This is a genomic window from Paenibacillus sp. GP183 (assembly GCF_900104695.1).
Taxonomy (GTDB): Bacteria; Bacillota; Bacilli; order Paenibacillales; family NBRC-103111; genus Paenibacillus_AI.
In genome coordinates, this window is record NZ_FNSW01000001.1 from 4087401 (window position 1) to 4201170 (window position 113770).

At 45.4% G+C, this 113770-nt stretch carries 121 protein-coding genes, 4 pseudogenes and 3 riboswitches (2 of these 128 only partly in view); of the genes and pseudogenes, 83 read left to right on the forward strand and 42 right to left on the reverse strand.

What is annotated here, in order from left to right; translation table 11 throughout:
- Positions 1 to 46 carry the final stretch of a copper amine oxidase N-terminal domain-containing protein gene (locus BLV33_RS20110; RefSeq protein WP_090795754.1) on the forward strand. 830 nt of this gene lie to the left of the window's left edge, so the window shows 46 of its 876 coding nt (coding positions 831-876); the start codon falls outside the window, past its left edge; the stop codon is at positions 44 to 46.
- A gap of 72 nt (positions 47 to 118) precedes the next feature.
- Here the strand turns inward: BLV33_RS20110 and BLV33_RS20115 are convergent, their stop codons facing one another.
- Both BLV33_RS20115 and BLV33_RS20120 read right to left on the reverse strand, forming a co-directional pair.
- Positions 119 to 817, reverse strand: a complete 699-nt coding sequence (locus tag BLV33_RS20115) for a response regulator (protein ID WP_090795758.1) — start codon at positions 815 to 817, stop codon at positions 119 to 121.
- Positions 810 to 2420 carry an ATP-binding protein gene (locus tag BLV33_RS20120; RefSeq protein ID WP_090795763.1) on the reverse strand — a complete coding sequence of 537 codons (1611 nt, stop codon included), beginning with the start codon at positions 2418 to 2420 and terminating at the stop codon, positions 810 to 812. The genes BLV33_RS20115 and BLV33_RS20120 overlap by 8 nt, the downstream gene beginning before the upstream one ends.
- A 160-nt stretch (positions 2421 to 2580) precedes the next feature.
- On the opposite strand from BLV33_RS20120, the gene BLV33_RS20125 reads away from it, so the two are divergent.
- Genes BLV33_RS20125 through BLV33_RS20135 form a run of 3 tightly spaced genes read left to right on the forward strand, consistent with a single transcriptional unit; the run spans position 2581 to position 5402 of the window.
- Complete coding sequence (locus tag BLV33_RS20125; RefSeq protein WP_171909216.1) at positions 2581 to 3429, forward strand: ABC transporter ATP-binding protein; 849 nt, start codon at positions 2581 to 2583, stop codon at positions 3427 to 3429.
- The gene (locus tag BLV33_RS20130; protein ID WP_090795766.1) at positions 3404 to 4258 is read left to right on the forward strand and encodes an ABC transporter permease; all 855 of its coding nucleotides are present in this window, start codon (positions 3404 to 3406) and stop codon (positions 4256 to 4258) included. Before BLV33_RS20125 ends, BLV33_RS20130 begins: the two co-directional genes overlap by 26 nt.
- Positions 4259 to 4292: 34 nt before the next feature.
- Entirely contained in the window at positions 4293 to 5402 is a 1110-nt protein-coding gene (locus BLV33_RS20135; protein WP_216234801.1) for an ABC transporter substrate-binding protein, read from the forward strand.
- Positions 5403 to 5514: 112 nt separating this feature from the next.
- Here the strand turns inward: BLV33_RS20135 and BLV33_RS20140 are convergent, their stop codons facing one another.
- Both BLV33_RS20140 and BLV33_RS20145 read right to left on the reverse strand, forming a co-directional pair.
- Positions 5515 to 5955, reverse strand: a complete 441-nt coding sequence (locus BLV33_RS20140) for an SRPBCC family protein (RefSeq protein ID WP_090795771.1) — start codon at positions 5953 to 5955, stop codon at positions 5515 to 5517.
- A 13-nt stretch (positions 5956 to 5968) separates the two neighbouring features.
- The gene (locus BLV33_RS20145) at positions 5969 to 6457 is read right to left on the reverse strand and encodes a MerR family transcriptional regulator (RefSeq protein WP_090795774.1); all 489 of its coding nucleotides are present in this window, start codon (positions 6455 to 6457) and stop codon (positions 5969 to 5971) included.
- A gap of 188 nt (positions 6458 to 6645) precedes the next feature.
- Here BLV33_RS20145 and BLV33_RS20150 point away from each other — a divergent pair, with 188 nt between their 5' ends.
- From BLV33_RS20150 to BLV33_RS20175, 6 genes are all read left to right on the forward strand, one after another.
- Complete coding sequence (locus tag BLV33_RS20150; RefSeq protein ID WP_090795777.1) at positions 6646 to 7548, forward strand: LysR family transcriptional regulator; 903 nt, start codon at positions 6646 to 6648, stop codon at positions 7546 to 7548.
- A gap of 111 nt (positions 7549 to 7659) precedes the next feature.
- Positions 7660 to 9945, forward strand: a complete 2286-nt coding sequence (gene metE / locus BLV33_RS20155) for a 5-methyltetrahydropteroyltriglutamate--homocysteine S-methyltransferase (protein WP_090795781.1) — start codon at positions 7660 to 7662, stop codon at positions 9943 to 9945.
- A 1-nt stretch (position 9946) separates the two neighbouring features.
- A complete protein-coding gene (locus BLV33_RS30190) occupies positions 9947 to 10066 on the forward strand; it encodes a multicopper oxidase domain-containing protein (RefSeq protein WP_253187122.1) in 120 nt (39 codons plus the stop codon).
- Between the two features lie 122 nt (positions 10067 to 10188).
- Positions 10189 to 10515, forward strand: a complete 327-nt coding sequence (locus tag BLV33_RS20165) for an antibiotic biosynthesis monooxygenase family protein (protein ID WP_090795784.1) — start codon at positions 10189 to 10191, stop codon at positions 10513 to 10515.
- A gap of 138 nt (positions 10516 to 10653) precedes the next feature.
- Positions 10654 to 12846, forward strand: coding sequence for an alpha-galactosidase (locus BLV33_RS20170; RefSeq protein WP_171909217.1), 2193 nt, complete (start codon positions 10654 to 10656; stop codon positions 12844 to 12846).
- A 358-nt stretch (positions 12847 to 13204) separates the two neighbouring features.
- Positions 13205 to 13978: a VanW family protein gene (locus BLV33_RS20175; RefSeq protein ID WP_171909218.1), complete on the forward strand. Its 774-nt coding sequence runs from the start codon at positions 13205 to 13207 to the stop codon at positions 13976 to 13978.
- 112 nt (positions 13979 to 14090) lie between these two features.
- Here the strand turns inward: BLV33_RS20175 and BLV33_RS20180 are convergent, their stop codons facing one another.
- On the reverse strand, positions 14091 to 15008 hold the full coding sequence (locus BLV33_RS20180) for an aldo/keto reductase (protein WP_090795787.1): 918 nt from the start codon (positions 15006 to 15008) through the stop codon (positions 14091 to 14093).
- A 228-nt stretch (positions 15009 to 15236) separates the two neighbouring features.
- On the opposite strand from BLV33_RS20180, the gene BLV33_RS20185 reads away from it, so the two are divergent.
- Together BLV33_RS20185 and BLV33_RS20190 are read left to right on the forward strand one after the other, a co-directional pair.
- Complete coding sequence (locus BLV33_RS20185) at positions 15237 to 16244, forward strand: glutathione S-transferase family protein (protein ID WP_216234802.1); 1008 nt, start codon at positions 15237 to 15239, stop codon at positions 16242 to 16244.
- A gap of 24 nt (positions 16245 to 16268) precedes the next feature.
- The gene (locus BLV33_RS20190; RefSeq protein ID WP_090795795.1) at positions 16269 to 16787 is read left to right on the forward strand and encodes a GNAT family N-acetyltransferase; all 519 of its coding nucleotides are present in this window, start codon (positions 16269 to 16271) and stop codon (positions 16785 to 16787) included.
- Positions 16788 to 16793: 6 nt separating this feature from the next.
- Here BLV33_RS20190 and BLV33_RS20195 read toward each other — a convergent pair whose 3' ends face one another.
- Both BLV33_RS20195 and thrC read right to left on the reverse strand, forming a co-directional pair.
- Positions 16794 to 17198, reverse strand: a complete 405-nt coding sequence (locus tag BLV33_RS20195; protein WP_090795800.1) for a CBS domain-containing protein — start codon at positions 17196 to 17198, stop codon at positions 16794 to 16796.
- 143 nt (positions 17199 to 17341) lie between these two features.
- Entirely contained in the window at positions 17342 to 18724 is a 1383-nt protein-coding gene (thrC, locus tag BLV33_RS20200) for a threonine synthase (RefSeq protein ID WP_090795804.1), read from the reverse strand.
- A 178-nt stretch (positions 18725 to 18902) separates the two neighbouring features.
- Positions 18903 to 18983: riboswitch (cyclic di-GMP riboswitch) on the forward strand.
- A gap of 111 nt (positions 18984 to 19094) precedes the next feature.
- Here thrC and BLV33_RS30860 point away from each other — a divergent pair.
- Positions 19095 to 19178, forward strand: a complete 84-nt coding sequence (locus BLV33_RS30860; protein WP_366414858.1) for a putative holin-like toxin — start codon at positions 19095 to 19097, stop codon at positions 19176 to 19178.
- A 264-nt stretch (positions 19179 to 19442) separates the two neighbouring features.
- Positions 19443 to 20405: a S8 family peptidase gene (locus BLV33_RS20205; protein WP_090795809.1), complete on the forward strand. Its 963-nt coding sequence runs from the start codon at positions 19443 to 19445 to the stop codon at positions 20403 to 20405.
- 53 nt (positions 20406 to 20458) lie between these two features.
- Here BLV33_RS20205 and BLV33_RS20210 read toward each other — a convergent pair whose 3' ends face one another.
- Together BLV33_RS20210 and BLV33_RS20215 are read right to left on the reverse strand one after the other, a co-directional pair.
- The gene (locus BLV33_RS20210) at positions 20459 to 21325 is read right to left on the reverse strand and encodes a choice-of-anchor J domain-containing protein (RefSeq protein WP_171909219.1); all 867 of its coding nucleotides are present in this window, start codon (positions 21323 to 21325) and stop codon (positions 20459 to 20461) included.
- Between the two features lie 32 nt (positions 21326 to 21357).
- Positions 21358 to 22512 carry a hypothetical protein gene (locus BLV33_RS20215; RefSeq protein ID WP_090795818.1) on the reverse strand — a complete coding sequence of 385 codons (1155 nt, stop codon included), beginning with the start codon at positions 22510 to 22512 and terminating at the stop codon, positions 21358 to 21360.
- A gap of 324 nt (positions 22513 to 22836) precedes the next feature.
- Here BLV33_RS20215 and BLV33_RS20220 point away from each other — a divergent pair, with 324 nt between their 5' ends.
- The 10 genes from BLV33_RS20220 to BLV33_RS20255 all read left to right on the forward strand — a co-directional run bounded on the left by BLV33_RS20220 (position 22837) and on the right by BLV33_RS20255 (position 31424).
- Positions 22837 to 23277: a DUF6526 family protein gene (locus BLV33_RS20220; RefSeq protein WP_253187123.1), complete on the forward strand. Its 441-nt coding sequence runs from the start codon at positions 22837 to 22839 to the stop codon at positions 23275 to 23277.
- 100 nt (positions 23278 to 23377) lie between these two features.
- Positions 23378 to 24841, forward strand: coding sequence for a catalase (locus BLV33_RS20225; protein WP_090795823.1), 1464 nt, complete (start codon positions 23378 to 23380; stop codon positions 24839 to 24841).
- Positions 24842 to 24908: 67 nt separating this feature from the next.
- A complete protein-coding gene (locus BLV33_RS29440) occupies positions 24909 to 25064 on the forward strand; it encodes a hypothetical protein (protein WP_171908951.1) in 156 nt (51 codons plus the stop codon).
- Between the two features lie 107 nt (positions 25065 to 25171).
- The gene (locus tag BLV33_RS20230; protein ID WP_090795827.1) at positions 25172 to 26158 is read left to right on the forward strand and encodes an oxidoreductase; all 987 of its coding nucleotides are present in this window, start codon (positions 25172 to 25174) and stop codon (positions 26156 to 26158) included.
- Positions 26159 to 26251: 93 nt separating this feature from the next.
- The gene (locus tag BLV33_RS20235; protein WP_090795830.1) at positions 26252 to 26764 is read left to right on the forward strand and encodes an acyl-CoA thioesterase; all 513 of its coding nucleotides are present in this window, start codon (positions 26252 to 26254) and stop codon (positions 26762 to 26764) included.
- A 95-nt stretch (positions 26765 to 26859) separates the two neighbouring features.
- A complete protein-coding gene (locus tag BLV33_RS20240) occupies positions 26860 to 27621 on the forward strand; it encodes an SDR family NAD(P)-dependent oxidoreductase (RefSeq protein ID WP_090795834.1) in 762 nt (253 codons plus the stop codon).
- Between the two features lie 280 nt (positions 27622 to 27901).
- On the forward strand, positions 27902 to 28237 hold the full coding sequence (locus tag BLV33_RS20245; protein WP_090795839.1) for a DUF4870 domain-containing protein: 336 nt from the start codon (positions 27902 to 27904) through the stop codon (positions 28235 to 28237).
- Positions 28238 to 28344: 107 nt separating this feature from the next.
- A riboswitch (cyclic di-GMP riboswitch) is annotated at positions 28345 to 28432 on the forward strand.
- Between the two features lie 68 nt (positions 28433 to 28500).
- Complete coding sequence (locus BLV33_RS29445; protein ID WP_171909220.1) at positions 28501 to 28674, forward strand: hypothetical protein; 174 nt, start codon at positions 28501 to 28503, stop codon at positions 28672 to 28674.
- A gap of 226 nt (positions 28675 to 28900) precedes the next feature.
- Positions 28901 to 29986, forward strand: a complete 1086-nt coding sequence (locus tag BLV33_RS20250; RefSeq protein ID WP_090795843.1) for a hypothetical protein — start codon at positions 28901 to 28903, stop codon at positions 29984 to 29986.
- 13 nt (positions 29987 to 29999) lie between these two features.
- Positions 30000 to 31424, forward strand: coding sequence for an MBOAT family O-acyltransferase (locus BLV33_RS20255; RefSeq protein WP_171909221.1), 1425 nt, complete (start codon positions 30000 to 30002; stop codon positions 31422 to 31424).
- A 107-nt stretch (positions 31425 to 31531) separates the two neighbouring features.
- Here BLV33_RS20255 and BLV33_RS20260 read toward each other — a convergent pair whose 3' ends face one another.
- A complete protein-coding gene (locus tag BLV33_RS20260; protein ID WP_090795849.1) occupies positions 31532 to 33280 on the reverse strand; it encodes a stalk domain-containing protein in 1749 nt (582 codons plus the stop codon).
- Between the two features lie 187 nt (positions 33281 to 33467).
- On the opposite strand from BLV33_RS20260, the gene ade reads away from it, so the two are divergent.
- The 16 genes from ade (at position 33468) to BLV33_RS20340 (ending at position 51613) form a co-directional block, all read left to right on the forward strand.
- Positions 33468 to 35279, forward strand: a complete 1812-nt coding sequence (gene ade, locus BLV33_RS20265) for an adenine deaminase (protein WP_090795853.1) — start codon at positions 33468 to 33470, stop codon at positions 35277 to 35279.
- 266 nt (positions 35280 to 35545) lie between these two features.
- Positions 35546 to 36406 (forward strand): M15 family metallopeptidase, encoded by an 861-nt coding sequence (locus tag BLV33_RS20270; RefSeq protein ID WP_090795857.1) that lies wholly within the window; start codon positions 35546 to 35548, stop codon positions 36404 to 36406.
- A gap of 72 nt (positions 36407 to 36478) precedes the next feature.
- Entirely contained in the window at positions 36479 to 36796 is a 318-nt protein-coding gene (locus BLV33_RS20275) for a hypothetical protein (RefSeq protein WP_090795861.1), read from the forward strand.
- Between the two features lie 149 nt (positions 36797 to 36945).
- Positions 36946 to 37740 (forward strand): basic amino acid ABC transporter substrate-binding protein, encoded by a 795-nt coding sequence (locus tag BLV33_RS20280; protein WP_090795864.1) that lies wholly within the window; start codon positions 36946 to 36948, stop codon positions 37738 to 37740.
- Positions 37741 to 37828: 88 nt separating this feature from the next.
- A complete protein-coding gene (locus BLV33_RS20285) occupies positions 37829 to 38482 on the forward strand; it encodes an amino acid ABC transporter permease (RefSeq protein WP_090795868.1) in 654 nt (217 codons plus the stop codon).
- A gap of 10 nt (positions 38483 to 38492) precedes the next feature.
- Complete coding sequence (locus BLV33_RS20290) at positions 38493 to 39215, forward strand: amino acid ABC transporter ATP-binding protein (protein WP_090799092.1); 723 nt, start codon at positions 38493 to 38495, stop codon at positions 39213 to 39215.
- 199 nt (positions 39216 to 39414) lie between these two features.
- On the forward strand, positions 39415 to 39615 hold the full coding sequence (locus tag BLV33_RS20295) for a cold-shock protein (protein WP_090795872.1): 201 nt from the start codon (positions 39415 to 39417) through the stop codon (positions 39613 to 39615).
- Positions 39616 to 39698: 83 nt separating this feature from the next.
- Positions 39699 to 39935 carry a cold-shock protein gene (locus BLV33_RS20300; protein WP_090795876.1) on the forward strand — a complete coding sequence of 79 codons (237 nt, stop codon included), beginning with the start codon at positions 39699 to 39701 and terminating at the stop codon, positions 39933 to 39935.
- 591 nt (positions 39936 to 40526) lie between these two features.
- Positions 40527 to 42155: a response regulator gene (locus BLV33_RS20305; protein WP_090795879.1), complete on the forward strand. Its 1629-nt coding sequence runs from the start codon at positions 40527 to 40529 to the stop codon at positions 42153 to 42155.
- 8 nt (positions 42156 to 42163) lie between these two features.
- On the forward strand, positions 42164 to 43939 hold the full coding sequence (locus tag BLV33_RS20310; RefSeq protein ID WP_090795883.1) for a cache domain-containing sensor histidine kinase: 1776 nt from the start codon (positions 42164 to 42166) through the stop codon (positions 43937 to 43939).
- The gene (locus BLV33_RS20315; RefSeq protein ID WP_090795887.1) at positions 43936 to 44931 is read left to right on the forward strand and encodes a substrate-binding domain-containing protein; all 996 of its coding nucleotides are present in this window, start codon (positions 43936 to 43938) and stop codon (positions 44929 to 44931) included. The genes BLV33_RS20310 and BLV33_RS20315 overlap by 4 nt, the downstream gene beginning before the upstream one ends.
- A gap of 120 nt (positions 44932 to 45051) precedes the next feature.
- Positions 45052 to 46743, forward strand: a complete 1692-nt coding sequence (locus BLV33_RS20320; RefSeq protein WP_171909222.1) for a methyl-accepting chemotaxis protein — start codon at positions 45052 to 45054, stop codon at positions 46741 to 46743.
- A 118-nt stretch (positions 46744 to 46861) separates the two neighbouring features.
- The gene (locus BLV33_RS20325) at positions 46862 to 47941 is read left to right on the forward strand and encodes a galactose ABC transporter substrate-binding protein (RefSeq protein ID WP_090795895.1); all 1080 of its coding nucleotides are present in this window, start codon (positions 46862 to 46864) and stop codon (positions 47939 to 47941) included.
- Positions 47942 to 48020: 79 nt separating this feature from the next.
- Positions 48021 to 49538, forward strand: a complete 1518-nt coding sequence (locus BLV33_RS20330) for a sugar ABC transporter ATP-binding protein (protein ID WP_090795898.1) — start codon at positions 48021 to 48023, stop codon at positions 49536 to 49538.
- 16 nt (positions 49539 to 49554) lie between these two features.
- Positions 49555 to 50574, forward strand: a complete 1020-nt coding sequence (gene mglC / locus BLV33_RS20335) for a galactose/methyl galactoside ABC transporter permease MglC (RefSeq protein ID WP_090795902.1) — start codon at positions 49555 to 49557, stop codon at positions 50572 to 50574.
- 106 nt (positions 50575 to 50680) lie between these two features.
- On the forward strand, positions 50681 to 51613 hold the full coding sequence (locus BLV33_RS20340) for a TRM11 family SAM-dependent methyltransferase (RefSeq protein ID WP_090795905.1): 933 nt from the start codon (positions 50681 to 50683) through the stop codon (positions 51611 to 51613).
- A 111-nt stretch (positions 51614 to 51724) separates the two neighbouring features.
- On the opposite strand, the gene BLV33_RS20345 is transcribed toward BLV33_RS20340, so the two are convergent.
- From BLV33_RS20345 to BLV33_RS20355, 3 genes are all read right to left on the reverse strand, one after another.
- Positions 51725 to 51904: a hypothetical protein gene (locus BLV33_RS20345; RefSeq protein WP_090795907.1), complete on the reverse strand. Its 180-nt coding sequence runs from the start codon at positions 51902 to 51904 to the stop codon at positions 51725 to 51727.
- Positions 51905 to 52141: 237 nt separating this feature from the next.
- Entirely contained in the window at positions 52142 to 52693 is a 552-nt protein-coding gene (locus BLV33_RS20350) for an MOSC domain-containing protein (protein WP_090795911.1), read from the reverse strand.
- A gap of 362 nt (positions 52694 to 53055) precedes the next feature.
- The gene (locus BLV33_RS20355; protein WP_090795914.1) at positions 53056 to 53451 is read right to left on the reverse strand and encodes an acyl-CoA thioesterase; all 396 of its coding nucleotides are present in this window, start codon (positions 53449 to 53451) and stop codon (positions 53056 to 53058) included.
- A 69-nt stretch (positions 53452 to 53520) separates the two neighbouring features.
- Between BLV33_RS20355 and fumC the strand changes: the two genes are divergently transcribed.
- Positions 53521 to 54924: a class II fumarate hydratase gene (fumC, locus tag BLV33_RS20360; protein ID WP_090795918.1), complete on the forward strand. Its 1404-nt coding sequence runs from the start codon at positions 53521 to 53523 to the stop codon at positions 54922 to 54924.
- A gap of 78 nt (positions 54925 to 55002) precedes the next feature.
- Here fumC and BLV33_RS20365 read toward each other — a convergent pair whose 3' ends face one another.
- Entirely contained in the window at positions 55003 to 55209 is a 207-nt protein-coding gene (locus BLV33_RS20365; RefSeq protein WP_090795922.1) for a cold-shock protein, read from the reverse strand.
- Between the two features lie 161 nt (positions 55210 to 55370).
- Positions 55371 to 55571 carry a cold-shock protein gene (locus BLV33_RS20370; protein WP_090795926.1) on the reverse strand — a complete coding sequence of 67 codons (201 nt, stop codon included), beginning with the start codon at positions 55569 to 55571 and terminating at the stop codon, positions 55371 to 55373.
- 278 nt (positions 55572 to 55849) lie between these two features.
- On the opposite strand from BLV33_RS20370, the gene BLV33_RS20375 reads away from it, so the two are divergent.
- Together BLV33_RS20375 and BLV33_RS20380 are read left to right on the forward strand one after the other, a co-directional pair.
- Positions 55850 to 56419, forward strand: a complete 570-nt coding sequence (locus tag BLV33_RS20375; protein WP_090795929.1) for an FAD-dependent oxidoreductase — start codon at positions 55850 to 55852, stop codon at positions 56417 to 56419.
- Positions 56420 to 56489: 70 nt separating this feature from the next.
- On the forward strand, positions 56490 to 57014 hold the full coding sequence (locus tag BLV33_RS20380; RefSeq protein ID WP_090795933.1) for a YfiT family bacillithiol transferase: 525 nt from the start codon (positions 56490 to 56492) through the stop codon (positions 57012 to 57014).
- A 58-nt stretch (positions 57015 to 57072) separates the two neighbouring features.
- On the opposite strand, the gene BLV33_RS20385 is transcribed toward BLV33_RS20380, so the two are convergent.
- Together BLV33_RS20385 and BLV33_RS20390 are read right to left on the reverse strand one after the other, a co-directional pair.
- Entirely contained in the window at positions 57073 to 58332 is a 1260-nt protein-coding gene (locus BLV33_RS20385) for a hypothetical protein (RefSeq protein WP_090795936.1), read from the reverse strand.
- Positions 58319 to 58885 (reverse strand): RNA polymerase sigma factor, encoded by a 567-nt coding sequence (locus tag BLV33_RS20390; protein ID WP_090795940.1) that lies wholly within the window; start codon positions 58883 to 58885, stop codon positions 58319 to 58321. Before BLV33_RS20390 ends, BLV33_RS20385 begins: the two co-directional genes overlap by 14 nt.
- Before the next feature lie 1341 nt (positions 58886 to 60226).
- On the opposite strand from BLV33_RS20390, the gene BLV33_RS29450 reads away from it, so the two are divergent.
- Genes BLV33_RS29450 through BLV33_RS20405 form a run of 3 tightly spaced genes read left to right on the forward strand, consistent with a single transcriptional unit; the run spans position 60227 to position 63221 of the window.
- Positions 60227 to 61651 carry a sensor histidine kinase gene (locus tag BLV33_RS29450; protein WP_171909223.1) on the forward strand — a complete coding sequence of 475 codons (1425 nt, stop codon included), beginning with the start codon at positions 60227 to 60229 and terminating at the stop codon, positions 61649 to 61651.
- Positions 61648 to 62283: a response regulator transcription factor gene (locus BLV33_RS20400; RefSeq protein WP_090795947.1), complete on the forward strand. Its 636-nt coding sequence runs from the start codon at positions 61648 to 61650 to the stop codon at positions 62281 to 62283. The genes BLV33_RS29450 and BLV33_RS20400 overlap by 4 nt, the downstream gene beginning before the upstream one ends.
- Positions 62284 to 62300: 17 nt before the next feature.
- Positions 62301 to 63221 carry a polyprenyl synthetase family protein gene (locus BLV33_RS20405; RefSeq protein ID WP_090795951.1) on the forward strand — a complete coding sequence of 307 codons (921 nt, stop codon included), beginning with the start codon at positions 62301 to 62303 and terminating at the stop codon, positions 63219 to 63221.
- A 7-nt stretch (positions 63222 to 63228) separates the two neighbouring features.
- Here the strand turns inward: BLV33_RS20405 and BLV33_RS20410 are convergent.
- A pseudogene (locus tag BLV33_RS20410) lies at positions 63229 to 64099 on the reverse strand (SDR family oxidoreductase).
- Positions 64100 to 64219: 120 nt separating this feature from the next.
- On the opposite strand from BLV33_RS20410, the gene BLV33_RS20415 reads away from it, so the two are divergent.
- From BLV33_RS20415 to BLV33_RS20430, 4 genes are all read left to right on the forward strand, one after another.
- Positions 64220 to 65659 carry an FAD-binding oxidoreductase gene (locus BLV33_RS20415; protein WP_090795956.1) on the forward strand — a complete coding sequence of 480 codons (1440 nt, stop codon included), beginning with the start codon at positions 64220 to 64222 and terminating at the stop codon, positions 65657 to 65659.
- Complete coding sequence (locus BLV33_RS20420) at positions 65656 to 66204, forward strand: MFS transporter (protein ID WP_090795960.1); 549 nt, start codon at positions 65656 to 65658, stop codon at positions 66202 to 66204. The genes BLV33_RS20415 and BLV33_RS20420 overlap by 4 nt, the downstream gene beginning before the upstream one ends.
- Positions 66205 to 66313: 109 nt before the next feature.
- Positions 66314 to 66406 carry a YjcZ family sporulation protein gene (locus BLV33_RS20425; protein WP_090795964.1) on the forward strand — a complete coding sequence of 31 codons (93 nt, stop codon included), beginning with the start codon at positions 66314 to 66316 and terminating at the stop codon, positions 66404 to 66406.
- Between the two features lie 39 nt (positions 66407 to 66445).
- Positions 66446 to 66682: an LSm family protein gene (locus BLV33_RS20430; protein ID WP_090795968.1), complete on the forward strand. Its 237-nt coding sequence runs from the start codon at positions 66446 to 66448 to the stop codon at positions 66680 to 66682.
- Between the two features lie 128 nt (positions 66683 to 66810).
- On the opposite strand, the gene BLV33_RS20435 is transcribed toward BLV33_RS20430, so the two are convergent.
- Complete coding sequence (locus BLV33_RS20435; protein ID WP_090795971.1) at positions 66811 to 67887, reverse strand: bifunctional 3-deoxy-7-phosphoheptulonate synthase/chorismate mutase; 1077 nt, start codon at positions 67885 to 67887, stop codon at positions 66811 to 66813.
- Positions 67888 to 68001: 114 nt separating this feature from the next.
- The gene (locus BLV33_RS30865) at positions 68002 to 68094 is read right to left on the reverse strand and encodes a YjcZ family sporulation protein (RefSeq protein ID WP_090795974.1); all 93 of its coding nucleotides are present in this window, start codon (positions 68092 to 68094) and stop codon (positions 68002 to 68004) included.
- Positions 68095 to 68299: 205 nt separating this feature from the next.
- Here BLV33_RS30865 and BLV33_RS20445 point away from each other — a divergent pair, with 205 nt between their 5' ends.
- The gene (locus tag BLV33_RS20445; protein ID WP_090795976.1) at positions 68300 to 69013 is read left to right on the forward strand and encodes a class I SAM-dependent methyltransferase; all 714 of its coding nucleotides are present in this window, start codon (positions 68300 to 68302) and stop codon (positions 69011 to 69013) included.
- A gap of 106 nt (positions 69014 to 69119) precedes the next feature.
- On the opposite strand, the gene BLV33_RS20450 is transcribed toward BLV33_RS20445, so the two are convergent.
- From BLV33_RS20450 to BLV33_RS20455, 3 genes are all read right to left on the reverse strand, one after another.
- A complete protein-coding gene (locus BLV33_RS20450) occupies positions 69120 to 69842 on the reverse strand; it encodes a nucleotidyltransferase domain-containing protein (protein ID WP_090795980.1) in 723 nt (240 codons plus the stop codon).
- Between the two features lie 132 nt (positions 69843 to 69974).
- Entirely contained in the window at positions 69975 to 70070 is a 96-nt protein-coding gene (locus BLV33_RS28905; RefSeq protein ID WP_139305786.1) for a sporulation protein YjcZ, read from the reverse strand.
- Positions 70071 to 70132: 62 nt separating this feature from the next.
- Positions 70133 to 70225 (reverse strand): YjcZ family sporulation protein, encoded by a 93-nt coding sequence (locus tag BLV33_RS20455; protein WP_090795984.1) that lies wholly within the window; start codon positions 70223 to 70225, stop codon positions 70133 to 70135.
- 257 nt (positions 70226 to 70482) lie between these two features.
- Here BLV33_RS20455 and BLV33_RS20460 point away from each other — a divergent pair, with 257 nt between their 5' ends.
- Positions 70483 to 70791, forward strand: a complete 309-nt coding sequence (locus BLV33_RS20460; RefSeq protein WP_090795988.1) for a hypothetical protein — start codon at positions 70483 to 70485, stop codon at positions 70789 to 70791.
- Between the two features lie 157 nt (positions 70792 to 70948).
- On the opposite strand, the gene BLV33_RS20465 is transcribed toward BLV33_RS20460, so the two are convergent.
- The 3 genes from BLV33_RS20465 to BLV33_RS20470 all read right to left on the reverse strand — a co-directional run bounded on the left by BLV33_RS20465 (position 70949) and on the right by BLV33_RS20470 (position 72197).
- The gene (locus BLV33_RS20465; RefSeq protein ID WP_090795992.1) at positions 70949 to 71143 is read right to left on the reverse strand and encodes a hypothetical protein; all 195 of its coding nucleotides are present in this window, start codon (positions 71141 to 71143) and stop codon (positions 70949 to 70951) included.
- A gap of 166 nt (positions 71144 to 71309) precedes the next feature.
- Positions 71310 to 71402: a sporulation protein YjcZ gene (locus BLV33_RS28910; RefSeq protein WP_139305787.1), complete on the reverse strand. Its 93-nt coding sequence runs from the start codon at positions 71400 to 71402 to the stop codon at positions 71310 to 71312.
- A 144-nt stretch (positions 71403 to 71546) separates the two neighbouring features.
- Positions 71547 to 72197, reverse strand: a complete 651-nt coding sequence (locus BLV33_RS20470) for an SGNH/GDSL hydrolase family protein (protein WP_090795998.1) — start codon at positions 72195 to 72197, stop codon at positions 71547 to 71549.
- Positions 72198 to 72511: 314 nt separating this feature from the next.
- Here BLV33_RS20470 and BLV33_RS20475 point away from each other — a divergent pair, with 314 nt between their 5' ends.
- Positions 72512 to 73114 (forward strand): ArsR/SmtB family transcription factor, encoded by a 603-nt coding sequence (locus tag BLV33_RS20475; RefSeq protein WP_171909224.1) that lies wholly within the window; start codon positions 72512 to 72514, stop codon positions 73112 to 73114.
- Positions 73115 to 73117: 3 nt separating this feature from the next.
- Positions 73118 to 74233 carry an aminopeptidase gene (locus tag BLV33_RS20480; protein ID WP_090796005.1) on the forward strand — a complete coding sequence of 372 codons (1116 nt, stop codon included), beginning with the start codon at positions 73118 to 73120 and terminating at the stop codon, positions 74231 to 74233.
- A gap of 117 nt (positions 74234 to 74350) precedes the next feature.
- On the opposite strand, the gene BLV33_RS20485 is transcribed toward BLV33_RS20480, so the two are convergent.
- A complete protein-coding gene (locus tag BLV33_RS20485) occupies positions 74351 to 75208 on the reverse strand; it encodes an AraC family transcriptional regulator (protein WP_090796009.1) in 858 nt (285 codons plus the stop codon).
- A gap of 129 nt (positions 75209 to 75337) precedes the next feature.
- Between BLV33_RS20485 and BLV33_RS20490 the strand changes: the two genes are divergently transcribed.
- On the forward strand, positions 75338 to 76189 hold the full coding sequence (locus BLV33_RS20490) for a sugar phosphate isomerase/epimerase family protein (protein ID WP_090796013.1): 852 nt from the start codon (positions 75338 to 75340) through the stop codon (positions 76187 to 76189).
- 81 nt (positions 76190 to 76270) lie between these two features.
- On the opposite strand, the gene BLV33_RS20495 is transcribed toward BLV33_RS20490, so the two are convergent.
- Positions 76271 to 76576 carry a hypothetical protein gene (locus tag BLV33_RS20495; RefSeq protein ID WP_090796017.1) on the reverse strand — a complete coding sequence of 102 codons (306 nt, stop codon included), beginning with the start codon at positions 76574 to 76576 and terminating at the stop codon, positions 76271 to 76273.
- Positions 76577 to 76725: 149 nt separating this feature from the next.
- On the opposite strand from BLV33_RS20495, the gene BLV33_RS20500 reads away from it, so the two are divergent.
- Positions 76726 to 77742 carry a polysaccharide deacetylase family protein gene (locus tag BLV33_RS20500; RefSeq protein ID WP_090796020.1) on the forward strand — a complete coding sequence of 339 codons (1017 nt, stop codon included), beginning with the start codon at positions 76726 to 76728 and terminating at the stop codon, positions 77740 to 77742.
- A gap of 75 nt (positions 77743 to 77817) precedes the next feature.
- On the opposite strand, the gene BLV33_RS20505 is transcribed toward BLV33_RS20500, so the two are convergent.
- Positions 77818 to 78474 (reverse strand): 3D domain-containing protein, encoded by a 657-nt coding sequence (locus tag BLV33_RS20505; RefSeq protein WP_090796024.1) that lies wholly within the window; start codon positions 78472 to 78474, stop codon positions 77818 to 77820.
- 9 nt (positions 78475 to 78483) lie between these two features.
- Positions 78484 to 78650, reverse strand: a riboswitch (cyclic di-AMP (ydaO/yuaA leader).
- A 112-nt stretch (positions 78651 to 78762) separates the two neighbouring features.
- Here BLV33_RS20505 and BLV33_RS20510 point away from each other — a divergent pair.
- Together BLV33_RS20510 and BLV33_RS20515 are read left to right on the forward strand one after the other, a co-directional pair.
- Complete coding sequence (locus BLV33_RS20510; RefSeq protein ID WP_090796027.1) at positions 78763 to 79683, forward strand: S66 peptidase family protein; 921 nt, start codon at positions 78763 to 78765, stop codon at positions 79681 to 79683.
- A 133-nt stretch (positions 79684 to 79816) separates the two neighbouring features.
- On the forward strand, positions 79817 to 79918 hold the full coding sequence (locus BLV33_RS20515; protein WP_090796029.1) for a YjcZ family sporulation protein: 102 nt from the start codon (positions 79817 to 79819) through the stop codon (positions 79916 to 79918).
- Positions 79919 to 80097: 179 nt separating this feature from the next.
- On the opposite strand, the gene ald is transcribed toward BLV33_RS20515, so the two are convergent.
- Positions 80098 to 81213, reverse strand: coding sequence for an alanine dehydrogenase (gene ald / locus BLV33_RS20520; RefSeq protein ID WP_090796034.1), 1116 nt, complete (start codon positions 81211 to 81213; stop codon positions 80098 to 80100).
- Positions 81214 to 81446: 233 nt separating this feature from the next.
- Between ald and BLV33_RS20525 the strand changes: the two genes are divergently transcribed.
- Both BLV33_RS20525 and BLV33_RS20535 read left to right on the forward strand, forming a co-directional pair.
- Positions 81447 to 81641 carry a hypothetical protein gene (locus BLV33_RS20525; protein ID WP_090796037.1) on the forward strand — a complete coding sequence of 65 codons (195 nt, stop codon included), beginning with the start codon at positions 81447 to 81449 and terminating at the stop codon, positions 81639 to 81641.
- Positions 81616 to 82169 (forward strand): annotated as a pseudogene (locus BLV33_RS20535) (M48 family metalloprotease). The gene BLV33_RS20525 and the pseudogene BLV33_RS20535 overlap by 26 nt, the downstream one beginning before the upstream one ends.
- Before the next feature lie 2 nt (positions 82170 to 82171).
- Here BLV33_RS20535 and BLV33_RS20540 read toward each other — a convergent pair.
- The 4 genes from BLV33_RS20540 to BLV33_RS20555 all read right to left on the reverse strand — a co-directional run bounded on the left by BLV33_RS20540 (position 82172) and on the right by BLV33_RS20555 (position 87301).
- On the reverse strand, positions 82172 to 83323 hold the full coding sequence (locus BLV33_RS20540) for a virulence factor (protein WP_090796049.1): 1152 nt from the start codon (positions 83321 to 83323) through the stop codon (positions 82172 to 82174).
- 71 nt (positions 83324 to 83394) lie between these two features.
- A complete protein-coding gene (locus BLV33_RS20545) occupies positions 83395 to 83982 on the reverse strand; it encodes a guanylate kinase (protein ID WP_090796053.1) in 588 nt (195 codons plus the stop codon).
- A gap of 354 nt (positions 83983 to 84336) precedes the next feature.
- Positions 84337 to 86511 (reverse strand): DEAD/DEAH box helicase, encoded by a 2175-nt coding sequence (locus tag BLV33_RS30870; RefSeq protein ID WP_090796057.1) that lies wholly within the window; start codon positions 86509 to 86511, stop codon positions 84337 to 84339.
- 109 nt (positions 86512 to 86620) lie between these two features.
- Positions 86621 to 87301, reverse strand: a complete 681-nt coding sequence (locus tag BLV33_RS20555) for a YhcN/YlaJ family sporulation lipoprotein (protein WP_090796061.1) — start codon at positions 87299 to 87301, stop codon at positions 86621 to 86623.
- Between the two features lie 289 nt (positions 87302 to 87590).
- Between BLV33_RS20555 and coxB the strand changes: the two genes are divergently transcribed.
- The 6 genes from coxB to BLV33_RS20585 all read left to right on the forward strand — a co-directional run bounded on the left by coxB (position 87591) and on the right by BLV33_RS20585 (position 92844).
- Complete coding sequence (gene coxB, locus BLV33_RS20560) at positions 87591 to 88607, forward strand: cytochrome c oxidase subunit II (protein ID WP_090796064.1); 1017 nt, start codon at positions 87591 to 87593, stop codon at positions 88605 to 88607.
- 24 nt (positions 88608 to 88631) lie between these two features.
- Positions 88632 to 90482 carry a cytochrome c oxidase subunit I gene (gene ctaD, locus BLV33_RS20565; protein ID WP_090796068.1) on the forward strand — a complete coding sequence of 617 codons (1851 nt, stop codon included), beginning with the start codon at positions 88632 to 88634 and terminating at the stop codon, positions 90480 to 90482.
- Complete coding sequence (locus BLV33_RS20570; protein ID WP_090796072.1) at positions 90479 to 91102, forward strand: cytochrome (ubi)quinol oxidase subunit III; 624 nt, start codon at positions 90479 to 90481, stop codon at positions 91100 to 91102. Before ctaD ends, BLV33_RS20570 begins: the two co-directional genes overlap by 4 nt.
- 1 nt (position 91103) lies before the next feature.
- Positions 91104 to 91421: a cytochrome C oxidase subunit IV family protein gene (locus tag BLV33_RS20575; protein WP_090796076.1), complete on the forward strand. Its 318-nt coding sequence runs from the start codon at positions 91104 to 91106 to the stop codon at positions 91419 to 91421.
- A gap of 80 nt (positions 91422 to 91501) precedes the next feature.
- Positions 91502 to 92374 carry a cytochrome c oxidase assembly protein gene (locus BLV33_RS20580; protein ID WP_171909225.1) on the forward strand — a complete coding sequence of 291 codons (873 nt, stop codon included), beginning with the start codon at positions 91502 to 91504 and terminating at the stop codon, positions 92372 to 92374.
- 14 nt (positions 92375 to 92388) lie between these two features.
- On the forward strand, positions 92389 to 92844 hold the full coding sequence (locus BLV33_RS20585; protein ID WP_090796080.1) for a DUF420 domain-containing protein: 456 nt from the start codon (positions 92389 to 92391) through the stop codon (positions 92842 to 92844).
- 570 nt (positions 92845 to 93414) lie between these two features.
- On the opposite strand, the gene BLV33_RS20590 is transcribed toward BLV33_RS20585, so the two are convergent.
- On the reverse strand, positions 93415 to 94560 hold the full coding sequence (locus BLV33_RS20590) for a stalk domain-containing protein (protein WP_090796084.1): 1146 nt from the start codon (positions 94558 to 94560) through the stop codon (positions 93415 to 93417).
- Between the two features lie 195 nt (positions 94561 to 94755).
- Positions 94756 to 95824 (reverse strand): IS630 family transposase gene (locus tag BLV33_RS20595; protein WP_253187010.1). Its coding sequence is split into 2 segments (ribosomal slippage): positions 94756 to 95313 and positions 95315 to 95824, totalling 1068 coding nucleotides; the frame shifts between segments, so codons are not numbered across the junction.
- Between the two features lie 342 nt (positions 95825 to 96166).
- On the opposite strand from BLV33_RS20595, the gene BLV33_RS20600 reads away from it, so the two are divergent.
- Positions 96167 to 96955 (forward strand): YqjF family protein, encoded by a 789-nt coding sequence (locus BLV33_RS20600; protein WP_090796090.1) that lies wholly within the window; start codon positions 96167 to 96169, stop codon positions 96953 to 96955.
- Between the two features lie 157 nt (positions 96956 to 97112).
- Here the strand turns inward: BLV33_RS20600 and BLV33_RS20605 are convergent, their stop codons facing one another.
- Both BLV33_RS20605 and BLV33_RS20610 read right to left on the reverse strand, forming a co-directional pair.
- A complete protein-coding gene (locus tag BLV33_RS20605) occupies positions 97113 to 97697 on the reverse strand; it encodes a peroxiredoxin family protein (RefSeq protein ID WP_171909226.1) in 585 nt (194 codons plus the stop codon).
- Between the two features lie 63 nt (positions 97698 to 97760).
- Positions 97761 to 98462, reverse strand: a complete 702-nt coding sequence (locus BLV33_RS20610; RefSeq protein WP_171909227.1) for a Crp/Fnr family transcriptional regulator — start codon at positions 98460 to 98462, stop codon at positions 97761 to 97763.
- Positions 98463 to 98784: 322 nt separating this feature from the next.
- Here BLV33_RS20610 and BLV33_RS20615 point away from each other — a divergent pair, with 322 nt between their 5' ends.
- From BLV33_RS20615 to BLV33_RS20630, 5 genes and pseudogenes are all read left to right on the forward strand, one after another.
- Positions 98785 to 99201, forward strand: a complete 417-nt coding sequence (locus tag BLV33_RS20615; RefSeq protein ID WP_253187256.1) for a nucleotidyltransferase domain-containing protein — start codon at positions 98785 to 98787, stop codon at positions 99199 to 99201.
- Positions 99152 to 99274, forward strand: a pseudogene (locus tag BLV33_RS30200) (hypothetical protein); the annotation flags it as partial. The gene BLV33_RS20615 and the pseudogene BLV33_RS30200, both read left to right, overlap by 50 nt.
- Positions 99275 to 99528: 254 nt before the next feature.
- A complete protein-coding gene (locus tag BLV33_RS20620; RefSeq protein WP_090796103.1) occupies positions 99529 to 100968 on the forward strand; it encodes a serine hydrolase domain-containing protein in 1440 nt (479 codons plus the stop codon).
- Positions 100969 to 101157: 189 nt separating this feature from the next.
- Positions 101158 to 102030, forward strand: coding sequence for a sugar phosphate isomerase/epimerase family protein (locus BLV33_RS20625; protein ID WP_090796106.1), 873 nt, complete (start codon positions 101158 to 101160; stop codon positions 102028 to 102030).
- Between the two features lie 73 nt (positions 102031 to 102103).
- Entirely contained in the window at positions 102104 to 102880 is a 777-nt protein-coding gene (locus BLV33_RS20630; protein WP_171909228.1) for a GNAT family N-acetyltransferase, read from the forward strand.
- A 13-nt stretch (positions 102881 to 102893) separates the two neighbouring features.
- On the opposite strand, the gene BLV33_RS20635 is transcribed toward BLV33_RS20630, so the two are convergent.
- Entirely contained in the window at positions 102894 to 103976 is a 1083-nt protein-coding gene (locus BLV33_RS20635) for a branched-chain amino acid aminotransferase (protein WP_090796113.1), read from the reverse strand.
- 122 nt (positions 103977 to 104098) lie between these two features.
- Between BLV33_RS20635 and BLV33_RS20640 the strand changes: the two genes are divergently transcribed.
- The 7 genes and pseudogenes from BLV33_RS20640 to BLV33_RS20670 all read left to right on the forward strand — a co-directional run bounded on the left by BLV33_RS20640 (position 104099) and on the right by BLV33_RS20670 (position 109566).
- The gene (locus BLV33_RS20640) at positions 104099 to 104995 is read left to right on the forward strand and encodes a LysR family transcriptional regulator (RefSeq protein WP_090796117.1); all 897 of its coding nucleotides are present in this window, start codon (positions 104099 to 104101) and stop codon (positions 104993 to 104995) included.
- A 150-nt stretch (positions 104996 to 105145) separates the two neighbouring features.
- Complete coding sequence (locus BLV33_RS20645; protein WP_090799097.1) at positions 105146 to 105457, forward strand: DUF1806 family protein; 312 nt, start codon at positions 105146 to 105148, stop codon at positions 105455 to 105457.
- On the forward strand, positions 105454 to 106164 hold the full coding sequence (locus tag BLV33_RS20650; RefSeq protein WP_090796120.1) for a PIG-L family deacetylase: 711 nt from the start codon (positions 105454 to 105456) through the stop codon (positions 106162 to 106164). The genes BLV33_RS20645 and BLV33_RS20650 overlap by 4 nt, the downstream gene beginning before the upstream one ends.
- Before the next feature lie 140 nt (positions 106165 to 106304).
- Positions 106305 to 106508, forward strand: a pseudogene (locus BLV33_RS30205) (phosphotransferase); the annotation flags it as partial.
- Between the two features lie 41 nt (positions 106509 to 106549).
- Positions 106550 to 107020, forward strand: a complete 471-nt coding sequence (locus tag BLV33_RS20660; protein WP_090796123.1) for a pentapeptide repeat-containing protein — start codon at positions 106550 to 106552, stop codon at positions 107018 to 107020.
- Between the two features lie 292 nt (positions 107021 to 107312).
- Entirely contained in the window at positions 107313 to 108842 is a 1530-nt protein-coding gene (locus tag BLV33_RS20665; RefSeq protein ID WP_366414827.1) for a carboxypeptidase M32, read from the forward strand.
- Between the two features lie 373 nt (positions 108843 to 109215).
- Positions 109216 to 109566, forward strand: coding sequence for a VOC family protein (locus tag BLV33_RS20670; RefSeq protein ID WP_090796130.1), 351 nt, complete (start codon positions 109216 to 109218; stop codon positions 109564 to 109566).
- 115 nt (positions 109567 to 109681) lie between these two features.
- On the opposite strand, the gene BLV33_RS20675 is transcribed toward BLV33_RS20670, so the two are convergent.
- Entirely contained in the window at positions 109682 to 109996 is a 315-nt protein-coding gene (locus BLV33_RS20675) for a cupin domain-containing protein (protein ID WP_171909229.1), read from the reverse strand.
- 182 nt (positions 109997 to 110178) lie between these two features.
- On the opposite strand from BLV33_RS20675, the gene BLV33_RS20680 reads away from it, so the two are divergent.
- Positions 110179 to 110631: a MarR family winged helix-turn-helix transcriptional regulator gene (locus BLV33_RS20680; protein WP_090796137.1), complete on the forward strand. Its 453-nt coding sequence runs from the start codon at positions 110179 to 110181 to the stop codon at positions 110629 to 110631.
- A 221-nt stretch (positions 110632 to 110852) separates the two neighbouring features.
- Here BLV33_RS20680 and BLV33_RS20685 read toward each other — a convergent pair whose 3' ends face one another.
- Entirely contained in the window at positions 110853 to 111362 is a 510-nt protein-coding gene (locus tag BLV33_RS20685; RefSeq protein ID WP_090796141.1) for a tetratricopeptide repeat protein, read from the reverse strand.
- Between the two features lie 293 nt (positions 111363 to 111655).
- Here BLV33_RS20685 and BLV33_RS20690 point away from each other — a divergent pair, with 293 nt between their 5' ends.
- From BLV33_RS20690 to BLV33_RS20700, 3 genes are all read left to right on the forward strand, one after another.
- A complete protein-coding gene (locus tag BLV33_RS20690) occupies positions 111656 to 112555 on the forward strand; it encodes an SMP-30/gluconolactonase/LRE family protein (RefSeq protein WP_090796143.1) in 900 nt (299 codons plus the stop codon).
- 27 nt (positions 112556 to 112582) lie between these two features.
- Positions 112583 to 113020 (forward strand): YybH family protein, encoded by a 438-nt coding sequence (locus BLV33_RS20695; protein WP_090796147.1) that lies wholly within the window; start codon positions 112583 to 112585, stop codon positions 113018 to 113020.
- 162 nt (positions 113021 to 113182) lie between these two features.
- Positions 113183 to 113680: a GNAT family N-acetyltransferase gene (locus BLV33_RS20700; protein ID WP_090796151.1), complete on the forward strand. Its 498-nt coding sequence runs from the start codon at positions 113183 to 113185 to the stop codon at positions 113678 to 113680.
- A gap of 67 nt (positions 113681 to 113747) precedes the next feature.
- Here BLV33_RS20700 and BLV33_RS20705 read toward each other — a convergent pair whose 3' ends face one another.
- A protein-coding gene (locus BLV33_RS20705; RefSeq protein WP_090796155.1) for a DUF2306 domain-containing protein crosses the window boundary here: on the reverse strand, positions 113748 to 113770 show its 3' end. The gene runs 442 nt beyond the window's last position; only the last 23 of its 465 coding nucleotides appear in the window; the start codon falls outside the window, past its right edge — the gene reads right to left on this strand; it ends in the stop codon at positions 113748 to 113750.

Below are 113770 nucleotides of genomic sequence, written 5' to 3' on the forward strand. Positions count from 1 at the left end.
AGTAAAATGGGATGCAGAAACCAAATCCGTAGTGATCTACGAGTAATAATGCTTATCGCTAATACTACAAAGCAGCCTGCCCTCTGATGAGGACAGGCTGCTTTTATTTTTAGGCGTCCTATTTTATTCGATAGAGCCGCTGCGGCCTTCCTATTGTGCCGTATTGCAGAAATTCCTCGACGGTATGGTCTTCTACCAGATAGGTCAGGTAATTGCGTACGGTGGAACGGCTGACTCCGGCTCTTTGGGAAATATCCTCGACATTTTGAAAATCATTACTGTCCTTTAAGATTTGCTTAATTCTATCCAATGTCCTTACATCGATTCCTTTTTGAAAAGGGAGGTCAGAAGAGCTTGGGGCAGAATTTGGTGCGCGCAGTTTTTTTAAATGATCCAGAGATTTTTGACTGAGCGGCTCTGAAGAAGAAAGCTGCATCCTGAATTGTGCATATTTGATAAGGACATGCTGAAGATGCTCCAAATCAAAAGGTTTAAAAAGATAGTCAAACACGCCAAGACGAAATCCTTCCTCGACAATTTCACGTTCCTTGGCTGCTGTTATAAGGATAATATCGCATGGTATATTTTGGCTGCGTATGGTTCGCACGAGGTCGATTCCCGATTGATCAGGCAGATAAACATCAAGCAAAAGCAGCTCCGGCTTACATTCGGTAACGAGGGAGAGGGCTTGTTCATAATTGTAAGCCAGACCCGCCAATTCATAACCCGACTGAGAGGAAATAAATTTTCCGTGCATTTTTGCGATCATGAAATCATCATCAATGACTATCACCCGAATGGAAGAAGTATTACCCATAATAAATGTCTCCTTTTTTAGGTAAGATGGCCTTTAAAATCGCACCGGAAGATGAGCTTGCAATGGATAAGTCACCATCGATATTTGAGATTAAACGGGCAAGCAGCGCCAGACCGAAGCCTCTTCCTCTGCCCTTTGTAGAGACCCCGTCGTGAAAAACCGTTTCTCCAAGAGCCGGCTCAATGCCGGGACCTGAATCTTGAACGGAAATGGACAGCCGTTCCGTTTCATCATGAAAATAAACGATAACGGTGCCCGGTGTTGGGTTTTGATGGGTGCCGGAAATGGATTCGAAAGCGTTTTCGATAGCATTCCCAAGAAGGGTGATCACGATTTCTCTATGCGGGCATGGATCGGGAAGTTCAGATTCAGAGTCAACGACCAGCTGAATACCCAGTTCTTTTGCACGATGCATCTTTCCTATGAGTACGCCTACAATAGCAGGATCATGAATTCTTGTCAGAAAAAAGCTTAGCAGGTTTTGCTGTTCCTCATTGATTTGTTCCAATAACTCATTGACCATCTCGTATTCTTTCATTTTGATGAGTCCTGAGATCAAGTGCAGTTTATTCATAAACTCGTGACGTTGGCTGCGCAAGGAATCCACGTATTGACCTATATCCGCAAGGCGGCTGTCGATCTGGTCAAGCTCAAGTTTATCGCGAAAGGTGGCAACAGCACCTATTCGTTTTCCTCTGGAATATACAGGCACTCGATTGGTAATGACCAGAGTTTTTCCTATGATCATAGGCTCATCCTTATGGACCTCACCCTCTTCAAGAACCTCCATTAAACGCGATGAAGGGAGAACCGTACCGATATCCTGACCGTTCACATCCGCGTGTTCCAACCCCAATATTTTCTTCGCTTCTGAGTTGCAGGTGGTGATTTTTCCGTCCCCATTAATCGCAATGATGCCTTCTCGAATGGAATCCATAATAGCTGCTTGCTCCTGTGTGATAAAAGCGATTTCAATAGGCTCCTTATTAAAAATTTGCTTTTTGATATGTCCGGATAATAGGTGCGCGCCGACAAGCCCAAACAGAAGAGCGGCCGTTCCAATGGCTATAATTTCAAAAAGCAATATGTAAATGCCATTCCAAACATTTTGAACAAGAAAACCGACGGATACCAGTCCAATCACCTGATGGCTTGAATCATAGATAGGCGTTTTCGCCCGCACCGAAAGTCCAAGACTGCCTCCGGCCGTAGAACGAATCTCCTCCCCATGAAGCACTTTCTGATCATTTGCGCCATCTTCTCCATCCAGGGGGTTTCCGATTTTTGCAGGGTTGGGGTGACTGAACCTGATCAGCTCCGAATTGGCGATAACAATAAACTCGGCTTTCGTTTTAATCCGGAAATCTTCAGCAAGCGGTTGAATGACGGATGAAGGATTGGCTTCATTAAACGCCCCGATCACTTGCGGCATTCCTGCGATAGTTCTTGCTAGAAACAGTGCTTGGTCGCTTGACTCTCTAAATTTTTGGTCGATAAGGATATAGGAAAGAGCGGATAAAACCAGCAGCAGAACAAACAAAATATTCAATAAAACAAGGATATTGATTTTGGATCTTAGCGTAATGGGCTTCTTCCGAACCACACCAAATCACCTCTTTTTTGGCCCGTTGGATTTATTGGGAAAATTGATAAAAATGTCAATATTGAACTTTTCGGCACATTGTATCGGCAATTTATAAAACCGACTATACTCAGTTTTGTAAACGTTGTCAATTGACTTAGAAGACGGGAGGCAAAGAGAGATGAATACGGATACGAAGCCGGTTTATTACGAAGCAAAAGCAGCGCAGAAGCCCATGATTGAATTGCAAGGGGTATGGAAGGAATTCTTAAAACCATCTGGAGAAGTTCATACCGTTCTTCGAGATATTAATTTAACTGTAGCCAAAGGGGAGTTTGTTACGATTGTCGGACCAACGGGCAGTGGGAAATCGACAACCTTGAATTTAATAGCCGGATTCGAGCCAACGACTAAAGGGAATGTAATAATCCACAATGAAACGCTTAAAGGAATCAATAAATTTGCTGCTTGTGTTTTCCAAACTGAAAACGTATTCCCTTGGAAAACTGTCATCGATAATGTTTCCTTAGGACTGCGACTCCGAGGAACAGAGAAGGCAGAGGCTTATGATCAAGCTCGCGTTTGGATTGAGACTGTGGGACTAAAAGGATTCGAGGGCCATTATCCGCATCAGTTATCAGGAGGCATGAAGAAGCGTGTTGCTCTCGCTCAAACACTGATCGTGCAACCTCAAATACTGCTGATGGATGAATCCTTCTCAGCGCTCGATGTGCATACCCGGCATTTGATGGAAAATGAGCTCTTGAAAATATGGGAGGAAACATCAGCCTCTGTATTCTTTATCACTCATGACTTAGAGGAAGCGATTGCCCTCAGTGATAGGGTTGTAGTACTTAGCGCAGGACCGGCTGCCACGATAAAAGGCGATTATCGAATAGATCTGCCCCGCCCTCGAAATGTTGCTGAAATTCGCTTTGACCCCGCCTTTATGAGGCTGCATGAACAAATCTGGAATGACTTGAGAGATGAGGTGTTAATCAGCTATGAACACGCTATCCGCAACCACTAATAATTCACAAGCCGAGATTATTTCCCGAAAAAAAGCACTGAGAAACAAGGCGATTAAAAAAAGAACCTTATATCTTAGTTTGCAAATTCTCATTGCAATCGTTGTTTTCGGCTCGTGGGAACTATTGTCTGATTTCAAAATTATAGATAAGTTTTTTTTCTCCAGCCCATCCGCAATTATCAGGCATATCGTGGAATGGTTTACGGAAGGAACTAGCCAAGGCCCCTTATATATTCATTTCGTGGTTACTTTTGAGGAAACAATTCTCGCCTTTATTATAGGCGTAGTATTGGGAGTTGTCGCCGGATATCTCTTGGGGAGGAATGAGATTTTATCCGTAGTTCTGGGTCCTTATATCCAAATGTTGAATGCGCTTCCACGTGTCGTTCTTGCTCCAATCTTCATTTTGTGGCTTGGTCTCGGCATGACTTCAAAAGTCGCTTTAGGGGTAACATTGACTTTCTTCATTGTTTTTTTCAATGCCTTTCAGGGTGTACGTGAGGTGGATAAGAATCTTGTTAATAACGCCAGGCTGCTCGGGGCTAACAACAGGCAGCTTGCCCGACATGTGATCATTCCATCGGCATTGACATGGATTTTATCAAGCTTGCATTCCAGCTTTGGTTTTGCGCTTGTAGGAGCTGTTGTCGGGGAGTTTATCGGTGCTACCAAAGGGCTTGGCTTTTTGATCTCGCAAGCTCAAGGAGCTTTTGATACAGCGGGAGTGTTTGCCGGCATGGTTTTACTGTCGATTACAGCATTGATTGCGAACTGGCTGGTCGGAAAGCTGGAAAAAAAGTTTATTGCTTGGCGCAATGTTCGCCAATAAATAATAAAATTAATTTGAGAAGGGGTATACGTCAATGAAAACAAGCAAAAGATTCATGTTGGGCCTCTCTAGTGCGGCTGTTCTGGCTATGGTTGTTACAGGATGCGGCGCGTCAACACCTCAAGCAAACAGCTCAAGCACCAAGCCGGCGGACACAGTTAAACCTGCAGAAACGGCTAAACCCGCAGAGACCGTCAAAGCTTCGGCAGCACCGATGCCAAAGGTTACCATCATGGTCGGGGGTTTGGAAAAAGTGATTTACTTGCCGTTTAGATTAACGGAAAGTCTTGGTTTTTTTAAAGATGAAGGGCTTAACATAGAATTGATCAACGAAGCTGCGGGGCAATCGGCTGAAGAGGCATTGATTGCGGGAGAAATTCAAGGTGTAGGCGGTTTTTATGACCACACCATTGATATACAGTCCAAAGGTAAAGCTTTGGAATCCGTCGTACAAATGGCAGGGATCCCGGGAGAACGTCTTATGGTTTCCAATAAACTAAAAGACAAAATTAAAACCTTGGCTGATTTGAAAGGCCATACGATAGGCGTTACCGGACTTGGTTCATCGACGAATTTCTTGGCTAATTATTTGGTGACCAAGGGTGGCAATACAGGCAAAGATTATACGCCGGTTCCTGTAGGTGCAGGTCAAACGTTGATTGCAGCGATGCAGCAAGGGAAAATTGATCTGGCGGTCACCACAGAGCCAACAGTTTCACTGCTGATATCCAAAGATATAGCATCGGTCCTTGTCGATATGAATACTGTGGAGGGAACGAAACAAGCCTTGGGCGGTAATTACCCGGCAACTTCTCTTTATATGGCAAACGCCTATGTAAAAGATCATCCGGATGTTGTGCAGCATTTAGCGAATGCATTTGTGCACTGTTTGAATTGGATGAGCAGTCATACTCCGGAAGAAATTGCCGATAAGCTCCCGAAAGAATATTATGCAGGCGATAAAGACATGTATTTAACTGCACTTAAAAGCACCTTGCCCATGTTCACGAAAGATGGGAAGATGCCCGCTGATGCTCCACCCAAGGTATTGGAAGTATTGACTGCCATTAATCCAAAGTTGAAAGATGCTAATATTAAATTAGATCAAACATTTACAACAGAGTTTGTTGATAAAGTTAAGTAAGAACCGCATGGATGAGTAATGGGTACCAAAAAGAGGAGCTTGCTTTGCGGCAGCTCCTCTTTTGGTACCCATTGTGTTTAAATCTGCTTCGCAGATCCAGTCACAACCTTCGTCATTGGTGCTTCAGCTCATCGCCCAGCTTGTCCAACATAGCCTTCGTCCCATGCTCGCGCTGTTCTGGCGTATCATGACCGTCGAGGAAGGCGCCCTGCTCGGTATAGATCAACTGTGTGCCAGCGCCCGTGGACTTGAATTCCACTGTTGTCACGGAGACCGATATCCGCGTCTCATCCTGGTCCAGGATGTAAGAGTAGACGATCCGCCGGTCTGGCACAATCTCTTGATAGCATGCGTCGAAGGTATATACTTGGCCGCCCGGAGGACCGCCGCGATTGATTTCTCGACCGCCGACCCGGAAGTCGAACTTGTCGGCTTTCGGGAACCACCGGGCCTTGGCCACCGGGTCTGCCCAGGCGGCGAATACCTTCGCGGGCTTTGCCTCATAATTACGCTCGATAACGAAGGTAGAGTGTTTTACGGAATGTTCATTCATGGTTATTCCTCCTTCAGGTTGGATCTTCAGGGTATTCATCGAGATAATCGCCTAACCGGTCGAGATGTAGATCCCAGTTAGCCTTCCGCTCGGCGAAATATTTTTCATGACTCATTTGCATAGTTCCCAATAATTTGGTGAAATCTTCAATGGTCAAAGGTTCTTTCCTGAGCATAAGATTTGAGACATGCTCTAATTCCAGTAATAGCTTCTGTTGAACGCTTATATTTTCTTTAAGACGAGCGATCTGAAGGGATACAATGTCGAACATGCTATATTGATTACCGACTAGAACAGATTTAATCTCATCCAGTGATAAGCCCAACTCCTTCAATGACAGAAGCTGTTGCAAGCGTGAAATGTCTGATTCGGTATAGAGCCTATGTCCGGAATCGGAATAACCCGATGGTGAATACAAGCCGATTTGATCGTAATATCGCAATGTTCGAACCGTTAACCCAGCTAATTTCGCCAGTTCTCCGACTTTCCACTCACGTTTCATTATCATCCCCTTTTTCATGCGCTGAATTTACCGGTATAAATAATATAAACCATTACGTAACGTAAGCTGCAAGTCTTATTTTGTGATGCAGATAATGAAATTATTAAAGATGTATAATGAAATGAAGAAGATTCAAAAGAATCCTGCTGCCGGAGAATCTATCGTAATTTTAGAAAGGGAGAAATTCATTGACACTACAACAATTAAAGTACGTAATTGAGGTTGTGAACAGGGGTTCCATTAATGAGGCTGCCAAGAGGCTATTTATTTCTCAGCCCAGCCTTTCAAATGCGATTAGGGATTTGGAAGAGGACCTTCAGATAGTGATTTTTGAAAGATCCAATAAAGGGATTTCGCTTTCCAAGGAGGGTGTTGAATTCTTAAGATACGCGCGGCAGGTAGTCGAGCAAGCGGAATTATTGGAAAGCCGGTATCTCAATGCCAAGCCTTCCCCGCAGCATTTTTCGGTTTCCACTCAGCATTACGCTTTCGCCGTGAATGCATTTGTGAGCTTGGTCCGGGAGTATGGCCAAGACGAATATGAGTTAGCTTTGCGCGAGACAAAAACCTATGAAATTATCGAGGATGTCAAAAGTTTACGCAGCGAGATCGGAATTTTATATCTAAATGAGTTTAATGGGAAAGTCATCAACAAGCTGCTCAAAGCCGCTAATTTGCAATTCAATAGTTTATTTATTGCTAAACCGCATATTTTTATCAGTATTAAGAACCCGCTGGCCAAGCAATCCATCGTGACCATTGACCAACTTCAGCAATATCCGTATCTGTCCTTTGATCAGGGGGAGTATAACTCCTTTCATTTTTCAGAAGAGATTCTCAGCACGATGTCGCATAAGAAAAGCATTCGTGTTCATGATCGGGCGACACTCTTCAATTTACTGATCGGACTGAACGGTTATACCATATCGACAGGTGTGTTAAGCGCAGATTTAAATGGAAATGAAATTATTCCCGTGCCATTAGATTGTGAAGAAACGATCAATGTAGGTTGGATTTCCTATCGAGATGCTTCACTATCCAAGCTCGGGGCGGCATATATACAATCGCTTAAGCAGGCTGTATCCCAATAAAAGCTTTGATATAGCCATAGGCTATGACTAGATATAGTTTATATCAGTTACACTATATCAAGCCGAGCGTGCTATCTTAATTGTAAACACAAGTAGAGGAGTTTACAAAAGATGGTGAAAAGCGGTGTGTTGGGATATCCGCGTATTGGTGCGGATCGAGAATGGAAGAAGCTGCTTGAGGCGTTCTGGTCAGGCAAGCTCGAGGAGGCGGAGTTTCACCGTCAGCTGGAGGAGATCCGTTTGAATCATTTGCGTAAGCAGCAGGAGAAGGGTATCGACATCATCGCGGTCAACGATTTCAGCTATTACGACCATGTGCTTGATACAGCCACAATGTTCGGCATTATTCCGAAACGCTTTTCTTTTGAAGGCGGTGTCGTTCCGTTATCTGTCTATTATGGTATGGCCCGCGGGACGAAGGATGCTACGGCAAGCGAAATGACCAAGTGGTTTAACACCAACTACCACTATATTGTTCCTGAACTGGATGGGGCATCGCCAGTGCTTACCGAGAATAAACCCCTTATGGCTTATCGGGAAGCTAGTGAGAAGCTTGGTATAGAAGGAAGGCCAGTTATCGTCGGGCCATTGACCTTCCTGAAGCTTTCGAAAGGGTATAATCTATCGGACACCGACGCCTGGCTCGGCCGATTACTTCCTCTCTATGTGCAGATCCTTCAGGAACTCGAGAGAGAAGGGGTTCAATGGGTACAGATGGACGAACCGATTCTGGTAACGAAGTTAAGCGCTGCTGATTTGCAGCGATTGAAGACAATCTATGAGACGTTTGCCGAGTCAGTGCCAAACCTGAATATCATGCTGCAAAGCTACTTTGAATCGGTAGAGCACTACAGCGACATCGTCGCTTTGCCCGTCAAAGGAATAGGGCTTGATTTCGTGCATGGTTCCTCCGGTAATATATCGTCGATTAAAGCACTAGGTTTTCCGGCGGACAAGGTATTAGGTGCAGGAGTCATCGACGGCCGAGGCGTCTGGAAGTCGTCACTTCTTGTAAAACTGGCGCTGCTGCAAGACCTAACCGAACACGTATCAGTTGAGCGACTAATCGTACAGTCATCGTGCAGCTTGCTTCATGTTCCGGTAACGATAAAGCAGGAGACGAAGCTCATAACCGAACTGAAGGACGCTCTCGCATTTGCGGATGAGAAGCTGGACGAGCTTGTACTCCTGGCAAAAGCAGTCTCTCAAAGCTCAGCCGGAATCAAGGAAGAATTGGAAGAATACGACCGTGCTTGTCAGAAAATTAAGTTATCTTATGAGCGCAACCGTAAAGATATTCAACATACCGTTACCGCCATAAGCAGCCAGCATCAAGAGCGCAGTCTTCCATTTTCTGAACGATATCTAGTTCAACAGAAGAAATGGCAATTGCCGATCTTTCCGACAACGACCATCGGCAGCTTTCCGCAATCCGCAGAGGTGCGTAGGGCCCGTCAGCTGTGGCGCAAGGGCGAATGGAACGATGAGCAATATACGAGCTTCATCCGGGAACAGATCGATATCTGGATCAAGCTCCAGGAGGAGATCGGACTGGATGTTCTCGTACACGGCGAATTCGAGCGAACCGACATGGTCGAGTTCTTTGGCGAGAAGCTCGCGGGCTTCGCATTCACGCAGAATGGATGGGTGCAGTCATACGGTTCTCGCTGCGTCAAACCGCCGATTATTTTTGGGGACGTAGCGTTCAAAGGCGCGATGACCGTCGAAGAAACCAAGTATGCCCAGTCTCGGACCGAACGCCCCGTTAAAGGGATGCTGACCGGCCCGATTACGATCATGAATTGGTCGTTCGTTCGTGAGGACATCACGCGCGAACAAATCGCCTATCAACTGGCTTTTGCGCTGAGACAAGAGGTAGAGGCGCTTGAGCAGGCTGGTATTAGCATGATACAGGTTGATGAGCCTGCGATTCGCGAAGGACTGCCTCTCAAGGAGGATGAGCAAGCGAAGTACCTGGAATGGGCGGTCAAAGCGTTCCGCATGGTCACCAGCACGGTGCTGGATATTACGCAAATTCACACGCATATGTGCTATTGCGAGTTCCACGACATGATCGATTCGATCGAGGAGATGGATGCGGATGTGATCTCGATCGAAACATCTCGCAGTCATGGAGAACTGATTCATAGCTTCGAGTTAAACACATACAAACTGGGCATCGGTTTAGGCGTATACGATATCCACAGTCCGCGTATTCCGCAAATAGAGGAAATGACCAGTATGATCGAACGAGCCTTGCGTGTGCTGGACCCGAAGCTATTCTGGATCAATCCCGACTGCGGACTTAAAACACGTGGATTCGAAGAAACTGTGGCTTCTTTGCGTAATATGGTTGAAGCGACAAAGATAGCCCGTGGGAAGTATGCCTATTTATGAGATGAGCAGATTAACTCAAAATGTTATTGCCTTCGCGGCCGACAATCCTGGACTTTGGATGCTTCATTGCCATAATCTCGATCATAGCGGCCAACGGAATGGATATGATGCTGAACTATGAAGGTGTGACGACTCTATATACAGTTGGAAAAAAGTCGGAAAATCACCCGGATTAGCATATACATCAGTATACTCATGCACTAATATTGATTATAGTCATAATCAAAAAACGGAGGTAAGGTCATGAGTGAAATTGCTAATACACCACAACCACCTTATTATGCAGTGATTTTTACATCTGAACGAACAGCTGGGGATAACCAATATGCGGAAATGGCAGATGAAATGGAGAAGCTTGCATCCGTCCAACCTGGATTTCTCGGCGTAGAAAGTGCTAGAGAAGGATTAGGTATTACTGTTTCCTATTGGGAGTCTCTCGAAGCTATACAACAATGGAAACAAAACGAACGACATTTAGTCGCCCAAAGACAAGGTATTTCTGAGTGGTATCTCGCTTACAAAACAAGAGTTTGTAAAGTAGAACGGGATTATGGATTTGAAAAAGTCTAACCGCATAATTTCCCGATCCCAATTTTCGGAAAGCTACATCTGTCCATGTGAAGCATACTTCTGTCCATTCACGAAAGTTTGGCTAATCGGTTACAATAAATGGGTAAAATTTCAGATTCGTTAGGAGGCTGACTTCAAGTGCCCATTCATTACAACTCAAGCTCGAGGACGTTTCATCTGCAGTCGACCGGGACGAGCTACGCGATGCAAATCATCAAAACCGGCGTACTCACACATCTGTATTGGGGCAGCAAAGTCCGAGGAACCGCTCTGGACAAGCTGTTCCAAACGATGGAGCGGGCTTCATTCTCGCCCAATCCGTTTCCGGAGGATCGTTCGATTTCGTTCGATACGCTGCCTCAAGAATACCCAGCCTACGGAACGAGCGATTTCCGTCATCCAGCGTATCAGGTGCAGTTGGCGAACGGTTCTACTGTAACTGAGCTGCTGTATCGCACGCACCGGATCTACGCAGGAAAACCTCGGCTCGAAGGACTCCCTGGGACATATACGGAATCGGAAGATGAAGCCGATACGCTGGAAATCGAGCTTGCCGACGAGACGGCCGGACTGAAGGTCATCCTGATCTATACGGCATTCCGGGATTATGACGCCATCACCCGATCGGTCCGCTTCGAGAACGAGGGCGGACAGCCGCTGCGACTGCTGCGCGCTCTTAGCGCAAGCGTCGATTTCCCGCATCGCAGTTTTGAGGTCCTGAATCTGTACGGCTCATGGTCGCGCGAGCGCTGGATCGAGCGCCGTCCGCTCACGTCCGGGATGTATTCGATCGGCAGTTCGCGAGGCAGTTCCTCGCATCATCAGAACCCGTTCCTTGCGCTGCTCTCGCCCGGTGCGGACGAGGACTGCGGTGAAGTATACGGGATCAATCTCGTGTATAGCGGCAACTTTGCGGCTCATGCGGAAAGCGATCAATTCCACACAAGCAGGCTCTCGATCGGGCTTAATCCGTTCGACTTCAGCTGGCTGCTGGAGCCGGGCGAATCGTTCCAGACGCCGGAAGCGGTAATGGTGCATTCGGCGGAGGGCATAGGCGGCATGTCCCGCAAGTTCCATTCGCTGTACCGAAAGCGGCTGTGCCGCGGGCTGTATCGCGACGAGCCGCGCCCTATTCTTGTCAACAACTGGGAAGCGACCTACTTCGACTTCAACGCTGACAAGATCGAGAGCATTGCCCGCGCCGGCAAGGAGCTCGGGATCGAGCTGTTCGTGCTCGACGACGGCTGGTTCGGTAAGCGCGATAATGACGATCGCTCGCTCGGTGATTGGTTCGTCGACCGCAACAAGCTGCCGAACGGGCTCGAGGATTTGGTCCAGCGGATACGAAGCTTCGACATGCAGTTCGGTCTCTGGTTCGAGCCTGAGATGGTTTCCCCAAACAGCGATCTTTACCGGGCGAATCCGGACTGGTGCTTGCACGTGCCCAATCGCCGGCGAACGGAGGGGCGAAAGCAGCTCATTCTCGATTATTCGCGTTCTGACGTGCGCGAGGCTGTTTATAAGATGATTACGGACATTCTGCGAAGTGCTCCGATTACCTATGTGAAATGGGATATGAACCGCAATATGACAGAGGTCGGCTCGGCTGCGCTGCCCGCTGAACGACAGAGGGAGACGGCGCACCGTTACATGCTTGGCCTGTATGAGCTGCTGGAACGAATTACCGGCGAGTTCCCGCATGTGCTGTTCGAGAGCTGCTCCGGCGGCGGCGGCCGATTCGACCCGGGGATGCTCTATTATATGCCGCAGATTTGGACGAGCGACGATACAGACGCGGTGGAACGCTTGAAGATTCAGTACGGAACGAGTATCGTGTACCCGATCACGACGATGGGAGCGCATGTATCAGCTGTTCCGAACCATCAGGTGCATCGCACGACGTCGCTGGAAATGCGCGGCCATGTGGCGATGTCCGGCAACTTTGGCTACGAGCTTGATCTTACGAAGTTTACGGAGGAAGAGAAAGCGATCGTTAAAGGGCAGGTCGCCGAGTATAAGAGCTTGCGGAAACTCATCCAATTCGGCGATCAATACCGTCTATTGAGCCCATTCGAAGGTAACGAGACGGCGTGGATGGTCGTTGCCGGCGACAAAGGCGAGGCGGTCGTTGCCTGGTTCCGCGTGCTGGCGATAGCGCATCAGCCGCTTTGCCACCTGCGGCTTAAGGGGCTCGATCCGAATCGGGACTACGTTCTCGAAGCGACTGGCGACGTGTATGGCGGTGACGAGCTGATGAATGCGGGGATCAATTTGTGGCCGCCTCATAGAGATTTTCAAAGCTTGCTGTGGCGGTTCTCAGCTCGGGACTAAACGTTTATATTCATACGTCCGGAAGTAACATATTGAAGGAGCTTGCTATTTCGGCAAGCTCCTTTTTTTCATTGAAGTAACCGGCAGGTTAACTTTGGGACATGGGAACTTGAACTTTAAAGGAACGAATATGTTAAGTTAATGAGTTCTAATTACCAAATACGAGACAACCGGACTCCTTAGTAATATGAAGAGTAGATTTGTTTAAAAAAATCTCTATCTGCTAGACCACAGCAGTTAGTTATACTAGTTGCAGGATTAAATGGAACAAAGGCCTCTTCACTTTATGTATTGTTTTATCAATACTGTAGACTGCATTATATATAATAGGAGGTGGACAATCATAAAACAGGCTCTGATGAAATTACCCATGGTTTATAAACTTAGAGTTCTACAGCTTCAAATATTCAGAACGATTCAAAATTTTTTTGAGAATTTTGCAAATAAAAGAGCATCTGAAACATTTTCTTATGCAATAAAAAGGCATCAATCTCTTTTAAGAAGAAAATTAGGATCATCTGATCCTTTGTTACAAGAAAATAAAATTACAAATTTAAGATTTGCTCTTAAATCCATTGACGGAATTATACTAAACCCAGGTGAAACATTTTCCTTTTGGCACTTAATTGGGAAGCCTAAAGCAAGCAAAGGTTATATTGACGGATTGTTGTTGTCTCAAGGTGAAGTGAAAACAGGAATAGGGGGAGGGTTATGTCAATTAGCTAATTTACTTTTTTGGCTTGCCTTACATACACCCTTAGAAATTACGGAAAGACATCATCACAGTTTTGACCCTTTTCCAGATGAACAAAGAGTCTTACCTTTTGGCAGTGGCGCAAGTGTATTTTTTAATTATATTGATTTACGTTTCTTTAACCCCACTAATCATAAGTTTCAATTTCATGTTTGGTTAACAGACCAACATCTAAAAGGAATCGTACATTGTAATAACGAGTTAGCCTATACATACCATTTGGAAGAAAGAAACCATCAATTTCATCATATAGAAGGAAAGCACTTTAGAGAAAACGAGATATGGAGAAGAGTCATTGATAAACGAACTGGGGATGTTATACAGGAACAATTAATGATTCATAATTATTCAGAGGTAAAATATGAGGTAAATGGTTAGCAATGATTACAATATATTGGACATAAGCAGTTGGGTCATGACACAAGAGCTGCCAAGGATATGGCAGCTCTTGTCTCAACTACTATTAACTTGTTAGACAGCTCTCGAACGTTTAAGGGAGCACATTGCCTGCCGCACGATAGATGCCATACCATTCTTCGCGCGTCAGATAAATGTCGCTAGCCTTACAGCAATCCTGTATCCGTTTGATATTCATCGTACCGGTGACGGGCTGCATTTGTGCAGGATGGCGCAACAGCCATGCAATAGCGATAGTCGTGTTGCTCACTTCATATTTCTCCGCGATTTCATCAATCTTCTTGTTCAATTCCGGGAACTTGTCATTTCCGAGGAATACGCCCTCAAAGAATCCGTATTGGAAAGGCGACCAAGGCTGAATGGTGATATCGTTCAGTCTGCAAAAATCAAGTACGCTTTCGTCCCGGCTCACAGCGGCCTCATTTTCCATATTCACATTAAATCCATGAGAGATCATGGTGGCGTTGGTGATGCTTAATTGTAGTTGGTTTGCAACTATCGTCTGCTTCACCGACTTCTTCAGCAGCTGGATCTGCATTGGAGTTTGATTGGAAACGCCGAAATGCCGCACTTTTCCCGAGCTTTCAAGAATATCGAAAGCTTCCGCCACCTCTTCAGGTTCAATCAAGGTGTCCGGACGGTGCAGAAGCAGAATGTCCAGATACTCGGTTTTCAGCCGCTTCAAGATGCCATCTACCGACTCTAAAATATGCTCCTTGGAAAAGTCGAACATACCCTTCCGAATGCCGCATTTGGATTGCAGGATGAGCTTTTCACGATTATTCGAATTCATTTGGATGGCATCCGCGAATATTTCCTCACAGGCTCCGCCGCCGTATATATCCGCATGGTCGAAGAAATTCGCACCTTCTTCCAGCGCAGCTTGGATAAATTGCTCAGCCCCGGTTTTGTCCAGCGAGTTAATACGCATACAGCCGACTGCGACGACCGGCACCTCTAGTGTGCTGGTTCCAAGTTTTATTGTTCTCATGATTCATTTCCTCCTAAGTGATGGGGTAACCTGTTTAATGGTTCTGGACAAAGTATAGCTGATTACATAGTCTTTCGTAAGAGCTGAAATATTATTTAGTAAGTAAATGAAAAGTAAGCATGGTCCACATGGACCGATCCGTCAAACGGAAATATAGTGGAAAAGCCAGTTATAAGATAAAATAAGATTAATCTTTACTACGCTGTCAACTCAGGAAGGATGACGATTATGGCTCCAAGTGAGCAACAAAGCAAAACGGTAACCGAACTCAATAAAGACGGCTCCTTTAACCGCCAAAGAAATAGATTTACAACACCTTTTGGAAATCAACCAGGTGAACTTCCAGTGGAAGCAGGACGATATCGTCTTGTATGGTCTGCAGCCTGTCCATGGGCCCATCGATCTGTTATTGTTCGAAAGGTTCTTGGACTCGAGGATGCGATTAGTTTGGGAACGGTTAGTCCGATGCGTCCGAGGCTGCAGCATGTCGATTGGGAATTTTCTTTAGACAAGGAAGGCATGGATCCCATTTTGGGGATTCGATATCTCAGTGAAATCTATTTGAAAACAGATCCCAATTATTCCGGCAGACCAACGGTTCCTGTTATGGTGGATATCACGAAAGATCAAGCCGTTAATAACGACTATTTTAAACTGACAAATTATTTTGAAACCGTCTGGGCTCCTTTCCATAAGAGAAATGCCCCGGATTTATACCCTGAGCATTTGCGCGATGAAATAGATGCATTAAACGAGATCATCTTCCATGAGGTTAATAATGGTGTCTATAAGTGTGGTTTTGCTCATTCCCAAGATGCTTATGAGCAAGCTTATGACATGTTATTTGCAAGATTGGATCAATTGGAGGAGTGTTTGTCCAAGCAGCGTTTCTTGTTTGGAGATTTTATTACGGACTCGGATGTCAGACTCTATACGACATTAGCTCGATTTGACGCTGCCTATTATACTGCATTCAGGACAAACCGAAACCTGATTCGTGAATTCGACCATTTATGGGGCTATGCTCGTGACTTATATCAAACAACGGGTTTTGGTGAAACGACTGATTTTGACGCGATAAAAAGGCACTATCACCTTTCCATCACAATCTCGCCCGATAAACAAGAAGTAAACATCTTGCCTAAAGGCCCTGATTTATCGGTATGGGACTCACAGCAAAATCGGTATAAATTAAGCAATCACGAAGAAAAGTTTCTTATTCATGCGGGAAAATAACGAAAAAAAAGGAGTCGAGAAGAAATGATAATACGTGAAGCAGCCAAGAATGAGCTGGATTTTATTCGGGAACAAAGAGTAAACGCCTATCGCGAGCACGCCAAAATGATTTCTAGCGATCATTGGAAAGCGTTAGAACAGGCCATATCTTCAGAGGTAGATACAGGGCCAGACGTTGAACTCTTTGTTGCTGAAATAAATGGAAATATTGTGGGCAGTGTTGTTTTATTTCCTCCTCATACAGATGCATATGAAGGATATGTTGAAGAAATGGATTATCCTGAGATACGGATGCTCGCAGTTTCTCCGGAATCTCGGGGAAAGGGTGTGGCATCAGCCCTTATTTCAGAGTGCATTCATCGTGCAAAAAATAATGGCTTTCTCTGGATCGGTTTACATACCGGTGAGTTTATGAAAGACGCCATCCATCTGTATGAAAAGATCGGTTTTGAACGTTTGCCTGAATACGACTTTCAACCTGCTGACGATGGCATAACCGTAAAAGCATTTCGACTATCTCTTCGGGATGGGCAGTTCACCTAAGCGGGTTCAATCGGTTATGTTTCTCATATAATATTCAATAATGTCTTTTCGACGAATAATTCCTATGAAAATATGCTCGTCATCTACAACCGGAACAAAATTTTGATCGGCTGCCAGAGCAAGCATATCTTCCATTTGGGCATTAATCGAAACGGACTCATTGTGAATATGCTTCTCGATTTCGCTTACCGGCACTTGGTCCAAGTTATCAAAATCAATTCCTGGGGTATTTTTTAATTTCCATAACAGGTCGCCTTCCGACAATGTACCTACATATTTCCCTTCGCTGTCAATAATCGGAAGAGCGGTGTAATAGTGATCTTCTAACTGTTCTAACGCTTCTCGCATGGAAGCAGACGATGTGATAAAGGCAACCTCGCTTTTAGGGTATAGAAAAGAGGCTATATTCATAATGATGAGCTCCTTTTTCTTTAAAGTTTCAATTAACAATATGTGTTCATTAAATCATACTTTATCTTATAAAGTAATTGGGATATAATTCCATGGTAAATAAAAAGCCAATCCGGCAGTGACAGGATGGCTTTTATTTGCATTTAAAAAAACTTCACTAACTGTTCCTTTATCTCTTCGCTGATCCCGCTGACAACGGTTTGAATTTGAAGCTTATCGAACAATTCTTCGATTTGGCGGGGGTAGGATTGACTGATCTTGAGCAGTCGAATGGCTTCGTCGAACTTCGCCGGGTGGGCGGTGGCCAGCACAACCGTGACTTCATCCGACTCCGCGAGCTTGTCGGAGGCTGCCGCGCCGCAGGCGGTGTGCGGATCCAGCAGATAATCGTATTTCTCATAATATTCGCTTATTGTGTTTAGGCAATCTTCGTTCTTCACACTATATGCCGAGAAATCGGCTTGCACTTGCTTCAATGCGTCTTCGGTGATGACGATGCGCCCTTCAGCTTTGAATTGAGTCATGAGAGAGGTGATGGTGTCGGCGTCCTCTCCATACAGGTAAAACAAATAACGCTCAAAGTTGCTTGCTACTTGAATGTCCATAGATGGACTGTAGGTGCCTCGGAAATTGCCTGGTTGATACACGCCTTCATTCACAAAGCGCGCCAAGATGTTGTTCTCGTTCGTTGCCAAAATCAGTTTATGGATGGGAAGTCCCATTCTTTGAGCCAGGTAGCCGGCAAATATATCTCCGAAGTTCCCCGTAGGTATGCTGAAGTTAATCTTGTGCCCTGCATTCGCAATCTGGAAGTAGGCATAAAAGTAGTAAACAGTCTGTGCAAGAATCCTGGCAATGTTGATTGAATTGATGGCACGCAGGTGGTACTGATGCTTGAAACTGACGTCAGCGAATAATTCCTTGATGATTCGCTGGCAGTCATCGAAGGTGCCTTCTACAGCAAGGTTAAGCACGTTGACATCATCGACCGTGGTCATCTGAAGCTCCTGCACCTTGCTCACCTTCTGGTGAGGATGCAAGATACATATCCGGATTCCCTCTTTGCCGCGAACACCCTCAATCGCCGAGGCTCCTGTGTCGCCTGATGTTGCTCCAAGGATGTGGATAATGGAATTGGTTTTGCGGGATACGTAGGAATAGAGATTGCCTAGGAATTGCAGAGCGATGTCCTTGAAGGCAAAGGTCGGGCCGTGAAACAGCTCTAACACATATCGACCATCGTCGAGCCGGCGCAAAGGTGTCACATCTTCATGGCGAAATGTCGAGTAACTGTCGTCGACCAGCTTCTTCAGATCCTCTCGCGGAATTTCATCGTTCATATATAAGGAGAAAACCTCTAGAGCGAGTTCCGGATAAGTAAGTCGCTGCCATTGCTTCAAAGTCGCGTCCGATACTTGTGGAATGTGCTCCGGGACAAGCAAGCCGCCGTCGTCGGCCAGTCCCATTAGAATGGCGTCAGTAAACCCTATGGGGGATACTTGTCCCCGTGTGCTGATATACCTCATAAATGTTCCCCTTAAGCATTTTAGTTAATCTCATTGTAACTTATTCGGCTCTTGCGGTCGAGATGAGTTCAATTCGACAATTAGTTTGTATACGATTACAATCCATTATGAGTCTATTTCCCTATTTTATTATTTAATGTTTAGGCATATAATAGGTTTACAGTAAATAGAAGTCTACCCAAGATAATGGCAAAACCGCTAAAAGGCGGCGACGCAAAGCTACAGGGGCTAAGGGAAACTATGCCAGCCAGCTACCAAATTAGGGTAGGCTTTTTCTGTCCAAAAATCGTTTGATTCTACATGTTAGATACTTGGCAAACCGGACCTCCCATTCGAAAGAAAGGAGTAGGTACAGGTGAAACCAGATGATGTGATAAAGTTGATTCTGCAATTTGGGAGTTTCCTGTTGGCATTGTTGACATTCATCGCGTTAGTCATCATAAAAACACAATGACATAAAGAAACCTACCTTTCGCCGCTAAACGATCAGGTAGGCATTTATGAACTAATAGCTCAGGAGGTCCCAAAAAGCCAATGTATCTAAAAAACAGGAGTGTTGGTAGCACTCTTGTTTTTTTTCGCAAAGTACAACTATGCGTTAAAAAATGTTCTCCCCGAATAATAGCATAGAAATAACAGTGCAATCAACTACCAAATTATAACATTCGCAGTTTGGCTTCAATTTATTTATTTAATCATAAATAGGAGGGAATAAAAAATGGAACGAAATGTACATGTAATTCCGTTTCTCGTGCATGAACTGGCTGAAAAGGTCAACGAAGTTCCCAAAGGAGTGGAAATGATTCAGGCCCCAAAAATCTGGAATCAAACCAAAGGAAAGGGCATCACAGTGGCCATATTGGATACTGGCTGCGATCTTACGCACCCTGACTTAAAAGATCGAATTGTCGGCGGAAGAAATTTCACGAACGATGATGAAGGAAAGACGGATGTATATCAGGATTACAATGGCCATGGCACTCATGTGGCTGGGACGATCGCTGCAACACAAAATAATAATGGTGTTGTAGGTGTAGCCCCGGAGGCAAATCTGCTCATTATCAAGGTTCTTGATAGAAATGGTTCCGGTCAATACGATTGGATTATTAATGGGATTAAGTATGCAATCGAACAAAAAGCTGATATTATCTCCATGTCACTTGGCGGTCCTGCAGATCATCCTGAGCTACATAAAGCCATTCAAAAAGCTGTTTCTCAAAACATTCTTGTGATCTGTGCGGCAGGCAATGAAGGGGATGGCGTTGATACTACAGATGAGTTTGATTATCCGGGTTGTTATAATGAAGTGATAAGCGTAGGCGCAGTTGATTTGGAGAGACACTCTTCAAATTTTTCAAATTCAAATAACGAAGTAGACCTAGTGGCTCCTGGCGAGAAGATTTTATCAACCTACTTAAATGGAAAATATGCCACATTGAGTGGAACCTCCATGGCTACTCCACATGTTGCAGGAGCCATGGCTCTGATAAAAGTGCTCGTCAATACAAGCTTCGAGCGAAAGCTCACGGAGCGTGAGCTCTATGCTCAATTAATAAAAAGAACAGTGCCACTAGGGAATTCCCCAAAATTTGAAGGCAATGGACTTGTCTATCTAACTGTAATGGATGAATTGTCGAAAATATTCAATCAACAATTTGTCGCTAAATTGCTGAGCATATGATGAAAAAAAGACAGGCATGCTGCAGTGGCAGCATGCCTGTTTTCTTGGATGAATTATTTTACTTTATCTTCTTTATTTTCTTTATTTGATTTCATTACCACGTTGTACTCATAAGTGACACTGCCGTTCTTACCTTCCGGCGCGGCATAAGTGGTCATCATTACGATACGCTCATACTCCGAACTGTGGAGCATATCGCGCAGGTCGATTTGATCTTGGTCCGACATGTTGAGCAGATCAGGGAAGCGAATCACGTTCAGTTGATTGTCTTTGCTCTTCTCTTGGCCTTTCTTGTATCCGATAAACTGGACCTGGTAATTGACGTATTCACGAGTGGCTTGCTCAAGGCTCATGAAACCAGTAGTGGAGTTCATTGGATCGATGATACTGCCGTTTATTTTCAAGTTTGACAAATACCAGCCCGCTTCGTTGTAGCCCCAGTCCGTCATATAACGGAAGCCGAGCAGCACTTTTTGTCCGGCATATTTGGTTAGATCAAACGACTCTGTCTTCCATCCGTTGGAATTGCCTGTGAAGCCCGGGAGATTCTGCTTAATCTTCGGATAACCCGAAGCAACGATATCGCTGCGGGTGTCTCCGTTTGCAAGCGAGGTCCAAGTTTTACCGCTGTCTGTGGACACTTGAACGATACCAAAGTCCCACTGTTCCTCGATGTTATATTTCGTATCGAAGGAGAGAGACGCGGCGGTCAGCTTCGTTAGATCAAGCTCTTTAATCAAGAAATTATCGGCTTCATTGCCCAGATTCCCCCATAGAACGGTTCCGCGGACAGGGTCCTGAGCGGTTGTCCATTTCGTACCCAGGAAGTCGATTCCCTTGAAATAAAGGTGGTCTACTTTTTTGTCAGGTAGTATGACCTTAAAGTCGGTACCCCATGCCGGAGCAACGTTGTCGGCCAAGACGGAGCCGTCCACGTTCGCAGCAAGATCGATTAAATTAAAATTATAAGTATTTTTTCCCTTATATTTCCATAAATCACTACAGCAGTCATGTAGTCGGCATACACTTGATCGAACGTTTTGTCGGCGCCTATCTTGGCTAATGAGGCGTTAATGCTGTCGACTCCATGCTTTAGACTTCTGAACTCATCTTGGATAAAAGCTTCGCCGTATTTTTCGTAAAGGTACAATTGGAACAAATAGGCGTTGCCGTAATCGCCGAGGATTTGCAAGTCAGATTGATCTCCCCAAAGGGTAAGTGAATTGCGGAGATGATTCATGAAGAAATTGACATGCGTTTGAGAGTGGCCGTATCCGACCAGATATTGGGCAAAGTCGGAGAGACCTTCGTTGATGAAGTTCTCTTCGCCGGAATCTGTGTCTCGGTGCAGCAAATGTTGAAACTCGTGGGCAAAGACACCTTCGTAAAGATAAGGCTTAATCGCATTGGGTCCCGTGCGGTTAAGCCAATCAAAACAATCGATGGTCATGACGTTGCGGTCGGAAAAATCGCTGACCGTGGGAGAGAAATAACCGGCAATGTAGCTGGGGTAGTTGGAATTATAATAGCTCTGGTCTTTAATGTTATTAATTAGAATAACTGTACGGCCGCTGTCATCTTTATACCATCCGTTATACCCGTCCACACCTTTGCGTTCCTTGGGAGGGCCAAAGAAACCAACTTCTTTTTGATACATCCGATTATCGAATTCGTTTAACAAATATTGGACCTGTCCGTCCGTAATGGTAACCATCGAATTGCGCGGATCTCCAGCCGGATAATTAAGGTCATTAGCTACCCAGACTTCGCCGTAAGTCCCTACGGCTTTCAAGGTGAAAGTGGTCAGTGCATATCTGCCGGTGTAATCATTGTTCGTCAACCATTTTTTCACAACACCTACATCGGATGAAGTCAAAGCTTTCGGGCCTACTGTTCCCGGAGCTGTTCCGGCTTCACTGGCGGACAACTCTAACCGATTAGCAGCTTTCACATCGGCGAGCGACTCAGACCGAAGCTTCGGACCGATATCCTGAACGGATGGATTCGGATCAAAGCTTGGTGATTGAGCCCAAATGGATGCGGGGATGAGGATGGTACCGGCCAATAAAATCGTGGATACAAGGCTGAGTGCTTTGCGTCTGTACATGAAACAAATTCCTCCTCTAAATGAATTGACCATTGGTAGAAATACTGCCTAGATTGGAAAAAAAAGGATAGTCCACCTATATTCCTATTAAATAATAAAATAGACAGATTCGGTAAGTGTCTCAGCTCCTATTGGGAAAGACCCACTAAATTCTATATTTCTAGATAAAGTTCGTTCCTCCGACAAGAAACTAATACACCGCGCCGTTTTCAGACACAATTGGGTGATCTTTCCTGTGGCTATCGACCTATGTGAAAATAAGAGTAATGATTAGTCCGTAATTTTGATATATTTAAAGAGAACATCAAATTAGGAGGGAAAAACTTGAATAACCAAAATCAAAGCTATGCCAACCATCAGAGGATGCATCCGCTTTTTCACTATGTGCTGTCTCTACTCGCAATCATTCTGCTTGTTTCTTCCTTAACCCAGCTCGTGAGCTCCATTCGGTCGGGGAATCAAATCTTTCTTTCCTTTATTTTTGTCCTCATTTCAATCATGCTCATTATCATTTTTCTATTAATTCGTTCCTATCCAATGAAAGCTCAGGATCGCGCAATACGGGCTGAGGAAAATCTCCGGCATTACGTGCTGACCCAGAAGCTGCTGGATTCAAAGCTTAGCCTCAAACAAATAATAGCATTGCGCTTTGCATCAGACGCTGAATTGCCGGCTCTTGCCCAGAGGGCCGCAGCCGAACAAATGTCACCAGATGCAATTAAGAAGTCTATTCAGCAGTGGAGAAGCGACTATTTCAGAATTTAAAAAATAAATTGACGGTGGTTCTTAATCATAATACAATTAATATTAATTAATAATAATTATAATTTACTAGTATTATATTAATAACCACGAGGTGAAATGAATGTCGAACAATCACTTAACAACCAACCAAGGCACACCTGTCGGGGACAATCAGAACTCCCGCACAGCCGGGCAGAACGGCCCTACGCTTTTGGAAGATTATCATCTGCTGGAGAAAATAGCCCATTTTGATCGCGAGCGTATCCCGGAGCGTGTCGTTCATGCTCGCGGAGCAGGAGCCTTTGGTACCTTCGTAACCGAAAACTCAATGAAGCGTTATACGAAAGCCGCCTTCTTAAGAGAAGCAGAATTAGAAACTCCTGTATTCGTCCGTTTTTCTACGGTTATCCATGGTCAAGGTTCACCAGAAACGGCCCGCGACCCTCGTGGATTTGCTGTAAAATTTTATACGCAAGAAGGCAATTATGATCTTGTAGGCAATCATCTTCCCGTATTTTTTATTCGAGATGCTATGAAATTCCCGGATATGGTTCATTCCTTGAAGCCGGCTCCAGACAGCAATGTCCAAACACCTGACCGCTACTGGGATTTCATGACGCTGACTCCGGAATCCACGCATATGCTCACCTGGTTATTCTCCGATTACGGAAGACCGGCCAACTACCGCCATATGAACGGTTTTGGTGTGCATGCGTACAAGTGGATTCATGAATCCGGTAATTATGTGTATGTAAAATATCACTGGAAGCCGCACCAAGGAGTGCGCAATTTCAACAATCAAGAGCAAATGGCCACACAGGCCAAAGATTTCAGCCATGCGACCCGTGATTTGTACGACCACATCCAGTCAGGAGATTTCCCGAAATGGGATTTGCATGTGCAGATTCTTGCACCTCAGGATTTTGACAATTACGACTTTGACCCGCTGGATCCAACAAAAATTTGGCCGGAAGACTTAATTCCATTGGAGAAAGTAGGCACCATGACGCTTAACCGCAATCCGGATAATTTCTTCGCGGACGTAGAGCAATCTGCTTTTGCACCAAGTGTGCTTGTCCCGGGAATTGAAGCATCCGAGGATAAATTGCTGCAAGGTCGACTCTTTTCCTATCCGGATACACAGCGTTATAGATTGGGCGCCAATTACTTGCAAATTCCAGTCAATTGCCCGTACGCTACAGTGCGAACGAATCAACGTGACGGCGCCATGCAGACAAAGCAGCAAACCTCTTCGATTAACTATGAGCCAACTCGTCATGAAGACTCGCCGAAGGAGGCACCGGAGTATCGCGACAGCACCATCCCGCTGAAGGGTTCTGCAGGCCGCCAAAAAATCGCCAAAACGAATGACTTTGCTCAAGCTGGAGATACGTACCGTACCTTTTCACATGAAGAGCAGGAGCATTTGATCGAGACGCTGATCGATGAGCTTTCTCAAGTACATGAAAGAACAAGACTGATGGCCATCTGTAATTTCTACAGAGCGGACCGCGGGCTTGGCGAACGTTTGGCCTCCGGGTTGAATACCGATATTTCCGCCTATGTTGAGCACATGAAAGTATAGATTATCCGCCGGTTGTTGGCCGGTTCAAGAGCTCCTTCTTGACTAAATTAGTTGAGGAGGAGTTTTTTTGTTATTTTTGTTGCCGCATTTTGCAAAACTGTCAGTTGACGAAAATCACACCGCCACCGGTTATAATGCTGTAGAGAAAGGCTTCGACAAGGTCGGATTGAAATATATGGAGGCCTCACGTATGCTAGGAATAGGGATAACCCAAACCTTTTAGCCTTGCTGCTCAGGCCGTTTAACTTTGAAACACTGGCAAACTGAACCTGCCAATTCGCGAATGATGAAAAAATATTTCAGGCCATTGAATGACAGGGAGGTTTGTTTATGAATTCGTTTAAGGCAATGATTGTGGATAAAGCAGAAGATCAGTTTACCATCGAGACACGCCTTTTGAATTTGGAGGATTTGCCTGCGGGTGAGCTGCTGATTCAAGTCGTCTATTCCAGTATAAATTACAAGGACGCGCTGGCATCCATACCGAATGGTAATATCGTTAAGCAATATCCTCACATCCCCGGAATTGATTTAGCGGGTATAGTGGTGACGAGCCGGGATGATCGGTTTCAGGAAGGCGATGAGGTGCTGGTTACAGGTTTTGAGCTGGGCGTTGGCCATTTCGGTGGCTTCAGCCAGTATGCCAGGATACCCTCAGCGTGGGCGGTCAAGCTGCCTCGAGGACTTTCACTCAAGGAAGCCATGATCTTGGGAACTGCCGGGTTTACGGCAGCTTTATCCGTTCATGATTTACAAGAAAACGGAGTTCTCCCGGACAAAGGTCCCATTCTGGTGACGGGCGCAACGGGAGGAGTAGGCAGTGTTTCGATATCGATCCTAGCGAAGCTGGGATATGAGGTGGTTGCCAGCTCAGGGAAAAGCGACATGAAGGATTATTTACTCGGACTTGGAGCAAAGCGCGTTATTTCGCGCGAGGAGCTTGTCCCGGAGAAACAGAGGTCCCTGGATAAGCAGCTGTGGGCGGGTGCAGTCGATTGTGTAGGCGGAAAGTCGCTGTCCTATATTCTGAGCAGCACTGGGTACGGGGGAGCAGTCGCTGTGAGCGGGTTAACAGGCGGGATTGAGCTGGCGACGACGGTGCTCCCATTTATTCTTCGCGGTATTCGGCTGATAGGCATAGACTCGGTGTTTGCTCCAATGGAAGTTCGGCAAGCTATTTGGGAGCGGCTGGCTTCAGAGCTTAAGCCTCCGGCATTAGAAAGCATGTACACTGAGATTTCCTTGGATGAAATCCCCGAAGCGGTAACCAACCTCTTACATGGTCAATCCAGGGGCAGATTTCTTGTGAAGCTCTAGGTGGCGGATTGTCCAGCTTGAAGCATACCAGATTCCAGATTTGGGAAAAGTATTCGGAATAAACGTAATCTCAAGGAAATGGAGTGAACTCATTTGGAGCAGAAATTCACGAAAGAAACCCGATGTTTTAAAATACAACGAGTCTTTCCAACAGATGTCAATAACCATGAAACGCTCTTCGGCGGTAAGCTGATGTCTTACATTGACGATATTGCTTCCATCTCTGCTTCCAAGCTATGCCGTGTGACAGCCGTTACGGCTTCAACGGATTCAGTTGATTTTCTGCTGCCCATCCGGCCTACGGACTCAGTATCCCTGGAATCCTTTGTCACTTGGACGGGCAAGAGCTCGATGGAGGTTTTTGTCAAAGTGATCCGGGAAGATTTAAGGAGCGGCGAAAGGAAAATTGCAGCAACCTCGTTTCTTACCTTTGTAGCGCTCAACGAACAAAGTCAAACGATTATGATACCTCGGATCGTGCCTGAAACGGAAGAAGAGAAGAAATTATTCGAAACGGCCGAGCACAGAACCGAAATGAGAAAGCATCGAAGAGAAGAAAGCCGGAAGTTCGCTGATTATCTGCTAACGAAATATCCGTGGGAATGAATTCGCTATCATTTCAATATAAATCATCGTATAGTGAATAGTAGATGCACATTGGATCTATATGTGTAATGAACATATGAGAGGAGATCACCAAGATGTATCCTACATTTGATTTGAAGGGCAAAGTTGCAGTTGTCACAGGCGCAAGTATGGGGATTGGTTATGGACTTGCTAAAGCTTTAGCGAATGCGGGTGCCACCGTAGTGGCTACGGCACGGCATATGAAGGAACTGCAGAGTCTGGTTGATGAAATTAGCCGAGAGGGTGGCGAGGCGCTGGCCATCTCCCTGGATGTTACGGATGTCAAGGACATCGAAGAGGTCATGAAAGAGGTACAGCACAAGTTTGGTTCCATTGACATTCTGGTCAATAATGCCGGGCTCGGAGCCAATCATCTTGCAGTCGAGGTAACGGAAGAAGATTGGGACCTGATGATGGATGTAAATTTGAAAGGCTTGTTTTTTTGCTGTCAGGCTGCAGGCAAGATCATGCTTCAGCAAGGCTGTGGAAAGATCGTGAATATAAGCTCCCAAGCAAGTGTTGTCGGTATTAAGGAACATGCAGTCTACTGCGCCTCCAAGGGGGGAGTTAACCAACTCACACGTGTCCTTGCTCTGGAATGGTCCTCGAAAGGCGTAAATGTGAATGCAGTCGCACCTACCTTTACATATACACCTGGTACTGCGGAGCGTCTTGACGATCCTTCTTATTTAAAAGGCGTTGTGGACCGTATTCCGATTGGTCGTGTGGCGGAGATTAAGGACGTGGCCGGCGCCGTGATTTATCTGGCCTCCCCTGCCGGTGATATGGTGACGGGAACTGTTCTGCTGATTGACGGCGGTTGGACAGCACAGTAATTATTTTCAGAAAACTGAACAGGACTGGATTACGGATTATTTGATCGTGCCGGTCCAATCCGAGATTGCAAGAAGAGCGAAGTCATAAATAATAGGTCAGAAAGAACCGTATCGAGGTTTTTTCTGACCTTGTTTTTTTTGTTCCTCCGATGTTGCTAAAGTTATTTAACAGCTTGTCGGCATAACCTATTGAATGGATACATAGGATTACACTAATAGCGAGACTGTTATGAAATATGATGATGGACCTTGAAAAATTAGTGAAAGAGGTGTAAATCTTATGGTGAATTCAAACGAGTCTGTCGTTCAACCCGATCCGGGCGATGTACAGAGCAACAAAGGTATGGCAGTGCTGGCCTATATCATCTTCTTTATTCCGCTGCTGGCTGCGAAGGATTCCAGGTTTGCGATGTATCATGCGAATCAGGGATTGGTGCTCTTTCTCGGGGCAGTCGCTTCCAACATAGTGCTCGGCATGATACCAATCATTGGCTGGATTTTGCTGCCTTTTGCCAATTTAGCCATACTGGTCTTTGCCATTATAGGCATTATTAACGCAGCCAATGGCCGTAATAAACCGCTTCCGCTTATCGGCGGGATCAATATCTTGAGATAAGATCAACCGCTAAAGGCACCAGCGGTCCATAAAACGATGACATCCAAATTTCGGTTGCTCTGTTCGCCGAGGGGGTGTATACTTATAGGTAATTAAACCTATTCACAAAAATGAAAAGGCAAACTTATTGAAAAATAAGGACGCAAAGCCTCAGGTCTAAAGCAGGAATCCTGCCAAGACAGCTGGGCTGCCAAAAGTGTGCGAGCATAATCAGCTTACGCCCCCTTTTGGGGCTATTTTTGTTGGACAAAAGGAGGAAAATGATGAACAGTCAAATCCGTTCCAAGAAGTATCAACAAATATCAGAAGAGCTCAATGCAATACTGGGATACGATATTGTGAATAATCTTCAAGAGCTGGAGATCAGCGAACTGGCAAAGCTCAGGGAGAGCCTGAGTCGTATTGAATCCTATTTACACAATGCTATGTTAAATTAATATGATTGCGGAATGTGGAATCCTGTTAACTTGAGTGCTTGAAAATCCGTTGTGCGAGCAATGGGTTTCAGGCATTTTTTTCTTTGATTTTTCTGACAATTATTTTCCAGATACAAGCTTGAACAAAAGAGGGAATGAGAGTATCATGAAAAGGACTTCTTTTCCATTCGACATAAATCCGCAATAAATCTTAGACAACATACATACAGCAGCACGGGGGCTTGAAGTGAGAACGAGAACAATCTTATATACTGTTATTTTCTTAGTGGTTCTGCATGCAGCTTTTCCCTATTTCATTCCAATTGATATCGTATATCACAACCGAAGCGATTACCAATTAGGTTTGAATAATATTAAAGATTTGGATGTAACCCTCGAGAAAATCAAATTGGAAATCCGCCAAAAGCAAATCAAAAACTACGGAATCATCCTTGGAGATTCGGTGTTCTACGGAAGTCCCGGCAATTCCGATCAAGTGGTCAACGTTTTTATGGAAGGTGAACTGAGGAAAGCGACGGGGGACCCTAACTATCGCCTGTTTAATCTGGCTTTTCCTGCCATGCAAAATGGAGATCTATATGTCATGCTGCTTAAGCTGGACCGACTGGGAATTTCAACGGATCATCTGATCCTTAATACCCGGTATTCCAGCTTTGTTCCGCGAACCCCCGGTCCTCGAGCTGTGTTTTGGTTCTATGATGATTTGCGCAAACTGGATCGCAGCAGCTATGACCATGTACTGCCGCAGCTGATGGCCAATGGAATTAAACCGCCATCCACCTTTTATGAGGTCACAAAGAATTGGCTAAACCAAGATGTACTGCCGAGCTTCAATCCTTACGCTTATAGGGATTATTTCCGGAAAATGCTGAAAAACTTCGCGTTAACGACTTTGAACTTGCCGATACCGGATGACGCTCTTGGGGATATTCGGCCTTATTATGAAAAGGATTACCTGGAGGAATATATCCATATGGATGAGGTCAAAGATAGTTATAACGACCAACCTTTTGATATGACGTCCTCTAATTATGATATTTATTTTATGGATAAAATCATGGAGCATCAAAAGAATAAAAAGACGCTGCTCGTCTTGACCGGCGCCAATCAAACCCTGCTGAATTCTTATATCGATAAGCCGGGCTACAAAGCCAATTTGGCGTCAATTGACCGCTACTTGGGGTCCAAGCCTGTGGAGTATCTGAATTTGGAGGGAGTCATTCCGGATACATATTTTACCGATCATACGCATTTGATCCCGGATGGATACAGCAAGCTGTCAGAAATTGTCCTGCAACATTATCCGAAATAACGGAGGAATCCGCATGCTTTTCCATACGCCAGAATTTTTTCTGCTGCTGATTGTGACCTTGATTTTGTATTATTCGATTCCCAAATGGCGCATGTATATCATCGCGCTCGCCAACGTTATCTTTTACAGTGTCAGCGGTTGGGGCATGCTCGTCTTGTTTCTGCTCGTTACGAGTATAACCTACTTCGGTTCACTTCTTCTCCAGGGACGGTATGCCAAGCCGGTTTTGTGGATACTCATCCTCTTGAACCTGGCCAATTTATTTTTCTTCAAATATTCGCTTTTCTTCATGCAAAATTTGGGGAAAGTGCTGCATGTGAATCTGGTAACAGAGCATTCATTTTGGCTTACCATTGTGCTGCCAGTGGGGATTTCCTTTTACACCTTTGAATTTATATCCTACTCCGTAGATGTGTATAAGAAGAAAATCAAACCGGCTGAGTCGCTGATTGATTTTTGGATATTTGTCGCTTTTTTCGCGCACCTGATCGCGGGTCCAATTATGCGCGGGCATGAATTCCTGCCGCAGGTGGAGAAGATCAAATCGATCAAGGGCACATGGTACAATTTTAAAATGGGTTCCTTCTATTTAATGCTGGGGCTGTTCAAGAAAATCATGCTCGCCGATTACCTCTCAGGCACGGTTAACCGCTATTTCGCTCATCCGGAGCTATTGACGGGCAGTCAAGCCTGGGTCATTAGCGCGATGTTCGCTTTTCAGATTTATTTTGATTTTTCGGCTTACAGTGATATGGCCATCGGGATCGGATATTTCTTTGGGCTTGAGCTGCCGAGGAACTTCCTGACACCTTACTTAAGTGCTAATGCGACCGAGTTCTGGCGCCGATGGCACATCACCTTATCGAGCTGGATTCGCGACTACATTTACATCTCACTGGGCGGTTCGCGTCGAGGTGTTTTTCGAAAATATTTGAATCTGTTCCTGGCGATGACCATCTCCGGCTTTTGGCATGGCGCCATGTGGACTTTCATCATATGGGGCATGTTCCACGGAGCGCTGCTGATTCTGCATAATCTATATATGACGGTCAAAAAGAAGCTTAAATTAACATGGCTGGACAATCTGTTCATATACCGCGTAGTAGCTGTGGTTATTTTCTTCTTGATGACTTGTATCGGCTGGGTGTTTTTCCGAATTCATAACCTGCATGATTCGCTTATGCTCATCCGACGCATGCTGTCGCTCGAAGCCTTGTCGATGCCAATGGGGATGAAGATCTACTCGCTTTGCGTGATAGCCCTCTTCGGGTTCCACATTCTCGAGCATTATCTCATTACCCGATCGGATCGAGTTTCGGCCGTATGGCATAAGGTTTTCCCTTCTCCAGTAAGAGCAGCGGCCTATGGTCTTGTCATTGTGATTGTCATCTTGTTCCTGAAAGAAAAGGAAAGCGGCTTTATCTATTTTCAGTTTTAAAAAGATGAGGGCTGTCCCGCAAGCCAGGTTTCCGAAATTTAACCGTACGTTCAGTTGAAATAAGGATATCCCTTAACCAATTTACTTGGCTAAGGGATATCCTTTTCTCATTTCAATTCATTCAAGGGATATAAAATCAAGTCGATCGGGAAGTTAGAGCCCGCGGGCGGAGTGAATTCGATATCCATGGCATCCTCCGTGCCCGTTGTTCTGGCGAGAACCTGCATTTCATCGAAGGCCGTCAAGACGCCGGAATTGGGAATACGGATGATCTCATTATTGATTTTGATCGGCCCTTTGAAATAACCGCCTTTGGCTACAATCATGAGCGCCATTTTGCGAGGGTGGGCAATGTGGATCTTGTAGTCCATCCCCCAGTTGCCAAAGTTAGTCGTTGCCTGCTTCTTAACGGCATCGTACCCTTTGACAAAAGGATCGGTTGAATCATTGCCGATTATGATTCTGGAGGGCTCAGTGAAGCTGGAGCCATCCACGTCCCATTTTACATCCGATATGGGAAAGGTTCCTCGGACATGCTTGCCGTCCGAAAGCAGAGGCAATGTGCTTAACGTATCTTTGCTCAGCTTATCTGTAGCAAGAAAGGAGATCTGCAGCTCCCCGCTGGATTCTACATCATATATCAAATTCGTCCCCTGTGTCGGATAATAATCCGGCAGCTGCGCGTATACATAGCTCATCTTTGGGGGTATCACCATCTGTGTGTTGATCGGGTTATGCTGCAAAAATTCCACAGAAGCTTCACTGCCAATGATGTTGGCATATTTCGAAGGATAGACCTCTCCTTTGTTGGTCGTTGATAGAGTAATAGGCTTATCTGTCTTATTGGTGGCCATTATGGCGTAGATCAGCTTTTGCTGGGTACCATTGATATGATCCGCATAGAGACGGGCTTTGCCGTTGATCGTTTCCTGATAAACAATGCCTTTTTCAACAATTTCTTCAGGACTGTCGCTAACCAGCAGCTTTCGATCATAACTTTCTGTCACTTTCTTGGGGAGCTCGGGTGTCTTGTCAAAATGACTCCATATATAATACCAATCGGTTTTAATCACACCGCCGACAGGCATTGTATAAAAAGGATACTCAAACTCCGATAAGTAAGTCTCTTTACTTACTGTTACCGTGGTTGTATAGATTGCACTAACCAAACCGGCACTATTGGTCACCTGAAGTGTCACCGGATAGGTACCGGGAGCAAAGAAAGCCTCTTGGTTGCCGGTCCATTTGGAATATACTATTTTTTTGCCGCCGGGATCATAGCTTAGATCTGCATAAGAAACAGGCTCTCCCAGCCGATAAACCGCTTTGTTGGTCGAAAACTTGGCTACGGGCTGTGATACGAACGGTGAGGACACAGCTGAAGGCCGTGCATATTGAATCTCTACTCTTCTTAATGCGTCATTGTAGGTGTAAGCCGCACCCAAATAATCCATAACCCATGTGAGCTTGACCAATAGGCTGCCGTTCACAATGGCTGCAACGGTATTAAAGGGCAGCTCTGCCCCATTTACATATACTTTCTTGTTGATGCTGTCGAGCGTAATGTTAGCTCCGGTTGGTGTCATAGTCACGATATACGTAGCAGGATCCCAAGTCACGCCAAAGCCCAAGGAATCTCCCAGGAATCTGGCGGGAACATACATTTTACCGTCTATAATCGTAGTCGGGGTGGAGAGCTTCACTTGATCCTTTCCAACAAAGGCGGTGTCCTGATTAAGGTATAAAAGTATGTATTTCGAGGTCGTTGCCGCGGCTTGCGCTGATGCGAAAACCAGCAGGTTCGAAAGCAGAATGATCACCAGCAGGGGAGACATTCTTCTCATTGCATTATTCATTTGTCTAGCTCCTTCGTCGTAATACGTAAAATATAAAATTGCGGCATTGCTGTCTATCAATCTATTGTAAAGACGTTGAGAACTGAGAAAGGTTGCGAAATGAACGCAACAAGAAAAACACTATTTTTTTAATAAAAGGTTTTGGTATATGATTGTAAGTAAAATTGTTGGATGGGGGTATGCATGGATGAAAACCACGTTTGCCAGGACCTCGCTCGCGGACTCCGTTCCCCGGCTTGTCGCAACGGCAAGAGGGGACATTTCGGCTTCGCTTGTCATTCGTAATGGAACTCTGGTCAATGTTTGCTCCGGGGAAATTCTGCCTGGCCAATCTATTGCCATTCAAGGCTCACATATCGCCTATGTAGGCAAGGATGTCTCCCACCTGATCGGCGAGGAAACGCAAGTTATCGAGGCTGAGGGAAAGTACATGGCTCCCGGCCTGTTGGACGGCCATTGCCATATTGAAAGCACACAACTTACAGTTACCGAGTTTGCCAGAGCAGTACTGCCGATGGGTACGACCGGAGGTTTTTTTGATGCGCATGAGATTACGAATGTGCTTGGCTTGAAAGGCTTGCGCTTGATGCTGGAGGAAGCGCGAACGACGCCTCTGGCTGCGTACATGCAGGTGGCCTCGTGTGTGCCCTCGACCCATGCCGGGCTTGAGACCACCGGGGCCTGGATTGGCCCCAAAGAGGTGGAGGAAGCGCTCAGCTGGGGTCCGGACATGATCGGCCTTGGCGAGGTGATGAATTTTCCCGGAGTCGTCTATGGCGACGACAAGATGATCGGGGAAATTCAAGCCACTCTGCGTGCAGGCAAAATCGTGGACGGCCACTTCACTTGGCCGTCCAGTGATTGGAGGCTCCCTGTCTACGCGGCAAGTGGTGTAACAGGGGATCATGAATGCGTGACGAAGGAAGACGTCATCGAGCGGGTGCGCCTTGGCCTCTACGCCAAGATGCGCAGAGGCTCGGCCTGGCACGATGTGGCCGAGACGATCAAGGCGCACACCGAGCACGGCATCGATACGCGCCGCATGCTGCTGGTCACCGATGACCGCAGCTCGGAGTCGCTGCTCGAGGAGGGGCACATGAACTTCGTGCTCCGCCATGCGATCGCGCAGGGCGTAAAACCCGTCACCGCCTTCCAGATGGCGACGATCAACACCGCCGAGCGCTTCGGCGTCGCGCGCGATGTAGGCTCGCTCTCGCCGGGATCCTGCGCGGATGTGATTCTGCTTGACGGCCGGCTGGCCGACGTCCATGTGGTGATGACCATCGCCGCCGGGCAAGTGGTCGCCGAGCACGGCAAGATGACCGCTGCCTGGGGCAGCTTTGCCTACCCCGAGGAAGCGGCGCAAACCGTTCACCTGAACAAGCGGCTTTCGGCCGGGGATTTTGCAATCCCCGCGCCTGTCGATTCCGGCACCGTTCAGGTGCGAGCGATCGAGGTCATGGAGAACCATGTGACCACGAAGGAAAAGATCGTGCAGGCGGTAGCCCAAGGTGGGCAGCTCCGCCTCGAGAATGGCCTGTGCAAGATCGCCGTTTTTGAGCGGCACACAGGCACGGGAGATCACTCCGTCGCATTTGTTACGGGCATCGGCTTTCAAGAGCCTGCGGCCATCGCGATGACTGTTGCCCATGACAGCCATAACCTCATGATCATCGGCAACGATGATGAGCTTATGGCGCGAGCCGGCAATCTCACAGCCGATGTTCACGGCGGCGTCACGGTAATCACGCGTACCGAGACGGTGACCTTCCCTTTGCCGATTGCCGGCTTAATGTCGCAAGAGCCGTTCGAGGTCGTGGCACGCCAGTCCGCCGCGATCAGCCAAGCCCTGCAGCAGGCTGGCTGCACGCTAAATTATGCCTTTATGACCTTGTCCTTGCTGGCGCTTGTAGTCATACCGGAATTGCGCCTCTCTGACAAAGGGCTTGTCCGTATATCCGAGCAGGGAATAGGCCTGGTCTCATTGTTTGCGGATTAACCTCGCTTAATATTTACTGATCATATGAGTAATGAGGAAGAATTAGTACGAAAAGGTGCAGAAACGCACCTTATAATCGAAATTTATACACTCTGGCCTCGTAAGGCCAGAGCATTCTTTCCACCATTTTTTGTTCAAGGCGACCCGATTTGATCCTCGATCCATCAGATTAATGGGAAAAAATGAAACATATTTCATTTTGTTCTCGTCAAAGGTAATATACAAATCATACATAGGTTTAAAAAATCGGGAGGAGAGCCCGTCTCATGTTTAAAAATCATAAAACCCTTGTTAAAGCTATAGTCATCACAGCAGTTATAGTTCTAATGGCTGGCTGCAGCAGCAAATCTGCTGTTATCCCAAGCAGCACACCATCCGCGTCCTCTGCAGCGACTCCTACAGTAACTCCTGCAATGACACCTGCAGCATCAACTTCAACAACGACGCCTTATGCATCGGCTTCCACAAGCCCATCAGCTTCCGGAACTCCTGCTAACACAGGTAAGCCATCAAGTCAGCCGAATGCCGTGTCGGTCGTCGCGAATCCGAAGGAAATCACCGTATTGGTGAACAAGAGCTTCCGTTTGCCGGATGGCTACAAGCCTGATCCCCTGGTGGACCCCAACGTGCCTTTTATCTTCGAAGGAAAATCGGAGAAGCGTATGCTCCGCAAGGAAGCAGCAGATGCGCTTGAGAAGCTGTTCACAGGGGCCAAAGCTGACGGCATATCCCTGGCTGGAGTATCCGCTTACCGATCTGAAGCTACACAGAACACACTATACAACAACTATGTCAAAAAAGACGGCGTAGAAGCCGCTAATAAATACAGCGCCAAGCCAGGCACAAGCGAGCATCAGACAGGGCTTGCCATCGATGTTTCGGGATCCACGGGGAAATGTGCGGCCGAGGACTGCTTTACCGGAACGAAGGAGGCCAACTGGCTGGTGGATCATGCCGCTGAGTATGGTTATATTGTCCGTTACCTGAAGGGTAAGGAATCCATCACTGGTTATCAGTACGAGCCGTGGCATATTCGGTTTGTAGGCAAAGATATCGCCAAGGAAATAATGGCCAAAGGCATCACTTTGGAGGAGTATCTGAAACAAGCCATCCCCGTATCGAAATAGAACCATCTGTTTCAAGCTTCTCCGTTTAGGGTAAGAAGACGAGTACCCCCTAAGCAAAGGAGAGGATCTGCCATGGACAAGAACAAGTATTGGGTTAGCGTCGGCGATCAGGAAATTGTGCCCGAGGGAGAAACCTTTAATCACGAATTCGAAATTGAAGCAACGGATCAAGAAATCACCGAGCTTAGAGGTCAGCTGGATGATCTGGTTAAAGCGGACACGGAGCTGCTTTCACGAGCCGCAACCCCTTATGAACCTTTGCCAGAGCCCAACCAGGAGGTCAAAAACGTCTCCTATGACGACCAGCTCAAAAACGTATACCGTCTCATCCATCAGTTGGGAGTACCTGAAACCAAAAATCATATAGAAGAAATGCATGTTATTGAATAAAAATAGACGAATTTGTTCCGCAGCACCTTATTTTCCTATTGGAGAAGAGGCGCTGTGTTTTTTTATGCAAATAGTTATTGTCCATTGATCAATTTATTGTTAAGATCTTTACATGCTATTTACAAAAAAAAGGATGAGGGAGACGTACTATGAAAAAATGGTCGGTCATGATAGCAGCAATTGTATTAATTATATCCTTAATGGGCTGCGCCTCTAACGGAACAGGCGGCTCCGGCAAGAAAGTACTCGTTGCATCCGATGCAACCTATTCGCCTATGGAATACATGGACAAGGATAAAATGACAGGCTTTGACATTGAATTTCTGGCTGAGGTAATGAAAGAAGCAGGGATCAGCTACGAAGTGAAAAACGTAGGCTGGGACGCAATGTTGGAGAGTGTAAAACAAGGAACTGAGTATAAAGCAGGTATCTCGAGTATTACGATCACGGATGAGCGTAAGCAATCCTACGATTTCTCGATTCCTTATTTTGAGTCTATCAATATGATCCTGGTTAAAGCAGACAGCCCGGTGAAAAGTGCGGACGATCTTAAAGGCAAGAAGGTAGCTGTGCAGGGCGGAACAACTGCTGATGAGCTGATGACCAAGGTTATGGGCACAGGAAACACCAGCTTGAAAAAATTTGACAGCAATGCTGTGGCTTTGCTCGAGATGGAAAAAGGCGGCGTTGAAGCTGTTGTGGCAGATATCGCAGTCGTGCGAGAGTATGTGAAGAATCACCCTGACAAGAAGCTGAAAAGCGTTCCGGATACTAAAAATTTCGTACCTGAATATTATGGCATTGCTTTTCCAAAAGGCAGTGATTTGAAAGCAAAGATTGATCCTGCTATTAAAAAGTTAATGGATAATGGCAGCTATGCCAAGCTTTTCAAAAAATGGTTCAACGAAGATCCGAATATTGCAAATATACAAAAAGCTAGCTAAACTAAAAAATAAGCACGCGTAATGTACTGCGTTACGTGTGCTTTTCTCTTTTTAACCTTTTTAGGCAAGATTGGAAAGGAAGAATATGATGGATTTCAGATTTGACATTATTCTCGATTACGCCCCTTTATTGCTTAAGGGAACATTATATACGATCGGTATATCCCTTCTGTCTATTTTATTTGGAGCTATTCTTGGACTGGCTGTCGGGTTTGGGAAAATGTCGAAGCGATGGTATTTCCATTCTCCGATGAATGCATACATTAACTTTTTTCGCGGCACCCCGTTGCTGGTGCAAATATATCTGGTACATTTTGGTCTGGTTCCACTCTTGATGGGTCAATCGAATGCGATTGTTGCCTCTATCTTGGCGTTGACATTGAATTCTGCCGCTTATTGTGCGGAGATTTACAGGGCTGGCATTCAATCGATTGACAAAGGCCAGATGGAAGCGGCGCGCTCGCTGGGTATGTCTCATTTTGAAGCGATGAGGTTTATAATTGTCCCCCAAGCTGTCAAACGAATGATACCGGCCTTCGGCAATGAATTTATCGTACTCGTGAAAGACTCTTCCCTTGTAGCACTCGTTGCGGCCCCAGAGATTATGTACTGGAGCAATGCCATGAAAGGTCAGTATATGCGGATCTGGGAGCCATATTTGGCGGCAGCCTTCATTTATTTCATCCTCACTTATTCTCTGAGCAAACTGCTGTCTTACTTGGAAAGGAGAGTGAAGAACTAACATGGACCCCATCATTCAAGTGAGAAATTTGAAAAAGTCGTTTGGCCCGAATGAAGTGTTAAAAGACATAAACGTAAATATAGCGGCTCGAGAGGTTGTCGTTGTCATTGGTCCATCCGGTTCCGGTAAGTCGACCTTGTTAAGATGCCTTAATTTCCTTGAGGAGCCGCAGGGCGGAGATATTCGGATTGAGGGGGTTTCCCTCATGGATCCAAGGACCGATATCAGTGATATCCGAGCTGAGGTCGGTATGGTTTTTCAACAATTCAACCTGTTTCCCCACATGAAAGTTATAGATAACATAACCATTGCTCCTGTGCGAGTTCGAAAATGGCCGATTGAAAAGGCCCGCGCTAAAGCTATAGAGCTTCTGAATAAGGTAGGTTTGGTGGAAAAAGCGAATGCTTATCCCGCATCCTTGTCAGGTGGACAAGCACAGCGGGTGGCGATTGCAAGAGCATTAGCCATGGAACCCAAGATTATGCTGTTCGACGAGCCTACCTCTGCACTCGATCCAGAGATGGTCGGTGAAGTGCTCGCTGTTATGAAGAATCTGGCTAAGGAAGGCATGACCATGGTCGTTGTTACCCATGAAATGGGCTTCGCGCGCGAGGTTGGGGACCGAGTTTTGTTTATGGAGCAGGGACTCGTTGTAGAAGAAGGCTCTCCGGTCGAAGTATTTGAACGTCCGAAACATGAAAGAACCCGAGCATTTTTATCCAAAGTGTTGTAAAAAATAGATGAGCCCTGACACTTTTCTTGGGCTTGCGTTTTAATATTAGCTGTGGTAAGATGTCTTTACCGTTGATTTTGTACCCTATTCACATATTGTAAAGGGTTATCATTGTGGTTGACGATGAATCCTTTTACAATGTGTGAATTTTTATTTAATAATAAAAGTAACATGTTAAATTTATTTTGGAGGTAATCTCATGCAAACAGGAACAGTTAAATGGTTTAACGCAGAAAAAGGATTTGGATTTATCGAAGTTGAAGGTGGAAGCGACGTATTCGTTCACTTCTCCGCAATCACTGGCGATGGTTTCAAAACTTTAGACGAAGGCCAACAAGTTCAATTCAACGTGGTACAAGGCAATCGCGGACCACAAGCTGAGAACGTTGTAAAGCTTTAAGTTAAAGCGAAAAGCAAGCTGCCCTTGACCTTGAGTTGAGGGCAGCTTTTTCTTGTTCTTCGAGATCGATTAGGAGGTCAACCATGTATTTTCGTAAAAGATCATTAGAAGACATACCTGAAGAAAGTACTGCAGTGTGGTCTTGTTCCACAGAAGGCTGCAGGGGTTGGATGCGTGATAATTTTGCGTTCGAGCATGTACCGACTTGCCTTCAATGCTCTGCTCCGATGGTTAGCAGTATGAAGATGCTGCCTCTGCTCGTGAACACGAACGTAGAGATGAAATCAATAAAGAAAGGCGTAGCGATTGGTTGTCGCTAAACGCTTAGGCCGCTGACTGGGTCATTCCGGGCAGCGGTTTTTTTTGTCGTGGATAAGTGGGGATTATCTCGCTTTTTATAGCTTAGTGAGACAAAGCTCACTATTAATAAGCCCAAGTTCACAAATCCATTGAAAAAATTGACGAAATATGAAATAGTAAGCCAAAGCTCACTTTCAGCAAACTTAAGTTCACGAATAAGGAGATTTACCTTATTAAATTGAAGGCTGGGTCCTTTTGAGGACAATATTAGGAGTGTGTACTCATTATTAGTGAGATTTGACTCATTAACCCCACGGCCCCCAAGTTAAACTGGAGTACTACCCCCTTTAAAGTACACTAATTACTTGGCATAGCGCCCCGTTGAATCCAGCCTGCTTCTGTTCGCCGCATCTTGTTCCATTTGTAATGAAAATGAAATACAAATGGCATCTGATTTTAACAGATATTGTGTAATCTATAAGCGACCCCCTTTTTTCATATATTTTGCTTGGACCTGCCACCCTATGGGTGAGCAGGTCCTTTTTTTTCCATAACTATCTATGTTGTTAATTTATTAGTCTCCCGCTACAATACAGGTAGGAGGGCAGATTATGTATAAATTGATGCTGGTGGATGACGAAGAAGACGTTCGGGAAGGGGTTTTCCAGGAAATTGATTGGGAAGCCTGCGGCTTCGAGGTCATCGAAAAAGCGGAGAACGGGCAGGAAGCATTGGAGCTGATGGAGAAGCAAATCCCCGATATAGTCGTTACCGATATCCAGATGCCCTTCATGAACGGATTGGAAATGTCCGAGCTGATTCGCGAAAAATATCCCATGACGAAGATCATTATCTTAACGGGACATGATGAATTTGAATATGCGCAGAAGGCTGTTAAGCTGCATATTGATGAATACGTACTTAAGCCCTTCTCCTCGCAGGAACTCATGCACGCGATCCTCAAGGTGAAAGACCGCATGGACGCGGAAACGGCAGAGAAAGAAAATATGCACATTTTGAGAGAGCATTACCGGGATAGCCTGCCTGTGATGAGAGAAGCTTTTTTGGCATCGCTGTTAACACGGAAGCTTTCACTGAAGGAGATCACAGAGAAATCCGAGCATTTCAGCATCAAGTTAGATGGAAACGGTTACGCTGTATCCGTAATCAGTATGGATCACATGTCGGAAAATAATAACGAAACTTCATTCAAAACCTCGGTGGATCAGGAGCTTAAGCTCTTCGCTGTGTTTAATATAGCAGAGGAAATTGCCCAAAGACATGGTGCCGGCATTGTCTTCATGCATTTTGATCAGGTTATCCTGCTCTCGGTCAGTGAAGAGAGGGAAGGCTACCTGCCTATGGCCCGAACGCTCGCTGTGCTGGAAGAAATTCGCCAGAGCATCGAGAAGTTTCTGAAGTTTTCCGTCACTATTGGTGTTAGCAGCGTGACTTCTGCGATTACAGACTGCCTTTACGCCTACAAAGACGCCATTTCTGCTCTGGATTATCGGTTCATACACGGCAATAACCGGATCATTTGCATAGACGATGTAGAGAAGCGAGTCGCAGAAAAGCTGCGCTTCGATGAGGACAAGGAGCATGCGCTGATTCGCTGCCTGAAGGTGGGCTCCGTCACCGAGGTCAAAGAGCTGGTGGAGGACTTGTTTCAGGGCATCGCGGATACGCCGGTTTCTTATCAGGATTACCAGGTTTACCTGCTGGAGATCCTGATCAGCTTATTGAAAGCAGCCAAACAATCGGATATTGATATGGACCATTTGTTTGGAGCCGATTTTACCGTGTTCACGGAAATCAATAAATTCAATAATATCCAGGAAGCCAAGAGCTGGATCGTCGGCATTTGCGCGAAAATTATGGATGTGATCACCAGGGATCGCCAATATACCTACAAAAATCTGGTCGATATGGCCAAGGAATATACCCAGCAGCATTATCATGAGAGTGATATCTCGATCAATAAGCTGTGCAATCACTTGCATATCAGTGCAGGTTATTTCAGCTCGATTTTCAAAAAGGAAACGAAAATGACCTTCGTCAATTACTTGATGCAAATCCGCATGGATGCCGCGAAGGAGCTGCTCAGATCCACCGATCTCAAAGCTTTTGAGGTAGCGGAAAAAGTGGGCTATTCGGATCCGAATTATTTTAGCTTCAGCTTCCGAAAGCAAGTAGGTATCTCTCCCAAAGAGTACAGAAACACCCCAAGGGGAGGCTAACGAGGTTTATGGCAAATCGTTTTCATCAATTCGCCTCCTCCTTTGTAAAAATATTCAAGGTCAAGAGCATTCAGTTCACAATCACGGTCTCGCTCACCTTAATTATAGCTATAGTTCTGCTTTTCGTAGGGGTGATGTATCAAAGGTTCTCGCAAACCGCAGAGCAAAATGCGGAGCTGAACACGCAGCAGATCGTTGATCAAGTCCGATTTAACCTCGAGGATTATTTGAGGAACATGTCGGATCTCTTTGCAGTCGCCCATCAGAAGATTGAGGGTAACCAGAATACGTCGATGACGCGGCTTACCGATCAGCTCTCCACGATTTTGGACACGCGCAATGATATTGTCTCGCTCACTTTATTTACCGATAAAGGCGGGCTTGTCACCTCACTTCCATCGGTCGAGCTCAGGAAGAATACAGATTGGACGCAGCAAAGCTGGTTTAAATCCGCTATGGAGAATAAGAATCACCTTTCGTTCTCACAGCCGCACGTGCAGAATTTGTACAAGGGTCAATATAAATGGGTCGTCTCGATGAGCAAGAGCATCACCTTTTATCAGAACAACCAAAAAATAGACGGCGTGCTGCTGATCGATGTGAATTTTAAAACAATCGACAACCTCTGCCAAAGAGTAAGCCTCGGTAAAAAAGGCTATGTTTACATCATTGATGAATCGGCTGGGAATATCGTTTACCATCCTCAGCAGCAGCTTATTTACATTGGCCTCAAGTTTGAAAATGTGGAGCAAGCGCTTAAATACACGTATGGCAGTTTCGCGGATAATTCGCATGGAGATAAGCGGCTTATCACCGTCAGGACTGTAAATAATATAGGCTGGAAAATTATCGGTGTCTCTTATAAGGACGAAATTGTGACGACGCAGCAAGAAATCAGAACCTTTATTGTCTGGCTGCTGATTGTGGTGCTGGTCTTCGTGCTGTTGATCTCGGCGTTTATGTCGACGAAGATTTCCCGGCCGATTCGCAAGCTGAAAACCTCGATGGAGCAGGTGGAGCAGGGCGATTTTAACATCAGCATTCATATCAAAGGTACGGATGAGGTGGAGCAGCTGTCCAGGCGGTTCAATATCATGGTGGCCAGGATCAGGCAGCTGATGGATCAAATCATCGGGGAGCAGGAAGCGAAGAGGAAATATGAATTCGAAGTGCTTCAAGCCCAGATCAATCCGCACTTCTTGTATAATACGTTAAATTCGATAGTTCGCATGGTGGGCACCGGCAAAAACGAGGATGTGATCACATCGATCACCTCTCTATCCAAGCTGTTTCGCATCAGCCTGAGCCGCGGCAAAGCGATTATTACGGTAGAAGAAGAGCTTGAGCATATCCGCAATTATTTGATTTTGCAAAAAATCAGATACAAAAACAAATTCGATTATGTCATTGATGTTGAAGATGAAGTCCTTCCCTACCTGACAATTAAGCTGATCCTGCAGCCGATTGTGGAAAATGCGATTTACCACGGTATTGAATTCATGCCTTCCGGAGGGCTGATCCAAATCTCTGCAAGAATTGAAGCTGGGAAGATTTTGTTCCAGGTTCGAGATAACGGTGTGGGCATTCCACCGCAAATGCTGCAAACGATCCTGTCCGGACAGGTGAAAAGCGATAAGGGCTCAGGGGTTGGCTTTAAAAATGTGCACGAACGGATCAAGCTGTTCCATGGACCCGACTATGGGCTTGAAATCGAGAGCGAACCGGATGAAGGCACCTGTGTGAGTATCTGGATGCCTTTGATGAAGGAGGAGAGAATAGGATGATGACGCAAAAGCTGGCTTGGCTGCGAATCTCGGGGTGTCTCATGGCTTTATTCATCTTGTCTTTCTCTTTGGCTTCATGTACGAAAAATATCGATTTGTCAAACGATCCCAAACAGAAAAAGGTCGCTTTGATCATGAAGGAAGGACAGGGCGACTACTGGAACACGGTTAAAATGGGTGCAGAGGCGGCGGCGAAGGAATTCAATGTGCTGCTCACTGTCAGCGCTCCTCGGAACGGTGGGGATAATCAGGAGCAGATCAATTTGATTCAGCAAGCCTTTAATCAAGTCAAACCTGAAGCTTTAGTGCTGGCAGTTAGTGAAAGTGAAGCGATGTCGGCTGCTATTGATCGATCCGGTTTTCTGCATACCCCGGTAATCAGTATCGATTCACAAATTAAATCACCAAAGGTGAAGAGCTTTATAGGCGCCAATAATGTGGATGCCGGCAAAAAAGCCGGTGAAAAACTGATCGAATTAACGGGAGAGACCAGTCAAATCGGCATCATTGGTGTTGTCCAAGGCGCCAGCAATTCCGATCAAAGGGAAAAGGGTCTGCTCGATGTCATCAAGCAGCATCCGGATGTGGAGATCGCAGCCCGGGAAAACGGGAATTCGGATCCCAAGCTTGCCGCAGAGCTGACAAATAAAATGATCGCCGCTCATCCTCAGATAAATGGGATCGTAGCTCTAAATGAAGCTTCCTCCGTTGGGGTTGCCATGGAGATTCAACGGCTCGGCTTGGCTGGAAAGGTGAAGGTGATCGGCTTTGACAGCAGCCCCGAAGGGCTTGAGTTCCTGCAGGACGGTGTCATTCAGGCAATGATTATTCAGAATCCGTTCAGCATGGGATACCTCGGTGTTAAATATGCGGCTGAAGCGATTGATGGCAAGGCCATTCCTTCTCAATTTGATACGGGAACGAAAATAATCGATTTGGAAAATATGTTTTGGTCGGAAAACCAAAAATTGTTGTTTCCCTTTGTCAAATAATTACATGAGGATTTTACTATAATTGATTAGATTAATCGATTCTATTTTTTGAAGTCATGAGATATAATGACTTCTGCCGCCAACATATGGAAGCGATTACAAGTTAAGGGGTTGGACCATTTGAAATGGACCTTAAGCCGGAAAATCATTAGTGCATTTCTCATCATTGCATTGCTTGTCGGGGTTACCTGCGGGCTGTCCTATTATTTTTTGAAGCGGATCGATCTTTCTTACTCCGCCCTTTTGAAAAATGATTCGGCCATTCTTCTGCTAGCCTCCGAGATTGAAAGCAGCACTCAGCAGCAGAGCAGTTTATTGTTCAGTTTTCTCGTGGATCCTTCCAAAGAAAAGGAGCAGCAGCTTATATCAGTGAATGAACAGCTGCAAAAAAAGATTCAAGATATGGCTGTTTTGCGGACGGGTGCGGAGGACCAAACCGATATTCAAGCTATGGGAGACTCCAATGCGACTATCGCTCGATTGGTTAAAAAGGTAACTGAATATGTAAACAAAAATGAGGCGGGACTGGCAAAAACAGAAGCGCTTCTTTGGTCTGTGCCTTCTACAGAGACCTTGACGAAGGCCGCCGTCAAAATTCAAACGAATCAAAAGGCAAGTATGGAACTCAGGCTGCTTGAGAACCATAAACTTGTCACCACCACCATCACATCCTTGATTTGGATAAGTATTGCTGCACTTCTCTTTGCGATAGCCACGGGATGGCTTCTCTCGAGACTCATCGTGAGACCTATGAAAGATTTGGTGCGTGCAGCGGAACAAATTGCTGCTTGCGATTTAACGGTTGCTGATGTCAAGGTGAACAATCGTGACGAGCTCCGTGATCTGGCTAATGCTTTTAACCAAATGAAAGCAAACTTACATATGATTATCAGCCAAGTAGGCAAGAGCGCCGAACAAGTTTCCGAGGCTTCCGGGCAGCTCAGCTTCAATGCAGAAAGGGTTAGCGAATCTATAGAGCAAATTACCAGTATTGTGCAGGAAATATCTATTGGAACTGATAGCCAGGTGAATAGTGTGAATCAAGGTGTTGCCCTCATTGAAGAAATGACTTCAACCGTGGATCAAATTATGATGGTCACGTTGACAGCAAACCAAAAGTCTTCGCATGCATTGGAAGCGGCGGCAGCAGGGCATGAGGCGATCGATATTTCCATCAAGCAAATGAGCTCGATCCATCTTACGATGAAGGAACTGGCGGCAGCCGTGCAGCGATTAGGCAGCCGATCCGGAGAAATCGGAAAAACCGTAGACGTCATTGCACATATCGCCAGACAAACCAACATGTTGGCTTTAAACGCTTCAATTGAAGCTGCTAGAGCTGGTGCAGCCGGCAAAGGTTTTGCCGTGGTGGCGGAAGAGGTGCGCAAGCTTTCCCTGCAAACATCGGCTGCCGCGGAAGAGGTAGCTCATCTCGTCGGGAGCATCCAGGAAGAGACGGAAGAATTGGCAGTATCTAGTGTTGCAGGCACCAAGGAAGTGGGAACGGGCATTACAGTAGTCAATCAAGCAGGAGGAGCGTTCGCACGAATTCAAAGCGCTATTGATGAAGTGGCCGGACAAATGGAGCAGATCACGGACCAATCCAATGAGATTGCCATGAAATCAAAAATGGCCGCGGCCTTGATACTCACTATTGATGATGTGGCTGGTAAAACCGCAGCCGGAACACGAGAGGTATCGGGCACCGTACAGGAGCAATTCTCCAGTATGGAAGAGATCGTATCCTCAGCGAGTGTATTGAATGTGATGGCAGAGGATTTGAAAAAATTAATCGGCCGGTTTGTTATCTGAGAAATACATGAGAATTTTTATAGAACACATGAGGATATTACATTTGTTTTTTAAAGCAATTGAACGATAATAAGGATGTTCCAGCAAAGATGTTATTTAAAACAGGGAGGTTCATTTTATGAAAAAACAGCTTTTGGCTATTCCTTTAGCCGCTTTGATGATGGCAGCCGTGGTTGGATGCGGCACCAGCAAATCACCAACTACTGGAGGCAGTACCGCCCCGTCAGCAAGCGCGGGAGCTACAACCGCACCTGCCAAAGGGAAACCGACCATCGGTGTTGCGATTTACAAATTTGATGACACGTTCATGACTGGAGTTCGTAACGCGATCACAGCGGCAGCGGAAGGTAAAGCTACTGTGGATATGGTTGACAGCCAAAACTCCCAGCCTACGCAAAACGATAAAGTGGATCTTTTCATCACCAAAAAAGTAAACGCATTAGCCATTAATGCCGTTGACCGTACAGCAGCCGGGGTAATTGTGGATAAAGCCAAAGCAGCTAACATTCCGGTCGTATTCTTCAACCGCGAGCCGCTGGCCGATGATATGAAGAAATGGGATAAAGTTTATTATGTAGGCGCCAAAGCGGAAGAGTCCGGCACGATTTCGGGACAATTGCTGGTTGACTACTGGAAAGCACATCCGGAAATGGATAAGAATAAAGATGGCATACTGCAGTATGTTATGCTTAAAGGCGAGCCAGGACATCAAGATGCCGAGCTTCGCACGAAGTTCTCGATCAAAGCTATCGAAGATGCAGGCATCAAAGTGCAAAAGCTTGCTGAAGATACAGCTATGTGGGATCGTGTAAAAGGTCAGGAGAAAATGCAGGCTTTCCTAGCAGCTAATGGCGACAAAATCGAAGCTGTTCTTGCTAACAACGATGACATGGCACTGGGTGCTATCGAAGCATTGAAAGCTGCAGGCTATAACAAAGGAGACCCCAAGAAATACATTCCGGTTGTAGGCGTTGATGCAACGGCTCCAGCTCTGAAAGCGCTGGAAGATGGAAGTTTACTTGGAACTGTTCTGAACGATGCGAAGAACCAAGGAGCAGCAACACTTAACCTGGCTAATGTATTGGCTCAAGGACAAACTCCAAACAAACAAAACTCCGGATATGATATCGTAGACGGCAAATATGTTTGGGTTCCTTACAAGAAAATCACCAAAGATAATATGAATGACGCTAAATAATAAATAATCTAAAAGAAGTGAGGGGCAATGTAAACCTACGTTGCCCTTCACTTTATGAGTATGCAAGGGGGTGTTCCGGATGGCAGACCATCCATTTTTTCTTGAAATGAATCATATTTCCAAGGAGTTTCCGGGCGTTAAAGCACTCGATAATGTCACGCTCAAGGTGCGTCCAGGAACGGTTCATGCTCTTATGGGTGAAAACGGAGCAGGCAAATCCACACTGATGAAATGTCTGTTCGGGATTTATAAACCGGATGAAGGCGAGATTATCATAGATGGACAAAAGGTGGAAATCACCAATTCCAAGGATGCCATTAATCATCGGATTTCCATGATCCATCAAGAGCTTCACCCGGTGCCTTTTCGCAATGTGATGGAAAATATTTGGCTTGGTCGCTTTCCTCTCAAAGGCTTTGGGCCTTTCAAGCTGGTGGATGAGAAGAAGATGTACAAGGATACGGAGAACCTTTTTAAAGAGCTGGATATCGATCTGAAGCCGAATACGATCGTGAGAACTTTATCTGTTTCCAAGATTCAATCCATTGAAATCGCCAAAGCGGTGTCTTTTCAATCCAAGGTCATCGTGATGGATGAGCCTACGTCTTCCCTGACAGGAACTGAAGTCGAGCAATTGTTTACCATTATTCGTGAACTTAAGAGCCGTGGTGTAGCGGTTATTTATATATCGCACAAAATGGAGGAAATCCTCCGCATCTCCGATGAAGTGACCATTATGCGGGACGGTAAGCACATCGGAACCTGGCCAGCCGCCGAATTAACAACGGATACCATCATTTCCAAGATGGTCGGCAGGGATTTAACGCAAAGATTCCCGGAACGCTTCAACACGCCGGGAGATGTGATCATGAAGGTTGACGGCATGAGCTCCATCGAGGCAAAATCGTTTCAGGATATATCCTTTCAGCTTCGCAAGGGAGAAATTTTGGGGGTAGGCGGACTTGTCGGTTCCCAGCGGACCGAGCTGATCGAAGCCTTGTTCGGCTTAAGACGTGTGCGATCGGGACAAATCTCGATCAACGGGAAGCCGGTGCGGATTAAGTCGCCGATTGACGCCAAAAAGCACAAAATCGCGCTGTTAACCGAAGAGCGCCGCGCCACGGGCATTTTCCCGGTTTTGTCGATCTTGGAGAATACGGTCGTTGCGAATCAAGAGCGCTACCAGTCTTCTTTTCTTCTGCTCGATGAATCCAAACGAAGGAAGGCTGCTGAGCGAAGCGTAGAGCAGCTTCGTGTCAAAACACCGTCGATTCGCACGCTTATCAAGAATCTTTCGGGCGGGAATCAACAGAAGGTTCTGCTCGCCAGATGGCTGCTTACAGAGCCTGATATCTTGATGCTGGATGAGCCGACTCGCGGAATCGATGTCGGGGCCAAGTTCGAAATCTATACCATCATCGCAGAGCTCGCCAAGCAGGGCAAAAGCATCATCATGATTTCCTCCGAAATGCCGGAGCTGCTGGGCATGTCTGATCGCATATTGGTCATGAGGGAAGGACACCTGTCCGGCATCATTGAGGGTAAGACTGCAACAGAAGAAGAAATTATGCGCCTAGCTGCTCAGCAAATGGCATAATAAGGGGGTACAGGATATGGACACTTTAAATTCAGCAAGAGTTAGAAGTTTTATTTCACAAAATGCCATCTATATTGTTCTTATTGTCCTGATTGCAGCGATTGCCGTTTCCGATCCTCGGTTCTTGTCGATCACTACATTTCGTGATATCTTGCTTCAATCCTCTACAAGAGCAATTATCGCGCTCGGAGCAGCCTTCGTCTTAATTACCGGCGGTGTTGACTTATCGGCAGGCCGCGTAGTCGGATTGACGGCGGTCTTATCCGCTTCGATGCTGCAGACAGAGGATTATGCCAGAAGGTTTTTTCCGGATTTGCCACATTTGCCTTTAATATTGCCTATTCTTATCGCAATCCTGGCAGGTCTTATAGTTGGATTGCTCAATGGGTTTATCGTAGCAAAATTCAGTGTGCCGCCCTTTATTTCCACTTTAGGTACGATGGTTATTGTTTATGGGGCTAACTCGATTTATTTTGATTTGCCTCCGAATCAATCACAGCCAATTGCCGGCTTAAGAAATGATTTTAAGAATTTGGGCTCAGGTTATATAGGTCCCAGCGGGCCTTACTCTGTCCCCTATATTGTCATTATAGCCATCGTGATCGCGATTATTGTTTGGGTCATCTTTAATAAAACCCGTTTCGGCAAAAACATGTATGCCATCGGCGGCAACGTACAGGCGGCAGTTGTCTCCGGGATCAACGTGACCCGCAACTTAATCTTTATTTATGCAGCAGCTGGCGCCTTATACGGTCTTGCCGGGGTGCTTGAATCCGCAAGGACAGGCGGAGCTACGAATAACTATGGCAATATGTATGAGCTTGATGCGATCGCTGCTTGTGTAGTCGGCGGTGTATCCACAGCAGGCGGTGTAGGCACGGTGCCGGGGGTGCTAGCCGGTGTACTGATCTTTGGAGTCATCAACTACGGCTTGACCTTTATCGGGGTGAATCCGTATTGGCAGCTGATTATCAAGGGCTTGATTATTGTAGCTGCAGTAGCTTTCGATATCCGTAAATATCTTTCTAAAAAATAAGCGTAAGGATTATAATATAGCTAGACCCAAAACGGTTCGGAGACTGACAGACTCCAGCCGTTTTTTGTTTGCAGATGGTGGGAATCAGGTAAGAGGTGGACCAGCGGTGAGAGAGCATATACAGAGCTATGTTTATACCTATATATGTCATGAAGATGAAAGACCCTTGTGTGAACTGGAGCTTCGCCGCTTGTTCGGCAAAGCTCCGAGTGCATCTTTTGTAGAGAGCTCGAAAGCTATAGAACCAAGTCGAAGTCCTTTTATTAAGATGCGCTTAGCGGTTATGGTTGAAGGAGGCAATCGGCGGGATATAGCCGAATGGGTAAAACAGCTGAATTTGGAGGGGAACACCTTCAAGATTGTATTTGTCGAGTGCGATAGCTCTGTGGATTACTCCGAGCAGCGTGCTATTGAACGCGAAATAGGGCTGCATATTCGCGGTCGGGCCGAGATGCGCACACCGCAGCGCCAGTTCGGTATCGCGAAGCTTGGAAGCCGCTGGGTATTTGGCGCGCTGACGAAGAGCGAAGCGATCTGGCTTCACCATAATGAGAAGCCGCAGCATTATTCCACCGCGCTCAGCACGCGGGTGGCCCGGGCGGTTGCGAATATCGCGGTCCCGGATCCGCAGGGGATCCAGGCGATTGACCCTTGCTGCGGCATCGGCACGGTATTGATTGAAGCGTTATCCATGGACATGGATATCGTGGGCTATGATCTTAATCCGCTGGCTGTGCGCGGAGCCAGAGTGAACTTGGCCCACTTTGGCTTGCCGAATGTGGTTAACTTGGGAGATATCCGTAAGATCGAAGGAGCCTATGATGTGCTGATACTGGATCTTCCCTATAATCTTTGCTCTGTATTGCCCTCGGAGGACCAATTGGACATGCTGATTGCGGCTCGCAGGCTGTCCCGCCTAGCTGTAGTGGTCTCGACCGAAGAAATTGATTCCGCCTTGGAGCTGTCCGGTTTTATGATCATGGATCGATGTACAGTGAAGAAAGGTTCCTTTGCCAGACAAGTGTGCGTTTGTTTATAGGACTGCAGAAAGTGGGACACACCTTCCACAGTCTTTTTAAGTATAAAAATTCGAATCTCCGAAATTGACTATCTTATTGGGCAAATAAACAATCTGGTCAGATCTTGTGGTTTATTCGGAAGCTGTGTCCTCTGCATTGGTAGTTGAGTTGGTGGCGCTGCTGCCAAGCTGGGAAGACAGCTCATCTACCTTTTCCTTCTCTTCACTTGATTCAGCACTGGCTTGAGCCGCATTTAATGCATGCTGTACCACATCAGTTTGCTTGTCATTTTGGTTCTGGTTACCTGCCATTGTAACATCACCTCCTTCATTCTCTGTGTACAGTATGCCACTACCTTTGGATATTAATTCCTCAACCAGGCGTCCTCTGCCCCTTCCGGCAAAAGCTCCTACGCTAACTGTGACAATCGCACCCCTTATTCCAAATGTTCTGTTAATATTTAGTGTTGATTTATGCGATAAAAAAAGACCGCAATAGAAGTTCGGTCTTCATAACTAACGTTTTTCCGTTAATTTAAATGTATATTTTCAAACCCGTTCAAGCGGATGATATGGTTCAACAGGAAGAACGACTCTAATCGAGTCACCTGCCCTCACTTCGCCACCAACTAATACGATGCCCATGATTCCAGCTTTACGAATCAGATTACCATATTCGTCGTGTTCTAACACCGCAGACATCAATCCTGGTTGAAAATCGTTCAGTTGATTGCAGGGATTTCTTAACCCTGTTACTTCAACGACCGCAGACCCACCAAGAAACAACTTCGTTCCTCTTGGAAGCTTCAGTAAATCTATACCTCGTGTAGTCATATTCTCGCCCATCTGCCCAGCGGACACAGTGAACCCTTCTAACTTTAGTTCGTCAAGTAATTCTGAGTGAATAAGATGGACCTGTCTCAAATTAGATTGAGTTGGGTCAACTGCCACCCGTGAACGATGTTTCACCGACTTGCCCGAATGTGCATCTCCCTCTACGCCTAATCCTGTTAGGAGTGTGATGCTCTCCTGATTTATTTTGCTAAACGAATGAGTTGAGCTCAAACTGACTGCTGATACAATTCCGTTAACAAAAGTCATTGACTACAACATCCCCTTTCCCTACAACCATAGATGTTCACATTCTTACTTTCAGATCAAATTGTAAATGATATATATAATCATAAGTATAATATATAATTTATGTATTTCTATATTTTATATATATGAACAAGGAGAACAATTAAACTTGAAAAAGTAATGCGAAAATCGCTAGAAATAAGCCAGCCCTGCGGCGATTAATGCCGCAGGGCTGTATTTAAAAGGGGGTCTACTAATAGAATAACTATGTACACTTAAGTTAACCTTAAAACCCTATGAAGAACAAATTAAAAATCCAGCCAAGCTTATGAACTTGGTTATTTTGAAGCTGGTGACGCTGCAGGGTTAGAGTTGTCCACATCTTATCCGCCAAACAAGCTTCCAAGCTCCTCCGGCATTTCCCGGCTCTTACGAGCCAAGCTATCCATGGTTACGCACGTCACTAAGGCATCTGCACACAATTCATCCCGTTGATTATAGATCTCCTGCTTCAGCACGTAGCTGGATCGGCCCTTTTTTTCGGGGACGCACGTTATCCTTAACATATCGCCTTGCTTGCATTCCTTTTTATAATTGATGTTGATGTTCACGGTTACGGTTTGAATGCCCATGGCCCCAAAAGCCTCATAGGTCAGCTTGGCCTGCTCATACCATTCTTCGCGTCCCCATTCCAGATATTCCAAATATTTGGCATTATTCACATGCCCATTGACATCAATTTCGGTCGATCGGACGATAATAGTGAGAGCTGTTTCCATTGTCTGCCTCCGGGGTATGTAGTTCCTATTGATGGCTTAAGCTAAAACCAGGAAAGGAGTCTTACTACTATGCATTATAGAACAGAACATGATACTTTTGGGGAAGTTTTAGTTCACGCGGATAAAATATGGGGGGCTCAGACCCAAAGAAGCCGCGATAATTTCAAAATCGGAACCGAGACAATGCCGCTGGAGCTCGTTAGGGCCATGGCTGTATTGAAAAAGGCTGCTGCTGGAGCGAATGTGGAGCTGGGTGAGCTGGACCCGAGAAAAGGCGAAGTCATTGCCAAAGCCGCGGAAGAAATTAGAAGCGGTCGATGGGATGAGCACTTCCCGTTGGTCGTTTGGCAAACTGGCAGCGGGACACAGACCAATATGAATGTGAATGAGGTGATTGCTTACAGGAGCAATCAGATGCTGGAAGTGGAAGGAGAGAATAAGCTTCGCATTCATCCGAATGATGATGTGAACCATTCCCAAAGCTCAAACGATACGTTTCCCACAGCCATGCATATTGCCGGTGTTCTTGCGGTTGAAGATCATCTGCTGCCAGCCATCGAAGAGCTGAATGGTACTTTACTTCAGAAGAGCGAAGCCTTTAACGATATTGTCAAAATAGGGCGTACCCATCTGCAGGATGCGACTCCTTTGACCTTGGGCCAAGAGATCAGTGGCTGGCGGGCGATGCTGGAGAAAAGCTCTCAGATGATCATCAGCAGCGTAACGTTCATGAAAGAGCTTGCCATTGGAGGCACGGCTGTAGGTACAGGGCTGAATGCGCATCCGCAATTTGGACAAGCTGCAGCGGCTGCAATAAGTCGTGAGACAGGCAGAGTTTTTGTCTCATCGGACAATAAATTTCATGCGCTTACCAGCCATGATCAGATGGTTTTTGTTCATGGCGCCATCAAGGCGCTTGCAGCGGATCTGATGAAGCTTGCGAATGATGTGCGTTGGCTGGCCAGCGGTCCGCGCAGCGGGATTGGGGAAATCCTTATTCCGGCCAATGAGCCCGGAAGCTCGATCATGCCCGGCAAGATAAATCCAACCCAATGCGAGGCGATGATCATGGTCGCCTGTCAGGTTCTGGGTAATGACGCGGTCATTGGATTCGCGGCGAGCCAAGGGAATTTTGAACTGAATGTGTGCAAGCCTGTGATTGCCTATAATTTTCTCCAGTCCGTTCGGCTGCTGAGCGATGCGATCCGCTCCTTCAACGACAATTGCGCCATTGGGATCGAACCCAACCGGGAGGTCATCCGCCGCAATCTGGAACAATCGCTCATGCTTGTTACTGCCCTTAATCCGTATATCGGGTATGAAAATTCGGCAACTATTGCAAAGCTTGCGTACAAAGAAGAAATCACTCTCAAAGAAGCGGCCGTTCGAAGCGGATTGCTCACAGCAGAGGAATTTGACGCTTATGTAAAACCGGAAGACATGGTGCATCCCAGGCTGGAAAGCCAAGAATAAAAGAAGCACAAAAAACAAGCACTGACTGCAGTAATGAGTCAGTGCTTGTTCCATATTTGCCCAACGTAAATAGAAATATTATTTGTGTTCTTTTTTATTCGTGTTGGTCAGATTGGGCAGCATCTTCATTTCACGCACCATCACGGATTTACATATAGGGCAAATCGGGCTTTCCTCAAAAGAAAAATTTTCCCTCATCCAGCACGTGCAATTTTCCGTACTGCACATCCAGACGGAGGTTTGTTCTTCAGGGACGGCTTCCATATTTTTTTTCGAGAAATACATTCGAACCCCTCCTTAGATTTTCCATAAGGAAAACCGACTTCGTTAGTATATGCCGACAGCGTTGAAAGAAGAACCAATATTTATATCCACCGAGAAGGATAAAGGTGGGCCTGAAAGGAAAAAGAACTGCCCGGCCGGACAGTTCTCTTTCCTGCTGAAAACTACAGTTTTACTACGTTCTCAGCTTGCGGTCCGCGGTTGCCTTGAACAATGTTAAATTGAACGCGTTGGCCTTCGTCCAAAGACTTAAAGCCTTCACCGGTGATTGCGCTAAAATGTACGAATACGTCTTTACCGCCTTCAACTTCGATAAAACCAAATCCTTTTTCTGCATTAAACCATTTCACTGTACCTGTTTCCATCTTCAAAAACCTCCAAAAATAATTTGTGTGTTGAACTTACACTTAAGCAAAAATTCACACATTACAAAGAGTAATCATTATGCGTCTGATAACCCTTTATAATATGTGAATTCAGGTCTTCATATATGCCAACAATTTTATTATAACACAATTTTAATCAGTAAAACAACATCCGCAGCAGACTCTACCCACATCATATCCGATTCGTTTGAATTTGATACTGCCAAGTTTTTAGTTCATAATAAAAGCGAAACCAAATTGAAGGGAGTGCTATGTTAATGTTTGATATAGCTGTAATCGGAGCAGGTCCAGCAGGGGCCAGCGCAGCGCTTTTTACTGCAAAAGCCGGTAAGAAAACATTGGTGCTGGATAGTGATCAAAGTGTAACCAAGAGGGCTTGGATCGAAAATCACTATGGAGCTTCTGAAATCAGCGGGCCTGATCTAGTAGATATCGGGAAGAAGCAAGCGGCAAAGTTCGGGGCGGAGCTAGTCCAAAACAAAGCCGTCAACATCGTGAAAAACGGTGATGGCTTTAAGATTGAAACCGAAGAAGGCAGAACGTTTGAAGCCAAATACGTGATAGTAGCGACTGGCATGTCCGTGGAATTGGCAGAGAAGATTGGTCTCAAAACCAAAGACGGTACAGAGCCTAGAATCAAAACCGTACTGGAAGTGGATGGCAGCGGCAAAACCAATATTGCCGGCATTTGGGCAGCTGGAACGGTAGCCGGTGTAAGCATGCACACCATTATAACTGCAGGTGACGGTGCCAAAGTGGCCATTAACCTCATTAGTGAAATCAATGGTGAGCGTTATGTGGATCATGATATTATGAAGAAAGCATAGCATAGAAGTAATTAACAAGGAGCTGTCTCGCTAAGGTGAGATGGCTCTTTGGGAGGGAGGGTAAGATTGCATGGAAGAATTCAGATATCCAATTGGAACATTTGCGCATGAGGGCAGCATATCCGATCAAGAGCTTCAGCTCTGGATGCAGGACATCGAGACGGCACCAAGCAGGCTGAGAGCAGCCGTCGCCGGATTAACGGAAACGCAGCTCGATACTCCTTATCGTCCTGGAGGCTGGACGGTTCGTCAGGTCGTGCATCATATAGCGGACAGCCATATCAATAGCTATACGCGCTTCAGGTTGGCGTTGACCGAGGATGAGCCGACGATTCGTCCTTATTACGAGGAGCGATGGAGCGAACTTGAAGATGCAAAAACAGCACCGGTAGAGCTTTCTCTGATGCTGCTTGAAGCACTTCACGGCCGCTGGATGCTGCTGCTGCGTTCGTTAAATCGCGAGATGTTATCTCGCAGCTTTATTCATCCCGAATCCGGCAGCAAAAGGCTGGATTGGAATGTCGGCAATTACGCTTGGCATGGCAATCATCATATCGCTCATATTACCAGTCTGCGCAAGCGAATGGGTTGGTAAAACCATTAAAAAAGCCTTTTTCACACCCCATTAGGGTGGGAAAATGGCTTTTTTTTATTTAAGGGGCTAAATATTTATTCACCTTATCGATCCATTCTTGAACATAATGATCCGTAGCCCACTGTGCCATTACCAATTTCTCGCCGGGGAGCAGGTCTATGGTCAATAAGGGCTTGCCTCCAGAAGCTTGGCCAACTGGGAAAAACTTCAGCTTTCCCTCTTCAAAAATAGCGATGATATCATTCATCGGCGAGGACAAAGCATCCGTTGCTTGAGGCCAATTGCTTTGAATATTGGGCCAACTACAGCAGAGTGTGTCATAAGATACAACTTTTTGCGGTAAAGCTTTGGGAAAATCATGCAGCGTATATCTGTCCTGAAAAGAAACTTTGGGGGCAATGGTTTCAGCGACCTTTGGCACCCACTGTCCGGCTACTCTGGAGATGGTCCAGCTTTCTCCGGTAATTTCCGTTATCCTGGTTTCTGATTTTCTGTAGCTGACTAAATTGTCAAGAATTCCGGTAAGTCCAGAGCCGAAAACATCGGATAAGGAAACATGGCGTTTATCCACTTTATTGGTTGCAAAATCAAGATTTCGTCCTGCGGTGAGCTGCGGCAGTGTTCTTACCCAAATCCGATCATTGCGGGAAGGAGCGTTCCCTGCCCAGGCTTCCTCGGATTCTGCAACAGACAAATACTGATTTCCCGCGAAAACCAAGGTTTCCACATGATGAATTTCCTCCTGCGGGTCGTCCGGAAAGCTTTGTGGCTTGACGGACTGTTCCGCAAGATGAGCTGATAAATAATGATATTCATCGTGGTTGGTTTTGTGAGTGAGGGAATCTATTTTCCAAAAATCACGCTTATACGGCATCAGAATCCCAGTTCCCTCGGCTGTTTTCTGCAATTCACCCCGCTCCGGAGCAATAAGCATTGTTCGATAGGAGCTGTATTGGATTGTACTAAGTACACGGCTAGAATCTTTTTCTTCATGATCCGTGCGGAATCCAATCAGCAAAGCGGAGCTGATGGGAGGAGGAGAAGAGATGGTTGCTTTAGTATCTTCTGCTATCAATGTTGTTTTAGCTGTCGATGCCTTACTTTGGTGCTGTAACAAACCCCATGGGAAAAATATCAATGCAGCCGCTGCCATTGCTGTTGCAGCAATAAGGAATGCTGGCCTCATTCGATGGCGAACATGAGTATCCTTATCAACGGCTTGCTCAATTTTACGCTGCAGTTCATCGTTAAAACCTTTTTTATGTAAAGGGTCGTTAGTAAGCTCGGGGTCCAATTCATCGGGATCAGGTTTGCTCACACGCTTCACACTCCTTCAATTGAAGCACCTTAAGCCGGGCATGATGCAATCTTGATTTCACGGTTCCCTCCGATATATTCAAAATGGCGGCCATTTCCTTGGTTTTCAATTGGTAGTGAGCGTGCAAAATCAGAATCTCCCGATACTTCGGCGGAAGAGACATCACTTTTTTCCATATGTCACTGGCATAGAGATTTTCCATCGCTTCACACTCAGCGGATTGATAGGTACCGGAGCTGCTGATAAAACCAACCAGAGTCACCCTGCGCCAAAAAGCCTTGCGCATATAGTCATAAGCCGCATTACGGGTAATGGTGAGCAGCCAGGTTTTGACCGAAGCTTCGCCGCGGAATGTCGTCAAATTACGGTAAACTTTCAGGAAGGCATCTTGTGTGATGTCATCCGCTAAATCCCTATTGCGGCAAATACTGAACGCATAATTCCATACATCATTGCCGTAAGCCTCCATCAAATCGCGAAGAATCGCTTTTTGGTCAGTTGTCTCGGAAACATACTTCAAATAATCAAATACATGAACTCCGGTATTCTCCATACTCTCACCTCTTTGATTTAGACGCAATCATTTTGAAAAAGGTTCGGTGCATGTAAAAAAAATTTCTGATTTTGTCTTTTTGAATATACATTTTAGTTTTGTACTTGACTTGGAAGACAAAAGAAAGGCTTGTATAATTAGCATAGCTAATATACAAGCCTTACTTGGTTTGGTAAAATAAAGAAATACCTTTTTGAATTAATTCCAACCACCAGATAAAGCTACGCTTATTTTTTTTTCTGTCTGAAGAAAAATTTTCTTAATGGCTTGAAATTCAATTTTTGATACAGAAGTAGAATTTAAATCAAATTCATTTGAACTTTTCAGTGAAGCAACGATATTATGTAACTGGTTGGATAATTGAATTGTATGAATGAGACTCACCTCCTTTATTATATATATCGACAGCATACCAAAAAAAAAGTATTTTTGGGGGATAAAATGAAAAAAAATTTTTTGTTTTTATTTATTGTCATTATTTTAGTTGGTTTACAGATTTGGAGCGCCACTTTATTTTTGCGGTTTCCATATATGGGTATTTTTTTGCAGCCTAATCAGCAGCAGGAATGGGTAATAAAAGAATTAGACCATAGGGGAGTAGGAAGTCAGCAAGATTTAAAAGTGGGCGATATAGTCAAGCAAGTAGATGGTAAAAATCCAGATGAATTTGAGACCATTAATAAATGGAGATCTATCGAAAAAGCACGACAATTGGTGATATCCCGTAATGGAATAGAGAGTGAGATAACAATAATAAAAGGTGATACGGGAATCAAATATGGGTTCATATCTCTTTTTTCTGGGCTATTCTCTCTGTCCGTGGCACTATTACTTTTCATAAAGATGCCAAGCTCACAATCAGCCAGAATGCTGTCATTTGTGTTTTTGACAGGTGATATCATTTGGACTAGTCTAAGTGCTGCTTCTAGGGGAGATATTCTCGGGAAAATTTTAATATCGAGTTTAATGATGGCTTTACCTATTATTTTTTATCATTTTTTAGTGAATTTTTTCAAGGAAAAAGGGGATATAGCCCTTCCTTTAAAAATTATAAAACCTCTTTATGTAGTATTAATTCTTGCTTTTGGAATAAGATTGTTCTATTTCATGCCTTCGTTAGCTTATTACATCTATCAATTCGATGGGAGTGTGACATTATCGTTCTTTGTTGTCGGATTTTTATTTAATATCATTACTCTAACGGTTCTTTTTTTCAAGTATCGCAAGGAGAAGTCTTATATATCCACTATAATTAAAAGTGTGTGGTTCTCACTATTTATATCGTTTATGCCAGCAATTGTTTTATCCTTTGTTCCCCGATTAATTTTTGGGAATTATATTATGGATGATCAATACACCAGCTTATTGATCCTATTTTTCCCTATTTCCTTTGCCTACTTGCTGGCTTCCAATCAGCTTTACGATATCGGTATGGTAGTAAGGCGTGTAATTTCCACCGCTGTGCTCACCATTGTACCTTGTGCTTTATTTATGGCTGCTTATGCAGCTATATTTCCAGAAGAGGCAGATGCAAAGCATATCCTATTTATCTTCTTCTTTTTGGTTATCATCATTTCATTAGTGCTTTATTCTATGGAGTACTTTACAACGAAATTTGAAAGGTTCCTCTTCCCAAGAAAACATGTACTTCACTCCGCACTCAAGAAAATTTCCAGGAATCTCGGCTCCATTTCCAGCTTTCGAGAGCTGCGGGATATCATTCTGGTGGATATCGTAAACACACTTGAAGTGAAGGGAGGAGCCGTGGTCATTCATTATGGCGGTGATATGGATTTTATAAACCAAGGAGAGATCAATGAGTCGGAGATTAAAAGCTTGCTTAATTCCTCGTCCCTCTTTCACCACCCTTTGTACACCTGCATAGAGATTAACAGTCATGAGGACTACACCAGCTATCTCATCATGACCCGGAAAAAAACGAATACACTGCTAGGCAAGGAAGAACTGCAATGGCTGAATATCATGATTTCCTACTTGGCGGTCAGCCTGGAAAATGTTCATTTGATTCGCAAACTGACCTCCAGATTGCAGCATTTGGCCTCTCATCTGCCTGATGAGCAAGCAGCTCAGGATATTCAATGGTTCCGGAAGCTGATGTTTGAGTTACAGGAGGAAGAGCGCAGACGCATCGCTGCTGATCTTCATGATACAACGATGCAGGATTTGTTTTTCTTAAAACGAAGATTTGTTTCTTTATTGGAGAAGTACGTCATGAGCCCGGAAGACAAGGAGACTCTACATAATATTATTAATTTTGTGGAATTGATCAATACGAGCCTGCGCCAAAGCTGTTTTGAGTTAAATCCCTATTTATTGCAAGAAATCGGTTTGATTCAGACGGTGCAAAAGCTGCTGGAAAAAGAACGATTCGACTCTGCTTTTACAATTGAATTCACGGCGGATCGAGTTACTGCCATTGAACATAAAGATTTGATTACCAAAAGGCATATTTTCAGAATGGTACAGGAGCTGCTGAATAACGCGAAAAAGCATTCAGAGGCGTCCAAGGTCATTTTTAAAATGTTCATGGAAGACGGATTCTTCCTTATATCTTATGAAGATGATGGAATTGGATTCGCCCAGAAAGAGGACAGCTTGAGAGAGATTGGCGCATCGAGAATTGGGTTGGAACAAATGAGAAGCCGTGTTTTGCATTTGAATGGGAACATGGAGCTGAATTCACAGGTAAACAAAGGGGTGCGAATCTTGATTTCAATACCTTTGAAAGAGGTGAAAGCCATATGAGTGAAACGATGAAGGCACTTGTTGTAGAAGATCATCCATTGATCGCTTTAGCTACAAAAGAGCTATTGGACAAGATCGATGGAATTAATGTCATTGGTATTGCATCAACGGGGAAACAGTGTATGGAATTGATGAGCAATCATCAGCCGCAATTGGTTTTCCTGGATTATACATTGCCGGATCAATTAGGAACCCAGATAGCTAAGGAAATCAAAGACGCTTATCCAGATGTGCATATCGTCATTTTTACCGGAGTGGATACAACCGAGTTGTATAATAAGTTCATAGATTTGAAAGTAAGCGGAATTCTTTCCAAAGAAGCGAGTGTTAGAACGATTCATAATATGGTGAATTGTATATTGGACAATCATACGATGCTGCCTATCGGATTTTTTCATCAAACGCATATTAACGAACCGGTTAAAGGAAAGGAAATCCCGCTTCAGCAGGAAGAAATTTTGATCATGTCCCTGATGGTAAAAGGATCCACTATTGAGCAAATCGCCGATCAAATTCACATGAGCAGACGAACGGTAGATAATTATTTGAAAAAAATCTATGAAAAATTAGGAGTGCCATCAAGGATAAGCGCTGTGGAAAAATTCATTCAAAGCAAGTATTACTTATCTTGATTGTGGAGGAGCAGGGGTTGGAGAACACCATTATTGAACACATGCATGCTATAGTGGATGAACACATAGATGCCAAGGATTTAAATAAGCTGATCAAGCTGTTTATACAAGAGAAATCCCAAGAGAAAAGTCCGTGGTCCACTATCACGAGATGCACTCATTTCATGCTGGGGGGCAATTCTCCCCAAATAGACCGCATTGCGGCGGCAACAGAATTGATCATGCTGGTACAGGATATTGTGGATGATTTACAGGACCAAGATCAAGAGAACAAGCCTTGGATGCAATGCGAACCCGCGTATACGCTGAATGCTGTTTTAGCGTTTTTGATCAGTTTCTTTGGAGAGCTGGAGCTGCTGCAGGGAAATCATACGAGGCGTCTGAACAAAGAGATCAGCAAGATCATTTCCAGGTCCATTAACGGACAGCAAAAGGATATTAGCAACAGCATTGAAACCGTGGACGACTATCTGATTATGGTGCAGGAAAAATCGGGTTCAATAATCAGGCTTGCTTGTTATATGGGCTATGCTTCTTTGGATGTATCGCCACAGACTATTGAGCACATTGATGCACTGGCTGATTATGCAGGTCTTATCCATCAAATCCAGAATGACATGAACGATCTGAACGAGATTGATAATAAGAGTGATTTGTTCCTCAAAAAGTGTACCCTCCCCATCCTATATTTACTCGAATCCGAAGACACTTCATTTCCGCTGCTCAAACCATTTTATCAAGGCCGGATCCGGCTCGACGAATTAATTGAAAATAAAGAAGCTTGGCTCACCTATATCGACAAGTCAGGATGTATCGAATATTCAAAAATTGTGCAATCCATCTGCATAACAAAAGCGGAAGAAATCTATGAGGAGCTGCTGGCCATTGCCCCATGGAAAGAGAAGTTCCGCGATTCGACCTATGGATCCTTCGTCTGAGGGGAGCTCAACCGTTGACGATTTCCCCGCCATTCAGATGAAGTACTTGGCCGGACATGTAAGACGAGTCGTCGGATGCCAGGAACACATAAGATGGACCCAGTTCCTCCGGTTGGCCGGGGCGCTTCATGGGCGAGTTGGCTCCATGCTCGGAAGTACGCTTCTCATCGAAGGTGGATGGAATCAGTGGAGTCCAGATGGGGCCTGGCATACCGCATTGACGCGAATTCCTTTGTCGATCAGGTTCTGCGACAAGGATCTTGTAAAGGAGACAATCGCTCCTTTTGTGGACGAGTAATCGAGCAGCTGCGGGCTGCCTTTGTATGCGGTTATCGACGTAGTATTGATGATGGTCGAGCCTTCCTTCAAGTGAGGAATGGCTGCCTTGGTGAGGTAGAACATGGAGAAAATGTTCGTACGGAACGTTTTTCCAGCTGCTCCTGCGTGATATCCATAATGGATTCCTGCGGATGCTGTTCAGCTGCATTATTCACCAGGATGTCCAGGCTTCCAAACTTTTCGACTGTTTGTTTAACCGCCTCGATGCAGAATAACTCTTCGCCTATATCGCCGGCAATGAGCAAGCACTCTCCCCCTTGCTCTTCCACCAAGCGCTTCGTTTCCTTTGCGTCTTCATGCTCATTCAAATACACAATGGCCACACGAGCGCCTTCGATTGCATAACAGATGGTTGCAGCTCGTCCAATTCCGCTGTCGCCTCCGGTAATCATCGCTGTTTTACCCATTAATTTGTCACTGCCCTTATATGTTCGATCTATAGCTATAGGCTTGGGCTTCATTTCGCTTTCCAAACCGGGCTGGCGATTCTGATGCTGAGGAGGCACTAATTGCTTGTTTTCTGTTTCGATGCTAGCCATTATGAATCTCTCCTTTTATTGGGATTTGTATGCTTCATACAGGATTTACCTTATCATTTTACCCTTATGGGAGAGGGGCGAAACATGAATAATAATTATTAACAGAAACAGGAGATGTCGATGAAAAAGGGAATGGCCTTAGGTTTGCTGATTGTACTGATCTCGCTGAGCTATTTGAAAAATAATTCCGCGGATCAAGATCCGTTTTTGGTGACTGATTATAGCCGTTTGCATCCTGTGAAGGTGGAGCGGGTGGCGGTAGGCAGGGAAGAAGAGCAGTTGGTTCAGCTGCTAAAAGAAGCCAAAGAGAAGAAGCTGACGGTTTCCATCGCGGGGCAAAGACACAGCCAGGGCGGTCATACCTACTATAAAGACGGCATCGTTCTCGACATGACGCACTATAATCGGATCTTGTCTTTTCAACCGGAGGAGAAAAAGATTCGCGTCCAGGCCGGAGCAACGTGGAAAGACATACAGGACAAGATTAATCCCTATGGGTTATCGATTAAAACGATGCAATCGCAAAATATATTTACAGTCGGCGGCTCGATCAGCATTAACGCCCATGGCAGAGATATACGCAATGGTTCGTTGATCAAGAGCGTTGATTCATTTAGGCTGCTGACCGCCGACGGCCAAATTATCAACGTGAGCCGAACAGAAAACGCGGATTTGTTTCCGTTTGTTCTTGGAGGGTATGGGTTGTTTGGGGTTATTTTGGATGTAACTCTACAGTTGACGGATGATGAAATGTATAAGGTGACGATAGATGCGATGCCCTACGACGAATATAGCCGTTATTTCAAGAGTAAGGTGAAATCCAACCCGGATATCCACATGCATATCGCCCGTATTTCCGTTGCACCAGGCAGCTTTCTCACCGAAATGTATGCGATCAATTATACTCTGGACCCATCGATTTCGCTGAGTGAACATAATCGATTAAGCACTCATGAAAGCTGGGTGATCCCGAGCAAGCTGCTATTCCAGCTCAACCGTGCATCGGATTGGGGGAAAAATGTGTTCTGGAAGCTTCAAAAGACGTACTTCGACAACCAGCAAAATACTCAAATTAGCCGCAACAATGTGATGCGCTCAGAATCGGATTTTATGGATTACCGGGATGCCGGAAAAAATGACCTGCTGCAGGAATATTTTATACCCGTTGATGAGTTTGCCGCTTTTATTCAAGATATCAGGAAGGTGCTTAGTGAAGAAGATTTAAATCTGTTAAACATTTCTGTTCGCTATGTGAACCAGGATCAGGAAGCCGCACTTTCCTATGCGAGGGAGGATATGTTTGCACTGGTCTGTTTGTTCAATGTTCCGCTGAATGATCAAAGTCAAATCGCGGTGAAACGCGGGATTCAGCGAATCCTGGATGAAGTCATTCGTTCTCATGGAACCTACTATCTGCCTTATGCAGCTTATCCGAGTCTTGAGCAGTTTCAAGCTGTTTATCCACGGAATAAGGAGTTTTTTGAAAAGAAGGATCAGGTGGATCCGGAGCATTTATTTATGAATTATTTTTATGAACAATACAGGGGGAATAAGCTTTGAATATAAAATGGCTGATCCGCTCGCAGAGTATCGTAACTTTGGCGGCCGGGATGATTTATCCGTATTACTTATTGTTCTTGAAAAACCTCGGCAACAGCTATTCCAAATATGGCTTGGCGTTTGCTGTTTTTACCTTAAGCTCGGCTGTTGTTTCCCAGTGGCTTGCTTCCCGGATTGATCGGAATGCAGCTACCATTCTCGTTGCGAGTTCTCTGGGAATGATGGCTGCAATGATTGCTTTCCCCTGGGTGTTTTCGTATGGATGGGTATTGTTCCTTCAAATTGTGATGGGAGCTTGCAGCGCCATGCAAAAAATGAGTGAACGCATTCTGCTTGCTGACTACACTGAACAGGGCGCACGTGGGATTTCCATGGGGGCCTATCATTTCTGGACGTCTGTTGCTTCCGGATTCGCGGTGGTTATTGGAGGCTATTTGATAGATTGGCTGACCATTGATGCCTTGTTTTATATGAGCGCACTGCTCTATGGGATCAGCACATGGGTGGTTTGGCGGTCATGGAGCTCGAGAAAAGCTGAAATCTAGTTTTCTATGTTTGGTCAGAAAATTAGACTTTTAGAAATAGCATGTACCCAAGCATTTCCGAAGTAAAAAAATATAATATAAGGATCTTGATTGAAAGGAGTGAATACGAATGAGCGCAGTTGGCGGATTTGGACGTGCTTTCGCTTTTGTCTTGGTTCTCTTTATTCTGTTAGTCATTATTCTTTCCACCTTCATCATTTAATAGAGTCAGGAATACAGAAGGAGGAGGGGAAGTACAAAAATGGATGAATTATACTACCAGTGCCAAAGCTGTCTAAATCAACGTGTTCGTGTTTATATGTCATCCGGACAAGAATATGAAGGTGTCCTGGTTAATGTGGATTATGAACATTTATATTTAGAAACCGATGCCTTTATCTCATCTAAACAAGTAACTACGAAAGCATTTGGTTTTGGTGGTCGATTTATTACGACGCTCGTATTGTTCGATCTATTAGCTATCGCTTTATTAGCTTAGGCATGCGATCTTACCCCTGCAAAAGGAGCCCTCGTGGAAGGAGGGCTCCTTTTGCATCTTCACAAAATCCAAGAGATCGGTGAAGCTGCAATATAAGCTCTAAAAAGCGTGGGCTGAAAAGCCGACGCTTATAGCTTGAAAAGCCCGGAATCGATAATGTCCCGGTACAATTTGCGGAATTGAGGGATATCGATCTGCTGATCGGCGTCGGATAGAGCAGTCGGCGGATTCGGATGCACCTCGACCATCACTCCGTCTGCCCCGGCTGCGAGAGCCGCTTTGGCACATGGCAGCAGGATATCCTTGCGGCCGGTTGCGTGGCTGACATCGACCAATACGGGCAGGTGGCTTTCTTGTTTAATGATTGGCACCGCCGAGATGTCGAGTGTGTTCCGCGTCCACTTCTCATAGCTGCGGATGCCGCGTTCGACGAGAATTACCTGCGTATTTCCACGCGATACGACGTATTCCGCTGCAAGCAGCAGCTCCTCCATCGTCGCGGCCATACCGCGCTTGAGCAGCACGGGAACCTTTGAGTCGCCCGCGGCTTTGAGCAGCTCGAAGTTCTGCATGTTGCGGGCGCCGATTTGGATCACGTCCAGGTATTCCTCCGCAATTTCGATGGTCGCCGGATCGACGATCTCGCTGACGGCGAGCAATCCGAATTCGTCGGCGACCTCGCGCATGAGCCTCAGACCTTCCACCCCAAGCCCCTGGAAATCGTAGGGAGATGTTCTCGGCTTGAAGGCCCCGCCTCTGAGCATGGGCACGCCTTCCTCCTTCAAAGCGCGGGCCACCTCCCGCAGCTGCTCGCGGCTCTCGACCGAACAGGGGCCAGCCACCATAAGTGAGCGGTTCCCGCCGATTTGCACACCTTTGATCTCGATAACCGTATCTTCCGCTTGTTTCTTCCGGCTGACCAGCAGCTGTTTCCGGTGGGATTGTCCCTGAAGCTCCAGAGACACCTTGAAAATCTCCTTGAATATATGACGGATCGCAGCCGCATCGAAAGGTCCTGGATTTGCTGCCACCAGCTCGTCGAGCATTTCCTTTTCCCTTGCCGGATCAAACTTTGGCACTCCTTGTCTTTCCTTTACCTCGCCCATTTCCTTCACTAATGCGGCACGATCGCTAATCTGCTTTAGCAATTCTACGTTGACTTCATCCACCAAAGTGCGCAACTGCTCCAAAGTCCGAAGTCCCATTTCCCTCTTCCTCTCTTCCATCTAAAATGCAAAAAGCCCCCGCCGCAAGGACGGGGAACCGAGTGCACGGTGCAAACTGCGGTCATTCGTATTGCACCATTCATGAAGTAGCTATTAAATTATGAAGGTGGAAAGAATGATGACCAACAAAATAAAGAGTACCAAGACAAAAGCGAAAGGACGACCAAATCCGCCAACTGCGCTCATTCGTATTCACTCCTTTCACGTCAAGATGCTTATATTATATTTTTTTATTTCGGAAATGCTTGGGTAAATACAACCTCAAAGAGTCTAATTTTAATGACCAAGCAAATTAAACTGGATATCAGCCTTGGTTATACACCCTGTCAATTTTATGAATTGAAGCATTAAATAAATATAGATAAATTATTGCGCATAGGAGGATTTTCAGTTGAGTTATTTAAAAATGTTGTCTCAATTTGGAGTCGGCAACGCCCATCCCGGTGGATTTTCTGCTACGCTGGAGCAGCTTCAACATTTTCACATATCCAAAGAGTGCAAAATTTTGGAGGTAGGCTGCGGAACTGGGCGAACATCCTGTTTTTTGTCCTCAAAAGGGTATGATATTACGGCAATGGACATTCAAGCGCCAATGCTGGTCAAAGCCAAAAAAAGAGCGGAAACGCAAAAATTAAACATCAATTTTGTTGAGGGAGATGTTTGTTCCCTGCCTTTTGAATCGGATCGATTTGATGTCATATTGGCTGAATCCGTTACTAATTTTGCTGATGCCGATAAGGCTCTTTCCGAATATTATCGTGTATTAAAACCGGGAGGAACGTTGTATGACCGGGAAATCATCGCGGCAAAGCCTATTCCATCGCAAATGAAAACACCGTTATTTGATTTCTTTGGATTTAAACAACTGGCTTCCCTTGATGAGTGGACTGAAATCTTTAATAACGCAAAATTTAATACTGTATCATCCTGGGGATATTCTGAAATCGTTAAACAACATACGGATGAGGCCGATAATTTCCAGTATCTAGATGAAAATATATACACAAACTATCAAGCTCTTCGGACAGCCTTCGAGTACAATGAAATTTTAAATACTTATACGGATTACTTGGCATCCGCAGTTTTAATCGGCTCAAAACTTTAGATATTGAGCAGCTTGCAATGCAGCGCCTATTCATCCATACAAAAAATTGACCATCTTCTGAGCTCAGAAAATGGTCAATTTTTGACTTTTAGGTGATATTCGCGTATCACTCCTCCTCATTAAATATAGAGCTGCCCTCTCCCCAGCCTTCCAGCAATCTTCCTCCATGAGGTTCGAGTGCGCGGTCGACGAATGGAATTAGAAGTTCGACGGTTTCTTTTTTATAAAAACAATCAAGAGCGTTTAAAAATTCGTCGCACAACGCCTTGTCGTATTCCGCAAGAGAACGTACCGCCCATTTGCCTATCCCGATCCATTGGCCGTTTGCTCGCAAAATAAAATTGGTGACCAGCTCGGTTAGTTGATTTACGATAAACAAGTTTTCATGATAGGAGTTTGCATCGGACAAATCTTCCAGGCCTTCCGTTATTTGATACCGAACCTGGTTCCTTTCATCCCATGTCCATTCGAAGGGTCCTTGGGACATGAGATCTCGCGCTTCCGACCGGATTTCTTCCGCAAATCCTGTATCTACAATCGTTTCTCCTTCTGCACACATACGGATCATCGAAGGAAGACCGCTTCTTCGGGCTTCATCAAAAAAAGAACGATAAACACTGCGGGTTAACACAAAGGCCTCAATGGGCCAGCCATACCCGGTGAAGTTTTGTTTGAAAGGGAACTGGGAATCGTCAAACACGACGATGTCCAGATCGGAATTCGGGGTCAAATTCCGATTCGCGGCACTTCCTCCCAAAAACGCCACAAATGCATTGGGAAAATGCTTTTTTATAAATTTTCTGGCGGCTACTTTTGGGCTATATCTCATCTAACCATCACCTCTGAATACAGAGTATGTAGGTGACCGAACAGTGGTTAGTCATCATTTTGGTAATCCAACAAAAAAAGGCCAGCCAGAATTGACTGGCTGACCTGATAATGCTCCTTTACAATGACCCTATTAAATTATGAATCCACTGGAAACGATGATGACTAACAGAATAAAGAGAACCAAGACAAAAGCGAAATGATGTCCAAATCCGCCAACTGCGCCCATTCGTATTCACTCCTTTCATGTCAATGGCCCTATTACATTGAGTGTTGCACCTTCCGTCCTTATTAAATGATGAAGGTGGAAAGAATAATGACTAACAGAATAAAGAGAACCAAGACAAAAGCGAAAGGACGTCCAAATCCGCCAACTACGCTCATTCGTATTCACTCCTTTCAACCAAGAATCCTTATATTATATTTTTTTATTTCGGAAATGCTTGGGTAGATGCGGCTTCTAAAAAGTCTAATTTTCAGACAACCATAGCAAAATAGACTTCAGCCTTGGTTATTGGCACATTTAGCTGCGAATGGTTGGATATACAAACAGATGGCTTGTGCACCTCATATCATAACAATACGCATATCAAAAAAAGAAAGATTGCCGAAATACGGCTCTTTTATAGGGAGAGGGGCTTATGAAAACATATGAGAATTTCAAAATACGTTTAACAACACATGCTCACAAGCGGTACTGCGAGAGGGTACAACATATTTCCTACGAAGAACTGACCGATCAGTGTAATCAGCAGCTCTATAAAAGGGAATACGATCATAACAAAAATTGGTTCATCCATCTTAGCGGCGTTTGGTGGAGTTATGAAGTTGAAGGCGATGTTATGAAGTTTTTAACTTGTTATGGAAAAACGACAGCGAATCTCCCAGCTGGTCTAAAATGGGCGCAGCGGCATAATGACAGCTTAGACCTTCAAACCATTGTTTCATAAAGTTTCATACAAAGGGTATATGTGTGACTTGTATGCTGAGGAGATTGAGGATCTGGCAAGCGGAGCTTGAATGGTGAACTATCGATTAAAAAAGCAAAAATTATACGACGAAGAGCTGTCTGTGGAAACAGTCAGCTCTTCTTTTCTAGACTGCATCTCAATCCTTCTCAACAGAAGGAGGATAATCAGCTTTTAACTGTTCAATTGATTCGTATTTGGGAGTTTCAAAGACAAATAAAGCCGGTGCCTTATCCGTTCTGTCTTTGATAATATGTCCATAGAACTTCCCCAGCTTTTCAAAAATGAACATGTTTTTACCAGGCTCATCGAGTAACGGGTATTTTTCGATCATAAAGCACCTCCAGTAATACTGATTCTACACATAGAATGAAACTCCTTCCTTGAAGATATTTCTTCAAGGTTGCTAAACATGGAAATCGATAAGAAATGGTCAAAAAAAAGGCCACCCATAACTGAATGGCTGACCAGATAACACTCAATCCGTTAAAATGAGCTTATTAAATTATGAAGGTAGAAAGAATGATGACCAACAGAATAAAGAGAACCAAGATAAAACCGATATGACGTCCAAATCCACCAACTGCGCTCATTCGTATTCACTCCTTTCAACCATTATATTTATATTATATTTTTTTATTTCGGATTTGCTTGGGTAAATGCTATAACTAAAAGTCTAATTTTATTCCAATGCTAGAAAGCTAGACTTAAATCCTTGGTTATACAGCGATATCAACTCATCTTGGGCGAATCAATGGATAAATAGTGGAGAACAACCCCGCAGCAATAACTTCATGTCCCTGATCATTGGGATGTACATCTGCGAAACCGCGTAAAGCATCCTCGGCCTTTCCACCTCGGTATCCGTATATTAACCTGTGCTCGTGACCGGAAAACCACTGATCCACCCGGGCAACCTGACAAGAATTCGTTGTCGCGGATGCAATAATAAGTTCATTCAATATGCCAATGGCATCGACCGCAATCACGGTGTTTGGGAATGGATTGTATTGGGTGCAGCAGATGATATGCTTTACTTTCATCAGTCGGACTAAACCCAGTATCAGATCGAGTCTTTTTTTGAAGTTCTTCATCATCTCCTGAATGGGTTTAGCGGGTTCCTGGAGCGAGGACAACCCATAATGAATCAGATCATTGCCGCCGATCCATACCGTAACCACTTTAGCACAACCAAGGAACGAAGGATCTATATAGATCTCTTCTGCAAGATCAGCACTAGTCCAGTTGGGCTCAGCAATCACGATTCGTTTTGCCTGAATTCCCTTTAATTTTAGCATTGTGGTAACTCTCGTAGGATACGCTTTAATGCTAGAGCTTGCTTTCTGACCAAATGTAATCGAATCGCCTAAAGCTATATAATTAATCATACTCTCCCACCTTATTACTCTATTGACTTTAACTTATGTAGGGAAAGGATGATTTTCTTATGCGATAGCCTCTTCGAGGTGTGATTATCAGTAAGATGGGCGAAGAATTATGTATGTTTTGATTTCTGGGTAAACTTAAAGGACGCTCCAGTCTTAAGTGACAGGGACGTCCCTTTTTGCTATAGTTGACCAAAACCCAATTGACAACGAAACGTTGCAGCATTATGATACGGTTAAAAAGAATTGACCGTTGTAATAAGCAAGGAATGAAGAGCACCTTTCTAGTCGGTCAAATGGGAGAGGAGGGTCAGATCGTGAAGCTGCAGCCTGTGTATGTTATCCGTGATCTGGAACAGTTAAAAACCGTAAGTGATCCCCTGCGCAGCAAGGTATTGGTGTATCTGATTGAGAAGGCTTACACCGGCCAACAGCTGGCGAAGCTGCTTGGCATGGCTCGCGCCAAGGTACATTATCATTTGAACGAGCTGGAGAAGCACGGTTTTATCATCGTCATCCGTACAGAGCTTAAGAATGGCATTGTACAAAAGTTTTACCGCTCGGTCGCTCGGGGGTTCGTTCCCAGCGATGAACTGCTTCCCTATGTGTCGGAAGTGGAAAATTATTTTCGTGAAACCACACTGAATACATTGGCGCGTGCTCGGCTTAGAGCTTTATCTGCACCGGAGGAGGCGTTTCAAATCCCATCCTCCGACCGGACTCAGTGGTCCCGAATGGCCACGCAGGTCGAAGTGAAGATGAGCAAAGAAAAATTTGCTGCTTGGCTGACCCGATTCCGAACCATGATGTTTGAGCTCGATCAACATCAGGAGGATAAGGGTGAATGGTTTTACCTGACAACAGTAGGATTTCAAATTGATGAGCCGTCTTTTGCGGCCGATGATGAAGAGGAGAGATAGTGTATGCTCGACCCAAATCTTACGAAGCTTGCCGATGTGCTTGTGAATTATTCCGTTAAGGCGAAGCCCGGCGAGAATATTTTAATTGAAGCTTACGGAATTGATGCCGTTTTGGTACGTGAATTGGTGAAAAAAGTACATAAAGCCGGCGCACATCCTTTTGTCAACCTTAGAGATCATACGATTCTTCGCCAACTGATCATGGAAGGCACTGAAGCCCAAATGAAAACTTGGGCCGATTACGACTCTCATCAGATGAGGCAGATGCAGGGCTATATCGGTATTCGCGGCGGAGCCAACATCAACGAACTGTCGGACGTTCCTGCAGACCGGCTCAAGCTGTATAATTCGCTTTATTATTCCCCCGTACATTTTGATATTAGAGTCAAAAAGACCCGTTGGGTAGTGCTTCGCTATCCATCGCCTTCCATGGCGCAGCTGGCCAGCATGAGTACGGAGGCTTTTGAGAAATTCTACTTTGATGTGTGTACGATGGATTACAGCAAAATGTCCAAGGCTATGGACGCATTGAAAGCGTTAATGGATCGCACAGATAAAGTTCAGCTCAAAGGGCCTGGAACTGACCTAACCTTCTCAATCAAAGGCATCGGCAGCATCAAATGTGACGGCGAGCTTAACATCCCGGACGGCGAGGTATATTCGGCACCTGTTCGCGACTCAGTTAATGGCGTGCTGACCTATAATACACCGACACCGCACGACGGCTTTACCTTCGAGAACATTCGATTTGAATTCGAGAACGGAAAAATTGTGAAAGCGACCTCGAATGACACAGCGAGAATCAATGAGATCTTGGATGCGGATGAAGGCGCGCGTTATATCGGCGAGTTCGCCATTGGCGTAAATCCATACATCCAATATCCGATGAAAGATACACTATTCGATGAGAAGATTGACGGTAGCTTTCACTTCACGCCAGGGAACAGCTACGATGACGCCTACAATGGCAACCGATCGTCGCTTCATTGGGATATCGTCTGCATCCAACGTCCGGATTACGGCGGCGGCGAAATCTGGTTCGATGGCAAGCTGATCCGCAAGGATGGTCGCTTTGTGCTCCCCGAGCTGGAGCAATTAAACCCCGAGAATTTAAAATAAGGATAGTACCTCACATGGGCCGCGTAAAAAACCGTCTGATTCCTTAAAAGAGTCGGACGGTTTTTTTACTTGTGTTTGATGCGAGCTCACCGGGCTCAGGGCATCAGGTCGGGCCGGCTATTTTTCCATACGTGTCAGCGCCTGATACTGCTTGGGAGGGAGGCCGACGGTCTTTTTGAAGCTGCGGATAAAATTGGAGTAATCGTTGAAGCCGGCGAGCTGGCAAGCATCGGTGACGTTGCTCCCGGCTTTCAGCAGCATTTTGGCTTTGGCGATGCGCTTGAACAGGATATGCTCATGGATGGTGCTTCCTGTGTGCTTTTTGAACAAACGGCACAGGTAGGAGCGGTTCATGAAAAAGGTATGCTCGAGCTTGTCCAGCGACAGATCCTGATCCAGGTAGTTATCGATATAGTGCAGTAGATCCCTCAGTTTCCCCGGAATAGCGGATGGTTCATCGCTCTGTCCATGCTGCTCGCTGTTAAAAGCACGGCCCAGAAAGACCAGCAGCTCCAAAAAGGCAGTTAAATAAAGAATGTCCGATCCTGCAGCTGTTCGCGGCATGCTGAGCTTTTCCAGACGGTCAAACAAGTGAAGAAGCTCCTGAAGCCTCTGATCCGAGAAGCGCATATGATTTTGTTCACCCAGCGGACGATTAGTGAAGCATCCCAGCAGGTCAAAGTCCGGAGAGCTCAGCTCCGCGACCACTGCAGGGTTAAAATGGATGACGATAACTTCATACCTTTGATTGGATTGGAAGTTGGGCTTATGCAGCTCATTGCTGTTCATCACGAGCAGATCGCCGTATTGCAGCGGGTAAACTTGTTTTTCAATAAAATAATGAACATGTCCTGTGAGAAAAAAGTAGATTTCAAAGAGCTCTTGATGCTGGTGAAAATCTACTTTAGGCAGCTCATTTCGAACGGTATGGCTATAATAAATAGACTTTTGCAAATCCTCATAAACCTCCAGCATATAAGTCCTCCTTTGCTGTACAAGGTCAATAAAAGCATTTTTTAGCCCATTATTTGCAATGAATACGTTTTTATTATACTGCAAAATGAAGATAATCAACACCATCTATTTCTTATGCGGGAGGATATTATGAAACTGTCTGTGTTTACCGTGATGACGCCGGATTTAACGAAGGAAGAGCTAATCACTGCTGCTGCAGCGGCAGGAATTTCAGGCGTGGAATGGAGATATGCCCCGATTTCTCAAGAAGCAGCGAGTCAAGAGCCATCCTATTGGGGGAATAATCTGTCCACCATTGTACCGGGGACCTCCGATGAGGAATTGGAGAACTTGCGTGAGCAAGTTCAAAGCCACGGCATACAAACCATCAGCGTGACGCCTTATTTAACTTGCGGTGATGTGGCTGGCACGGAAAAAGTGATGCAGATCGCCAAAAAGCTGGATGCAGGCTTTATTCGAGTGGGCGTACCTCGTTACAACGGCAGCAAGAACTACAATGACCTTTATGCGGAAGCGGTGGATTATTTGCACCATGTTCAGGAGCTTTCCCGGCAATATGGGATAAAAGGCTTGTTAGAAATCCATCATGTGACGATTGCGCCTAGTACAGGTTTGGCGCATCGACTTGTTTCCCATTTTGATCCTGAACATATCGGAGTACTGCATGATGCCGGCAATATGGTGCATGAAGGATTTGAGAATTTTCGCATGGGGCTCGAACTCTTAGGTCCGTATTTGGCCCATGTTCATGTAAAAAATGCCGGATGGGAACGCACCGGTCGCATCGTGGACGGAATGGAGGAGTGGACCTGCAAATGGATGCCGCTGCAACAAGGAATTGCTAATTGGAAGCTCCTGCTGGGCGATTTAAAATCGGTAGGCTATGAGGGTTATCTGGGTTTCGAGGATTTTAGCGGACATATGGATTCTGTTTCACTGCTGTCCTATTTTGGGCAAAAGGTTAAGGAATGGTTGAATTAATATAAGCTTGAATGGATTTTTAAACTTTAAGCTTGCGCTCATTCCCATATATGGGGATGGGTTTTTTTGTTGGAGAGAAAGCTAAGCTCGGTGTTTGCCTTTGCGAATTTCTTCGGTTACTACGAAAGCGAGCTCTTCGTTGCCAAACAGAGAAAGCACCCCCAATAACGTATCATCGGGCACATCACCGGCCTCTTCCTTGGGTACAGTGAGATCAAGGGCTTGACGAAGCGAAGCATTATCCTTTTGCTCCGGATAGGCATTGCGGTAAAGTTCGGCCGGGTCGAGGTCATGGTTCACGCACCATTGGGCAAATATAAGAATCATCATATTTTCTTCACGTTGGTAATTACGGATCACTTCATCTTCGATTTCTTTGTTACTCATGGGATGAAACCCTCCTTTACCATAATCAGATGGTTTCATTATAACGAATGCAAAGGTGGATTCACAACCTCCGTATTCGGATAACGATCATCCAAATCGCACAACATAAACAAGAATAAGATGCGGCAGACTTTTGGGGAGGTTAAACAATGAAGCATCTAATGATCTTTAGCGTTATCTTTATTTCAAGCTGCCTTCTGCCAGGCTGCGGGTTTAAGAGCAGTCATCAGCAAGATCACAGCAGTGAAGGCGTCATACCGGACGTACTTGCACCCAATGGGGTAAGTATACCTTCAGAGCATCCAATCCTGCCTCCGGTTATGGCTAAGTCGAGGCAGCTTTTCCCATTGGATAAGCCTAAGTCCGAGCTTAATCTAGAAGCCAAAGCCCCGGCTAATTCATCTGTGCTTAACCCGAGCTCTCAAACCAGCAGGAATAAAAGCAAAGCCGAGTATCGTGAACCCAAAAAATCAGTTCCGGTCGGGCAACGACGCATAGCCCATAAATCATTGTCTCTGTCGGAGCTCCGAAAAAAATATGACCGCACATTTATATTATCCGGACCCGTAACAGAGAAGAAAGTGGCCTTGACCTTTGACGATGGCCCTGATGAGATATTTACGCGGCAGGTTCTGGATGTCTTGAAGCAAAACAATGTAAATGCGACCTTCTTCGTGATTGGCAAACGCGCTGAGGCTCACCCTGAGATCATAGCCAGAATGATACGAGAAGGCCATATTGTCGGGAATCATTCATACACCCATGCAGACTTATCCAAGCTGTCCATATCAAACTTCAAGAAGCAGATCGACGATACGCAATCTATCCTGAAACCGATCACCGGGTATATACCGAAACTGCTTCGTCCTCCTTATGGGGCCATCAATGAGCAGCAGGTTCGCTGGGCCATGGACCATGGTTATCTGATCATCAATTGGAATGTAGATTCTTTAGATTGGAAAGGAATTAGCGCCGACAAGGTTTCTCATAATGTCCTATCTGCCAATCGTCAAGGCGCAATCATCCTGCAGCATTGCGGAGGAGGCGAAGGGGAAGACTTGTCAGGTTCCGTTAAAGCCATACCCACCATTATACGGACGTTGAAAAGCCAAGGCTACGAAATGGTAACCATCCCTGAGCTGCTGCATGTGTCCAAGAATAAATAGACCTTCGGTTCGATGAACCGAAGGTCTCAAAGAATAAAATGACCTTCGGTTCGATTGAACCGAAGGTCATGTATATTACTTCAATACGTAGATTTTTACATTTTGGAAACCGAAATCTGCCACAGGACCCGTTGAGGTCGGTTTGAATATATCGACTCGGTTACCCTTAATCGCTCCGCCAATATCCGTTGCGGTAGCGTACATTCCACCTTTAGGAAGACCAGGCGAGGAATACCCTGTTATATATAACTTGGTCCCGAGTGGAATGACTTTGGGATCAACAGCAACAGTCCCGATTTTCAGCGGATTACCAAAGTAATCAACGCCTGCCCAACCTCCATTTTCTGCTGCAACCTCGGAGTAAGCTGTTGCAACTGCGTTAATCACTTTGCTATAGGACGATGGCGCTCCAGAAGCAGTTGTGACCGAATTGGCCGGAGTCTGTGGGGCAGCAGGAGTTGACTTGGTCTTGGATCCTGTTGTCGATTTCTTGCCGTTAGGGAGTGTTAAAGTCAATCCCTCGTATACATTAAGCGGGTTGATCGATGAATTGGCTGCCATCAATTCATTCACATTGATGTTAAGCTTTTTCGAAATCAACCAAAAGGTATCGTTTGCTCCGGTTACATATGTCCCGGAAGATTGCGCGGCGTGCGCGGGCATGGAAAAGCCAGCGATAGACAGGCTTAAGGCAAGCCCGGCCAATGTTGCCTTCATAGCTTGAACTTTCATATAGATTATTGCTCCTTTTAGTAGATTGCCTGCGAGGTTAGTTGTCGGGTTCGGATCAAAGGGTAGCCCTACTCGGATTTAAGCCGAGATTCACCCCAAATGAACAGGTATATCTCCCGTTCATAGTAAATTAATCCCCCGCACTCCCATTTTGGAAGTTTCGGCTTATGCTAGATTAACATATCCATTTTAAAAACTAAACCCACATATTTTACCAGCTACAAAAAAACATGTTTCCTAACTGCAGAACATACATATAGAGATATACTCGGTTAGGGGTGTGTTAATATGGCAATAGCTCCGCCTAGGTTGCGGCCTGGAGATACAGTTGGAATTGTTACATTGGGGAGTCCACTGGATCCCTCTATCATTCAATCCAGTATTACGACATTAGAAAATATGGGATTCCAAGTTGTTTTGGGCAAGTATGTTTATGCGAGTGATGGTTTCCTTGCCGGAACGGATCAACAGAGAGCTTCCGACTTGATGGACATGTTTAATAATCCGAAAGTAAAATTGATCCTGCCATCCAGAGGAGGAGTTGGAGTCGCAGGTATTCTTCCTCACTTGAATTACAATGTGATAGCCGCACACCCGAAAATTGTGTCCGGCTACAGCGATATTACAGTACTATTAAACACCTTGTATCAATTTTCCGATTTGATCACGTTCTCGAGCTTGCTACTGTTTGATTTCAGGAGCAGCACTCCAGCATATAATTTTAATCAATTTTTTCAAGTTACCTCTGTCGTTCAGACCACGCATAATATTGTCAATCCTCCCGGGGTTCCGCTGACAGCCAGAGTATCGGGTAATGTCACGGGACCCATTGTCGGGGGCAATATTACTTCCATTGTCGATACTTTAGGTACACCGTATGAAATAGATACTCTCGGAAAAATTTTATTCCTGGAAGAAACGCATGAGCCCGTCAATAGAGTATACAGGATGATCAATCATTTGATATTGGCAGGGAAATTTAGAGACTGCATCGGTATCGTCATGGGGCAATGTACGAATTGCCTGGACACTTATGGCAAAACCTATGATGATTTGATCAATGAAGTGATCGTACCTCTGGGCAAGCCGCTTCTTTCAAATTTGTCGGCCGCGCATGGGGTTTATAAGGCGGCCGTTCCAATAGGAGCAAGTGTTAATCTCAAAACCAATCCACCCACGTTAACGGTTCTTGAACCTACAGTTAGCTAGGTTACGAGTAAATGACAGGTCTGCATGTTAAAAAAATGTGCGCGTGTCTCTATACTCATGTCCAATCAAGATGTTTGAACTAACGTAGTATAGGAAAGTAACGAGAACTCAGTTTGAAAGGAGTGGGTAATATATGTCATATCCAGTAGCTGGAGCAGGTTACGGAACTAGCACTGCAGCAATTTTGGTTCTCTTTATTCTGTTGGTCATCATTTCGTGTACATTTGCTTGGTAAGATAATTCCGCGCATAGGCAGCAAATAAAAATGCAGTCTGAGGGGGAACCCTCAGCTGCATTTTTTTGAGTTGATCAGAAAGCATAAGTTTTTATAAACTTGACTAGCTTCGCATCAACCTTGACAAACGCGCTCGTCATTTAGGACGGCGCAGCCGGTTATCCTTGGTAGAAGAATGACTAATTGATGGCTTGCTCAACCGATTTGTAGGTATAGCCCAAATCTCTGGCCACAGCTTCATGCGTGATGCAGCCGCCTGCAGCATTAACCCCGAGTTTAAGACCACGGTTATCTTGAATGGACTGCTTGAGACCCTTGCTTGCAATCTGCAGTCCATAAGGGACGGTTACATTCGTTAAGGCAAGGGTAGATGTTCTTGGAACAGCTCCTGGCATATTGGCAACTGCGTAATGAATGACCCCGTGCTTGGTATACGTTGGATTATCATGGGTCGTGATGCGGTCCACGGTTGCAAATATACCGCCTTGATCAATCGCGACGTCCACAATAACGGAACCCGGGCTCATGGCTTTCACCATGTCCTCGGTTACAAGCTTCGGCGCCTTTGCTCCCGGAATTAATACCGCTCCGATGACAAGATCCGATTCCGCCACAGCTTCAGCGATATTGGACGGATTTGACACTAAAGTGTGAATACTTGTACCGAATATGTCATCCAATTGACGAAGACGATCCGGGTTCAGGTCAATCACGGTTACGTCCGCTCCGAGACCTGCGGCGATCTTGGCCGCATTCGTGCCAACAACGCCCCCGCCAATCACGGTCACCTTACCGCGTCTCACCCCGGGAACTCCACTGAGCAGAACGCCTTTTCCACCATGCGGTTTCTCCAGAAATTGGGCCCCTATCTGCGCAGACATGCGGCCTGCTACCTCACTCATAGGCAGTAAAAGCGGCAATGCGCCATTCACTTCGACCGTCTCATACGCGATGGCTGTTACGCCATAATCAACTAAAGCTTGGGCTAATGCGGGTTCTGCAGCCAGGTGCAGATATGTAAATAAAATTAAGTCCTTTCGAAAATAGGCATACTCGGAGGGAAGAGGCTCTTTCACCTTCATAATCATATCTGCTCTTGACCACACATCTACGGCTTGATCGACAACCAGAGCGCCTGCCGCCGCATAATCCTCGTTGAGAAAACTGCTCCCCATTCCCGCATGGGTTTCGATCAATACTTGATGACCAGCTTTAATGAAAGAATTAACGCCGGCCGGTGTGAGGGCGACGCGATTTTCATTATTCTTGATTTCCTTGGGTACTCCGATGATCATGTTGCTTTTTTCCTCCTTTAGTGAACCGTAACCTATTAAAGCGAGACCCAAAAACAGCTGGCAGAGTACTGTAATATCTATATTATCACATTTTTCCAGTTGAATAAAAAAAGAAAGCAACACGATGATCCATGATCATTCTAATGAAAGCATCCAGCTTTTCCGTCTGAAAAGTTATATAAAGGATGTTTCATAGGAAGTAAAATAAAAGAAAAAAAGGGAAAGACAGCCTTATGAAAAGATCGTATACGTTCCTCTTCATCTGTTTTGGATTTTATGCTCTGTGCATATGCATTTATTTACTGAAAGGCAATCTGTTCATCATCCCGCAGGAAATTCAGGGAACGTCGGCTGACCCCTATTCGTTTATGGTTCCGCAGCAGGTTGAAAAGGGCGAATCCTATGTCGGAGCGAACGAATACAATTAATGCGTATGTGACTGGGATCGGTGGAAATGCCCGGATTGTGCTGTGGGATACGACTCTAGGCAAGCTTCAGAAGGATGAGATTCTCTCCGTTATGGCTCACGAGATGGGGCATACGTGGAAAAGCACATCTATTGGGGGATTTTATTTGGAATCTGCTTAAGTTTCCTGGGATTTTGGCTGGCCTATCATGCTTATGCATACATCGTTCGCCGCTGGGGGTCATATTGGGGAATTCACGGAATCCGAGACCTGGCCGCGCTCCCCATCTTGCTGATCCTGGTCACTGGAATGAACTTCATATCGGCACCTGCTCAAAACGCGTTTTCGAGATTGATTGAGCATCGTGCTGATATGTATGAAATGAAAATGACGGGCAACGGCGACGCGGCCATCCGAGCCTTTCAGAAAATCGCCATTGCTAACAGCAGCCCCGTCACACAGCCGCCGCTGGTGCAATGGTTCCGCGGCTCGCATCCGACGATTATGGAACGGATTCAATATTTTGAACAGTTTAGGCAGAAGAAGTAAGATTAATCATTTCTTCGTGTCATTTGCTGCCAGACCGAGCCTTCGGCCGCATGGCCGCCTTCAATCCGCTCCAAAGCAATCTTTACCTGCATGCGAACCTCAAACTCGGGATCATCCCCAGCTTCCTGCAAAGCGGTGACAGCCGAATCATCACCGACCTCGTACAAAAAGCGGGCCGCACGCCAGCGAACCAGCTTGTTCGGGTCTTTAAGGGCCTTAACCATCGCCGGAATCGCGGCGGGATCACCAAGATCAGACAGCGTATCGCCAGCTGTCCGCCGTACCGATGGGGTATCGTCCTGCAAGGCACGATACAGGTAAGGCAGCACCTCGGGCTCCTTGATATCCCCGAGGTATACGGTGGCCAGTCGTCGGACCGACGACTTCTCGTCCTGCAGCGCATGGACGAGAAGAGGAAGCGTCGTGAGCGACGGCTTGACTCTTTGAAGCGCGGCATAGCGCTTCTTCCAATCGGGGTCGCGGAGCTGCTCCAGCACGGCGCCGTTGTCTTGTTCGGCCGCCGCCTCGTCGGCAGGCGAGGCGGCCGTGCCCGGGGTCTCCTGCATCGCATGGGAGACCAAGCTCTCGAGGCGGGCGTCGTCATAGGAAGCGTCCAGCTCTTGGACGACTTCGCCCGCGATGTCCTTCAGCTCGCCATAGCGCACGCCGAGCTCTTCGATCTTCCGCTCCTTGATCAGGTTCGGCGATGCCGTACCTGCGCGCACTGCGGCTTCGGCGAAGCGCTCCGGCATCGCCGCGCGGGCTTCTTCGGCGCCGCCGCGAACCCGCACCTGGAGCGGGATGCCGCGAAACATCTGCACCAGCACCAGTGCCTCGCCGAAAGCCGTATCTACGGCTGTGGCCTGGGGGGATGTGCTGTCTGCAGAAGATGAGGGCGATTCGCCGAATACTTTGCGGGCTTCCGCAAGAATCAGCTGCCAGTCGCCTTTGGGTGTCCGGTCTAAAGCTATGAAATCCGCTGCGTGATAAATGCTTTTGACACCTGGGATCGCGAGCAATTGACGCATAAATTCCGGAGCTTTACTCATATTTTCACGTGTATGAGTCACTCGTACGCCCTGCGGCAGCGATTCATTCATGTTCAGTTTCATGGAGTTAGGGCTGGGTGTCGGTTCAATAGAGATGATATTCAAGATAAAGCACCTCCTAGATTGGCATGAAAAGACCCGGACATCAACGCCCAGGCCTTTTACTTTTATCCTCGTTAATCCAAATCCACTAAATTTCGGCCTAGGGTTCGATCCAAAGTTTTCGTTAAGTCAAATACCGTATGCGCCAAGTCCACATTTTCAAAAGCATGCTCGCATTCATCACGATAAGCCATTTCTTCTTCATAATGGGATAAGTACTGCTGTATATCTGTATCGGAATCGCCGCTTTCGCGCAGCCTTTTCTCGAGTATATCCCTGTTGGCATAGATGAAAATGCGCACGACCTTGTCGCCGTACAGCTTTTTTAGGGTTGCAGCCCCAAAACGGTTTAAGATCAGGTAGATGGAGCCGCTGGTTAAAAACATCCGCTGAATGTCATTGCTTCTAATTCCATAAAAGTGATTGTTGATCGTACTGAGCTCCACAAATTCATCTCTCGTTTGTGCTTCGGCAAACTGATCGGGAGTAAGGAAGTAATAGTCCTGGCCTTCAACTTCAGCAGGCCGTTTTGGGCGGGTCGTGCATGAAATCACTTGCTTCATATCCAGAGTCGAGCCTGACATTTCCGCAACCGTTTTGCGTCCTGCGCCATGGGGTCCAGTGAAGACAAAAATAAGTTCCTTATCCTTTAAAGTGTACATGGATGAGCCTCCTTCAGTACAATTTATGTTCCCATTTGCGGTTTACTTCATTATATGTGTATATTTCTGTTTTAACAACAAACTGAGTGGATGGCAAAATGTTACTGACATGGAAAAAATTCAATCCTAATCATGTCCGTTTGCTGCAAAGATGAAAAACATCTTTACAAGGAGGGTTCATCCAGTGGTCCGATGCTGGAAGGATGTTTTTCATGCTTCCAGATAGTCCTCCAGCTCAGAGTACCTCGAATTTTTGCTTTGGAAGGATGATTTTCATCCTTCCAGCAATTTCCGAGGGAGCTTTTGTTTCTACAAAGATGTTTTTCATTCCTCCAGCATTTTTTATTGAATATATTATCGTTTACCGCGACTTCCACCGCGTGGGCTTCCACCACGCTTACCATTTGGATTAGCGCGGTCACCGCCAGAATCCGATCTTCCGTTACGAGTTCCACGTTCGGTGGAGGCGCTGGCATAGCCTCCGCGTCCAGTACGCTCACGATTCTCATTGGCATAGGGACTGTATCCACCGCGAACTCGACCTTCGTTAGGGGTGGAGGTCCGCTTCCCACGAGCCCCGCTTTCGCCATTGCCTTCGGCATTTGCATTTCGCGATTCGCGCATACCAGCGCCATTCCCGCGAGCCAAACGCTCACCTGCACTTGCGAAAGGAGCGCGATCACCGCCCGTGCTTGCCCCGCGTGTTCCACGCTCGCCCACACCAAACCCGCGCTCCCCGCGCTCACTGCCTGCACTAGCCCCGCGCTCACCACCCGCACTAGCCCCGCGTGTTCCACGCTCGCCCGTACCAAACCCGCGCGCCCCGCGCTCACTGCCTGCACTAGCCCCGCGCTCACCACCCGCACCAGCCCCGCGTGTTTCACGCTCGCCCGCACCAAACCTGCGCGTCCCGCGTTCACCGCCTGCACTCGCTGCCCGCGCCCCGCGCTCACGCACACTTTCTCCCCGCGCCCCGCGCTCACGCACACTTTCTCCCCGCGCTCCACGCTCACTCGCATTTGCCCCACGCACCGCACGCGCATCTCCCGTACTTGCACCACGCACCCCGCGCTCACGCACACTTTCTCCCCGCGCCCCACGCACATCGCCTGCACTAGCTTCACGTGTGCCACGTCCACCTCGCTGACTGCCCGCTCTTTCTCCACGCTCACTCGCATTTGCTCCTCGCGTCCCGCGCCCGGTCGCACTTGCCCCACGAACCCCGCGCTCATTGCCCGCACCAGCACCACTTGTGCCACGCCCAGCACGCTCACTGCTTGCACCTTTTCGAGCTCCGAGGTCGCCATTGCCTGGGACTTTGCTTCCTCGGCCGCTTTCGGTTCCTCTTCCAAAGCCGCCTTTACGTCTGGGACCCGCTGCATCATCCATATAAGCTTCATCGCTGCGATCACGTCTTGGCGAGCCGCCTTGGCGTCGAAGGTTCATTCGGATGCCATTTTCGATCAGCTCAAGGTTGTACATATCTCTCGGAGTAGCAAAAGTTACCGCGACCCCCGTTTCGCCTGCGCGTCCAGTACGGCCGATTCGGTGAATGTAACTCTCCGCATCCTGCGGAATATCGTAGTTGAACACATGGGTAACACCCTCAACATCTAATCCGCGTGCCGCTATGTCTGTAGCTACGAGGAACTCGATTTTTGCATCCCGAAACCGTTTCATCACTTGTTCACGTTTCGCTTGTGATAAATCGCCATGAAGCTCATCAGATGCATAGCCCAGCTCCTGTAAAGCTTCATTTAATGCGCTGGCTCTGCGCTTGGTCCGGCAAAAAATCATAGCCAAATAGGGCTTGTATTGTTCAATCGCTCGAATTAAGGCGTCCTGCTTTTCCCGATCAGACACCTGCACCAGCACTTGCTCGATCTCTTCTAATGTAACCTGTTTGGCCGCAATTTGAATCTCCTGAGGCTCCTTCATAAACCTCTTGGCCAAGCTTCTTACCTGATCCGGCATTGTTGCAGAGAACAGGAGTGTCTGCCTTTGCGAAGAAGTTTGCACGATAATTTCTTCGACCTCTTTTAAAAAACCCATATGCAGCATTTGATCCGCCTCGTCCAGAACGAGCATATTCAGCTTGTAGAATTCTACAGATCCTCGGCGCAGATGATCAAGCAGCCTTCCAGGTGTTCCTACTACTATATGTATGCTTTTTTGCAGCTTTTTCAGCTGCCGTTCCACATCTTGTCCGCCATATGCTGCCAATACCTTGGCACCGACGAGAGGAGCGAGTTTATTCAACTCACTGCTTATTTGGATGGCCAACTCTCTCGTCGGGGTAAGGATCAATGCTTGTACATGGTCTTTTTCCACATCGATTCGCTCAAGCATCGGGAGTACGAAGGCCAATGTTTTTCCGGTTCCGGTTTGTGCCTGCCCGATTACATCCGTACCTGAAAGTAATGCGGGAATGGCCTTTTTTTGTATTGGAGTGGGCTCTACCAGCCCAGATTCTTGTAAGCTTTGGACCAACCGTTCTCTAATTCCTAATGATGCAAATCCGTTTGACATAACAATAAGCCAGCTCCCTGTTCCTGCGTATTAAAGAATATCCCTCCATTCTACAGCACGCAGAGGAAAAATAAAACAATGGTCGGCTTCGCAGCAGGAGTTATCCGGGTCAGTCCTTCAACACCTGAGCAGTCCCAAATACTTTGGTTACAGATTGGTTGAAGGGGGTAAGGTAGGGTAACAGGGAGTTACCGCTCCAACTTTCCCTTGCATAGCCGTGCATTTCATTAATGAAGTCCCGGTTAGCAGAAATGTACACATCCATCAGGCGCGGCTCCAAATAACGGATTTTTTCGGCAATTTGCTGCTTGAATCGATGGGATAGTTGATCATGGTGCTTAGCTGTTTCATAATTGTTGACACCGATATTCAATTTCGAAGGATCCATTGCATCCGTATGAGGCGCATGAGGATTATACAAGCCGCGATTTGCTCCTGTAAGGTTTGTTTCCCGTTCACTGCCTTTGGTGCCTATTGCAGTATTGTCGATTTGAATGGCTACATAAGCATTTTGGTCCGTCAGCATCACAATCGCAGTATTCACTCCATTCAGCGCAGCTACCTGGTTCGATAAAAATTGGCTGAATTCCAGCTTATTATTATTATGAGTAACGGGTCCATAAAGCTGCCCAGTCTGGTAAGCCCGTTCCGTATCCACTGCATTTTCATGCGGAGAACCAAAGCTGTGGGTGTCCGGCATTGTCCCGTATTTCTTCCCCGCATCACTACAAGCGGATATAAGGAGCAGCAGGAATAGAGAGACCAACCATACGCGTTTTGAAAAGCTCATTCGACAAGCCTCCTGTTTCGACTTCTTTTTCCTAGGATGGTACTTCGCTTCATAATATATTCGATGGATAATAATCCAGCTTTTGTGAATAATGTTGATTGAATAAGACAATATAAAATCAACGCAAAAACATTGATGCAAAGCCTTTATAAGAACAATTTGTGAACTCGTCTACAGCGATTGACAAAAAGTTTTATCGAATTTATAGTTAATAAAGTGTGATTAGGTACATTGACAATGGCGAGTTTTGTGTGGTAAAAATATTGTTTTAAAAAGTGGGGTTGATACAATGATTCGATCGAAAAAGTTCTGGCGTCTAATACCCCTTTTTGCGGTAATGGCGTTCCTGCTGACTGCGTGCGGAAACCCAACTCTGTCTGCTCTAGAACCCAAAGGCCCAGTAGCCAAAGAACAGCTATATTTAATGAAATTAAGTCTCTCTATCATGATTTTGGTTGTGGTAGTGGTTTTCGCTATTTATTTATTCGTTTTAGTTCGTTTTAGGGCGCGTAAGGGCCAAACGGACCTGCCTAAGCAAGTGGAAGGCAATCATGTCTTGGAGATCATCTGGACTGTCATTCCGATCTTGCTTCTTTTGGTGCTTGCTGTACCGACTGTATCTTATACTTTCAAGCACTCGGCCGATCACACCAAAGACCAGAATGCCGTACATATCAAAGTCACAGCACATCAATTCTGGTGGCAGTTTGAATATCCGGACCTAGGCATTCAAACCGCTCAGGACCTGGTTATCCCTACGAATAAAACCATTGCGCTTGAACTTGTATCTGCAGACGTGAACCATGCTTTCTGGGTGCCTTCCCTTGCAGGTAAGGTAGATACAAACCCGGGTATTAGGAACACACTTTATTTGCAAGCAGATGAAGTAGCACTCTTTCAAGGAAAGTGTGCTGAGCTTTGCGGTGCCTCCCATGCTTTGATGGACTTTAAAGTCAACGCCAAATCACCAGCTGATTTTGACGCTTGGGCGCAGAAGATGAAAACTCCTTCAACTGTGCCGGCATCAGCTCAAGCCGGACAGCAGTTGTTTAAAGATAACTGCATGGCTTGCCATGCAGTTGATGTTGGCGGATTAGGCCTTGGGCCTAATTTGAACGGATTCGGTGATCGTTCCAAGGTAGCTGGTGTTTTGGACCACACACCTGAAAATATTGCTTTATGGATCAAGAATCCTCAGGATCAAAAGCCTGGTAATAAAATGCCCGCTTTCGGCAAAGCGGCCGGCGGCAGTCTGGATGATGCTCAAATTAATCAACTTGTCCAATATCTACAGAGCTTGAAATAAAGAACGGTAAAGGAGGTAAATACATTGGCTCATACTCACACAGCTAAAGGATACAGCGGTCTAATGGATTGGATTACAACTGTAGACCATAAGAAAATCGGCATTCTGTATCTGCTGGCAAGCGGCTTTTTCTTCCTTGTCGGAGGTTTCGAAGCCATTCTGATTCGAATCCAGCTTGCTTTTCCCAATCAGCACATTTTTGTCGGAGACACCTTTAATCAATTAACTACGATGCATGGAACAACGATGATTTTCTTCGCGGCGATGCCAGCCATCTTTGCTTTCATGAATGCGATCGTTCCTTTGCAAATTGGAGCAAGGGATGTTGCTTTCCCGTTCGTGAATGCGCTTGGCTTTTGGTTATTCTTCGTCGGCGGTATTCTGATGAATACCAGCTGGTTTTTGGGCGGAGCGCCTGATGCCGGTTGGACCGGATATGCTCCATTATCTTCAATTGCTGATAATGCCGGTAACTTTAAAGGTACTGACTTTTATGTGTTAGGCCTGCAGATCGCAGGTATCGGAACATTGATCGGCGGTATTAACTTCTTGGTTACGATTATTAACATGCGCGCACCGGGTATGACTTATATGCGGATGCCGATGTTTACCTGGACTGCACTTATCACTTCAGGGTTGATACTTCTTGCTTTCCCGGCCATCACGGTTGCTTTGGTTGAATTGATGTTCGACCGTATATTCAATGGAGCCTTCTTCGATGCGCCGCGAGGCGGTAATAACGTGTTATGGGAGCATTTATTCTGGATTTTCGGGCATCCCGAGGTTTACATCCTGATTCTCCCAGCTTTTGGTATTATTTCTGAAATCGTACCTACCTTCTCCAGAAAACGTTTGTTTGGATACAGCTCCATGGTGTTTGCAACTGTCTTAATCGGTTTCCTTGGATTCATGGTTTGGGTTCATCATATGTTTACAGCCGGCCTTGGTCCTGTAGCGAACTCGATCTTTGCCATAGCAACGATGGCGATTGCTGTACCGACAGGCGTTAAGGTCTTTAACTGGTTGTTCACCCTTTGGGGAGGGCAAATCCAATTTAGCACTGCGAACATGTGGGCAACGGCTTTTATTCCAACTTTCGTAATGGGAGGAACTACCGGGGTTATGCTGTCCATTCCCGCGGCAGACTTCCAATATCATGACACCTATTTCGTAGTCGCTCACTTTCACTATGTTATCGTAGGCGGCTTGGTGCTTGGATTATTCGCAGGAGCTTACTACTGGTGGCCAAAGATGTTTGGCCGCATGTTAAGCGAAACACTCGGAAAGATTCATTTCTGGACCTTCTTCATTGGCTTCCATTTGACGTTCTTCCCTCAGCATTTCCTTGGTCTTATGGGTATGCCGAGACGGGTATTTACTTACCAGCCGGGCTTTGGACTCGAAGAAGGCAACTTTGTCAGTACGATAGGCGCTTTCTTGATGGGAATCGGAACGATTGTATTCTTTATCAACATTATCGTAACAGCCAGAAAACCAGCCGATGCGCTTGCCGATCCTTGGGATGGACGGACGCTGGAGTGGGCCATATCCTCACCGGCTCCAGAGTATAACTTCAAGCAAACTCCACTGGTTCGCGGGTTGGATGCATTTTGGAAAGAGAAAATGGCAGGCAATAAGGAAATGACTCCGGCCGAACCGGTTGGATCGATCCATATGCCTTCGGGGTCCATCTTGCCTTTGGTTATGTCACTCGGCTTATTCATAGCCGGTTACGGGTTTATGTACCATACGTATTGGGTATCGGGCATTGGAATCGGCATCACCTTCATTGCCATGTTCCTTCGTTCCGTATATGATGATCACGGTTGGCACATTGAACCGGAAGAGCTTGAAGAGAAGGGGGTAAAGGTATGAGTACCCATACACACGCTGCTAATGGCGCTTTGCCTGCACAGCCGGAAACGGCTACCCTCGAAGGCAAAAACAAGGTTCTTGGCTTTTGGCTGTTTTTAGGCGCTGAGGTGGTACTATTCGGCTGCTTATTCGCAACCTATATTGCACTTCGCAACCAGGTGCCTGAGGGCCCGACCGCTCAAGAATTATTTGATCTCAAAACCGTGGGATGGTCGACCTTCATCTTGTTAACAAGCAGCTTAACCAGCGTGCTTGCGATCATAGGCATGCACAAGCAAAAACTCGGTATGTTGTTATTCTGGTTAGCCGTTACTGTACTTTTTGGATTATCGTTCCTTGGCTTGGAGATATATGAGTTCAATAAATATACTCAAGAAGGACACAAATTTGTCACCAGTGCATTCTCTACGTCTTTTTATACACTAGTAGGATTTCATGGTGGACACGTTGCTTTTGGAGTAACCTGGATTACATTGCTGATCTTGCAAGGATTGAAAAAAGGCCTTACTGTTGTGACAGCTCCCAAGTTTTACGTTGCCGCGTTATACTGGCACTTTGTTGACTTGGTCTGGGTATTTATCTTCACGGTAGTATATTTGATGGGGAAGGTAGGTCACTAAGATGAGTACTCATTCTGATGACACAGCCGCACCAAGCAAGCGTCAAAAACATGAATCACCGATGAACCATTATCTGTCTTACATTATGTCGATCCTGCTTACGATGTTGGCTTTTGCAGTTGTTATCTACGGCGGTCTGGATCGTTCCTTTATCCTGATTTTCATTGTTTCACTGGCGCTTGTCCAAGCCCTGATCCAGCTCTTGTTCTGGATGCATGCCAAGGAGCGGGGACATTTCATGCCACTATTGTTTTTGGGTGCAGGATTCTTTACAGCATTGACAGCTGTATTTGCAGCCGTATACTGGATGTGGTGGTAACAACTTAAAGAGGCGGCTTTGTTTGTACAAGGGGCCTCCTCTTTTTTTCTTGAAAACATGGTTGGAAGGAGCTGGTAATAATGGATCCAATGTATCAAGCTGCAGGATTTTTTGATCTCTGGAATCCTGTGCTTTTGCTCTTGGTTGTAGTAGTTGGGTTTGTCTACAGTAAGCTTGCTAATGCCAATAAGGAATCAATCAAAGGTGCCGAGCCGGTAAGTTTGCGCCAAAGGCTAGCCTTTCATACAGGTTTGACGCTATTTTATATCGGGCAAGGCAGTCCAATCAACTATATCGGACATCACTATTTGTTTAGTATCCACATGCTGCAGCAAACGATTTTATATTTGACGGTGCCCATCTTTATATGGACGGGATTGCCGGAATGGATGCTCAGGCCTTTGGTTAAAAATCGGTCGGTGCATGCCTTGTTATCTTTCTTCACCAAGCCTTTAGTTGCTATATTCATGTTTAATGTCTTACTATCGATCTATCATATGCCGTTTATTATGGATAGCTTAATGAAGCACTCTTTATGGCTGCTTGGCTATCACTTGATACTCCTGATTACGGCGTTCCTCATGTGGTTCCCGGTGTTCTGTCCGCTGCCTGAACTCAATCGACTTAGTGATTTGAGGAAGATTGCGTATATCTTCGCTAACGGGGTTATGCTTACACCGGCCTGTGCTTTGATCATTTTTTCAGACACACTACTTTATGAAATGTATACCAATGTTACGGTGCCTTTTTCCCATTTATCCCCCTTAGACGATCAGCAGTTGGGCGGAGTCCTTATGAAGATTATTCAAGAAATTGTTTATGGTTCGGTGCTTGCGTATGTTTTCTTCAGATGGTACCGCAGGGAACGACTGAAGGAACATGATGATTATCCGCAAGGCTACGAGCCTCAAGAAGATATGAACACTCCTCCAGGTAACTGGAATCGGGCATAAGGACGGGATCTTTGATGTATCTATTGCCAACAATCAGCACATTATTCATTGTGATAAGCGCCATATTCGTCGGCTTCGGCTGGTACCATATTCTTAAAGGCAACCGCAAAACGCATCAAAGGTTGATGGTAACAGGTGCTGTTTTTGCGCTAGCCTTCTTTATTATTTACGTGTCCAGAACACTGTTCGAGGGCAACACATCTTTTGGCGGACCGGAAAGCTTGAAGCTTCCGTACCATCTCTTCTTATTCTTCCATATCACTTTGGCTACGGTCGGCGGTGTACTAGGGTTGATAACCCTGTGGCTGGCTTACAAACAGAGATTCTTTAAGCATCGAAGATTCGGACGCGTCGCGGCTGTGATTTGGCTGCTGACTGCACCAACGGGTGTATTGGTGTATGTGCTCCTGTATATTCTTTATCCAGGCGGACAAACGAAACCGGTCATTGATGCGATATTCGGTCTTTAATCAAGCGTTCTTGTGATATTATCACAAGGACTTTTTTTGTCTTTTTCGCAAAATTCAAAGGATTGACAGAACCACGACTAAACCATTAGCTATTTGGCTAGTGGTATTTTTATTTCATTTCGTTAACTTTTTATTATCGTTTATGATGTAAGTTCACGTTAATTTGCGGCCAAAAAAAACCGAAAACATCTGAGGTGTTACAAATAACGTGAATTATAAGCAGGTGAAAGCAGTAGACGGGCTAAATATGACGATACAAAAGAATTATTGGGGAACGCGTGAGACCTGGATGCTTTAGCATTTATCGCAATGTCGGCTCGATTATACGTTAGTTGAGTGAGGTTTATAAATACAAGCTTGTAACAAGTACTTCAAAACTTATTTGTATTTTATATTTCACAAAAAAACCAGCCACCCTTTGAGTTTGCTGGTTTCTTGAACTTCAAAACTTTATTGTCGCCAAATATATCATTGTAGGATTTTGGTGATCGCCTATTTATTTGGGATGGAGGAAATTAGATGAATGAACCCTTCCTTGCTCCTGACTAAAGCATTACTTTGTAACCGTCATTAAAACTTTCCGTTGGCGTTTTTCCATTGATCTTTCGGCGGGATCGAGTCAATAATATCCCAATGCTCCGCGATTTTACCGTTTTCCAACCGGAACAGATCATATATGGCAGACGGCTTGCCGCCAAAATTCGCTTCGCTTACAGCTAAAACAAAGTTGCCCTCACCGATCACCATATGGATTTTATCATAACCGGAAATGACACCCTGCTTCGTCAAGCCATCCCCAATCATCGGATTATGCTGGATATAGTTGTCACCGTCAAAGTAGCTCGGCATTGCTCCGGGGTTCTTGCCTATCAAAACATCTTCTGCGAATTTTTTGACAAGCGCTTTGTTCGCCTCTGTCTTGTTCAGATCCGTAATCTTCGTCGCACCGTCAACCATGGTATGACCGCTTGGATTGAGTGCGGCTATATCCTGAAGGTTGTCCCAATGCTCAACGATCTTTCCGTTTTCAAATCTGAAAATGTCAAACAATGCTCTTTTGGAATTGAAGTGATGAACAAGCACATAATCTCCATCTTCGATTACCCTTATCATATCGCTCGTGCGGCCTGCTCCTTTTATTCGTTTGATTGCTCCGATCAGTGCTTCTCTTCCGTTGGCGAAACCAAGGTTATGTTGAATGTATTTGTCTGGGTTGACCCATTTCTCAATGGCCGCCGGGTCTCCGGTATCAAAGGTTTTCAAAACCGCGACCGCTTTTTCCTTATTGCTTGTTGTTATTTGTACAGATTGGGTCGAAATATCCCATGTTACCTGTTTGCCCAAGATTTGTTTGAAAAAATCCGCAGGAACGTATGTTTTTCCGTTTTCGGATAAAACCGACGCTGACGGCAAGCTTATCGTTTTATCTCCAACATTCGCTACTTGACTGCCCACACGGAAATAAATTTTGGTATTGTCTCTATTGAGCGTGACACTTTTTTCATCCGCATTCCAGACAATATGTTCATTGTCATCTTGAAATCCCAGTTTCGTCACAACGGCTCTTAATGGCAGCAAAACTTGATGATTTTGCATCATTGGAGCGTCCGCATAAGCCTCATCTTGCCCGTCGATCACGATTTTGATGCCCGCATTCAACTTCTCAGCTGCAAAAGCGGGTACCGAGAACGAAGCAACAAGCAAGCCGGCTAACATGGAAATAGATATCCATTTTTTTATAGAAAACCCTCCTTGATTTTTTAATTTTTACTGGAATTTCATCTAACTCTTATTTGCCAACTTCGTAAAATAATGTTTTATTTAAGTATTCGCGAACTTCGTATAATTTCCTTTTTATGGATTCATCAACATTACACATTCCTCTCTAACAATATCCCTATATAAGTTGAACTATTGGTTTTCCGGTAGCTCCCCTGATTCCATCCTAATGCATAGACGATCGATGATGTTTAAGGGATCTTTCATGATTTGTTCCATGAAGGAATGTACGTTTCCTCGTATTTCGACGACGGTGTGATAGAAGACATTATTAATCACATCCGACTTTAACCATTTCCATAATCCCTCGACGATATTAAGTTCTGGGCTGTACGGAGGAAGAAAAACAAGTTTAAGCCGACCTTGCTGCTCCTTAAAAAATGGTTCAAGCAATTTTGCGTGGTGAGCTCGAGCATTGTCCAATACCATTGTTATTTTGCCTTTGGGGTAAGCATCAACGACTCGATGCAGAAACACCAGAAACTTTTCAGCTGTATATTCCTCATCTTCCTGCCATACGATTTGGCCTGTGCCGTAATCAACTGTAGAAAACAGCTTTACGCCTCGATGTTTGCCTGTGGTTTTTATGATTCGCTGTTTGCCTTTAGCAAACCAGGTGCGTTGAAGAGCTTGATAATCACGGATCATGGCTTCATCTTCAAACAATAAATGATCAATTTCGCCATTCTCGTAATTTTTTTAACCTTGGGAAGGTTGTTTCGACAAACTCTTTTTGCTTCTCTTCGTCAGCTGCCGCTAAGGTATAGGTTGGTTTGGTATAGCTCATATCAAGACGGTGCATCAACTTGGACACACCCCGGATGGAGTAACTTTCGCCAAACTCACGTTTGATATACTCGCCGATCAGTTGAAGCGTCCAGTTGAATTTTGCCGTAAATCCAACCTCATGAGGAAGTGATTCTATGATTGTCTTCTTAAGCTTCACTTGCTGCTCTTTAGTAATTCGCTCACGGCGACCAGGGGAGAAATTCATCTGTAATCCATCTAAACCGGATTCGTGATATTGCTGTAAATACGTTCTTACCGTACGCTCCGACCTCCCGATGATTGTGGCAATTTGCTGCTTGTCATGCCCCAGTAAATGTAAGCGAACTGTCTGGTATCGCTCGAACATTCGACGGTTCTTTTCTTGTTTTAACCGTTTCTCAACTTCCTGTAACTTAACTGCTTCCATCGTCATCACCCGTCCATTAAGTGGTCTTCACTTATTCGACGGTTGATGGGTAGAAATCCTTTCAATTAGAAAAGGAAAGTGTCTAGTTCAACTTATATAGATCCTCGAAGTTAGACAATAAAGTTGTGAAGTAACAAACAAAGTTTTGAAGTAACTAGGTGTTCACTTTATTGGGTGAATGCTTAATTTTTAGTATGGAGAAAAATTAGATGAATGAACACTTGGAATGTACAAGGCAGCAAGACTGCCAGGGTGATTAAGCAAACGGGCAGATTTGTTCAATAATATCTCAGTTAATTTAATTAGTCTTATGGTATCATTTAGGTAAAACGCTCACGGAGAGAACCATTGAGTAGTGATACAATTGTTGAAGCTCTTGGATTCTCGATGGAGTTGGAGGGAAGTGTTCGGATAATCATGAATTCACAACGACCTTGGCCTGTCCCAAGTGGTTCTTGGATCATAAAGCAAAGTTGGCGAGATCTTTTATTTTTGCATTACCCCGTCAAGGTGGAATCTCTTAGACATCATGTTCCCACTGGCTTAGAAATTGATACTTATAATGAATTTGCTTGGATCAGTGTTGTGCCTTTTTGGATGTGTGGAATTCGGTTTAGGGGAACTCCATCCGTACCTTATTTATCGAATTTTCCAGAGCTAAACGTAAGAACTTATGTGAAAGTAGGAAATAAACCTGGAGTTTATTTCTTCAGTTTAGATGCCGAGAGTGCGTTTGGGGTTTTCTTTGGCAGAAGAATCTATAAATTACCTTATTTCTTTTCACATATACATATCGCTCGCGAGGCGGATAATAAACAAGTCTATGAAAGTATTAGAAAAGAGAAGAGAGTTACATTTAAGGGAAGCTATAAACCAATATCGGAAGTTTACCGCGCAGAACAAGGAACCTTAGATTATTGGTTAGTTGAAAGGTATTGTTTATACAGTGAGGATCGTAATCGGGTATTTATTTCTGAAATTAATCATCAACCGTGGATTTTGCAGGATGTGGAGTATGAGATTAGCGAAAATTCGATGCTTAAAACATATGGAATTGATTTACCAGATCCATTTTGTGCTCACTATTGTAAAAGGCTAGATGTACATGTATGGCCACTGAAAAGAGTAAAGTTATAAAATTAGAGCGTCATCTCTTGATGTTTCGGTTACGCTCTAACGGAGAATAATAGCAGAGGAGCTGGCTCGTGGCAGCTCCTCTTTTGGTTTATTGAAATAACAGGCAGGATAGTTCAAAAGTTGTAAATCACCTTTTCTATCTCGGCTTCAATTTAGATTAAACAAACTCTCCTGAATCGACTGCGGCGTTATTACCATCAGCAAAACGGTCGATTACGTCGAGCGGTAAGTGATCTATCACTAGTTGGCCATAGTGCGCATCCTGTACGATACCGTTCTCGTCGATCAAGAATTCGGCCGGGATGCGATAGAAGTTGGATCCTTCCTCCGGAGTCAAAGCAAAACCTTCAGCCGCCGCCTCAGCTACGAACTTCTGTGTATTCGTATCAGCCATAGTCGCTTGCACCTTCTCCTCGGACACTTCGACGCCGTATAGGTCATAGAGATCGGCTTTAGGATCAGCAATTAACGGGAATGGCGCTTCCTGCCGGCCGACATACTGGGACATGTTAGTTTCCGGAGATTCGAACACCGCTAATATCTCCAGTCCTTGCAGGCTCCACTGGTTGTAGCGCCGGATGAAATGCCGCACCCGCAAGTTGCACATCGCGCAGGCGGCGTTGCGAAAGAACGCGAGCAGCACCTTGCGGCCGCGAAGATCGGACAACTGGAGAGGAACTCCGTCGACACCTGCGAACGCGAAATCAGGGGCGATTTCCCCCTTAGATAATGGAATTCTCATTGTGATAAGCCTCCTAGTCATGTATTGGGTAGACCTCAGTCTGGCCCGTCTGATTTTACTTTATCATGAGATGCTCTTACCTTCTGTGACCTGGTCACCAACGAGCTCCATCAATGCTCCCCGCTGCCGAACTGATACCCAACCCCGTCCCATTTCGATCCAACTCTTCTTTTGCATTCGGCTCAAAACGCGGCTGATTACTTCACGAGCGGACCCTAGTTCGACAGCTAACTGCTGATGAGTAATCTGGACGGTCGGTTGCTGCTCCAACGTCAGCCTCAACAACGTTCCGGCGAGCCGAGAGTCCAGCGGCTGCGCCATTTTACTTGAAAGGATGCTGCCCATACGGATCAACCCATCCAAAATGTTTCCGAATACCGCATTCCGAATAGGCGTATACATCTGAATCCATCGTATAAACGAGCTCTTCGCCACGAACAGGGCCGTCACCTCGGTCTCCGCCGTAATGGTACATGGATATTCGCGTTCACTTAAACCGCTTAGCACCATAATGGCGCATATATCACCGGCCGACAGCCGGTTGGAAAGCGCTTCACGGCCCCCTTCGGTAACATTCGAGATCTGTACTGTTCCTGCAATGAGGAACAAGGCATACTCAGCGGCATCCTCTTTATGAAATAAGGTCGATTTAACAGAAAATGTTCTAAGCCGAGGCTGTGCAGCGGCCCAATCATCAGCTGGGATAGCTTGGAAATAAGGAAAAATGTCGGACAGGGTATGCAATTCAGGAAAGACATTTGACATGAGGGATTCTCCGATCGGATAGAATGATATCTTTATTTTACAGGATCGATGCATGCTGTGACTAGTCACTCAAAGGAAGCCAGAACCAGCTTCATGACAGCACTCAGTTAATGGAAAACGAGAGAGTTCAGCACCCAAAAGGGTCGCTTCGTGGTAGCCCTTCGCTCAGCTAACGAGCAGATTTGCTCAACAATAAGGGTAGTTTAATGCAATTTCACAACAAAAAAGGATATAAGGATAATTCGTGGAATTAATGCGTGAGCACAAGAATTTTGTATCTTGAAGGGAGCTAACCATGTTACCGCAGGTAGTTGAACTGACAATGAATAAGTTGTGTTGCTCTTTAAATAGGAACACTTCAAACATTGAATCTGTTTATATTTACGGTTCGGTCGCGTTAGGAGATTATATCGAGGGTTCCAGCGATATAGATTTTATCGCAATTCTTCGAGAGCAACCTAGTATATCGGATATTCAGGCAATCTCAGCAGCTCATGAAGAGGTTGAAAATGGGATTCCAAACACTGATATAATGGGAGCTTACTTACTCATTAATGATCTGGGGAAACCAGGAAGTGAAATTAGTTCTTTATTGACCTACTATAATAAACAATTACATGCAGATGGAAGAGGCGCCGATATTAATCCAATTACTTGGTGGATTTTAAAAAATCATGGTATTAGGATATATGGACGAGCATTGGATGTCAGATTTAACTTGTCCGATATTGAGGATTGAGGGAAACCATTCAGTTAAAGAAAGAGTGAATATTGTATTAGATTATCTCAAACTAAACAGTAGCCTCATCTAATAACAAAGATCAAGCAGGCTTCCAGTGATAAACTCGCTGGTCTGATGTGCTAACTGATGGGAAAATTATTTCATCGACCTTTCGACCAAACCTCGCGCTTTCAGCGATGATAGTACTACCCCGTGTATCCGTTCGTTCATAAATATTTCGTAAAGGGGCGTTATGGTCGGAGCATTGAAGGGTAAGATTAGCCCGCGAGGACCTGTTCATAGTTTCCAAATGTTGGTATACTGCAATTACAAGTCCGAAAGGAGATGACCAATATCATTACTCTCGACATCCCAAGAAGCAGCCCGGAGCTTCAAGCCATCGCATCCGATGCCGTCGTCCGATTCTTGAAAGCGGTTCAAAAACAGGGGCTGGAGCTCCACAGCTTCATACTTGTGCGGCACGACTGCGTCGTCGCGGAAGGCTGGTGGGCTCCTTATGCGCCCGAACGTCCGCACATGCTGTTCTCGCTCAGCAAAAGCTTCGCCTCTACGGCCATAGGGCTTCTGGCGGAGGAAGGCCGGATTTCCCTGGATGACAAGGTCATTTCGTTCTTTCCGGAGGATACGCCCTCGGACGTATCGAGCAATCTCGCCTCCATGGCAATCCGCCATCTGCTCATGATGGGCACCGGCCATGCCCAGGATACCGCAGGACCGATGCAGGAAACCGACCATTGGGTTCGGGGCTTCCTACAGCTTCCGGTTGAGCACGAGCCCGGTACTCAATTCGTTTATAACAGCGGGGCTACTTATTTGCTTTCGGCGATCCTGCAGCAAATCACTGGCCAGACGCTGCTCGACTATTTGCAGCCCCGGCTGCTGAAGCCGCTTGGCATTGACGGTGCGACATGGGAAAGCTGTCCTCGCGGAATTAACTTTGGCGGCTGGGGCATGAAGGTCAAAACCGAAGACATTGCGAAATTCGGACTTTTATATTTGCATAAGGGGCAGTGGGACGGAAAGCACCTCCTCCCCGAAGCGTGGGTGGAGGAAGCGACCTCCAAGCAAATTTCCAACGGTCCAAGCACGAGTACGGATTGGGTACAAGGGTACGGATACCAATTCTGGAGATGCCGACACAACGCTTACCGCGGAGACGGCGCCTTCGGTCAGTACTGCATCGTGATGCCCGAGCAGGACGCAGTCCTGGCCATTACGTCCGGTGTCAGCGACATGCAGGCTGTCCTTAACGCCGTCTGGGAACATCTGCTACCTGCTATGGGCACCGAGGCACTGCAGGAGAACCGGGATGCGGAAGCCTCGCTGCTGCTGGAACTGCGGAACTTGAAGTTGGAGCCGCCGAGACTGGAAGCAAGCTCTCCGTTGGAAGCGGAAATTTCGGGCGTCGAGTACGAGCTGGAGGACAACAAGGAGGGCCTTCGCGCATTATCCATCCGGTTTTCCGAGCAGGGGGGGACTCTTCTCATTAGCGACAACCGGGGAATGCATACCTTTCAACTCGGGAGAAATGAATGGCGCGAAGGTACGTACACTATGTATACGAAGGAAGAGAATCCCGGCTGCTCTTCCATGACCTGGCGCGACAAGAACACGCTCTTATTGACGACCCGTTTCGTGGAGACTCCCTTCTGTCTGACGACGACATGCACGTTCGGGGAACAAAATGTGCAGCTGCTTATTCAGCAGAACGTCTCTTTCGGCGGCCCTGAGCCTAAGCCGATTATGGGCAAGGCATCCGTGTAGTGTTGCGTTGTCAGTGTTTACAAATTCGACGGTTTCCCGGACAGCTGGAAACGGAGTCCTTAATGTGGGACTCCGTTTTTCCGTTTATTCGCTTGTTTGATCGTCAAACAAGGGTAGTACCAGCGAAGCTGACACCACCTGCAATTTCATCGATCCCGATTTTGAATTGAATAAGGAGGCTTGGTCAAAATGAAAATCGGTTTGAGCACGTACAGCTTGCTTCCCGCCATCAAATCCGGCGAAATGTCTGTACTTGACGTGATCCGCTGGATTGCCGGCAACGGCGGGGAGCATATGGAAATCGTACCCTATGGATTTACGCTCGTGGACAATCCAGAGTTGGCGGACGCGGTGCGCGAGGAATCGAAATCGGCTGGAATCGAGCTGTCCAACTATTCCATGCCAGCCAATTTCGTTCAAGAGACGGAAGAGACTTTTGAGGCGGAAGTGATGCGTATCAAGGAGCATGTCGATCTGGTCGCACGTTTGGGCATGATGCATATGCGGCATGATGTGACGGCCTTTATGATTCCGCCAGAACAGATGACGATCGGTTGGCTGGAGAAGAGCCTGCCGGTCATTGTACAGGGCAGCAGGCTGATCGCCGATTACGCCACCCAATACGGGATCACTACAACTGTTGAAAATCACGGATTCAGCGTTCAGGCGAGCGACCGCGTGCAACGAGTGCTGTTGGCCGTGGACCGGCCCAATTTTAGAACGACGCTGGATATCGGCAATTTCATGTGCGTGGATGAATCGTCCATCATTGGAGTTAAGAAGAATTTGCCTTATGCTTCTCTGATTCATTTCAAAGATTTTTATTTCCGGTCATATGATCAGCATCCTGGAGACGGCGAATGGTTCCGAACGGCCCATGGCAACTATCTGCGCGGCGCCATTATCGGGCATGGGGACATTGATATCCGCAGGATCGTCAAGCTGATCAAAGCGTCGGGCTATGACGGATATATTACCGTCGAGTTTGAAGGGATGGAAGAGTGCAGGCTGGGGTCCAAAATCGGTATGGACAATTTGCGCCGTCTTTGGGAAGAAGCGTAATGAATGGAGATAAATACTGTGTCGGGGACATGATTCATGACGAAGCACAATGTTCCTTAGAAAGGAGCAGTATATGCACCTGGATGTCCGCAAAAACTTTGAAGAAAAAGTTTCTTATGTTGCTCGAAGTATCAATGGTATGACGGTCGATGATCAAATCAGCTTCCTATCCGTTGATTGCGGCTTGCCGAGTGATACGTTTAACGTGATTGTAATCAGAGATATGTCCGTATCGGCCCAGATGCTGGCGAGCGTTGACCGATTTACCACCAAAGGCTTTCCGTTAGCTGTATGGTACTGGGAGAGCGACTTTGATAGAGCAGGCATAGCAACGCTCATCCAGCATAGACTGGCACATACCGAAACCCATACCGCCATGTATGGAGACCTCTCTCAGATACAGATGGCCTCTCTTCATGTTGAGGGTTTAGAGATCAAGCAAGCCACGACGGCCAGTGACCTGCTTCATTTCTGGGAGGTGATAGCTGCTCTTCTCGGAGACTCAAGTGAGGGACGCCAGGTGTTTGCGTACTTTCAAGAGCTGTGCACATACCCGCTCAGTATGTTTCCTGCCATGCGTTACTATCTTGGAACGTTTCATGGCAAAGTCGTTGCCATCGGGACGCTGTTTGTTGGCACCCAGACCGTTGGGATCTATGATATTGTTACCCACAACGATTACCGCAGGAGAGGCATTGGCAGTGCCATGTTCCAGCGCCTGCTGAAGGATGCCTGTGCCGAGAACCGCCGCTTCTGTGTGCTGCAAGCTTCAAAAGATGGCCTTGGAATCTATTTGAAGGCTGGTTTCAGCGTTACTGGTGATGTCCTTACGTTTGACGCAAAGATATAGAATGAAATTAAGTTTATTTGACTCTAACTTCTACCATCCAACCAAACGGATCTGGCATCGTTCCCTTTTGTATACCAGACAAAGCTTCGTAAAGCCTTTGCGAGAGTTCGCCAGTCCGACCATTTTTTATCACAAGCTTTTCATCACACCAGTTGAGTTCACCAATCGGGGAAATAACGGCCGCCGTACCTGTACCAAATGCTTCCTCTAAAAAACCGTCTTTACCAGCTTCATACAATTCCTCAATTGAAATGGTCCTCTCTTCAATCGAGATGTTCCAATGCTTTAACAGTTGAATAATGGAATTCCGTGTTATACCGTCTAAGATACTTCCATTTAAGGACGGAGTATGAACAGTCCCATTGATTTTGAAAAATACGTTCATGCTGCCGACCTCTTCGATATATTTTCTATGAACGCCATCCAGCCATAAGACTTGGGTATAACCTTTCTCTTTGGCACTTTCTTGTGACTTTAGAGCCGCCGCATAATTTCCAGCTGTCTTGGCTTCGCCAACTCCCCCAATGACTGCACGAACATACTCCGGTTCCACAAAGATCTTAACCGGGTTCACACCCTCAGGGTAATATGCTCCAACTGGCGACATAATGATTATGAACTGATAATTTGTGGAAGGTGATAAGCCTAATGCAGGTTGAGTAGCAAAAACAAAAGGACGTATATACAGAGAAGTCCCAGGTTCAGTCGGAATCCAATCCTGATCGACGGAAATCAATTGTTTCAACGCATCAAAGAAGACACTCTCATCTAACTGAGGAATATTCAAACGATCATTGGAACGGTTTAATCTTTCTATGTTTTTTTGCGGTCTGAATAGAAGGATTCGTCCATCCTCAGTTTTGTAAGCTTTTAATCCTTCAAAAATGGATTGTCCATAATGAAATATTTTGGCTGCAGGGTCTAAGACAATGGGTTGATAAGGCACAATACGAGGTTGATGCCATCCCTTTTCAAAAGCGTAATCAATTATATACATATGATCCGTAAAATAAACCCCGAATCCAAGCTGGTCTTGAGGTGGCTTTATTTTCTTAGTTAAACTTTCCTCAAATTTTATTCCCAAAGGTTGAACCATCCTGAACATCTCTCCTTAGTTTCAATTTATCGATAGTTGTATAATACCATCTCATAGAATATATTTAAAATATCTATTTTATTTATAGTTCATACTTTTTAGGTATGATGAAAGAGAGTGTTATGGACATACGTCAGTTAAAGTATTTTTTAGCAATAGCACATGAAGGGCAAGTCACACGTGCCGCTAAGTTGCTTAATATGGAACAACCGCCATTAAGCCGACAGCTCAAACTTATGGAAGAGGAGCTCGGGGTGAGGTTATTTGATCGAAACAGAATGCGTTTAAAGCTTACAGCTGCTGGGGAGCTGCTTATGCAGAAGGCAGAAAGGCTGCTTAATCAACTAGACGAAACGATAAAAGAGGTCAAAGAATTAGAAGAAGGTGTTCGAGGAGTTCTATCCATCGGTTCGGTTGTATCATGTATTTCACTCATACCGAAGCAAATTGAGCTATTCAGGGGAAATTATCCCCAAGTTACTTTTAAAATTTCAGAAGGTGATCATTTTTATTTAGGGGAAAAGCTAGTGAAGAGAGAAATTGAACTAGTCATAGCTAGACTGCCTTTTGAGGCTCAAACACATCTTCAGCAATACTCCATTCTGCCTTTAGCTTCGGACCCATTTGTAGCCGTAATTCCAAGCTCATGGACTCAGAATTCTGAAGACCAGACGATTAGCATGAGAGAATTAGCCAGTTTTCCTTTCTTAACATTAAAGACGGATAAGACAACACGGATGCACGAGCAGGTTGTGAACGAATTCAAAAGCCATGGGTTAGAGCCTAATGTTATTTGCGAATGTTCTAGCGTAGCCATCATTATGTCACTTATTGCTCAGGGGATTGCCGCTACCGTGTTTCCTAAATCGGTCATGTCTTCTTTTCCGACTACTATTTTTAAGATGCTCAGTATTCAAGATGCAGACTTTCAATCAGAAGTCGGTATCCTGTGGTTGAAGGATCGGTATTTGTCTAAAAGTGCCCAGCATTTCATAGAAAGTTTTCGAACTGTTCAGTAAACAAGAAAGTACTTTTTGTAAAAGTAAGATTTGAGATGACTGTGGTAAATGAGGGCTACTGAGACTCCAGATTTCATACGTTAAAAGATGCTTTTTGTGATATTATTATCTGGCAATCAAAAATTCTTTCAGAAAAGAGAACCAAACGCGATGATCAAAATAATCAGGTCGCAAGTGGAGGTCGAGCTACGGACCTTCGTCGGGGCGGACGCCTATATCCACAGCGAGGCGACTTCATTTGTCTTCGTCCGCAATTTCAAGGTCAAAGTGACTCACGCCTTTATAGCTGGGGAAGGTCCCTTTCGTGCCGCTCTCAGATTCGATGGGCATGGCTGGCTGCGGATGGAAGCGCTCACACATTATGAGGTAGATGAGAACGGTCGTCTGCTGCTCGCTGGATATGACGACAGGGGGCGAATGAACGTTGCCCTTCATTTGGGAAAGGAGCCATTTCCAGAATGAATACAATCGATAAAGCCCCATTGCGAAAGCTTCTGGCGGTGTTTGCACACCCTGACGACGAGTCGTTTATTTGTGGAGGCACCCTCGCAAAATACGCCAGCGAAGGGGTCGACATTACGCTGGTGAGCGCCACGCGAGGCGAAATGGGACGCCGAATGGGCAATCCATTCTACCTGAACCGGGAATCGTTGGCAGCCGCCCGCGAAATGGAGCTGCGGCAAGCCTGCGCAAGCCTGGGCGTCCGGCACCTCATTTTCTTGGATATTCGCGACAAGACGGTTGAGTTTACTGATGCGGATAGCTTGACAGCACGAATTGCGGATCTGATCCGCGAAATGGATCCCGACGTCGTTCTTACATTTCACGAAACACTGGGTGGACACCCGGATCATTGCGCAATCGGAAAAGCTACGATTGCCGCTTTTCAACGAATCAAACATAGGGGAGATTTATATTTCATTACTTTCGGCGACACGATGGTGCATCCGGAGCAGTACGGTTATACCCGAAAGGATGTTATCAAAATCGACGTGCATGCTCATCTGGAGGCGAAGCTGGCTGCATTTCGGGCTCACCGCTGCCAAACCGAAATCGATGAGTGGGTTTGGCTGCCCGACCAAGAGGCGTTGGCAAGATTCGGCGGACATGAATATTTTTTGAAAGGGGATAAGGATGCTCCGAAGCAGGTTCTTCATGATTTGTTTTAGCATCTCCCCGCAATATGCATCACTAGTCATTGGGACGAATGAAGAAGACAGTTTTGTTCGGTATTTGATGCGAGAAGATAATTAACCAATTAAACTTTTATACCACAAGGCTGTCTGTTATTGTCATTGAATCAGACTTAATTGATAATGTATTAGTACGTGATGGGAAAGTTACATGTATTATTGACTGGAGCGGTGGAGCGTTTGGCAACCCGAGATACGATGTATCTTTAGCAATTCGTCCCAAGCCTAACGCTATTGAAACTGAATCGGAGATTATCACTTTCTTTGAAGGATACGGAATGACAGTAGAGCGTGGTGGTTACATGCTTCCTATTTTATAGCAATAATATTGTTTGATACTAATGATTTGGAGTTGATGAAGATGGAATTAAAAGTTGAACGTTTAGATTTTGAAATGGCGGACATTTCTGGGTCGAGGTTTCTGAAGGTTAAAGCTGAGGAATTAAATTTTGACAATGTCAATTTGGCAAAGACGCAAATTAATAATGCAAATATGAGTGGAATGGAATTAAACGATGTGAATATGTCTGAGTTTAGAATTTCGGATGCAAATCTCTCAGGTGCTGAAATCAAAAATGCTAATTTTAGTCATGCTGTTATTGACCATGTTCATTTATTTGGCACTGAATTTCGTAATGTTGTTCTCCCTATGGAAGGTGATGGTAATTACAATCCAAATGGCGTTTACAAACCAGTTAGCTTTATAAATTGTGACCTATCTAAGGGTCAATTAACAAACTGTAATTTAGCAAATATGGATATTCGCGATTGTGATATATCTGGATTGAAGATTAACGGGGTGTTAGTAGAAGACTTAATAAATAATACATAATAAATCAGGAAATGAATCATTAATTATTCAACGGATTACAATAATGAAATTGAAGGAAGGGCTGCCCGGCGGTCCTTCGCTGTGCTAACGGACAGTTTAAAGCAATGAACCACAAGCCTCTCACTTTATTAAGATATCGGGCAGTTATATTAAATAAGAGTTAAACAGGCGATTCAATAATTAGAGTATTAAATTCCTAATTATGGTAGTGTAATTAAGAAATTCTGCGAGCTCTGAGCGGAACCAGGAGGATCTTATGATAGAATTAGTAAAATAGTAAAGGATGATGACCATGACCAAAATCGACCAGCGTGAAGATTTGCAGACGATCGTACAACAGTTCAAAGAACTTGACGAGACGATGACACATTACTCCGATATGCTCAGCCTGGCGGGTTGGGACCAGCAGGTCAAAGCACCGCCGAAAGGAAAAGCTTATTTCTCCAAGGTGCGCGGTACGCTGTCAACCGAGCTATTCCGTCTGGGAACATCTGATAAATTGGAGCGTTTGTTAAATGCGCTTTCAAAGCCGGATGCGCAGCAGCAGTTGGATGAACCGACCAAAGCTGCGGTTCGTGAGCATAAGCGGGGATTCGATAAAAACAAAAAGATTCCGGAGGCGCTACATAAAGAGTTTACGATTCATACCGCCAATGCACGGACGGTGTGGGAGGAAGCACGGAAAGAGAATAACTTCGAGAAATTCCGTCCGACTCTCGAGCGAACGGTAGAGCTGATTCGCGAATACGCGGAGCTTTACGGATATGAGAAACATCCATATGATGCACTGCTGGATAAATATGAGCCAGGTTTAACCGTTGAGCAACTGGATGGGATATTCGGCACCCTTCGCGAAAAGACGGTACAGCTGCTTGCGCGCATCCGGAGCTCTTCAGATCAGCCCAGGGATGTTTTTGAAGGCACGTTTGACGTTGGCCAGCAGGAGAAATTCAACTTATTTCTACTCCCGTTATTGGGGTACGATCTGGAAGCAGGACGATTGGATGTAACGGCTCATCCGTTCGCGTGCACGATTAATGTCGGAGATGTTCGCATTACAACCCGTTATTTCGATAACGATCCAAAAGGTTCTCTGTTCGCGACGATTCATGAAGCGGGTCATGCCATCTACGAACAAGGCGTGAATCCGGATTATGAAGGATCGGTCATAAGTGGAGGCATATCGCTGGGCATACACGAATCTCAATCCCGATTCTTAGAAAACATGGTCGGCCGCAGCGAGGCATTCTGGCAGCGTTATTTGGATGATTATAAGCACTTTTTCCCCGGCAAATTCGAAGATGTCTCGCTTCGCGACTTTTACCGTTCGGTTAATATCGTTTCGCCGTCATTTATCCGTGTGGAAGCCGATGAAGTTACGTATAACCTACATATCATGCTCCGCTATGAACTCGAGAAGGGTCTGGTGGCCGGCACGCTCGAGGTCAAAGATTTACCGAAGCTGTGGAACGAAAAAATGCGGGAGTATCTGGGTATCGAACCTCCGACGGAAGATGTCGGTGTGCTCCAGGATGTTCATTGGTCTTATGGCGTTTTCGGCTATTTCCCGACGTATTCGTTGGGCAATCTGTATTCGGCACAAATTCGCAAAACGATTCTCAAGCAATTCCCGGACTTCTATGACAGGGTTCGCCGAGATGAATTTGGAACGATCCGCGAATGGCTTCGGGAGCAGATTCACCAGCATGGCAGCGTCTATCTGCCATCGGATCTGATCAAACGGGTAACCGGCGAAGAGCTTAATCCAGATTATTTGGTGCAGTATTTAGAAGAAAAATATTCTGACGTCTACAGTTTGTAACGAGCCAAATACAATATGAACTGGTCAATTTTTGTAAACAGATAAATGAAAACTGAACGCTAAGAGCACTCATTCCTATAGGGAATGGGTGCTTTGTTGTTCAGTCGAGTACGTTCATGATTGTGCTATTGGATATGATTTGGAACCAAGAGAAGTTCTTAAGAGAATACAGTATGAGCTTGGATCAAGTAAATTGACTTTGCTATTATTTATTCTGCTCTATACCTTGATGCTGATTTTAGTCTTATTTCTATAAAGAGGTGTGAAGCTATATGAAACACGGTGTAGTTTAACCTTATATATTGACATGGGAACACTTGTTTTATAAAGTGGATATAAGTACCAAAATTTATATTGAATGGTGGATGAGTCTATGAGTCGCGTTATTGGTTTCGAAATCAGCAGTCAGGATGCTGCAACACATTCCAAATTCTATGCTGACGTATTCGGGTGGGAAATTGGTGAGCCTAATTGGGGATATTACCCTGCTAAAACTGGTCCTTCCGATAAGACTGGCATCGATGGAGGTATAGCACAGGGGCCAGAACATTTCCCAGTTGGTGTCCGCTTGCAAATCCAAGTTGATTCAATTGATGAATCGATCACAAAGGCAGTTGAAAATGGCGGTAAGCTGATTCAGGACGTAATGGATTTCGGAAACTTCAAACTAGCTTTTATCATTGACCCAATGGGTATTCATTATGGACTCATAGAAAACAAATAATTAGTATATTTTTTGTAATTTTGGATTGTGCTAACGGAATTGGAAAAATAAAAGATTAACAGGCACCTCCTCCGGTGTCTGTTAATCTATGTAGCGACCCTATGATAGTGCAATATTATATGGTTGGTAGAGGGTCGGTATTATATTTAGGCAACAATTCGTTAATAGCCTTTGGAGCAGGAACACCTGATTGAATTAATAACTCGGTTTCTTCAAAAAATTTAACCATTTGTGCATCTGTATGAAGAATAAGAATTCTTGCCTTTTTATCGCATGCATTGCGATATGTGTGGGCAACCCCGCTTGGAATTGTGACCACATCACCTGTGAAAGCGGTCACAACCTCCGCTTCAACTATGAACTCAATTTCTCCTTCTAGAATATAAAATAAAGCGTTTGACGTGTCAGTGAACCGTCTTCTTTCACCCAAATTTGATTGGGTCCCAAGTTGATAAATTTACCAGCATCTTGTCTTACTACGTTTGCTTTCATTACTCATCACCACTCCCTTGGTATCGTAAAATGGACAACTCAGATCACAAATGATAAGATAAGGTATCCTTACTACTATAATAAAGGTTCCTTACTAATTAGGCAAGAGGAGAATGGGTCTTGAAAACCATAAATGAAATGCGAACTGGTGCTTTGTTACGTAGTGCTTATCAAGAGGTAGCCAAAATCATTAATCAAAAGATGGAATCCGTCGGTTATGAGGATATTCGTACTACCCATACGCCTGTATTGCAACCATTGTATTTTTCTGATTCAGGGCTTACAGCTACTGAATTGGCTGAGCGTTCTGGGATAACCAAACAATCGATGGGGGAACTTGTGAAATACCTTGAGCGGCAAGGTTATATCCATAGAGAGAAAAGCCAGAAAGATTTACGTGCATGGTTGATTGTTCTTACGCCTAAAGGCATCGAAATGATGAATAAACTATATGGTATAGTAACTGAACTCGATGAGGAATTTGCGAAAAAATTTGGAGAGGAGAGCTTTTCAGATTTACGGGATAAACTGCTGAATTTTATCCCAATTGTGCAGACAATAAACAAGAGGTAGGTAAGATATTACGACCAAGCTCATTTCATACAAGAATTAAAAGCATTTTCAAGAATGACACCAAACCAAATGCTATTAATGTCCGATTTTTCCAATACGAGACGCGTCTAACGGAGTAGGATAAGAACGTAAAACTATTTTGAAGGAGACGTATCCAATGGCTAAGTAACTAACAGCAATCAATCTATATTCGGATCATCAAGAGGAGATCAGCTTTATGTTTATTCGGCTGTTTTATCAAGGTCTTCGTTGTAAGCCAATATCCCGCGTTTAAAATAATGTAGTTTTTCGTCTGAGGTAGTTTCCATTAAATTGGTGATCAGCAGTTCAACACTTTCCTTGTAGTTTTGGCTATTGTACAGAGCCATGGCAAGAAACACTTGAATTGCCCGGTTCTCCGGAAATTCCCTCACGCCTCTGCGTAACGTCTCAACTGCTTTTTGGTAGTACCCCCAGTAGCGGTATGTACTCCCCAGACCCATTAGGCATCTTTCTAGATCATGACCAGAGAGTCCCAGCTTAAGAGCCCGCTCATAATATGGAATAGCCTCATGTCCAAGGCCGGAATTGTCATTCGCTATCCCGGTTTGGTAGTTGATCTCCGCATCATCCGGGTAATCGGAAAGCAATTCTAATAATTGCTCGCGAACCTCACTTAAGATCGTTTGATCTTGCTTGGCTCTTCCTTCTTCACGCCGTTCAATTAATTTGCTCAATTCGTCTCTAGTCATATTTTCACCATTCCCAAGTTTGGCAGTTTTTTATATGAGACCATCTTAACATAACTAATCCATATCGTTGCCGATTCCTCTGTAAATTCGCAGCCCAGTTTACGGATAATATCAACAAAGATGGCATTCCTGTCTGATCATTGAATGCCAATACTCATATGGACCAAGAAATATAGCAATCTATAAGAAATGGACCCTTTTCACAATTAGTATAATGATTATGTTAGGTGGACTTGTATGAGATTTCGAATTATAATGTGAATTTTCCAAAGAAACCATAAGGAGGTATAAAGATGACTGTCGAAAATAATGCTCATGAGCAAGCGGACAAGTCTAGAAAGAACGCTGCAGAACTACAGTTGTTGGAAACCGGTCTTGCGTTTGGAGAATCGCCACGCTGGCACGAGGGCCGTTTATGGTTTTCTAATTGGGACGCTCAGGAGATCATTGCAGTCGATCCCCAAGGTGCCAGCGAGGTAGTTGTTCGCGTACCTTTCCCGTCGTTTCCCTTCTCTATCGATTGGCTGCCCGATGGGCGCTTGATTATTGTCTCGACGAGTGATCAGCCTCTGCTTCGTAGAGAGCAAGAGGGAACGCTGGTGCCCCATGCCGACTTGAATGGCCTCGCCAAGGTTTGGAACGAAATCGTCGTGGATGGACGGGGTAACATCTACGTCAACGGTGGAGATGTTGACCTCTCTGCACCGGGCATCATAGCTCTTATTAAACCTGATGGTTCTACCAGACTGGTGGCCGACGGGATTGCTTTCCCTAACGGCATGGTTGTGACGCCAGATAATTCCACTTTGATTATTTCAGAATCGTTCGGCCAAAAGCTCACTGCTTTCGACATCGCCGATGACGGCACTCTATTAAACCGGCGTGTCTGGGCCGATCTTGGAGACGGCTATCCCGACGGTATTTGTCTCGACACAGAAGGAGCCATATGGTATAGCGATGTTCCCAACAAGCGCTGCGTACGTGTACGCGAAGGCGGTGAAATTGTACAGAGAGTCGAGCTCGACCAGGGCTGCTTCGCTTGTATGCTTGGCGGGGCTGACCGCACAACGTTATTTTTATTGACGGCAGAGTGGCGCGGTTTTGACAAAATGGCAGGATCAAGGACGGGTCAATTGCTGAGTATCCAGGTATCCGTCCCAGGCGCTGAATATAAGAGGGACAGACTGAACTAACGAGAACAATAAAGGAGAGATGTATTCATGAGTTTTGGCTTTAATAAAGTACAGGATGTTCTGGAAAATTACAAATCTGCAATTTATGAGAAAGATGTTGAGAGATTTGTATCTACATTCGCTTCTGACATCCATATTTATGATTGTTGGGAAAACTGGGAGTGCACCGGCATTACTCAATGGAAGGAAATAGTGAAAGGGTGGTTTAATGGTTTAAGCGAGGAAGGTGTTTTACTCAAAACAGATTTTGATGATTTAGTAGTTGAAGAAAATTCGAATTTCGCTTTCGTTCATTGTGCTGTTACGTTCGCTGCTCACAACGAATCTGGAGAGAAACTTCGTCAGATGACAAATAGATTCACATTCTGTTTAAGAAAAGAAAATGAATCTTGGACCATAACACATGCACATTCATCATTGCCAATTAGTATGGAAACTGGGAAGGGTATTTTTAACTTAAAGTAAGAACGTTACCCTTATATATTAGTTAATGAGCGGTCCAAAAGGTTCGCTCTTTTTCTACGTTGTAATAGCTTGTTCTCATAACAAGCAATTTAGTAAGGGAATACCATAAAAAATTGTATAATGGAAGTATCATCTCAAGCGATAGGCTTTAAGGAGGCTACTATGGAAATTAGGATACTTGAACCAAAGGATGCGGAGATTTACAGGAACATCAGATTGGAAGCGTTACGAACCCATCCTGAAGCATTTGGTTCCAGCTATGAAGAAGAAAAAGAATTTTCCTTGGAAAAATTTGAGAGCAGGTTCAAAGAGGAGCATTCTTTTACTTTTGGTGCATTGGAAAATGAACAACTTTTCGGTGTAGTTACTTTAGTATTGGAACAGAAAAATAAATTTAAACATAGAGCAAATATTTACGCAATGTACGTTTCTCCTAAAAAACGTGGAGTTGGAATAGCTAAGAATTTAATGATAGAAGCCATTAAGAAGGCAAAAGAAATAAAACATATTGAACAGATTTATTTAACTGTCGTTTCAATAAATGAACCAGCAAAAAAACTCTATAATTCCTTGGGTTTTGAGACTTACGGAATAGATAAGCGATCATTAAAAATTGATAATTCATACTTTGATGAGGAGCTCATGGTACTATATTTATAAGTCTTTTTTCTGACCTGATAATTTTGACCGGTATCTGCGTTGCGGAGTCGAGTATGCACCAGAATATTTATCGACCGCGCCGGTAATAAC

Bases quoted from the DNA above. Each gene is read 5' to 3' on its own strand.
- BLV33_RS20115 (WP_090795758.1), bottom strand. From the start codon at position 817: ATGGGTAATACTTCTTCCATTCGGGTGATAGTCATTGATGATGATTTC.
- BLV33_RS20125 (WP_171909216.1), top strand. From the start codon at position 2,581: ATGAATACGGATACGAAGCCGGTTTATTACGAAGCAAAAGCAGCGCAG.
- BLV33_RS20130 (WP_090795766.1), top strand. From the start codon at position 3,404: ATGAACACGCTATCCGCAACCACTAATAATTCACAAGCCGAGATTATT.
- BLV33_RS20135 (WP_216234801.1), top strand. From the start codon at position 4,293: ATGAAAACAAGCAAAAGATTCATGTTGGGCCTCTCTAGTGCGGCTGTT.
- BLV33_RS20140 (WP_090795771.1), bottom strand. From the start codon at position 5,955: ATGAATGAACATTCCGTAAAACACTCTACCTTCGTTATCGAGCGTAAT.
- BLV33_RS20145 (WP_090795774.1), bottom strand. From the start codon at position 6,457: ATGAAACGTGAGTGGAAAGTCGGAGAACTGGCGAAATTAGCTGGGTTA.
- metE (WP_090795781.1), top strand. From the start codon at position 7,660: ATGGTGAAAAGCGGTGTGTTGGGATATCCGCGTATTGGTGCGGATCGA.
- BLV33_RS30190 (WP_253187122.1), top strand. From the start codon at position 9,947: ATGAGCAGATTAACTCAAAATGTTATTGCCTTCGCGGCCGACAATCCT.
- BLV33_RS20165 (WP_090795784.1), top strand. From the start codon at position 10,189: ATGAGTGAAATTGCTAATACACCACAACCACCTTATTATGCAGTGATT.
- BLV33_RS20175 (WP_171909218.1), top strand. From the start codon at position 13,205: ATGAAATTACCCATGGTTTATAAACTTAGAGTTCTACAGCTTCAAATA.
- BLV33_RS20180 (WP_090795787.1), bottom strand. From the start codon at position 15,008: ATGAGAACAATAAAACTTGGAACCAGCACACTAGAGGTGCCGGTCGTC.
- BLV33_RS20185 (WP_216234802.1), top strand. From the start codon at position 15,237: ATGGCTCCAAGTGAGCAACAAAGCAAAACGGTAACCGAACTCAATAAA.
- BLV33_RS20190 (WP_090795795.1), top strand. From the start codon at position 16,269: ATGATAATACGTGAAGCAGCCAAGAATGAGCTGGATTTTATTCGGGAA.
- BLV33_RS20195 (WP_090795800.1), bottom strand. From the start codon at position 17,198: ATGAATATAGCCTCTTTTCTATACCCTAAAAGCGAGGTTGCCTTTATC.
- thrC (WP_090795804.1), bottom strand. From the start codon at position 18,724: ATGAGGTATATCAGCACACGGGGACAAGTATCCCCCATAGGGTTTACT.
- BLV33_RS20205 (WP_090795809.1), top strand. From the start codon at position 19,443: ATGGAACGAAATGTACATGTAATTCCGTTTCTCGTGCATGAACTGGCT.
- BLV33_RS20215 (WP_090795818.1), bottom strand. From the start codon at position 22,512: ATGTACAGACGCAAAGCACTCAGCCTTGTATCCACGATTTTATTGGCC.
- BLV33_RS20225 (WP_090795823.1), top strand. From the start codon at position 23,378: ATGTCGAACAATCACTTAACAACCAACCAAGGCACACCTGTCGGGGAC.
- BLV33_RS20230 (WP_090795827.1), top strand. From the start codon at position 25,172: ATGAATTCGTTTAAGGCAATGATTGTGGATAAAGCAGAAGATCAGTTT.
- BLV33_RS20240 (WP_090795834.1), top strand. From the start codon at position 26,860: ATGTATCCTACATTTGATTTGAAGGGCAAAGTTGCAGTTGTCACAGGC.
- BLV33_RS20245 (WP_090795839.1), top strand. From the start codon at position 27,902: ATGGTGAATTCAAACGAGTCTGTCGTTCAACCCGATCCGGGCGATGTA.
- BLV33_RS29445 (WP_171909220.1), top strand. From the start codon at position 28,501: ATGAACAGTCAAATCCGTTCCAAGAAGTATCAACAAATATCAGAAGAG.
- BLV33_RS20255 (WP_171909221.1), top strand. From the start codon at position 30,000: ATGCTTTTCCATACGCCAGAATTTTTTCTGCTGCTGATTGTGACCTTG.
- BLV33_RS20260 (WP_090795849.1), bottom strand. From the start codon at position 33,280: ATGAATAATGCAATGAGAAGAATGTCTCCCCTGCTGGTGATCATTCTG.
- ade (WP_090795853.1), top strand. From the start codon at position 33,468: ATGAAAACCACGTTTGCCAGGACCTCGCTCGCGGACTCCGTTCCCCGG.
- BLV33_RS20270 (WP_090795857.1), top strand. From the start codon at position 35,546: ATGTTTAAAAATCATAAAACCCTTGTTAAAGCTATAGTCATCACAGCA.
- BLV33_RS20275 (WP_090795861.1), top strand. From the start codon at position 36,479: ATGGACAAGAACAAGTATTGGGTTAGCGTCGGCGATCAGGAAATTGTG.
- BLV33_RS20280 (WP_090795864.1), top strand. From the start codon at position 36,946: ATGAAAAAATGGTCGGTCATGATAGCAGCAATTGTATTAATTATATCC.
- BLV33_RS20285 (WP_090795868.1), top strand. From the start codon at position 37,829: ATGGATTTCAGATTTGACATTATTCTCGATTACGCCCCTTTATTGCTT.
- BLV33_RS20295 (WP_090795872.1), top strand. From the start codon at position 39,415: ATGCAAACAGGAACAGTTAAATGGTTTAACGCAGAAAAAGGATTTGGA.
- BLV33_RS20300 (WP_090795876.1), top strand. From the start codon at position 39,699: ATGTATTTTCGTAAAAGATCATTAGAAGACATACCTGAAGAAAGTACT.
- BLV33_RS20305 (WP_090795879.1), top strand. From the start codon at position 40,527: ATGTATAAATTGATGCTGGTGGATGACGAAGAAGACGTTCGGGAAGGG.
- BLV33_RS20310 (WP_090795883.1), top strand. From the start codon at position 42,164: ATGGCAAATCGTTTTCATCAATTCGCCTCCTCCTTTGTAAAAATATTC.
- BLV33_RS20315 (WP_090795887.1), top strand. From the start codon at position 43,936: ATGATGACGCAAAAGCTGGCTTGGCTGCGAATCTCGGGGTGTCTCATG.
- BLV33_RS20325 (WP_090795895.1), top strand. From the start codon at position 46,862: ATGAAAAAACAGCTTTTGGCTATTCCTTTAGCCGCTTTGATGATGGCA.
- BLV33_RS20330 (WP_090795898.1), top strand. From the start codon at position 48,021: ATGGCAGACCATCCATTTTTTCTTGAAATGAATCATATTTCCAAGGAG.
- mglC (WP_090795902.1), top strand. From the start codon at position 49,555: ATGGACACTTTAAATTCAGCAAGAGTTAGAAGTTTTATTTCACAAAAT.
- BLV33_RS20345 (WP_090795907.1), bottom strand. From the start codon at position 51,904: ATGGCAGGTAACCAGAACCAAAATGACAAGCAAACTGATGTGGTACAG.
- BLV33_RS20350 (WP_090795911.1), bottom strand. From the start codon at position 52,693: ATGACTTTTGTTAACGGAATTGTATCAGCAGTCAGTTTGAGCTCAACT.
- BLV33_RS20355 (WP_090795914.1), bottom strand. From the start codon at position 53,451: ATGGAAACAGCTCTCACTATTATCGTCCGATCGACCGAAATTGATGTC.
- fumC (WP_090795918.1), top strand. From the start codon at position 53,521: ATGCATTATAGAACAGAACATGATACTTTTGGGGAAGTTTTAGTTCAC.
- BLV33_RS20365 (WP_090795922.1), bottom strand. From the start codon at position 55,209: ATGTATTTCTCGAAAAAAAATATGGAAGCCGTCCCTGAAGAACAAACC.
- BLV33_RS20370 (WP_090795926.1), bottom strand. From the start codon at position 55,571: ATGGAAACAGGTACAGTGAAATGGTTTAATGCAGAAAAAGGATTTGGT.
- BLV33_RS20375 (WP_090795929.1), top strand. From the start codon at position 55,850: ATGTTTGATATAGCTGTAATCGGAGCAGGTCCAGCAGGGGCCAGCGCA.
- BLV33_RS20380 (WP_090795933.1), top strand. From the start codon at position 56,490: ATGGAAGAATTCAGATATCCAATTGGAACATTTGCGCATGAGGGCAGC.
- BLV33_RS20390 (WP_090795940.1), bottom strand. From the start codon at position 58,885: ATGGAGAATACCGGAGTTCATGTATTTGATTATTTGAAGTATGTTTCC.
- BLV33_RS29450 (WP_171909223.1), top strand. From the start codon at position 60,227: ATGGATGATCAATACACCAGCTTATTGATCCTATTTTTCCCTATTTCC.
- BLV33_RS20400 (WP_090795947.1), top strand. From the start codon at position 61,648: ATGAGTGAAACGATGAAGGCACTTGTTGTAGAAGATCATCCATTGATC.
- BLV33_RS20415 (WP_090795956.1), top strand. From the start codon at position 64,220: ATGAAAAAGGGAATGGCCTTAGGTTTGCTGATTGTACTGATCTCGCTG.
- BLV33_RS20425 (WP_090795964.1), top strand. From the start codon at position 66,314: ATGAGCGCAGTTGGCGGATTTGGACGTGCTTTCGCTTTTGTCTTGGTT.
- BLV33_RS20430 (WP_090795968.1), top strand. From the start codon at position 66,446: ATGGATGAATTATACTACCAGTGCCAAAGCTGTCTAAATCAACGTGTT.
- BLV33_RS20435 (WP_090795971.1), bottom strand. From the start codon at position 67,887: ATGGGACTTCGGACTTTGGAGCAGTTGCGCACTTTGGTGGATGAAGTC.
- BLV33_RS30865 (WP_090795974.1), bottom strand. From the start codon at position 68,094: ATGAGCGCAGTTGGCGGATTTGGTCGTCCTTTCGCTTTTGTCTTGGTA.
- BLV33_RS20450 (WP_090795980.1), bottom strand. From the start codon at position 69,842: ATGAGATATAGCCCAAAAGTAGCCGCCAGAAAATTTATAAAAAAGCAT.
- BLV33_RS28905 (WP_139305786.1), bottom strand. From the start codon at position 70,070: ATGGGCGCAGTTGGCGGATTTGGACATCATTTCGCTTTTGTCTTGGTT.
- BLV33_RS20455 (WP_090795984.1), bottom strand. From the start codon at position 70,225: ATGAGCGTAGTTGGCGGATTTGGACGTCCTTTCGCTTTTGTCTTGGTT.
- BLV33_RS20460 (WP_090795988.1), top strand. From the start codon at position 70,483: ATGAAAACATATGAGAATTTCAAAATACGTTTAACAACACATGCTCAC.
- BLV33_RS20465 (WP_090795992.1), bottom strand. From the start codon at position 71,143: ATGATCGAAAAATACCCGTTACTCGATGAGCCTGGTAAAAACATGTTC.
- BLV33_RS28910 (WP_139305787.1), bottom strand. From the start codon at position 71,402: ATGAGCGCAGTTGGTGGATTTGGACGTCATATCGGTTTTATCTTGGTT.
- BLV33_RS20470 (WP_090795998.1), bottom strand. From the start codon at position 72,197: ATGATTAATTATATAGCTTTAGGCGATTCGATTACATTTGGTCAGAAA.
- BLV33_RS20480 (WP_090796005.1), top strand. From the start codon at position 73,118: ATGCTCGACCCAAATCTTACGAAGCTTGCCGATGTGCTTGTGAATTAT.
- BLV33_RS20485 (WP_090796009.1), bottom strand. From the start codon at position 75,208: ATGCTGGAGGTTTATGAGGATTTGCAAAAGTCTATTTATTATAGCCAT.
- BLV33_RS20490 (WP_090796013.1), top strand. From the start codon at position 75,338: ATGAAACTGTCTGTGTTTACCGTGATGACGCCGGATTTAACGAAGGAA.
- BLV33_RS20495 (WP_090796017.1), bottom strand. From the start codon at position 76,576: ATGAGTAACAAAGAAATCGAAGATGAAGTGATCCGTAATTACCAACGT.
- BLV33_RS20500 (WP_090796020.1), top strand. From the start codon at position 76,726: ATGAAGCATCTAATGATCTTTAGCGTTATCTTTATTTCAAGCTGCCTT.
- BLV33_RS20505 (WP_090796024.1), bottom strand. From the start codon at position 78,474: ATGAAAGTTCAAGCTATGAAGGCAACATTGGCCGGGCTTGCCTTAAGC.
- BLV33_RS20510 (WP_090796027.1), top strand. From the start codon at position 78,763: ATGGCAATAGCTCCGCCTAGGTTGCGGCCTGGAGATACAGTTGGAATT.
- BLV33_RS20515 (WP_090796029.1), top strand. From the start codon at position 79,817: ATGTCATATCCAGTAGCTGGAGCAGGTTACGGAACTAGCACTGCAGCA.
- ald (WP_090796034.1), bottom strand. From the start codon at position 81,213: ATGATCATCGGAGTACCCAAGGAAATCAAGAATAATGAAAATCGCGTC.
- BLV33_RS20525 (WP_090796037.1), top strand. From the start codon at position 81,447: ATGAAAAGATCGTATACGTTCCTCTTCATCTGTTTTGGATTTTATGCT.
- BLV33_RS20545 (WP_090796053.1), bottom strand. From the start codon at position 83,982: ATGTACACTTTAAAGGATAAGGAACTTATTTTTGTCTTCACTGGACCC.
- BLV33_RS30870 (WP_090796057.1), bottom strand. From the start codon at position 86,511: ATGTCAAACGGATTTGCATCATTAGGAATTAGAGAACGGTTGGTCCAA.
- BLV33_RS20555 (WP_090796061.1), bottom strand. From the start codon at position 87,301: ATGAGCTTTTCAAAACGCGTATGGTTGGTCTCTCTATTCCTGCTGCTC.
- coxB (WP_090796064.1), top strand. From the start codon at position 87,591: ATGATTCGATCGAAAAAGTTCTGGCGTCTAATACCCCTTTTTGCGGTA.
- BLV33_RS20570 (WP_090796072.1), top strand. From the start codon at position 90,479: ATGAGTACCCATACACACGCTGCTAATGGCGCTTTGCCTGCACAGCCG.
- BLV33_RS20575 (WP_090796076.1), top strand. From the start codon at position 91,104: ATGAGTACTCATTCTGATGACACAGCCGCACCAAGCAAGCGTCAAAAA.
- BLV33_RS20580 (WP_171909225.1), top strand. From the start codon at position 91,502: ATGGATCCAATGTATCAAGCTGCAGGATTTTTTGATCTCTGGAATCCT.
- BLV33_RS20585 (WP_090796080.1), top strand. From the start codon at position 92,389: ATGTATCTATTGCCAACAATCAGCACATTATTCATTGTGATAAGCGCC.
- BLV33_RS20590 (WP_090796084.1), bottom strand. From the start codon at position 94,560: ATGTTAGCCGGCTTGCTTGTTGCTTCGTTCTCGGTACCCGCTTTTGCA.
- BLV33_RS20605 (WP_171909226.1), bottom strand. From the start codon at position 97,697: ATGAGAATTCCATTATCTAAGGGGGAAATCGCCCCTGATTTCGCGTTC.
- BLV33_RS20610 (WP_171909227.1), bottom strand. From the start codon at position 98,462: ATGTCAAATGTCTTTCCTGAATTGCATACCCTGTCCGACATTTTTCCT.
- BLV33_RS20615 (WP_253187256.1), top strand. From the start codon at position 98,785: ATGAATAAGTTGTGTTGCTCTTTAAATAGGAACACTTCAAACATTGAA.
- BLV33_RS20620 (WP_090796103.1), top strand. From the start codon at position 99,529: ATGACCAATATCATTACTCTCGACATCCCAAGAAGCAGCCCGGAGCTT.
- BLV33_RS20625 (WP_090796106.1), top strand. From the start codon at position 101,158: ATGAAAATCGGTTTGAGCACGTACAGCTTGCTTCCCGCCATCAAATCC.
- BLV33_RS20630 (WP_171909228.1), top strand. From the start codon at position 102,104: ATGCACCTGGATGTCCGCAAAAACTTTGAAGAAAAAGTTTCTTATGTT.
- BLV33_RS20635 (WP_090796113.1), bottom strand. From the start codon at position 103,976: ATGGTTCAACCTTTGGGAATAAAATTTGAGGAAAGTTTAACTAAGAAA.
- BLV33_RS20640 (WP_090796117.1), top strand. From the start codon at position 104,099: ATGGACATACGTCAGTTAAAGTATTTTTTAGCAATAGCACATGAAGGG.
- BLV33_RS20645 (WP_090799097.1), top strand. From the start codon at position 105,146: ATGATCAAAATAATCAGGTCGCAAGTGGAGGTCGAGCTACGGACCTTC.
- BLV33_RS20650 (WP_090796120.1), top strand. From the start codon at position 105,454: ATGAATACAATCGATAAAGCCCCATTGCGAAAGCTTCTGGCGGTGTTT.
- BLV33_RS20660 (WP_090796123.1), top strand. From the start codon at position 106,550: ATGGAATTAAAAGTTGAACGTTTAGATTTTGAAATGGCGGACATTTCT.
- BLV33_RS20665 (WP_366414827.1), top strand. From the start codon at position 107,313: ATGACCAAAATCGACCAGCGTGAAGATTTGCAGACGATCGTACAACAG.
- BLV33_RS20670 (WP_090796130.1), top strand. From the start codon at position 109,216: ATGAGTCGCGTTATTGGTTTCGAAATCAGCAGTCAGGATGCTGCAACA.
- BLV33_RS20685 (WP_090796141.1), bottom strand. From the start codon at position 111,362: ATGACTAGAGACGAATTGAGCAAATTAATTGAACGGCGTGAAGAAGGA.
- BLV33_RS20690 (WP_090796143.1), top strand. From the start codon at position 111,656: ATGACTGTCGAAAATAATGCTCATGAGCAAGCGGACAAGTCTAGAAAG.
- BLV33_RS20695 (WP_090796147.1), top strand. From the start codon at position 112,583: ATGAGTTTTGGCTTTAATAAAGTACAGGATGTTCTGGAAAATTACAAA.
- BLV33_RS20700 (WP_090796151.1), top strand. From the start codon at position 113,183: ATGGAAATTAGGATACTTGAACCAAAGGATGCGGAGATTTACAGGAAC.